Source organism: Micromonospora echinaurantiaca, assembly GCF_900090235.1.
GTDB classification, from domain to species: domain Bacteria; phylum Actinomycetota; class Actinomycetes; order Mycobacteriales; family Micromonosporaceae; genus Micromonospora; species Micromonospora echinaurantiaca.
In genome coordinates, this window is the sequence record NZ_LT607750.1 from 5,708,948 (window position 1) to 5,819,252 (window position 110,305).

Sequence of the window (110,305 nt, forward strand, 5' to 3'; positions counted from 1 at the left end):
CCACCGGCGACTCCAGTCGTCCCCGCCGCCATACCGGCCCAGCGGCTGCTGATCGACATGGCCGGTGCGACCTGGCGCGGCGACAACGGCACCGGGCCGGACGCCGGCCTCCCCGGAGTCGCGGCGGTCGAGGTACTGCCCGACGGGACGGTGCGACGGCACCGGGTACCCGACGGGTGGGAGCAGACCGTCGCGTCGGCCGACGGACGGCTGATCGGCCTGCAGCTCACGGATCTGCGGCCGGGGGTGCACCGGCGGGACGGCCCCGACGTCGAAGGGCTGTCGGTCAAGCTCGTGGTGCTGGGACCCGACGACAGCGTGCAGACGGCGCGCGAGATCCGGGTCAGGGGCGCCGGGGTGGAACTGCTCGGCACCGATGGGACGGTCGCCTACCTGGCCCGGGACGGTGGCCTCGTGGCGCACGACCTGGCCACGGGCCGGGAGGAGATGTTGCTCCGCTCGTCGACCGCCGGCGTCGACCTGTTGGCAGCCAGCCGGACCGATCTGGGGCCCGACCATCTGGTCGAGCAGCGGACCGACGACGGCTGCCACACGGACGTACGCCGACTGACCGACGGGAAGCGGATCGCCCGACTCACGCTCGACGGTCTCTGCGAGAACGGTCTCCGGCTGTCGCCGAACGGCCGTCTGGTCGCCGTCCCGTACCAGCGCCTCCCCGACCGGGTGGGCGATCGCGAGCAGCGGCTCGCCGTCTTCGACGTCGCCACCGGGACGCTCCGTACCGACCGGCCGGTCGGGATGTCGCACCGGGCCTCCGCGGCGGGCAGGATCCAGGGAGTCGCCTGGGCCGACGAGACGACGGTACGGGTCGCCTGGACGGCCCGACCGGAGGGTGCGCGGGTCGATTCGGTGGACGTGGTGACCGTCGCCGTACGGTAACGCGTTGGCCACCGTCACTGGTGTAGCGGAGCCGACGAGAGATCTTGGTGGCGAACGGCGCCTCCTGGGCAATTCGCCACCAAGATCTGCTCGTGTTTCCAGCCTCGGGTCAGTAGCGCTGGCGGAGCAGCTGGGCGGCCTCGACCGCCCAGTAGGTGAGGATGATCTGCGCGCCGGCCCGGCGGATCGAGGTGAGCGTCTCCAGCATCACCCGCTCCCGGTCGACCCAGCCGTTCGCGGCGGCCGCCTCGACCATCGCGTACTCGCCGGAGACCTGGTAGGCGGCGACCGGGACGTCGACCGCCGCGCGGACCGCGGACACCACGTCGAGGTAGGGCAGCGCCGGCTTGACCATCACCAGGTCGGCGCCCTCGGCGACGTCCAGCGCCACCTCGCGCAGCGACTCCCGCAGGTTCGCCGGGTCCTGCTGGTAGGTGCGCCGGTCGCCCTCCAGCGCCGACTCCACCGCGTCCCGGAACGGGCCGTAGAACGCCGAGGCGTACTTCACCGCGTACGCCAGCACGGCGACGTCGGTGTGGCCGGCGGCGTCGAGCGCCTTGCGGACCACCCCGACCTGGCCGTCCATCATCCCGGACGGCCCGACCACGCCGACCCCGGCGGCGGCCTGGGCCACCGCCATCTCGGCGTACGCCGCCAGGGTGGCGTCGTTGTCCACCTCGCCGTCCGGGGTGAGCAGGCCGCAGTGCCCGTGCGAGGTGAACTCGTCCAGGCAGAGGTCGCTCATCACCACGGTGGCGTCGCCCACCTCGGAGACCACGTCCCGGATGGCCACGTTGAGGATGCCGTTCGGGTCGATGCCGCCGGAGCCCTCCGGGTCCCGCTGGGCCGGCACCCCGAACAGCATGATCCCGCCGACCCCGGCCTGGACCGCCTCGACCGCGGCCTTGCGCAGCGAGTCCCGGGAGTGCTGGAGCACCCCCGGGAGCGAGGCGATCGCCCGCGGCTCGGTCAGCCCCTCCTTGACGAACATCGGCACGACCAGCTCGGCCGGGTCGACGCGGGTCTCGGAGACCAGCCGCCGCAGCGCCGCGGTGCGGCGCAGCCGGCGGGGCCGGATCTCGGGGTACGACATGCGGGCCTCCTGCTGCGACTAGCGGAAGCGGAGGGCGGTCGGCCCCTGCACCTTCGAGCCCCGGCGCTGCTTCGCCGGCATGGCGGCGAGCTTCTCGCGCAGCTCGACGGCGTAGGCGGCGAGCGCCTCCACCAGGTCGGGCACCGAGGCGTGCGGCGGCTGGACGTCGACCCGCAGGCCGAACTCCGTCGCGGTCTCCGCCGTCTTGGGCCCGATCACGGCAACAACGGTACGCGCGTGCGGCTTCCCGGCGATGCCGACCAGGTTCCGGACGGTCGAGGACGAGGTGAAGAGCACCGCGTCGAAGCCACCCGACTTGATCGCGTCGCGGATCTCGGCCGGCGGCGGGGCGGCCCGCACGGTCCGGTACGCGGTCACGTCGTCGACCTCCCAGCCGCGCTCGGTGAGCCCGGCGGCGAGCGTCTCGGTGGCGATGTCGGCGCGCGGCAGCAGCACCCGACCGACCGGGTCGAGCACCTCGTCGTGCGGCGAGAACTCGGCCAGCAGCCCCTCGGAGGACTGCTCCCCGGACGGGATCAGCTCCGGCTGGATGCCGAACGCGCGGACCGCGTCGGCGGTCGCGTCGCCGATGCAGGCGATCTTGACGCCGCCGAAGTGCCGGGCGTCCAGGCCGTGCTCGGCGAACTTCTCCCAGACCGCGCGGACCGCGTTCACCGAGGTGAAGATCACCCAGGCGTACCGGCCGTCGACCAGGCCCTTGACCGCCCGCTCCATCTGGGCCGGGGTGCGCGGCGGCTCCACCGCGATGGTCGGCACCTCGCACGGGATGGCCCCGTACGCGCGCAGCCGGGCGCTCATCACGCCGGCCTGCTCCTTGGTCCGCGGGACCAGCACCTTCCAGCCGTACAGCGGCCGGTTCTCCCACCAGCTGAGCTTGTCCCGCTGGGTGACGCCGGCACCGACGGTGAGCACCACCCGGCCGGTGAAGCCGAGCGCCGCCGCGACGAAGCTGTCCACGGTCGACGTGGTGGTGTACTGCGTCTCCCCGGTGCCGTCGCCGGTCACCCCGACGGCGGTGGCGCCGTCCACCCCGGCGGCGAGCAGCCCGTCCCGGATCGCGGCGAGTTCGCCGGCGTCCACGGCCAGCGCCAGCGAGCCCCGGCCGACGGCCGCCGCCAGCGCCTCGAAGTCCAGCTCGCTGACGTCCTCGACGTCAGCCGCGGTCCGTACGCCCGGCAGCGGCACACCCGCGTAGGTGGCCACCCCCTCGGCCTGGCCGACTCCCGGCACCACCTCGAAGTGCGCGGCGGTACGCGCCACCGCCTGCACCTCCTTGACCACCGAGTCGTGCCCGAACGGGTCGCCGGCGACCAGGTGCACGGCGTTCAGCCCGGAGCGGGCCGCCGAGATCAGCACCTTCGCCACGTCACCCGGCGCGCCCTCGGCCGGCGTGAACTGGGCGTCGGTCTTGGCCTGGGCGCGGACGGCGTCGAGCAGCGACTCGGGGACTCCCCGGTCGTACACCACCTGATCGGCGTCGACCAGGGCGTCGTGCGCCCGACGGGTCAGCAGGCCCGGGTCGCCGGGACCGGCCCCGACGAACGCGATGCGGCCTACGGGCTTACGGGTGCGGGTCATTCTGTGCTCCCAAATTGCTGGGTCCCCGGGCCGGTGGGTCCTGCTTGGCCGAGGATCGAGTCGGCGCCGAGGTCGAGGAGTTCGGCGGCGAGTGCCTTGCCGATCTCCGCCGCGTCGGCGGGCGTACCGGTGCGGGACAGCCGGAGGTCACGGGTACCGTCCGGACTGATCACCGCCCCGCGCAGGTAGATCTCTTCGCCGGCGTCGCCCTCGGCGAGCTCGGCGTAGGCGGCGACGGGTGCGCTGCACCCGGCCTCCAGGGTGGCCAGCAACGCCCGCTCCGCGACGACCGCGGCGCGCGACGGTGCGTGGTCGAGCACGGCCAGCAGCTCGACCAGGTCCGGGTCGTCGACCCGGCACTCCACCGCCAGCGCGCCCTGGGCGGGCGCGGGCAGCATCAGCATCGGGTCGAGCGTCTCGGTGACCACGTCGGTGCGGCCCAGCCGGGCCAGGCCGGCCCGGGCCAGCACGACGGCGTCCAGGTCGGCCTCCGGGCCGAGTACCCGCGCCAGGCGGGTGTCCACGTTGCCCCGGATCGGGGTGACCTCCAGCTGCATGCCGAGGGCGTGCAGCTGGGCGATGCGGCGCAGCGCACCGGTGCCGACGACCGCGCCCGGCGGCAGCTCGGTGAGCGTCCGGCCGTCGCGGGCGACCAGCGCGTCGCGCGGGTCCTGCCGCGGCGGCACGGCGGCGATGTGCAGCCCGGGCGCCGCCGCGGTGGGCAGGTCCTTGTAGGAGTGCACGGCGAAGTCGATGGTCCGGGCGGCGAGCGCGTCGCGCAGCGCGGAGACGAAGACGCCAACCCCGAGCCGGTGCACCGGCGCGGCCGAGCGGTCGCCGGCGGTGACCACCTCGACCAGTTCGACCGGGCGCCCGGTGGCGGCGGTCAGGGCCTCGGCGACGTGGCCGGACTGGGCCATCGCCAACTTGCTGCCCCGGGTACCGAGGCGCAGGGGCGTGCTCATCGCTCACCTCCGGCGGGCGGAATGGCGTCGGTGGCGCCGAACGCCGGGGTGACGTCGGTGTCCACGACGTCGGGGACGTTGTCGACCGGCGAGGTCTGCGGCACCTGGAGGTCGAACAGCTCGCGCAGCAGCGCCGCGTACTGGTCGCCGCCCGGCTCGGCGGCCAGCTGACGGACCCGCACGGTGGGCTGGTGCAGCAGCCGCTGGACCACCCGGTGCACCGTCCGGGCCACCTCGGCCCGCTGGTCGTCGGTCAGGTCGGGGCGGCGCTGGGCGAGCCGGCGCAGCTCGGCGGTGACCACGTCGTCGGCGCGCCCGCGCAGGGCGGCCACGGTGGGCGCCACGTCCGCCCCGCGCAGCCAGGTGAGGAAACCCTCCACCTCGGCGGCGACGATCCGTTCCACGGCGGCGGCGTCGGCGGCGGCCGGCCCGTCGGCGAGCAGCGCGGCCATCCGGTCGATGTCGATCACCTCGACGCCGGACAGCTCGGCCACGCCCGGCTCGACGTCGCGCGGCACGGCCAGGTCGAGCAGGATCAGCGGACCCCGGTCGGGGTCGCGGTCGGCCAGCGCCCGGCTGACCACGTCGCGGGTGAGGACCGGTTCGGTGGCCGCGGTGGCGGCCACTACGATGTCCACTGTGGATACGGTTGCGGTCAGCTCGGCCATCGGGGCGGCCGCGGCGCCGTACGACTCGGCCAGCCGGACGGCCCGGTCGGCCCCCCGGTTGGTCACGGTGAGCGGCCCGGCGCCCAGCCGGGAGAGGGTCGCCACGCCCAGCGAGCCCATCGCGCCGGCCCCGACCACCAGCGCCGGACGGCCGGTCAACTCGCCGTCGAGGTGGCCGGCGGCCAGCTCCAGCGCGGCGGTGACCACGCTCTGGCCGGCCCGGTCGATGCCGGTCTCCGCGTGGGCCCGCTTGCCCACCCGCAGCGCCTGCTGCATCAGCTCGTGCAGCAGCCGCCCGGCGGTGTCCGCCCCGCTCGCCCAGTGGTAGGCGTCACGGAGCTGGCCGAGGATCTGCGCCTCGCCGACCACCATCGAGTCCAGCCCGGCGGCGACCCGGAAGACGTGGTCGACGGCGGCGGCGTCGTAGTGCACGTAGAGGTGGTTGGCGAGCGTGGCGGGCAGGCTGCCGGCCTGCTCGGCCAGCACGGCGCAGATGTCACCGAGGCCGCCGTGGAAACCGGACACCGCGGCGTAGACCTCCACCCGGTTGCAGGTGGAGACCAGCACGGCCTCGGTCACGTACGGCTGCGCGACCAGGCGGTCCAGGGTGCGGGTGAGCTCGGCGGGAGCCACCGCGAGCCGCTCCAGGGTGGCGACCGGAGCGGTGCGGTACGACGCGCCGACGACGAGCAGTTTCACGTGCCGATCGCCTCCTGGGTGTCGGTGACCGCGAGCCCGCCCGGCAGGGCGGTGAGGGCGGACCCACCGGTGGCGGGGAGCGCGGTCAGCGACGCCTTGCGGTGCTCGTGGAAGGACAGGATCTGCAGCTCGATGGCGAGGTCGACCTTGCGCACGTCGACCCCCTCCGGGACCGAGAGTACGCACGGCGCGAAGTTCAGGATGCTCGTCACACCGACCGCGACGAGCTGGTCGGCGACCCGCTGGGCGGCCGCGGCGGGGGTGGCGATCACGCCGATCGCGATGGACTCCGCGGCGGCGACCCGGGGCAGTTCGTCGACGTGCTGCACGACCAGGCCGTTGATCTCCTCGCCGACCCGCGCCGGGTCCGCGTCGAAGAGCGCGGCGATCCGGAAGCCGCGGCTGGCGAACCCGTCGTAGCCGGCTAGGGCGTGACCGAGGTTACCCACGCCGACCAGGGCGACCGCCCGGCGCTGGGTGAGCCCGAGCACGAACTCGATCTGGTCGATCAGCAGCGCCACGTCGTAGCCGACCCCGCGGGTGCCGTACGAGCCGAGGTGGGACAGGTCCTTGCGCAGCTTCGCGGAGTTGACCCCGGCGGCGCTGGCCAGCCCCTCGCTGGACACCGTCTCGTGGCCTGTTTCGGCGAGATTGTGCAGGGCACGAAGGTATTCGGGGAGCCGCGCGACCGTCGCCTCGGGCAGGTCCGGTAGCGCCGGTACGGCACCGGCGCGATCGGGCGCGCCAGGGTGACGGTGCTGACTCATGAGACTCCGTGCGGTGCGATCCTCGTCCAGCTCCAGTGGCCGGCCGTTTCGGGACTCCCGCTGGCGACCGAGGTTGCCGGCTGTGCTAGCAGGGCGCGTCGGAATTACAGAGTAGGCGCTTGTGAACGCACGCACAAATCGCGATCTTGAAAGCTCGCGACGCGGCTTCACCAGGCCCTCCATTCCGCAAGATCGATCCGGCAACCGTGCCGGCGCCGCTCGGCGATTATTGCTCAATTACGACTTCTCTGACCAATCGCGCGACCGCGCGTCGCGACCCCGACCGGCTCGGCGGCCACCCGCCCGGCCCCAGGTAGGGCCAGCCCTACGCCGGAAACGGCGGCCGGCGGGATGGGTGAGCACCCACCCCGCTGCCTAGCCTCGTGACATGACCGCCGTTCCCGCCACCGCCGACCAACCGGCACTGGCCCCGACCATCTCCCGCCAGCTCTTCGCCGACTCCGGGTACGTCCTGCTCGGCCTGCCGCTGGCGCTGGCCAGCTTCGTCGTGCTCATCGTGGGCCTCGCCGCCGGTCTCGGGCTGGTGGTGACCGTGATCGGCCTGCCGATCCTGAGCGGCACCCTCTACGCCGCCCGCGGGCTGGCCGACATCGAGCGGCTGCGGCTGCCCGCCGTGCTGCGGCAGGCCCGGATCCGCCCGCAGTACCGGCTCGCCGAGCCCGGCGCGAGCGCCTGGCGGCGGATCTTCGTGCCGATGGGCGACGCCCAGTCCTGGCTCGACCTGGCGCACGGAATCCTCAAGCTGGTGGTGGCCATCGTCAGCTTCGTGGTCACGCTGGTCTGGTGGGCCGGCGCCGTCGCCGGCACGCTCTACTGGGCGTACGACTGGGCGCTGCCGCACGGCGACCCTGAGGACGTCGACCTGCCCCAGCTCCTCGGCCTGGGCGACTCGACCACCGCCCGGATCGGCCTGCACACCGCGATCGGGCTGTTCTTCCTGATCACGCTGCCGATCGTGGTCCGCGGCTGCGCCCTGATGGAGGCCAGCTTCGGCCGGGCGATGCTCACCGGGGTGGCCGAGATGCGCAACCGGATCACCGTGCTGGAGGAGCAGAAGCGGGCCGCCGTGTCGGCCGAGGCGAGCGCGCTGCGCCGGCTGGAACGGGACATCCACGACGGCCCGCAGCAGCGCCTGGTCCGGCTGGCGATGGACCTGAGCCGGGCCCGCCAGCAGCTCGCCTCCGATCCGGAGGCGGCCGGGCGGACGCTGGACGAGGCGGTCACCCAGACCCGGGAGACGCTCGCCGAGCTGCGCGCGCTGTCCCGGGGCATCGCGCCGCCGATCCTGGTCGACCGGGGGCTGCCCAGCGCCCTCGCCGCGCTCGCCGGGCGCGGGTTGATCCCGATCGAGCTGCGGGTGGACCCGGACCTCGGCACCCCGGGCGGTCGGCTCGACCCGGCGGTGGAGAGCACCGCGTACTTCGTGGTGGCCGAGGCGCTGACCAACGTCGCCAAGCACAGCCGGGCCACCGAGTGCCAGGTCGCCGTGAGCCGGCAGGACCAGCGGCTGGTGGTCGCCGTCGGCGACGACGGCCAGGGTGGGGCGCACCTGGCCAAGGGGCACGGGCTGGTCGGCATCGCCGACCGGATCCGCGCCGCCGGCGGCCGGCTGGACGTGCTCAGCCCGGCCGGCGGCCCCACCGAGGTCCGCGCGGAACTCCCGCTGTGACCCCGGTCGCCCCACACCGGGGTACGCGGTCCGGCCCGACGCGGTGGGTGCGGTCCGGCCCGACGCGGTGGCTGGGGTCCGGCCCGGCGCCGTGGGTGCGGTCCGGCGCGACGCGGTGGCTGCGGTCCGGCGCGACGCGGTGGCTGCGGTCCGGCCCGGAGGTGGGGGCCGGGCCGGCCGCGCCGCGCTGCCCCGGTGCGGTGGTGCGCACGTGGTAGACAACGACACCATGCGGATCGTGATCGCGGACGACGCCGTACTCCTGCGGGAGGGGCTGATCCGGCTGCTCAGCGAGCAGGGGCACGAGGTGGTGGCGGCGGTCGGCGACGGCGAGGCGCTGGTCGAGGCGGTGGTGGCCCACCGGCCCGACGTGTCGATCGTCGACGTCCGGATGCCGCCCTCGCACACCGACGAGGGGCTGCGCGCCGCGGTGGAGGCCCGGCGGCTGGTGCCGCGTACGCCGATCCTGGTGCTCTCCCAGTACGTCGAGGTCTCGTACGCCGACGACCTGCTCGCCACCACCGGGGCCGGCGGCGGCGGGATCGGCTACCTGCTCAAGGACCGGGTGGCGGCGATCGACGAGTTCCTCGACGCGCTGGACCGGGTGGCCGCCGGCGGCACGGTGCTCGACCCGGAGGTGGTCGGCCAGCTCTTCGCCCGGCGCCGCCGGGACGACCCGCTGCGCGAGCTGACCCCGCGCGAACGGGAGGTGCTCGCTCTGATGGCCGAGGGCCGCTCCAACACCGCCATCGCCCGGGCCCTGGTGGTCAGCGACGGCGCGGTGGAGAAGCACGTCCGCAACATCTTCACCAAGCTCAACCTCCCCCCCGACACCGAACAACACCGCCGAGTCCTAGCCGTCCTCACCTACCTCCGCAACTAACCCCCACCCCCGGGATTCCCCCGGATCGCCCCGTTGATCATGAAGTTGACGGCGTTTCCGATCTCCATAACTGCCGCTAACTCCATGATCAACGAGCGAGATCCGGGTGGCGCGGGGGTCAGGGGAGGGTTTGGGCCAGGGTTACGGCTTGGGTGAGGGTGTCGGCTACGGGGTGGCCGGAGGCGTGCAGGCGGGCGGGGTCGGTGAAGCCCCCGGTGTAGAGGACGGCGCGGGCACCGACCGAGACGGCTGCGTCGGCGTCGTCGATGGAGTCGCCGATCAGCACCACGGACTCGCCGTCCACGCCCAGCTCGGCCAGGTGCCGCTCCAGCGACTCGGCCTTGCGGTCGCCGCCGACCTCGGCCCGTAGCCCGTCCACCCGGACGAAGTGCCCGCTCAGCCCGTAGGTGTGCACGGTCGGCACCAGCTCGTCGTGGAACCACATGGACAGCAGCGACTGGCTGCCCGACCAGCTCGCCATCGCCGACGCGGCGTCGTGCGCCAGCTCGCAGGTGGTCAGCCCCGCCCGGTAAGCGTCGTGGAAGAGCCGGTCCAACCGGCCGAACGCCTCCTCGTCGACGGCCCGGCCGAGCACGTCGGCGTAGTAGTCGGCGATCGGCCGGCGGAACCGGACCCGGTGCTCCTCGGCGGTCACGCTCGGCCCGCCGACGCTGGCGAACGCGGCGTTGGTGGCGGCGACCACCAGGCTGAGGTCGTTGAGCAGGGTGCCGTTCCAGTCCCACACCAGGTGGGTGCGTGCAGGGGTCATCGCCGCACCCTATCCAGCGCCCAGCAGCGCTACAGCTGCGGCGTGGTCAGGTCCCGCAGCAGCCGCTCCTCCTCCACCCGCCAGTAGCCGTGCTCCTTGCCGTCGAGCAGCACCACGGGCAGCCGGTCGCCGTACTCGCGCTCCAGCTCGATGTCGCCGGTGACGTCCTGCTCGACCCACCGGTCGCCGGTGACGGCCACCACCCGGTCCAGGGCCGCCTTGGCGTCGTCGCAGAGGTGGCAGCCGGGCCGGGTGATCAGGGTGAGTCGGGGTTCACGCATCGGTGTCCTCCGTGCTGCTGGCGCCGGCGTGAGCCGACGGGCGGTCGCCGGCCGGGTCCGCCGGGGACGGGTCCGACCGGAGCAGGGTCTTGCGCACCTTCCCGATCGCCGAGTGGGGCAGCGCGTCGACGAACTCGACGGCGGTCGGGCACTTGAACCGGGCCAGGTTGCGGGCGCAGTGGGCGAGCAGGTCCTCGCTGGTCACCGGACGCCCCGGCGCCGGCACCACGTACGCCCGGACAGTCTCGCCGGTTCGCGGGTGCGGCACACCCAGTACCGCCGACTCGGCCACACCCGGGTGCGCGGACAGCACCAGCTCGACCTCGTGCGGGTAGACGTTGAACCCGTTGACCAGGATCAGCTCGCCGATCCGGTCGACCAGGAAGAGGTCGCCGTCGGCGTCCGCGTAGGCGACGTCGCCGGTGGCCCACCAGCCGTCGGCGTCCGGCCCGCCCCGGCCGTCCGGCCAGTAGCCGGAGAAGAGGTTGGGGCCGCGTACCACGATCTGACCCGGGTCGGTGCCCGGCGCGGGGTCGGCGAGGTCCAGCTCGTCGTCGTCCTCGTCCGGCTCGGCCACGCCGTCGCGCCACAGGTCCGCTCCGTCGGGGCCGACCAGGCGCAGCTGCACGCCGGGCAGCGGCCGGCCGATCGAGCCGGCCTTCGGCACCCCGCCGACCAGGGTGGTGGTGAGCACCGGGGCGGTCTCGGTGAGGCCGTAGCCGACGTGCACCGGTCGGCCGGCCACTTCGGCGAAGCGGGTCGCCACGGCCGGCTCCAGCGGCGCCGCGCCGCAGACCGCGACCCGGACCGAGGCCATCGCGGCGGCGACCGCGCCGGCTCCCGCCGTGGACCAGGCCAGGAACATCGACGGTACGCCGACCAGCACGCTGACCCGGTGCCGGGCGATCTCGGCGAGCCCACCGTCGGCACCGAGATCGTCGACCAGCACCCCGGTCGCGCCATGGTGGACCACCGCGCCCAACCCCGAGTTCAGCCCGTACGCATGGAACAGCGGCAGCGCCAGCAGCACCGTGTCGTCCGGCCCGACCACCGGCGGCTCGATCCGGTCCACCTGCTCGTGGTTGGCCAGCAGCGCCCGGTGCGAGAGCATGGCGCCCTTCGGCCGGCCCTCGGTGCCCGAGGTGTAGAGCAGCACGGCGAGGTCGTCGCCGCCCCGGGGCGGTAACGGGCCGCCGGCCGACGGCGCGCGGGGTGGAGTGGCGTGCACGGCGGCGAGTGCGGGCAGCTCACCGGCGACGTCGGCGACCAGCTCGCGAACCCGCTCGGTCCCGATCAGCACGGACGCGCCGGAGTCGGCGAGCACGTGCCGCAGCTCGGGCCCGGTGAAGCCGGGGTTGACCGGCACCGCGACCAGCCCGGCGCGGAGCGCGCCGAGCAGGCCGAGCACGAAGTCGGGCGAGTTGGGCAGGGCGACCGCGACCCGGGCGGGCCGCCCGGCCGGGTCGGCGGCCGGCACCGCCGCGGCCAGCGCGGTGGCGACCCCGGTCACCGCCGCGTCCAGTTCGGACCAGCTCACGGTCTGTTCGCGCCAGTGCAGCGCGGGTCGGTCGCCATGGGCGACGGCCGCCCGGCGGAGCCGGTCGGCGAGGTTCGGCGCGGAGCTGTCGGCTGCGTCCTGCACGGTGGCTGAGTCTGGCACAGCGCGGGCCGCCCGGCCATGCCGGACGCGAGCCCCGGACCCACTGCCGAGGAGCGACGGAGCGGCCCGCCGCCGCGCGCACCCCCCGAGCGGGTGCCGCCGGTCGGAGTGGGCGTCGGCCCCGGCCCGTTTCGAGGTGGGTGGAGCCGACCTGCCCGTGGACCCGCCGCACGCCACCCCGAACGGGTGCCGCTGCTCAGGTGGACACCGGCGGCCGGTGTCGGCTCGGGTCGGCCGCTCGGCGGGACAGCCCGGCCGGTCGGCGGCGCGGCCCGGTCCGGGCCGGCGGAGCGGGCCTGGCCGAACGGCGGATGGGTCCCGTCGACAGGACACGCCGAGGCCGACGCCCGAGACACGTCCAGTCCCGTGGACGGGACGGACCGGAGCTCGCCGGGCGCACGGCAGAGCGCACCGCGAGACCGTCCGCCCGGGACGGTCGACAAGCCCCGGGACGCCCCGCTGACCAGCGTTTCCACTGGGGACCACGGGCCGGTGCGAAAGTCAACCGCACACGACGGACAACCGGTCCGCCATCGGTGCGACGCGGCGGGAAATACTTCCGCCCTGTGTAACGGACTTGCCACGCGCGGGTGACGTTGGCCCCTATCATCACTCGGGTCGGCTCACCCCATTTGCCGTGAGTCGACACCCCTCAGCCCGAGGAGGCCCCCGTGCCTGTGAGCGCATTGGACCAGCACCTCAAGGGGATCTGCCGCCCGTCGGCACACCCCCGACCCGCCCTGCCCGACCGCGTACCCGACCCGGTGGCCGCGCCGCACCGGCCGGCGCGGTCGACCGCCGGCGGGACGGAGGAGGTGCGGTGACGACCTTCGGCTACGCGGAGCGCCCCCTCGGTCTGACCGGTCCGGCGGCCCGCGCCACGGTGAACGAACGGCTCGCCGCCCGGGGCCCGGTGGAGGACACCGGGAGCCTCTCCGTACGGGGGGAGGGCACGTCGAAGCGGCTGCGCAACCGGCCGCACCACAACGACCCGCCACCCCGGCCGGCCACCCCGGGAGGAAACGCGAAGCCGGTCGGCGGCCGGGTCGCGGTCCCCGCCCGACCGTCCATGCCGGCGCAGAGCCGCCGCACCGGGGAGCCGCCGGCGGTGGCCGACCCGTCCACGACCGAGACGGCGGTGCTGCCCGCGGTGCCCGCGGCCGCCCCGGCCAACACCTCCACGGGCTACCCGAGCCGGCCCGACCCGTCGGACCCGGCCACCGAGGTCTGGGCCCTGGTCGAGCGCGCCCAGGCGGGCGAGTCCGAGGCGTTCGGGCTGATCTACGACCGGTACGTGGACACCGTCTTCCGGTTCGTCTACTTCCGGGTCGGCAACCGCCAGCTCGCTGAGGACCTCACCTCCGACACGTTCCTGCGCGCCTTGAAGCGGATCGGCAGCTTCACCTGGCAGGGCCGGGACCTCGGCGCCTGGCTGGTCACCATCGCCCGCAACCTGGTCGCCGACCACTTCAAGTCCGGCCGGTACCGGCTGGAGGTGACCACCGGCGACGTGCTCGACGCCGACCGCGAGGACCGGGGGCCGGAGGGCAGCCCGGAGGCGGCGGTGGTCGAGCACATCACCAACGTGGCCCTGCTCAGCGCCGTCAAGCAGCTCAACCCGGAACAGCAGGAGTGCATCGTGCTCCGGTTCCTGCAGGGCTTCTCGGTGGCGGAGACGGCCCGGGCGATGGGCAAGAACGAGGGTGCGATCAAGGCGCTCCAGTACCGGGCGGTCCGGGCCCTGGCGCGACTGCTTCCCGACGGCTTCCAACCGTAGTCCCATGAGTGGGACTCGCACCCGTCGATCAGTGTTTCCGCAGCTCAGCGCCCTTCTGGTCGGGTGACTTCGGTCACTTTCTGTGATTTCGCACCCGCCCGGCCCGTAACCCGTGCCCGCTGCGGACCGTTTCTCCGGGTGCGACCGTTTGGTAGCTCCGGCATCCCCCCGGACCCAGCGAGAGGTCCGGCGGCATGGCCGGTCACGAACCGTGGGTTCGTGGCGCCCGCCGCCCCGGTCGTCGGCGACGACAGCGGCCGACCGGCCGTGACCAGCGAGAGGAGGTGCCTGCGGTGGACAGCGACCTCTTCTCCCGTCGGCGCGCCGAGCGCTTCGCGCAACTTCTCGACGAGGCCAACGGCGGCCGGCGCCGGCACGCCCGATCCCGGGCCGACGACCAGCTCGCCGCGCTCGTCGCGGTCGGGCAGCGGCTGCGTACGGAGGTGCCGGCCGTCGAGGTCGACCCGGACTTCCGCACCGGGCTGCGGGCGATGCTGCTGGCCACCGCCGAGCGGGAGGGCATCGGAGCCCCGGCCGCGGCGGAACCGGCCGCCCAGCGCTCCACCACCGCCACCACCGGCCGCGGCTCGCTGCTGCCCGCCGTCACCGCCCGCCGGGCCCGGGCCCGGGGCGCGATCCTGGTCGGCATCGCGGCCGGGGCGATCGCCGTCTCCGGCATCTCGGCGGCCAGCGAGAACGCCGTGCCGGGCGACGCGCTCTACGGGATGAAGCGCTCGACCGAGCGCGCCCAGCTCGCCCTGACCAGCTCGGACATCAGCCGGGGGCAGCTCTTCCTGGACTTCGCCCGGACCCGGCTGGGTGAGGCGGCCGCGCTGCGCGGCGACCAGACCGGCTTCAGCGCGGTGCTCGACGACATGGACGCCGACACCCGGCAGGGCGTACGCCTGCTGAACAGCGCGGCGGTGCAGCGCTCCGACCCGGCGGCGCTGGACGCGGTGAACTCCTTCCTGACCGGGCAGCGGCGGTCGGTGAACGCGCTGCTGGACGACGCGACCCGGGCCGAGCGGGACCGCGCCCGGCGCTCGCTGGCCCTGCTGGACGCGATCCGCGAGCGCTCCGACGCGCTGCGCGCCGCGATCGCCTGCGGCCTGCCGGCCCCGGCCGGCAGCGACGCCCTCGGTCCGGCCCCGGCCGCCTGCCCACCCAGCCGCTGACGCCCGCACCTGCCCCCCGCCGGCACCCGGAGTCGCGGAGAGCCGGACACGCCACAGTTCACCTGCCGGCCGGCCGCCGGACGCTCCCTCCCGGCTACTCTCGCCAGGAGGCACACGTCGCGCACGTCGAGCGGAGGGAGGTCGCGTGGTCCGCAGCCGCAAGGTGACCGTCAGCACCGACGCCCACGGTCACACCGCCGGCTGGGCGGAAACGGACCCGGCGGCGCCGACTCCCCCGGAGCCGGACCCGACCGCGGCGGCCTTCTTCGACGTGGACAACACGATGATGCAGGGCGCCTCGATCTACTGGTTCGCCCGCGGGCTCGCCGCGCGCAAGTACTTCACCACCTCCGACCTGGTCCGGTTCGCCTGGCAGCAGCTCCGGTTCCGGCTGCTCGCCACCGAGCACGCCGGCGACATGTCGCAGGCCAAGGAGGCGGCCCTCGCCTTCATCGAGGGCTGGCGGGTGGAGGACGTGGAGCGGCTCACCGAGGAGATCTTCGACGAGCTGATGGCGCCACGGATCTGGAGCGGCACCCGGCGGCTGGCCCAGCGCCACCTCGACGCCGGCGAGCGGGTCTGGCTGGTCAGCGCCGCGCCGGTGGAGATCGGCCGGGTGATCGCGGCCCGCCTCGGGCTGACCGGCGCGATCGGCACGGTGGCCGAGATCGTCGACGGCGCGTACACCGGACGGTTGGTCGGCGACCTGATGCACGGCCCAGCCAAGGCCGAGGCGATCACCCAGCTGGCCGCGGTCGAAGGGCTGGACCTGAGCCGGTGCGCCGCCTACAGCGACTCGTCGAACGACCTGCCGATGCTGTCGGCGGTGGGCCGGGCGGTGGCGGTCAACCCGGACGGCACCCTGCTGCGGCAGGCCCGGCAGCAGGGCTGGGAGGTGCGGGACTTCCGCACCGGGCGTCGAGCGGTCAAGATCGCCGTACCGTCCACCGCCGCCGCGGGCCTGGTCGCCGGGGCGGTCACCGCCGGCCTGGCGCTGCACCGCCGCCGCCGCGCCAACTGACCGATCAGGTCAGGGGCCGAACGGGTCTGGCCGGCGCTCCAGCAGCTTGTGCAGGGTCTGCTGGATGGTCTCCCGCACCTGGTCGGCGAGATTGAACACCACCAGCGGGTCGTCCGCGGAGTCGGTCAGGTGGGCGGTCGGGATCGGCGGGCAGAACTCGATCAGCCACTTGCTCGGCAGCGGCACCATGCCCAGCGGGCCGAGCCACGGGAAGGTCGGCGTGACCGGGAAGTACGGCAGCTTGAGCAGCCGGGCGAGCGGCTTGATGTCGGCGAGCATCGGATAGATCTCCTCGCCGCCGACGATGGCCACCGGAACGATCGGGGTGCCGGTGCGCAGCGCCGCCGAGACGAACCCGCCGCGGCCGAAGCGCTGCAGCTTGTAGCGCTCGGAGTAGAGCTTGCCGACGCCCTTGAAGCCCTCCGGGAAGACGCCGACCAGCTCGCCGTTGCCGAGCAGCCGCTCAGCATCCGGGTTGCAGGCCACCGTGCCACCGGACTTGCGGGCCAGCTCGGAGACGACCGGCATCCGGAAGACCAGGTCGGCGCCGAGCAGGCGCAGGTAGCGGCGCGCCGGGTGCCGGTCGTGCAGGGCCGCCGAGAGGATCAACGCGTCCAGCGCCACCGTGCCGGAGTGGTTGCCCACCACCAGGCCGGCGCCGTCGGTGGGCACGTGTTCGATGCCGGTGACCTCGGTGCGGAACCAGTCCCGGTAGAGCACCCGCAGCAGCGGGTGGAAGACCGCGCTGGTCAGCTCCGGGTCGAAGCCGAACTCGTCCACCTCGTAGTCGCCGGCCAGCCGGCGGCGCAGGAAGGCCAGGCCGTTGGCCACCTTGCGGTCCCAGTGGTCGCCCGGCCGGTCCGGCACCGCCGGCCCCCGCCCGGCTCCACCGCCGCCCGGGGCGTCGGTGGCCGGCTCGTCGCGGCCCGCCGGAGCATCGGTGGCGGCCTCGGCCGGCGCGGAAGCCACCGGCTCGTCGGTGGCCGCGGTGTCCGACTCGTCGGCGGCGGGCCGGTGCCCGTTGGCCCGCGCCGCGCCCGGGTCCGCCACGGTCAGCGGTACGTCGTACCGGCGGTCCCGCCGCTCCTCCGGCCCGCTCATGCCGGCACTCCGCTCCGTGCCGTGCCGTCATGAGACACCGTCGCGCTGAGCTTGATGATCCCCTCGCTCATGTGCGCTCCCGTACGGCGGCGCGGACCTGCCGGATCCCGTCCAGCACGAGCCGCTCGGCGGCGGCGAGTTGGTCCCGGGACACCACCACGCCGCCGTGGTGCGCCCGGATGAAGTCGTCGAAGGCGGCCGCCGTGGAGCGGGGGGTGAAGTCGTACTCGCGCTCCAGCCGGCTGGTGTCGACCACCCGGCCGTGCACGAAGAGGTCGACCTGGTCGAGGCCATACCGGCCGAAGCCGAGGTTGCGGGCGAGCGCGGCGGCCCCGGACAGGCCCGGCTCCAGCACCGGCACGGCCACCCGGCCGGCCCGGCGGATCGCCTGGGAGAGCGAGAGCACCCCCGGCCCGGCGACGTTGTAGGTGCCCGGATGGTCCTCCACGATCGACCGGTGCAGCACCTCCAGCGCGTCGTCGAAGTGCAGGAACTGCAACCGGGGGTCGCGGCCGAAGACGGTGGGCACCACCGGCTGGGAGAAGTACCGGGTGAGCGTGGTGTCGGCGGTCGAGCCGATGAACGGCGCGAAGCGCAGCACGGTGGCGGTGACGTCGGACCGGCGCCGGCGGAAGCCGCGCACGTACGCCTCGATGTCGAGGATGTCGCGGGCAAATCCGCCGCGCGGCACCTCGCGCGGCTCGGTCTCCTCGGTGAACACCGCCGGGTCGCGGAACGAGGCCCCGTACGCGGCTGTCGAGGAGCGGACCACGAGCTTGCGCAGCCGGGGCGCCCGCTGGCAGGCGGCGAGCAGCTGCATGGTGCCGATGACGTTCTGTTCCTTCATCGCCGACCGGCCGCCGTGCTGCTGGTCCGGGGCGCTGACCAGGGCGAGATGCACCACCGCGTCGACCTCCAGGTCGGCCAGCAGCCCGCCGAGCGAGCCGGCGTCGACGCGGATCCGCTCGACCCGGTCGAGCAGGTCGGTGAACTCGGCGCCCGGCTCCGGCGGGTCGACGCCGATGACCCGTTCGATCCGCGGGTCCGCGGCGAGTCGGGCGGCGACGTGCGCGCCGAGGTAACGGCCGACCCCGGTCACGACGACGACCCCCGGAGCACCTGGGGTGCCACCGGGGGTCATGTCTCGCACCTCCCCCGGCAGGCGGGATCGAGCCGGGACAGCCACGGCCTGATCACCTGAGCCTCCGAGGGTCTGCAGTTGGCGAGTGACGACGGACGCCGGGCCGTGGCCCGGCTCCGGTCACTTGCCGAGACGGCGACGCTGGACGCGGGTCTTGCGCAGCAGCTTGCGGTGCTTCTTCTTAGCCATGCGCTTGCGGCGCTTCTTGACCACCGAGCCCATACGACAGCCTTTCGATGCAACGTGCGGGGCGACCGGATGACACCACCCTCCGGTGGCGTCCGCGACCGCTTGCGGACAACGGACCGGACCAGCGTGGGGGCGGCGGGGCGCACCGGTGTGCGGTCACGGTCGGGTCCAGGGTAGCGGGAGAGCTTCAGCAGGACCAACGCGACCCCGGTCGACGGGCGTCAACGCCCACCGCTCGGGGGGTCCGCGGGCGGCTCAGGCGGTTTCCTGAAAGGCGCCCCGGAGATATTCGTGCACCGCGTGCTCGGGCACCCGGAACGAGCGACCCACCCGTACCGCGGTCAGCTCACCGCTGTGCACCAGGCGGTAGACCGTCATCTTCGACACCCGCATCACCGTCGCCACCTCGGCGACGGTCAGGAACTTGACCTCCGACAGCCGACCGTCGGACTGCGACCCGGCCATGGCTCACCGACCCATCCCATGCCCGGCGCGTGCCACCGGACAGGATCTCCCGCCCGGACCGGCGTACGCGCGTGTTACCAGTACGGTAGCGGGGCGGCTGTGACCGGCGCGATCCCTTCGTACAACTGATCATAATTCGGCACCCGATTCACCCGTTCCGACCTGCCGATATTCGCCTCGGCACGCCGGATGTCCCGGTTCCCGGCGACGATCCGCGCACCGCCCGCCGGCCGACCGGCCGGGTCACTCGGCGCGCAACGCCACCACCGGGTCGAGGCGGCCGGCCCGCTGCGCGGGCACCACGCCGAAGACGATGCCGACCGCCGCCGACACGCCGAACGCGAGCGCCAGCGACCACCAGGTGATCGCCGCCGGGATCGGCGACAGCGCGTCCACCAGCAGGGCGGTGCCCACGCCGAGGGCCATGCCGGTGAGCCCGCCCACCGAGGTGAGCAGCACCGCCTCCAGCAGGAACTGCACGCCGATGTCCCGGGGCCGGGCGCCGACCGCCTTGCGCAGGCCGATCTCCCGGGTCCGTTCCCGCACGCTGACCAGCATGATGTTGGAGACGCCGACCCCGCCCACCAGCAGCGAGATGCCGGCGATCGCGGCCAGTACGCCGGTGAGGACGCCCAGGATGTCGCCGAGCACACCGAGGATCTGCTCCTGGGTCACCGCGCTGAACTCGGTGCCCGGATGCCGGCGGGTCAGCTCGGCCACGATCCGGTCGCCCAGCTCGTCGATCCGCTCCCGGTCCGGCGCCTTCACCGCGATGCCGTCGACCCGCTGGGTGCCGTAGAGCCGCTGCGCGGCGGTCACCGGGACGTGCACCTCGTCGTCGCGGTCCACGCCGAGGCTCTGCCCGAGCGGGCCGAAGACGCCGATCACCCGGAACCGCACCCCGGCCACGGTGATCTGCCGCCCGACCGGGTCCCGGTCGGGGAAGAGGGCGCGCGCCACCGAGGCGCCGAGCACCGCCACCCGCCGGCTGGTGTCCACGTCGGAGCCGCTCAGGTAACGCCCCCGCGCGAGTTCCCGGGTGAACACCGACGGGGTGGTCTCCAGCACCCCCTGCACGGTGCTGAAGTCGGCCCGGCCGCCGGCCCGTACGGTCGCGCCGGAGGCGACGGTCACCGCGACCCGGTCGCGGTCGCCGACCACCCGGGCGACGGCGTCCACGTCGGCCAGGGTGAGCGGGGAGACGGCCGGGGCGGCGCCCACGTCCAGCCGGCCGGGGACCACCAGCAGCAGGTTGGAGCCCAGCCCTTCGACCTGCTGCTCGACCTTCTGCTTGGTGCCGGTGCCGATGGCCACCAGGATCACCACCGAGGCGACCCCGATGATCACGCCGAGCATGGTCAGCGCGCTGCGCAGCCGGTTGGCGCGCAGCGCGGCCAGCGCCACCCGCCAGGCCTCCGCCACCCTCACGAGCCGGCTCCGGCCCGGTCGTCGGGCGGGCGCGGAAGGCGCCCGGTGGCTCCGATGGCGCCACCGGAGCCACCGGGCGGGTGCCCCGGGCCGCTTCCGGACGCGGACCGGGGCTCCGCGCTGGGAGCGGGCACCAGTGTGTCAGGTCCGTCCACGCCGCCCGACGGCGGTCGATCATGAAGCTCCGCCCGCCCGTCGGCGGCGGCCCGGCGGCCCGTCCCGCCCTCTCCCGCCGGCGCGGCGCTGTCCGAGGCGACCACGCCGTCGCGCATCGCGATCCGCCGCCGGGCCCGGGCGGCCACCTCGTGGTCGTGGGTGACCAGCACCAGCGCCACGCCCGAGGAGGCGTTGAGCCGTTCCAGCAGCTCCAGCACGGCCGCGCCGGTCGCGCTGTCGAGGTTGCCGGTCGGTTCGTCGGCGAGCAGCACGGCCGGGTCGGCGACCAGTGCCCGGGCGATGGCGACCCGCTGCTGCTCGCCGCCGGAGAGCTGGTTGGGGCGGTGGTTGAGCCGGTGGCCGAGCCCGACCCGGTCGAGCATGGCGGCCGCCCGCGCCCGCCGCTGCCGGGCCCCGACCCCCCGGTAGACCAGGGGCAACGCCACGTTGTCCACCGCGGACGTGCGGGGCAGCAGGTGGAACGCCTGGAAGACGAAGCCGATGGTCCGGTTGCGCAGATCCGCCAGCTCGGCCGCGGAGAGCGCGGCCACCTCCCGGCCGCCGATCACCAGCCGGCCGCCGGTCGGCCGGTCCAGCCCGCCGAGCAGGTGCATGAGGGTCGACTTGCCGGAGCCGGACGGCCCGACCAGGGCCACGTAGTCGCCGGGTGCGACGGTCAGCGAGACACCGCGCAGCGCCGGCACCGACACCCCGTCGAGCTGGTACGTCCGGGAGACGTCGGTCGCCTCGATGGCGGCGGGCACCGCGCTCACCGGGCCACCCCGGGACGGCGCGGTCGCCACCCCACCACGCCTCCTGACCGCCGGCCTCGCGGCCCCACCGGGCCTCCTGGCCGCCGGCTTCGCGGCCTCACCGCAGCTCCTGGCCGTCGCGGACCTGGTCGGTGCCGCGCACCACCACCCGATCGCCAGGCTGCACGCCGCTGACGATCTGCACCAGGTCCTCGCCCTGCACCCCCAGCGTCACCGTGGCCCGGCCGGCCCGGCCGTCGCGGACCAGCCAGACCGCGTCCCGGCCGTCGGCCGAGAAGACCGCCGAGGCCGGTACGGTCACCGCGTCGGCGGCCTCCCGGACCCGCAGCCGCACCACCGCGTTCATCCCGGGCCGGGGCACCGGCGCCGGCTCCCCCTCGCCGTAACTGCCGGCGTCGAGGCTGAGCCGCACCCGGTAGGAGACACCGCCCCGGGCGGAGGTGGTGGGCAGCACGTCGACCGAGCGCACCCGCGCCGGGTAACTCGCCCCGGTCACCGCGTCCAGTTCGGCGGTGGCGACCAGACCGGGACGCACCAGCAGCACGTCGGTCTCGTCGACCTCGGCGAGCAGGCCGAGCGCACCCACGTCCACGATGGTCAGCACGGGTGTGCCGGCGGTGACGAGCCCGCCGACCGGCACCGCGTCGTCCACCCCGGCCGGCGGTCGGCCACCGGACGGCGCGAACGCGGACGGGTCCAGCCCGGCGGGCGCACCACCGGCCGCCCCGAGCAGGTCGTCCAGCCCGGCCGGCGAGCCACCGGCGGCGGTACCGCCCGGCTGCACCACGCCGGCGATCGGCGCGCGCAGGGTCAGCGCGTCGACCGTCGCCTTCGCCAGGTCGTACGCCTGCTGAGCCTGCAGCCGTTGGGCGGCGGACAGCGCGCCGACGGCCGAGTCGAGACCGGCGACCCCGCGCTGGACGGCCCGGACCGCCTGGTCGGCCGCGCGGGCGGCGATCCGGTACTGCTCCTGCGCGGCGGTGACCTGGGCGAGCAGCGCGTCGCGCACATGCGGGTCGCCGATCTTTCCGGCGGCGGTCCGGGCCGCTTGGAACGCCTCGGCGGCGGCCCGGTCGGTGCCCCGCCGGGAACCGCCCAGCTCGGTGCCGCCGGTGCCCCGCCCGGCCCGCTTGGCGGCGGCGAGCGCCTCCCGGGCCTGGCGGAGCCGGGACCGGGCGGTGGGCGAGTCGATCACGGCCAGCACCTGTCCCTTGCGGACCCGGTGGCCGGGTTGGACGCGCAGGCTGGCGAGGGTGCCGTCGGCGGCGGCGGTGAGGGTCGCCGCGGCGCGGGCGGTGACGGTCGCCGGCGCGTCCACCACCTCGGCCACCGCGGCGCGTTCCGCGGCGGCCAGGGCGACGTCGGGTTGCTCCTCGCCGCAGGACGCCCCGGCGGTCGCGGTGAGGACGGTGACGGCGAGGAGGGCGGTGAGCAGGCGGGGCCGCGTCGCTGCGCGCAGCCGCGGCGAGTGGGTGCGGCGCACCCCGTCGATCCTACGAACGCGTTGCCACCAGTACCATCACGCGAAACCGCCGTCATCGGCCGCCGATCCGCCCGCCACCGGGTCGGCCCGCGGCGGCCCCGGCGGCTCTGGCGCGGCGGCCCTGGCGGATCAGCCGCGGCGGCCCGGCAGGACAACTCCGGCGCCGGCGGATCATTCGCGGCGGCTCGGGGAGGTCAGCTGGACAGGCCGCGGACGTACGCCACGCAGGCGTCGTGCAGGGCCGGCCAGGGCTCGCCGAACACCTCCTCGGCCGCCTCGGCTACCGCCCGGCGCTCGTGCACCACCGCCCGGAAGAAGTCCAGCAGCCGCTCCTGCCCGAACCGGTCGACCAGATGCCGGACCGCCAGGTAGGAGATGCCGTAGCTGCCGGCGACCCGGTCGGCCGGGGCGTCGTCGGCCGGGCTGAGGTCGTCGAGCCGGCCGGTCCAGCCGCCGGCGGCCAGCCGGCGCACCTCGTCCAGCCCCTCGTACCGGTCGACCGGCTGGCCGTCCACGCCGGCGAACTCGGCCAGCCCCTCCACCAGCCACCAGGTCGAGGTGCCCGGGTAGCCGCGTTCGGGCAGCGACGCGGCGTGCGTCAGCTCGTGCCGGAGCAGGTCGTCCAGCCCGGCGGGGCTGAGCCCCTCGGCGTTCAGCACCACCTCGTGGTGACCGCCGCCGACGGTGACCGCGTACCCGCCGGTCCACTTCGGCCGGCCGCCGCCGTACCAGCGCTGCCACTCGGCACGGCCGGCATGGAAGACCCGGTACCGGTCGGGCGGCGCGCCGTCCACCGCGTACGAGTCGGCGACCCGCGCCGCCGCCTCGGCCTGGCTGAGCAGCCGGGGCAGCTGGCCGCGCAGCGCGGGGGTGGTCGCCACCAGGGTCCGCGCGCCGACGGCCACCACCAGCTCGCTGGTCTCCCAGGGCCGGGTACCGGTCGCCGCCGACCGGGACTCCTCCATCGCCACCAGGCGCGGCTGCGCTCCGCTGTCCTTCCAGCGGGTGCCGATGAGCACCGGGCTGGGCCGGCAGTCCGGCGTCACGAAGCAGTACCGGAACTCCACCAGCAGGCGCCACTCCCCCGGCCGGCCGGGCACCGTCTCGGGCGCGCCGTTCGGGCTGGCCTGCCAGACCGTCACCCGGAGGGCACGGAGCGCGGCGAAGCGGCGGCGCAGGTCGGGATGCGCGGCCGGCTCGGCCACCGCCAGGAAGCCGGCCCGGTCCCCGGCCAGCAGCGCGGTGGCCTGCCGGTCGAGCTGCGCGGTCATCCGCTCGGCGAGCTGGCGGGCGGCGAGCGTGGCCGGGTCGGCGGCGGGGGTGCCGAGGCGGTCCAGCACGGCCCGGGAACGGGCGTCCCGGACCGCTCCGACCAGCAGCGCCGCGGGCAGACCGCAGGTCAGCAGCAGCAGGAACACGGTGAGCGCGGCCCACAACTGCCGGCGCCGGCGGGTGGGCGGCTCGTCCAGCCGGTCGATGTCCGGCGCCCCGTCAGTCACCCGCCGAAGGGTACGACCCTCCGGTCGCTCCGGCGAGGGCGGCCCGGCAGGTCACCGACCGGCGGTCGAACGCCGCCAACCGGTTCCGGCCGCTCCGACGGCGGCCCCGGTCAGGCCGGGCGGCCGGCCCGTCGCAGCAGGGTGACGGTGACCGCCCAGGCCACGACCAGCGCGACACCGGCCACCGGCCGGCCGAGCACGGCGAGCAGCACGCCACCGACGACGAACCAGGCCGCCTGGAACGCGTGCTTGGCGGCCGGCCGCAGCGGCACCGTGGCCTTGGGCGAGCCGAGGACGCCCCACAGCGCGGCGAGCAGCAGCGGCACGCCGACGGCGGCGGCCAGCCGGACCGGGAGGGCGGCGTCCAGCGTCCAGCCCCACCAGCCGCCCACCACCAGCACGGCCAGCTCCAACACGAAGAGCAGCAGCAGACCCAGCGCGTACATCAGGACTCCGCGCGGGGCCAGGACTGGAACGCGGCGTCCAGGGCGGTGATCAGGTGGTCGAACGAGCGGTCGACCGCGCGGGGCAGGCCGAACCCGCCGGCGGCCTCCAACGAGACGAACCCGTGCAGGGTGCTACGCAGCATCCGGGTGGCGTCGGTGGCCGCGTCGCCGTCGAGCCCGTAGCCCCGCAGGATCGCGAAGATGGCGCCGACGGCACGCTCGCCGGCGGCGACGTGCTCCGGATCGGTGGGATCGGGCACCCGCTGGGTGGCCGGGTAGCGGCCGGGGTGCCGGCGGGCGTACGCCCGGTAGGCGTGCGCCGCGGCCCGCAGCGCGTCCCCGCCGGCCCGGCCGACGGCGGCCGTGGTCAGCTCGTCCGCCAGCTCGGCGGTGGCCAGCGCGGAGAGCTTCTGGGCCAGCGCGTCCGCACCCCGGACGTGCTTGTAGAGGCTGGGCAGCGCGACGCCGAGCCGGCCGGCCAGCGCGGCGAGGGTGAGCTGGTCGGCACCGACCTCGTCGGCGAGCCGGGCCGCCTCGCGCACCACGGCCTGCTGGTTGAGCCCGACCCTAGGCACCGGTTACCGCCAGGAACTCGGTGAGCTGGGCGGCCGTCCGCGCCGGCTGGTCGGCGTGCGGGTAGTGGCCGGAGTCGTCGATCATCCGCGCCTCGGCGGTGGCGAAGAGCCGGCGGGCCGCCCGGGCCGCCGCGCCGGGGTCGGGGAAGTCCGGGTCCTTCGTGCCCATCAGCACCAGCACCGGCTGCCGGACCTCCCGGGCGCGGGCCGTCCAGTGCGGCTCGACCGGCGCGGCCACCCCCCGGGTCGCGGCCATCCGGCCGGGCTCGCGCAGCTTGGCGACCATCGCCCTGCGGTACGCCGCGTCGTCGGCCGGCCGGTCGCACGGGAAGAGCGTGCGGTGGAACAGCCCGAACAGCCGGGGGCTGCGCAGCACGGCGGCCAGCGCGACCCGCAGGAACGGGTTGAGCTTCGGCTGCTCGACGAAGGGACTGACCTGGACGATGCCGTTGACCAGCTCGGGGGCGTCGGCGGCGGCGAAGACCACCGCCGCCGCGCTGGACGAGCTGCCGACCAGGGTGGCCGGCCCGCCGTCGAGGTCGCGGACCACGGCCAGCAGGTCGGCGGCGACCTCCGCCGGGGCGTACGACGGCCAGCCGGCGCTGGAGTCGCCGTGCCCCCGGACGTCCACCGACGCCACCCGGTGCCCCGCCGCCACGAGGAGCGGGACCAGGTGCCGGAAGGAGCCCCGGTTCTCGCCCATGCCGTGCGAGAGCACCACCAGCGGCCCCTGGCCGCGCACGTCGTAGGCGATCCGTCCGCCGTCCCGCGCCACGTAGCTAACGTTCATACCCTAAAAGCTAACCTCATTAGCCATCACCGTCAAGGCTTGACCTCGACCCGACTTCAGGTCGCAGGATTCCTGCCATGTCGATCACCAACACGGTTCCCCACCTGCGCATCGCCCGCCCGAGCCGCGACCTGGCCGCCGCCGAGCGCTTCTGGGTCGGTGGGCTCGGCCTCGACGTGCTCTGGCGCTCCACCGCCACCGGGCCGGGCACGCACGACCTGCTGATGGTCGGCTGGCCAGCCGCGCACTGGCACCTGGAACTCGTCGGCGGCGCCACGCTCGCCGCCGAACCGACCCCGACCGACGAGGGCCTGCTCGTGCTCTACCTGGACGGGCCAGTTGACGACGACCTGGTCCGGAAACTGGAACGGGCCGGCGGGACGAGGGTCTCCGCCGGCCCGTACTGGGACCGCTGGGGGGTGACGGTGGCCGATCCGGACGGCTACCGCCTGGTGCTCAGCACCCGGGGCTGGTCGAACGGGTGACTCACTTCTTGGAGATCAGGGCCCGGCCGAAGAACATCAGGTTGGCCGGGCGCTCGGCGAGCCGGCGCATCAGGTAGCCGTACCAGTCCTCGCCGTAGGGCAGGTACGTCCGCACCGTGTAGCCCTCGCCGACCAGCCGGGCCTGCTCCTCCGGCCGGATGCCGTACAGCATCTGGAACTCGAACTGCTCCGGCCCGCGGTCGAACCAGCGGGCCCGGTCCTCGCCGATCGCGATCAGCCGGGGGTCGTGGGTGGCCAGCATCGGGTAGCCCTCGCCGGACATCAGGATGTTCAGGCACCGGACGTAGGACTTGTCCACCTCGCGGGCGGACTGGTAGGCCACCGACTCCGGCTCCTTGTAGGCGCCCTTGCACAGCCGCACCCGGGAACCGGCCGTGGCCAGCTCGCGGCAGTCCGACTCGGTCCGCCGCAGGTACGCCTGCAGCACCGCGCCGGTCGACGGGAAGTCCTTGCGCAGCTTGGCCAGGATGTCCAGGGTCGAGTCGGTGGTGGTGTGGTCCTCCATGTCCAGGGTGACCGTGGTGCCCACCTCGTCGGCCGCCAGGCAGATCGACCGCGCGTTGTCGTACGCCAACTGCTCGTCGAACGCCTGCCCGAGCGCGGAGAGCTTGACGCTCACCTCGGCGGCCGGGGTGAGCCCCGCCTCGGCGAGCATCCGCAGCAGCCGCAGGTACTCGTCCCGGGTGGCGTTGGCCTGCTCGGGGGTGACGGTGTCCTCACCGAGGTTGTCGAGGGTGACCGCGAGACCGTTGTCGACGAGCCCGCGGGTCGCGCGCAACGCGTCGTCGGTCTTGGCGCCGGCGACGAACCGGCGGACGACGTCCCGGGTGAACGGGGCCGTCGCGACGAGCCGCTCGACCTGGGATGACCGGGAGGCGGCGAGGATGACGGAACGGAGCATGCGCTGAGCGTAACGCCCCTGCGCGGCCGTCCGCCGGGCGGCGGCGGGGTGCGCGACCAGCCGGCCGGCACCGCCGCCGCCGTGCCGCCCCGGGCCGCTCCGACCGGGCCGGCCGGGTCGCTTCGACCACCCACCCGGGGCGGCGCGACTGGCGGAGATCGGCTACAACGATGCCGTGGAACAACGCCCCCACCGCCGGCTCCGGTCGGCCTCCGTGCAGCTCGGCGCGCTGACCGCGCTCGCCCTCGCCCTCTCCGGCTGCAACCTGACCTCCGACGACGATGACGACGACTGCGCCCTCGGGCCGGCCGGCGGTGGCGACACCGTCGCGCTGGCGCTGCAGGCACCGGCGGCCACCACCGGGCGTACCGCCCCCGAGCCGGCCGCCGCGGCCGTGCCGGAACGCGGCGGGTTCGGCACCCACCTCGCCGCCTGCGGCGGCTGAGGTGCGCCGCGAGTCGGTCACTCCACGGCCCGGCTGGGACACCACCATCCGGGAGCAGGGCCTGGTGTACGTCGACACCGAACTGCCCGACGGCGGGGTGATGTCGTACTGGGACGAGACCGCGGCGTACGCCTTCGAGCTGGACGAGGTGCTCCGGCTGGAGGAGGCGACCGAGGAGCTGCACCGGATGTCGGTGGCCGCCGCCGAGCACGTGGTCGCCCGACAGCGCTACGCCGAGTACGGCATCCCGGCCTGGGCGGCCGAGGCGGTGGCCCGGTCGCTGCGGGAGCGGCCGCCGACCCTCTACGGGCGCTTCGACCTCTGGTACGACGGCAGCTGGCCGCCGAAGCTGCTGGAGTACAACGCGGACACCCCCACCGCGCTGGTCGAGGCAGCGATCATCCAGTGGTACTGGCTGGAGCACACCCGGCCCGAGCTGGACCAGTGGAACAGCCTGCACGAGCGACTGGTCGGCGCCTGGGCGAAGATCGGGGCCGGCCTGCACGACCGGCGGGTGCACGTGGTCTGGTCGAACGAGGAGGAGACCGGCGAGGACCACATGACCGCCGGCTACCTGGCCGAGACCGCCCGCCAGGCCGGGCTGGACGTCGAGCTGCTGCCGATCCAGGAGATCGGCTGGGACGGCCGGCGCTTCGTCGACGCCGCCGACCGGCCGGTGACCACCTGCTTCAAGCTCTACCCGTGGGAGTGGATGCTGGCCGAGCCGTACGGGCCGCTCGCGCTCGACCCGGGCAGCCCGACCACCTGGATCGAGCCGGCCTGGAAGCTGCTGCTGTCGAACAAGGCGCTGCTGGCCGTGCTCTGGGAGCTCTATCCGGGGCACGAGCTGCTGCTGCCGGCGTATCTCGACGGGCCGCGCGGGATGTCCGATTACGTGGCGAAGCCGCTGCTCGGCCGGGAGGGCGGCTCGGTGCGGATCGTCACCGCCGGCACCGAGTTCACCAATCCCGGGATCTACGGCGACGAGGGCTGGTGCTACCAGGAGTTCCGGGCGCTGCCCGAGTTCGCCGGCAACCGGATGGTGCTGGGCAGCTGGATCGTCGACGGCGAGTCGGCCGGGGTCGGGGTCCGGGAGAGCGTGAGTCTGATCACCGACGGTTACGCCCGGTTCCTGCCGCACTACATCGACGCACCGCGTGGCAGCTGAGTCGTCTACCGTTGGGGGCGTGAACTTCGACGCGTACGCCCGGACCGGCGTTGATCTCGTCAACGCCCGCCTGGACGACCTCGACAACCTGCGGGCCCTCTTCCCCGACGACAACGCGTGGATGCGCGACGAGGTGGCGGAGCGGGACCTGGCGATCTTCCGGCGGGCGCAGAAGCGGCTGCGCGACGTCTTCGAGTACGGCACCTCCGGGCGGGACGGCGAGGCGGTGGCCGAGCTCAACTCGCTGCTGGAGGCGTTCCCGGTGCAGCCGCGCATCTCGGGGCACGACTCCAGCGACTGGCACATGCACGTGACCAGCCGCGGCTCCTCGGTGAGCGCCGAATACCTCGCCGGCGCGGTGTGGGGGCTGTCGGTCTGGCTCTGCGAGTACGGCAGCGCCCGGTTCGGCGTCTGCGCGGACGAGCGCTGCGGCAACGTCTACCTGGACACCTCGTCCAACTGCTGCCGGCGGTTCTGCTCGGAGCGCTGCGCCACCCGCTCGCACGTCGCCGCGCACCGCGCCCGCAAGCGCGCCGCGGTCGGCGAGCAGGCGACGGTGGCCGCCCAGCCGGCCCCGGCCGAGTCGCTGACCCCGGTCAGCTGAGCCGCCCCGCCCGGCGGGCGCCGGTCAGGCGTCCACCGGCGACGGGGTGCTCAGGTGCTCGCGGGCGAACTCCAACGCGGCGCGCAGGTCCGCTTCGCGCACCGCGCGACTCTTCGCGCCCCGGGTGCTGACCTCCACCGCGACCGAGCCGGTGAAACCCCGCCCGGCCAGCGAGGAGAGCAGCTCCGCGCAGGGCTGGCTGCCGCGCCCCGGCACCAGGTGCTCGTCCCGCCCCTCGCCGGTGCCGTCGCCGAGGTGCACGTGGACCAGGCCGGCGCCCATCCGGTCGGCCATCTTTATGGCGTCGCTGTGCGAGGCGGCGCAGTGCGACAGGTCGAGCGTGTAGGAGGCGTAGCCGGTGTCGGTCGGGTCCCAGCCCGGGACGTACGGCACGAACTGCCGGCCGGCCATCCGGACCGGGTACATGTTCTCCACCGGGAACCGCAGGTCGGGGTACTCCCGGGCGATCTTGTCGAGCCCGTCGGCGAAGTTGCGCGCGTAGTCCCGCTGCCAGGTGAAGGGCGGGTGCACCACCACGGTCGGCGCCCCGAGCGTCGCGGCCAGCTCGGCGGAGCGGCGCAGCCGCTCCCACGGGTCGGGGCTCCACACCCGCTGGGTGACCAGCAGGCAGGGGGCGTGGACGGAGAGCACCGGCACGCCGTAGTGCTCGGACAGGCCGCGCAGCGCGCCGGCGTCCTGGCTGACGGCGTCCGTCCAGACCATCACCTCGAGGCCGTCGTAGCCCAGCGCCGCGGCCAGCTGGAACGCCGCCGCGGTCCGCTCAGGGAAGACCGAGGAACTGGACAGGAGCACCGGGACTGGGGAAGTCACACCTGTCAGGGTAGCCCGCTCCGGTGACGGCATCGTGACGAGCAGCCGCAAACCGGTGCCAACCGCTCGGCCGGATCACACCGGATCGAGCTGGTCCAGCCGGCGCAGGATCACGCCCTCGCGCAGCGCCCAGGGGCAGATGTCGAGCGCGTCCACGTCCAGCCGGCGCATCGCCGCCTCGGCGACCACCGCGCCGGCCAGCAACTGGTGCGCCCGGCCGGCGCTGACCCCGTCGAGTTCGACCAGCTGGGCCGGCGGGATGTGCCGGATGAAGCCGAGCACCTGCCGCAGCCCAGCCCGGGTCAGCCGGCGGCGGGCCCAGAGCCCGGCCCCGGACGGGGCCGCGCCGGCCAGCCGGGCCAGGGTGCGGAACGTCTTCGAGGTGGCCACCGGCCGCTCCCAGCCCACCTCGGTCATCCGCTTCACCACCGGGTCGAGCAGCCCGTCGACGTACGACCGCAGCTCGTTCACCCGCTCGGCCGGCGGCGGGGCGGCACCGTCCGGGCTGGTACCGAGCCGGTCGCGGGTCAGCCGGCCGGCGCCGAGCGGCAGCGACTCCGCGACGTCCGGCTCCTCGTCGATGCCGGCGGCGAGTTCCAGCGAGCCGCCGCCGATGTCCAGCACCAGCAGCCGGCCGGCGGACCAGCCGAACCAGCGCCGGACCGCGAGGAAGGTCAGTCGGGCCTCGTCCGCACCGGAGAGCACCGTCAGGCGTACGCCCGTCTCGTCGTGGACCCGGGCCAGCACCTCGGGCGCGTTGGTGGCGTCCCGGACGGCGGAGGTGGCGAACGCGAGCAGGTCGTCGGTCGCCAGCCCTGCGGCCGCCGCCTTGGCCATGCTGACGGCCTTGACCAGGCCGTCCGCGCCCGCCTCGGTGAGCGCGCCGTCCGGGCCGATCTGCTCGGCGAGGCGCAGCACCACCTTCTCCGAGTGCGCCGGCCACGGGTGCGCGCCGTGGTGGGCGTCGACCACCAGCAGGTGCACCGTGTTGGAGCCGACGTCGAGGACACCCAGTCGCATGCTGTCGACCCTAGGGCCAACTCGTTTGCGCGGCTCGGCGGCCCGCGGGCGGCACCGCGCGTACGCTGGGCCGGGTGACAGGGCAGATCGAACTCCGCGTGCTGGTGGACGACCCGGCCGACCCGCGCAGTCGCGAGGTGCCGCTGGACTTTCCCCGGGAGTGGGTCGAGTTCGCCGACCCGGCCGACGAGCAGCACCTGATCCGGGCCGACCTCACCTGGTTGCTCTCCCGCTGGACGTGCGTCTTCGGCCGGGGCTGCCACGGCATCATCGCCGGCCGCTCCGCCGAGGGCTGCTGCTCGCACGGCGCGTTCTTCACCGACTCCGACGACGAGAAGCGGGTCCGCTCCGCGGTCAAGCGGCTCACCCCGGAAACCTGGCAGCACTTCCGGCGCGGCTTCAAGCAGTGGACCGAGGAGGACACCGTCGACGGCAAGAACCCGGCCCGGCGGACCGCGACCCAGGACGCGGACGGCCCCTGCGTCTTCCTCAACGACGCGGACTTCCCGGCCGGGGGCGGCTGCGCGCTGCACGCCCAGGCGCTGCGCGACGGGGTGCACCCGCTGGAGTACAAGCCGGACGTCTGCTGGCAGTTGCCGATCCGCCGGGACCAGGACTGGGTGAAGCGGCCGGACAACACCAAGGTGCTGGTCTCCACGCTGTCGGAGTTCGACCGGCGGGGCTGGGGCGCCGGCGGGCACGACCTGGACTGGTGGTGCACCTCGTCGACCGACGCGCACGTCGGCGCGGAGCCGATGTACGTCTCCTACGGCCCGGAGCTGACCGCGCTGATCGGCGCCCCGGCGTACGCGAGGCTGGCGGAAATGTGCGCGGCGCGGCTGCGCCAGGGCCAGATCGCCCCCCACCCGGCCGGCGAGGATCAGCAGATTTGATCGACCGGCGCGGCGGAGAGCCGGCCGACCGCGGTCGACGAGATCAGCTCGGCCCTCCGTAACGCCCGCTGAGCAGCCCCCTACATCTGCCCGCCGGGGAGCAGGACGACGATGCCGTCGTCGTCGCTGTGCACCTGGGCGCCCGGCTCGAAGACGCAGTTGCCGAAGGAGACCGGCACGTCCCGCTCACCCGCGCCCGTCTTGGCGCTCTTGCGCGGGTTCGCGCCGAGCGCCTTGATGCCGAGCGGGAGGGTATGCAGGGCGGCGACGTCGCGGACGGCCCCGTTGATCACCACACCGGCCCAGCCGTTCTCCGCCGCCGTGGCGGCGATGAGGTCGCCCATCAGGGCGGTGTGCAGGGATCCGCCCCCGTCCACCACCAGCACCCGGCCCTCCCCGGGCTCGGAGACGACCGCCTTCACCAGGGCGTTGTCCTCGAAGCAGCGAACCGTGACGGCGGGTCCGCCGAAGGCACGGACGCCGCCGAACTGGCGCAGCTGCGTGTCGCACGAGCCGAGCCGGTCGCCGTACCGGTCGTACAGGTCGGCGGTCGCTGGCGTCTGCGGTGTCTGCATGGTTCGTCCTTCTCTCACTCGGGGTTCGGATCGGGGGGCGGTGACGGGTGCAGGCGGGACTTTCCTCAGTCCGGGAGCCCCCGTCGACGTCGACGGCCCATTCAGTCGGTCTTGACCGCGAGCACCGGGCAGGGTGCGTCGAGCAGGATCTCCTGAGCGGTGGAGCCCAGGATCAACTTGCCCACCGGACTCCGGTGCCGGATTCCGATCACCACCAGTGAGACGTCCTCCGTCCGGACGATCTCGACGATCTCCTCCGCCGCGTCCCGGCCCCGCACCAGCTGCCGGACCGTGTGCGGCACGCCCGCGGCGGTCAGCTCGCGGACCACCCGGTCCAGATCGGCCTCCTGGGCGAAGCGCGGGTCGACATACGCGTCGCCGCGCGAGGTGTTCACCACCAGCAGCGACTCGTCGCGGAACCGGGCCTGCTCCACGGCGGCCCGCAGGGCCGCCTCGCCCATCGGCGAGGGCACGTACCCCACCAGCACCGTCATCCGGTCACCAACCTTCCTCGCAGCGGACGGACCACGAACCGGCCGAGCAACGGCCAGAGCAGCACCACCAGGATCAGGGCGTAGATCAGCCACGACACCCACCCGCCGATCAGCCCGTGCAGCTCGCCGCCGGAGAGCTGCAACGCCCGCCGGCCCTGCAACTCGGCACGGGGACCGAGGATCACCCCGACGATCAGCGGCAGGATCGGCAGCCCGAAGCGCCGCATGCCGAATCCGATCAGGCCGAGGGTGAGCAGCAGGAAGAGGTCCAACGGCGAGGCGTTGACCGCGTACGCACCCATCGAGGCGAAGAAGAGGATCCCGGCGTAGAGGTACGGGCGCGGGACCCGCAGCAGCCGAGCCCAGGCGGGGGCGAGTGGCAGGTTGAGCACCAGCAGCAGCAGGTTGCCCACGAAGAGGCTGGCGATCAGCGTCCAGACCAGGGCGGACTCCCGCTCGAAGAGCAGCGGCCCGGGCTGGATGCCGTACTGCTGGAAGGCGGCCAGCATCACCGCGGCGGTGGCGTTGGTGGGCAGGCCGATCGCCAGCATCGGCACCAGCGTGCCGGCGGCGGACGCGTTGTTGGCCGCCTCCGGGCCGGCGACCCCCTCGATCGCCCCGCGGCCGAACTCTTCCGGGTGCTTCGTCAGCTTCTTCTCGGTGGCGTACGACAGGAAGGTCGGGATCTCCGCCCCGCCCGCCGGCAGCGCGCCGAACGGGAACCCGTACGCGGTGCCACGGAGCCACGGCTTCCAGGAGCGCCGCCAGTCCTGCCGCCCCATCCACGGGCGCCCGACCGGGATCACCTCGGCGGCCCGCCGGCGCAGGTGCGCGGCGATCCAGAGCGCCTCGCCGACAGCGAAGATCCCGACCGCCACCACGACCACGTCGATGCCGTCGGCGAGCTGCGGGATCCCCAGGGTGAGCCGCTGCTGACCGGTCTGGTCGATCCCGATCACGCCGATCACCAGGCCGATCAGCAGGGAGGCGAAGCCACGTACCCGGGAAGCGCCGAGCACCGCGGTGACCGCCACGAAGGAGAGCAGCATCAGCGCGAAGTAGTCGGGCGCGCCGAGGCTGATCGCGAACTGCACCACCGGCGGGGTGACCACCACCAGCAACAGGGTGGCGATGGTGCCGGCGACGAACGAGCCGATCGCGGCGGTGGCCAGCGCCTGCGCGGCCCGGCCCGCCTTCGCCATCTTGTTGCCCTCGATCGCGGTCACCACCGAGGACGACTCGCCGGGGGTGTTCAGCAGGATCGAGGTGGTCGAGCCGCCGTACATGCCGCCGTAGAAGATGCCGGCGAACATGATGAACGCCTGGGTCGGCTCCATCCCGTAGGTGACCGGCAGCAGCAGCGCCACCGTCATCGCCGGCCCGATGCCGGGCAGCACGCCGACGGCGGTGCCGATGGTCACGCCGAGCAACGCGATCAGCAGGTTCATCGGGGTCACCACGTTGGCGAACCCGTCGAGGAGGGACGCGAGGTTGTCCATCAGAGGATCCCTTGCAGCACGCCGGCGGGCAGGTTGACGCCGAGCCCGATGGCGAAGGTGTAGAACGTGACCAGCGACAGCGCGACGGCGATCGACAGGTTGCGGACGTAGTGCCGGTTGCCGAGCGCGAACGCCGAGCCCCAGAAGAGCAGCGTGCCGCTGATCACCCAGCCGAGCCGGTCGATCAGCACGGCGTTGACCAGGAACGCGCCGATCAGCAGCAGCACCGTCCGCCAGTCGATCGGAGTGGTCAGGTCCACGTCCTCCCCGGCCTCCGGCTCACCCGCGCCGCCCCGGGCCACGTCCACTGCGTAGATCCCCGCGACGATCAGCAGCAGCACCCCGAGCAGGATCGGCACCGGCTTGGGCCCGATCGGGTCGGCGCTGTTGACCGCGTGCCCGATGCGCGTCGCGTCGGCGATCACCAGGCCGCCGACCAGGGCGAGGAACGCGCAGACCCCGTACTGCGCCCGGTCCGGCTTCGGCGCCGGGCCGTCCTGCACCGTCGGGTCCGCGACCGTCGGCGGGACGTCGGCCGGGTCGGACCGCGCCGCCTCCGGCTGGTCCGGCGTACGCTCCGTGCCCCCCTGCGCCGGGATCGGCGGTACGGATCTCGCCACGGCCGAGGGCCGGGACGGCTGGTCGCCGCCCCGGTCCGGTCGAGTCGTCATGGCGCTCACGCCAGCCCGAGCTGCTTGAGCACGTCGGCGACCGCCTTGTCCTGCTCGGTCAGGAAGGTGGCGAACTCGTCGCCGGTGACGAAGGCGTCGGTCCAGCCGCGCTTCTTCAGCTCGGCCTTCCACTCCTCGGACTCGTGCATCTTCGTCAGCGCGTCGATCCAGACCTTCTTGTCGGCGTCGCTGATGCCGGGCGGCGCGACGATGCCCCGCCAGTTGGTGAAGACCAGGTCGACTCCGGACGCCTTGAGCGTCGGCACATCCTTGAGGGCCTCGATCGGGCCCTCGCTGGTCACCGCGAGGACCCGGATCTGGCCGGCCTCGACCTGGTCGAGGAACTCGCCGAAGCCGCTGGCGCCGAAGGCCACCTTGCCGCCGAGCACGGCCGGCAGCAGCTCACCGCCGCCGTCGTACGACACGAAGTTGACCTGGCGGGGGTCGATGCCGACGGTCTTCGCCAGTTGCATCGGCAGCAGGTGATCGGGGCCGCCGGGCGACGAGCCGCCCCCGACGGCGAGTCCCTTGGGGTTGGCCTTCCAGGCGGCGACCAGGTCGCCGATGGTCTGGTACGGGGAGTCCTTCGGCACCACGATGGCGCCGGCCTCCTCGATCAGCTTGGCCAGCGGGGTGGTCTGGGTGAGCGTCGCCGAGGACTTGGAGGTGTACGAGGCACCGACCACGCCCAGCCCCATCTGCATGGCGAGCTTGCCGTTGCCCTTCTCGTTCACGGTCCGCTGGAGGCCGACCGTTCCGCCCGCGCCGGGCAGGTTGAAGACCTGCACGCCGGTGGCGATCTTGGCGTCCTCCATCACCTTGGCGGCGGTGCGGGCGGTGGTGTCGTACCCGCCGCCGGGGGTGTTCGGCACCATGATCCGCAGACCGGTGGCCGGCTTGCCGTTGCCGCCGGCGCCACCCTCGTTCTTCTCGGCGGTGGCGCCACAGGCAGCCAGGGCCAGCGCCGTGGCGGCGGCGACGCCCATGACCAGCACGTTTCTCCTAGTTGCCATCTTGTTTCTCTTCCGTTTCGAATAAGTCCGGCGGCAAGATGATGGCCTGCGGGCGGGCCGGGCGTCTGCGTTGTGTCACCAGCGGAAGTTGAGGTCTTTGTGGTCGCGCTCACATCCCGCCGCCGTAGCCTGGCGGGACAGCTGCTGGTCCTCCAGCTCGCGATCATCGTCGTGGTGCTGGTGGCGGTGGCCGCCGTGTCGCTGGCCCAGTCGGCGGCCACCTTCAACCGCGTCGAGGGGCGTCGGGTCGCCGCTCTCGGCGAGGAACTCGGCGGCAGCCCGCTGCTGCGGGACCAGCTCGGCCAGCCGGCACCCGCCGAGGCGATCGCACCGCTGCTGCAGAACACGCTGAACCGGTCCGGGATGACCACCGTGACCGTGGCGGACGATCGGGGCCGGGTGGTCAGCTCGACGGACCCGACCCTGGTCGGCAGCCCGGTGGTGCTGGGCGACCCCCGGGTGGCGCAGGGCCGGAGCTGGTTCGGCGAGCTGGAGGTCGGCGGCACCCGGCAACTGGTGGCCCAGGTGCCGGTGCTCGGCGCGGACCCGGAGACGAACCTCGGCCGGTACCTGGGCGTGGTGGTCATCGGCGAGGCGGCGCCGACCTGGTCGGAACGGCTGGTGGGGGCCTCGTCGTACCTCTTCACCTACCTGGGCATCGCCAGCGGGCTGGGGGTGGTCGGGTCGTGGCTGCTGGCCCGGCGGATCAAGCGGCAGACCCTGGGGTTGGAGCCCCGGGAGATCGCCGGGCTGGCCGAGCACCGGGAGGCGCTGCTGCACGGCATCGCCGAGGGGGTGATCGCGCTGGACCCGCAGCTCCGCGTCACCCTGGTCAACGCGGTCGGCCGGCGGCTGCTCGACCTGCCCGAGGAGTGCCTCGGCCGCAGCCTCGCCGAGCTGCGGATCTCCGGGCGGTTGCGGGACGTGCTGGCCGGCGCCGGCGGCGGCCCCGAGGCCCGGGACCAGGTCGTGGTCCGCCGCGGCCGGGTGCTGGTGATGAACCGGATGACGGTCAGGAAGGACGGCCGCCGGCTCGGCTCGGTCACCACCCTGCGGGACCGCACCGAACTGGCCCGGCTGGAGCAGGAGATCGGCTCGTTCCGGAGCACGACCGAACTGCTCCGCGCGCAGACCCACGAGTTCGCCAACCAGCTGCACACCATCTCCGGGTTGATCCAGATCGGCGAGCACGACGAGGTGGTCCGCTACGTCGACGCGCTGAGCCGGCGCCGGGCCTCGCTGGACCTGACGGTCACCAGCCGGATCCACGACACGGCGGTGGCCGCGCTGCTGATGGCGAAGTCGGCGGTGGCCGCGGAGCGCCGGGTGGAGCTGCGGATCTCCGAGCGGACCGGGCTCGACCGGCTGGGGCCCGAGGTCTCGGCCGACGTCGCGACGGTACTGGGCAACCTGGTCGACAACGCCGTCGAGGCGGTCGCCGGGGGCCGGGACCCGGCGGCCGGCACCGGGGCCCGGGACGGCCGCGGGACCGACCCGGGCGGCGTCGGCCCGGCGAACCGGCCGGCCTGGGTGGAGGTGGAACTGCGCCAGGACGCCTCGTCCGTGGAGATCGTGGTCCGCGACTCCGGCCCCGGGGTCGCGCCGGAGCTGGCCAAGGAGGTCTTCACCCACGGCTTCACCACGAAGGCGGCCGAGGGCGGTGAGCGCGGCATCGGACTGGCACTCACCCGGCTGGTCTGCCACCGTCGGGGCGGCGAGGTCGCGGTCACGAACACCGAGGAGGGCGCGATGTTCACCGCGCGGATGTCGGTGTCCAGGGCGTTGGAGGAGGCTCGATGATCAAGGTACTGGTCGTCGACGACGACTTCATGGTGGCCCGGATCCACTGCGGCTTCGTCGACCGGATCGACGGGTTCCGGGTGGTCGGCAGCGCGAGCACCGGCGAGCAGGCCATCGCGGCGGTCGACGAGCTCCGGCCCGACCTGGTGCTGCTCGACCTCTACCTGCCGGACATGTTCGGCCTGGATGTGGTGACCCGGCTGCGCGCCGCCCAGCACGACTGCGACATCCTGGTCATCAGCGCCGCCCGGGAGGCCGAGGCGGTCCGCCGGGCGGTCCGCTACGGCGCGGTCAACTACCTGCTCAAGCCGTTCGGCTTCGACGAGATGCGGACCCGCCTCGAGCAGTACGCCGCCCGGCGGAACTCGCTCCGGGCCGCGGTGGTCAGCGACCAGGCCGACGTCGACCGGGTGCTCTCCCGCACCGGCTCGCACATCGCCACCTCCGCGCTGCCCCGGGGCCTCAGCCCGCAGACCGCGGAACTGGTCGAGCACGCCCTGCGGGAACACAACGGCAGCACGCTGTCGGCCGCGGAATGCGCGAACCGGGTGGGCATCTCCCGGGTCAGCGCCCGTCGCTACCTGGAGCACTTCGCGGGCACGGGTCGGGCCGAGGTCAGCCTGCGCTACGGCGCGGCCGGTCGCCCGGAACGCCGCTACTGCTGGGTGGGCTGACCGGTCACGGCTCGAACTTGTAGCCCAGGCCGCGGACGGTGACGATGAAGCGCGGTGCGGACGGCTCCGGCTCGATCTTCGACCGCAGCCGCTTGACGTGCACGTCCAGGGTCTTGGTGTCACCGACGTAGTCGGCGCCCCAGACCCGGTCGATGAGCTGCCCCCTCGTGAGCACCCGGCCGGCGTTGCGCAGCAGCAGCTCCAGCAGCTCGAACTCCTTCAGCGGCAGCTGCACCGGGGCGCCGTCGACGGTCACCACGTGCCGCTCGATGTCCATCCGGACCGGGCCCGCGGCCAGCGTCGGGACGCCGGACTCGGCCACCTCGGTGCTCTGCCGGCGCAGCACCGCCCGGATCCGGGCGACCAGCTCGCGCGGCGAGTACGGCTTGGTCACGTAGTCGTCGGCGCCGATCTCCAGACCGACCACCTTGTCGATCTCGCTGTCCCGCGCGGTGACCATGATGATCGGCACGTGCGAGCGCTGCCGCAACTGCCGGCACACCTCGGTGCCCGACATCTCGGGCAGCATCAGGTCGAGCAGCACGATGTCGGCGCCGGTCCGGTCGAACTCGGTGAGGGCGGTCGGGCCCGTCGCGGCGACAGAGACCTCGAAGCCCTCCTTGCGGAGCATGTACGACAGGGCGTCGGAGAACGACTCCTCGTCCTCGACCACCAGAACGCGGCTCAACGGGCTTTTCCTTTCCATTGCTGTCAGACCTGCCGGAGCTCGGCCGGACCGGACTCGATCCCAGCGGGTGGCAGTGTCGCCAGGAGGTCGTCCGGTGGACGGGCGGGCAGCCGCAGGGTGAACGTCGACCCACCACCAAGAGTGCTCGCCACCTCGACCCGTCCGCCATGGTTGCTCGCGATGTGTTTGACGATGGCCAGCCCGAGGCCGGTCCCGCCGGTGTCCCGGGAGCGCGCCTGGTCGGCCCGGTAGAACCGCTCGAAGATCCGGTCGACGTCGGTCGGCGCGATCCCGATCCCCTGGTCGGTGACGGCGATCTCGACGTGCTCGTCGTCGGCCCGGGTGGCGATCCGCACCGTGGTGTCCTCGCCCGAGTAGTTGATGGCGTTCTCCACCAGGTTCGACACGGCGGTGGCGAGTTGGGTGTCGCTGCCGTACACGGTCAGGCCGCGCTCGCCGGTGACCTCCACCTCGATCCGCCGGGCGGCGGCGCTGGTCCGGGTGCGGTCGACCACCTCGGCGACCACCCAGTCCACCGCGACCGGCTCCGGCGGCGGCTGCGGCTCGGCGCCCTGCAACCGGGTCAGCTCCAGCAGTTCCTGCACCAGCCGGCCGAGCCGGGTCGACTCGTGCTGGATGCGCTCGGCGAAGCGCCGGGCGGCGACCAGGTCCTCGGACAGGTCCGGCGCCGCCGCGCCGGCCGGCTCGGTGGCGTCCAGCAGCGCCTCGGCGAGCAGTTGCAGGGCGCCGATCGGCGTCTTCAGCTCGTGGCTGACGTTCGCCACGAAGTCCCGCCGCACCCGGGCCAGCCGGTGCGACTCGGTCACGTCCACCGCTTCCACGGCGACGTGCCCGCCACCGATCGCCATCGCCCGCAGGTGCACCCCGAGCGGGTTCTCCCCGGCGGAGTCGCGGCCCCGCGGCAGGTCCAGTTCGATCTCGCGCCGCACGCCGGTGCGGCGCACCTGGCCGGCGAGCGTACGGATCAACGGGTGGGCGGCGATCGAACCGGGCGTCGGGCCGGTGCGGAGCAGCCCCATCGCCCGGGCGGCCGGGTTGACCCGGACCGGCTGGTCGTCGGCGTCCAGCACCACCACGCCGGCGCGGAGCGAGTCGATCGTCCGGCGGCCGAGCCCCGCCTGCTGGTCGTCTGGTATCGCGAGCCTCCCCATGCCGAGACGGCGGCCGGACCGGCCCGCCGCCGAGGTGACCCGGGCGCGGACCGCCGGGACCAACGCGACCAGCAGCAACCCGGCGGCCAGCCCGGCCACCAGGCCCACGACCACACCGACGGTCACCGCCCACTCCACCCGGCGATCGTAGGGTCATTGTTAACCTGGGCATCGCCCATAACAGGACGAACCACCTTCACGTCCGGGAAAGTTCACCCCCGCGTCCGGCGCCGTTCACCCGGGTTCATCTGCGGTCCGCCCGTGCGGCCTAGCGTGGGCGGCACACCTGCCCACCCCGCGCCGGCCTGGCCGGCGGACACCGATTCCAGGACGTGAGAATGCGCGACGAGTTCCGGGCTGACCTGCAGATCGTCAGCCAACTGCTGGTGGACATGGCGGAGGGGATCCGGGCCGCGATGCGGCAGGCCACCCGCGCCCTGCTCACCGCGGACCGCCGGGCCGCGGAGACGGTGATCGAGCGGGACGCCGAGATCGACGACCTCTACCGGCACGTCGAGGAGCGGGTCTGCGACCTGCTCGCCCGGCAGGCGCCGGTCGCCTCCGACCTGCGCGCCATGATCACGGCGCTGCACGTCGCGGCCGACCTGGAGCGGATGGGTGACCTGGCCGACCACGTGGCGAAGACCGCGCTGCGGCGGCACCCGTCGCCGGCCGTGCCGGCCGAGCTGCGGCCGATCTTCACCGACATGGCCGCGATCGCCGACCGGATGGCCGAGAAGATCGCGTCGGTGCTGGCCAAGCCCGACGTGGCGGTCGCCGCCGAACTGGACCGCGTCGACGACGCCATGGACGACCTGCACCGCAGCCTGTTCGCGGTGCTGCTCGGCGAGGACTGGCCGTACGGGGTGGAGACCGCGATCGACGCCACCCTGCTCGGCCGCTTCTACGAGCGGTTCGCCGACCACGCGGTGAACACCGCCGAGCACGTGATCTACCTGATCACCGGGGAGACCACACCCCCGGCCAACTGAGCCGCCGCCCGGGGCCCCGGCCAGCCGGCCGGGGCCCGGTCGCGTTCAGCGGCCCTGGTTCGCCACCGCGGCGGCGGCCTCCTTGGCGGCGGCCGGGTCGAGGTAGGTGCCGCCCAGGGTGTGCGGGCGCAGGTGCGCGTCGAGGTCGTAGCGCAGCGGGATGCCGGTCGGGATGTTCAGCTTGGCGATCGCCTCGTCGGAGATCTGGTCCAGGTGCTTGACCAGGGCGCGCAGCGAGTTGCCGTGCGCGGCCACCAGCACCGTACGGCCGGCCAGGATGTCCGGCACGATCGAGTCGTACCAGTAGGGCAGCATTCGCTCGACGACGTCCTTCAGGCACTCGGTACGCGGCATCAGCTCGCTCGGCAGCAGCGCGTACCGCGGGTCGCCGACCTGGGACCACTCGTCGCCGTCCGCGATCGGCGGCGGCGGGGTGTCGTACGAGCGACGCCAGAGCATGAACTGCTCCTCGCCGTACTCGTCCAGCGTCTGCTTCTTGTTCTTGCCCTGCAGCGCGCCGTAGTGGCGCTCGTTGAGCCGCCAGGACCGGCGGACCGCGATCCAGTGCCGGTCCGCGGCGTTCAGCGCCAGCTCGGCGGTACGGGTCGCGCGGCGCAGCACGCTGGTGTGCACCACGTCCGGCAGCAGGTCGTGCTCGCGCAGCAGCTCGCCGCCGCGGCGCGCCTCGTTCTCGCCCTTCTCGGTGAGGTCGACGTCGACCCAGCCGGTGAAGAGGTTCTTGGCGTTCCAGTCGCTCTCGCCGTGCCGCAGCAGGACCAGCGTCCCGACGGTGGGCCCCTCGCTCGCAGTCATGCGGATCATCCTGCCGTACCCGGCGGTCGGACACGCGGCGAGCGGTCGTGACGACCACCACGTGGAAAAGCCGATGACCGGCAAACCGGCCCGGCACTAGGTTGTAAGGCGCTTGTGATTGATCGGTCATTACCGGGGGCGGGGGCGGCAGATGCGGACGGTGCGGGGCTGGTTCAGGGACACGGCGGGCGGACTGCCGGCGCGGTTCTGGTACCTCTGGACCGGCACCCTGATCAACCGGCTCGGCTCGTTCGTGCTGGTGTTCCTGGCCATCTACCTCACCCAGGAGCGCGGCTTCTCCGCCTCGCAGGCCGGCCTGGTGATCGGCCTCTGGGGCGTCGGCGGCGCGGTCGGCACCACCGTCGGTGGCACGCTGACCGACCGCTGGGGTCGCCGGCCCACCCTGTTCACCGCGCACCTGGGCGCGGCCGCCATGATGCTCACCCTCGGCCTCGCCCGGGACCTGTGGGCGGTGGCGCTCGGCGCCCTGCTGCTCGGCATGTTCGCCGAGGCGGCCCGGCCGGCGTTCGGCGCCATGATGATCGACGTGGTGCCAGCCAAGGACCGGCTGCGGGCCTTCTCGCTGAACTACTGGGCGATCAACCTCGGCTTCGCCTGCGCGGCGGTGCTCGCCGGCCTCGCCGCCCAGGCCGACTACCTGCTGCTCTTCGTGGTCGACGCGGCCACCATGCTGGTCACCGCGCTGATCATCTTCATCAAGGTCGGCGAGACCCGGACCGCGGTCACCGTGGCGCCGGGACAGGCCAAGGGCGAGCCGCCGGCCGGGGCGCTACGCACCATCCTGACCGACCGGGTCTTCCTGGGCTTCGTGGCGTTGAACCTGCTCTCCGCGCTGGTCTTCCTCCAGCACATCTCGATGCTGCCGATCGCGATGGGTGACTCGGGCCTGACCCCCGCCACCTACGGCTCGGTGATCGCGCTCAACGGCGTGCTGATCGTGGTGGGGCAGCTCTTCGTACCCCGGCTGATCCGGGGCCGGAGCAGGTCGCACGTGCTCGCCCTGGCCTCGGTGGTGATGGGCGTCGGCTTCGGGCTGACCGCGTTCGCGGACGCCGCCTGGTTCTACGGGATCACCGTGCTGATCTGGACGCTCGGCGAGATGCTCAACTCGCCGTCCAACGCCACCCTCATCGCCGAACTCTCCCCCGCCGAGCTGCGCGGTCGCTACCAGGGCGTCTTCTCGCTCTCCTGGCAGGTGGCCGGCGCTGTGGCACCGATCCTCGGCGGCCTGGTCCGCGAGCAGGCCGGCAACGGCGCGCTCTGGCTCGGCTGCGCGGCGATCGGCGCCGTGACGGCGGTCGCCCACCTGGTCTCCGGGCCGGCTCGGGAGCGGCGCGCCGTGGCGCTGCGGGCGGCCACCGAGCCGGTCGTGCCGGTCACCGCCACCCGGACGCCGGCGCCCGAGGCGGCCGAGGCGGCGGCCACCGCCCCCGCCCTGCCGGTCCGGTCGGGTGCGGATGCCGCGCCGCCGGCCGCCGACAGCGACGGGGTGGACGGGTCGGCGGCGGGCGGCCCCGGCCGGCCCCGGTCGACCGAGTCCGCCGGGGCACGGTGACCAGCGACACGTGGCGCCCGGCGGCCGGGCTCCCTACGGTCTGGATGAAACTGTTAGTTAACTGAACTGTTCGGAGGACGCGTGCGGCCCCTACGGCGCTGGCTGGACTACACCGCCGGCGGTCTGCCCGCCACCTTCTGGTACCTCTGGGCCGGGTTGCTGATCAATCGGGCCGGCGCGTTCGCGATGCTCTTCCTGTCGCTCTACCTGACCTCGGCGCGGAGCGCGAGCGAGGCGGTGGCCGGCGCGGTGGTCGGAGCGTACGGGGCCGGCGGGGCGGCCGGGGTGCTGCTCGGCGGGGTGCTCGCCGACCGGTGGGGCCGCCGGTCCACGCTGCTCGCGGCCCACCTGGTCACCGCCGCCCTGATGGTCGCGCTGGCGTTCAGCCGGCACCTGGTGGTGATCGCGGTGCTCGCCGCGCTGGTCGGCGTCGTCCACTCGATGCCCAGCCCGGCGTTCGTCGCGGCGATCGTCGACGTGGTGCCCGAGCAGCGCCGCTCGCGCGCCTTCAACCTCCAGTTCTGGGCGTTCAACCTGGGCATGGCGGTGGCCTCGCTGCTGGCCGGCGTGCTCGCCGAGGCGAGCTTCGTCGCGCTGTTCCTGGTCGACGCGGCGGCCACCCTGCTGGCCGCGGCGGTGATCGCCTGGAAGGTGCCGGAGACCCTGCCGAGTCGCAGCCCCCGCCACGCTCCGATCTTGGACAGTTTCCGTTCCACCCGAACGGAAACTGTCCAAGATCCAGGCGATGGAGCCCCGGCAACGACGGCCGGCCGGGGCCGGGTCGGCCCGGACGGCGGGCCGGTGCGGCCGGGCGGGCGCTCCCGTCGGCCCGGGCTGCACACCGCGCTGACCGACCGGGTCTTCCTGGTCTTCGTGGGCCTGACCTTCGTGCTGGCCGTACTGACCCTGCAGACCTCGACCATCATGCCGCTGGCCATGCGGACGGACGGGCTCAGCCCGTCCGCGTACGGCGTGGTGGTGGCGCTCGGCGGAGTGCTGATCGTGCTCGGCCAGCTCTTCGTGCCCCGGTTGATCGAGCGGCACCGCAAGGACCACGTGCTGGCCGTCTCCACCGGGCTGCTCGCGCTCGGCTTCGGCGCCCTCGCGTACGCCGACGACCTGCCGGTCTACCTGGGCGCCGCGGTGGTCTGGACGGTGGGCTCGATGCTCGCCGCGCCGCCGAACGCGCAGATCAACGCCGACCTCGCCCCACCTGAGCTGCGGGCCCGCTACCAGTCGGTCTTCTACCTGGCCTTCCCGGCCGCGTCCTTCGTGGCGCCCACCCTCGGCGGGGTGAGCCTGCAGTACCTCGGCGAGCGGCACTGGCTGATCGTGGGCGGGCTGGGACTGCTGGCCGCCGCCGGACACCTCTGGGCCGGGCCGCCTCGGGAGCGGCGGGTGGCCGCGCTTCGCCGGGCCGCCGCCGAGCGCCCCGAGCCGGCACTCACCGGCCGCTGACCGCCGCGCCGGTCGGTGGCTGGCCGATCCGACTTTCGCACCGCCGACCCGGGTCCCCTTCCGGACACACGACCCGTACAGACGCGAAGCGCCCGTCACGACCCAGTCGTGACGGGCACCCGCACCGTATGACCGGCGGCGGCGGGCGGCACTCACCCCCGTAAGCGTCGCCCGCTCGCGCCGCCGGTCCAAACGAGTGGACACCGTCCCCCAACGATGTTGCTCCACTCGTCCCCTGCGCCTCGCCCGGTGCACGGATCTGATCGATCCGCCGCTCCCCCGAACGTTTCCAAGCGTGGCGCGGTGCAATAAAGTTAGTTCGCCCGGTTTACGGATTCAACCCGCTCCGGCTGTCTCGCCGGTCACACAGGTCCCGTGGACCGTCTCACCGGGCCTCGTCTGTGGCCAACAGCGCATACCCGTCGGCAATTCCCGCAAACACCCCGGGCCAGCAAATCCGGCCGTCGTACAGGGCCCCCCGGGCCATGCGTTCCTCACGCGTCCTCCCGGTCCGGCGACTCGGTCCGGAAGAAGTTGCTCTGCCGGCCGTCGCGCAGCTGCTCCTGGTAGATCAGGTTCAGCTTGCGCAGGTCGAAGGTGTGGAACCACTCGTCCCAGGTGATCTCGCGGATCCGGCTGCTCTCCCGGTAACCCGGGATGTTGAACGTCAGCACGCCGGCCCGACCCTCCCGCTCGGTGCCGGCGATGGTGGCCGGCTTCGCGCCCCGTTCCTGGGCCCAGCGCTGGATCACCTCGTGGTTGCTGGTGACCAGGCTCCGCCCCGGGTGTTCCGGCCGGTCGGCGAGGGACGAGATCACCTGCGACGAGGTGACCGACCGGGAACTGCTCCGCCCGGTACGAACCCCGCCACCCGCGGTCGGCGCCGGCATCTGCTTCGCCGCCGCCGTGGTCTTCCTGGCCGCGGGCGCCTTCTTCGCGGCCGTGGTGGTCGGCCGCGCCGCCGTCGTCTTCTTCGCCGCGGTGGTCTTCTTCGCGGCCGGCGCCTTCTTCGCCGCGGTGGTCTTCTTCGCCGCCGGCGCCTTCTTGGCGGGCGCCTTCTTCGCGGGCGCCTTCTTGGCCGCCGCCGTGGTTCGCCGCGCAGCCGTGGTCTTCTTCGCCGCCGGCGCCTTCTTGGCCGGTGCCTTCTTGGCAGGCGCCTTCTTGGCAGCCGCCGTGGTCCGCCGCGCCGCCGTGGTCTTCTTCGCCGCGGTGGTCTTCTTCGCCGCCGGCGCCTTCTTGGCGGGTGCCTTCTTCGCGGGCGCCTTCTTGGCCGCCGCCGTGGTCCGCCGCGCGGTCGTGGTCTTCTTCGCCGCGGTCGCGCCGACCGCCCGCTTCGCGGGCGCCTTCTTCGCCGCCGTGGTCTTCTTCGCCGCCGGCGCCTTCTTCGCGGCGGTCTTCTTCGCCGCCGCCTTCTTCAGCGCGGCCTTCTTCGCCGGGGCGGTCTTGTTCGCCGGGGCGGCCTTGGCGCGGGCCGGCGCCGCCTTGCCGGCCGCCTTCTTCGTGGCCGCGGCGCGGCCCGCCGCCGCCCTGGTGCCCGTGGCACGGCCCGCGGGCCCGGTGCTCCGCCGTCCCGCTCCCCCGGCCGCTCGCAGCGTCCGGACCAGCGTCTTCACCAGTTCCGGCTTGCGCAGTGCGGAAATTCCGGAGACCCCGTGCCGGCGCAGCTGGCCGCGGAGGTCGTCGACCCGCATCCGGGAGATCTCCGACTCGGAGATCCCCGGGGTGTTCGGGGTCCGGTTGCCCGCCTGCCGTTTCGTCCTGGTCGCAGTCCCGCCGCGACCTGAGCTGTTCCGCTGAGCCATGGGACGCTCACGCTCCCTCGACAGTCCGTCTTCGGCACGCGGCGGGTCCCAAGTGCCGCACCGCGCGGTGCGGCATACCCGTCAGGACGGGTCCGAACCTCCGGCGGTCGCATTGGTGCGCCCGGCACCGGAATCGGCGTTCCCGGAACCGCCCGTCCCCCCGGCGGCGGGCCCGTCACCCGCGGCACCGTGGCCGGACGGTTCGAAGAGGTGTGCGAACGCCGCCAGGTTCGCGGTGGATTCGCCGCGCTTGATCCGCCACTCCCACTCCCGGCGGATCGAACTGCCGAAGCCGATCTCCAGCATGGTGTCGAAGGACTCGTCGGCGTACGTCAGCACCGCGCCGAGCAGCCGGTCGAGTTCGTCCGCGTCGACGCCCGCCGGATTGACCCGGCCGGTCAGGTAGACGTCGCCGACCGCGTCGATGGAGAAGGACACCCCGTACATCCGGGCGTTGCGCTGCAACAGCCAGGCCCACAGCTCCTCGCGGCGCTCGTCCGGCTGGCGCATCACGAACGCCTCGATCCGCAGCGCGTGCTCGCCGACGATCAGGTTGCAGACGGTCTTGAGCTTGTGGGTGCCGGGCAGGGTGACCGCGTACGACCCCGGGCCGGTGGGCTCCCAGGCCAGCTCCCGCTCGTCGCAGACCGACTCGATCAGGGCTTCAAGATCGCTCTTCCCGCTCACCGGACCCACTCTACGGCCGGCCCGGCCAGCTCACCCGACGGCCGAGCCACCGCGCCCGCCACGGGCCGCCCCCGCCGCCCGCGAGCAACGACCAGGGCACGGATGCGACGCACGGCCACGACGTGGCGGACGAGGGGTCACCAGGAACAGGAGAGCGCCGGGTCGCCGGCCAGCTCGGCGGCGAGCCGGGCCCGGTGCGCGGAGGTCGCCTCGCCGTAGACGTCGAGCAGCCCGGCGACCGTACGGTCCCAGGAGAAGTTGCGCGCGTGCCGCTCGGCGTTGCGGGACAGCTCCTCCCGGCGCCGCCGGTCGGGCAGCAGGCGGCCGAGCGAGGCGGCCCAGTCGGCCGGGTCGTGGCCGTCGACCAGTTCCCCGCTCACCTGGTCCCGCACCGCGGTCACCAGGCCGCCGACGGCGGCCGCCAGCACCGGCGTACCGCAGGCCTGCGCCTCCAGGGCGACCAGGCCGAAGGACTCGTTGTACGACGGCACCGCGACCAGGTCCGCGGCCCGGTACAGGGCGGGCAGATCGTCGCCGGTCTGCGGGGGCAGGAAACGCACCCGGTCGGCGATGCCGAGCGAGCCGGCCAGCTCGATCAGCGCGGTCGGCCGGTCGAGGCCGCTGCCGCTCGGGCCGCCACAGACCACCACGGTCAGCTCGTCGGCCAGCTCCGGATCGCACTCGCGCAGCGCGGCGGCCGCCCGGACCAGCACGTCGGGCGCCTTCAGCGGTTGGATGCGGCCGACGAACGCCACCACGTACCCGGTGGTGGGCAGCCCGAGCCGGCGGCGGGCCGCGATCCGGACCACGTCCCGGTCACCCCGGGCCGGCCGGAACCGGGCCAGGTCGACGCCGGGTTCGACGACCGCGACCCGGGCCGGTTCGGCGTCGTACCGGCTGATCAGGTCCCGGGCCTCGACCCCGGTGTTGGCGACCAGCCGGTCGGCCTCGGCGACCACCTGTTCCTCGCCGATCACCCGGGCCTTCGGCTCGGGCCGGTCACCGGTCGCCAGCTGGGCGTTCTTGACCTTCGCCAGGGTGTGCGCGGTGTGCACCAGCGGCACCCCCCACCGTTCCTTGGCCAGCCAGCCGACCTGACCGGAGAGCCAGTAGTGGGAGTGGATGAGGTCGTACCAGCCCGGCGGGCGGGCCGCCTCGGCCCGGAGCACGCCGGCGCTGAAGGCGCAGAGCTGGCCGGGCAGCTCCTCCTTGGTGAGCCCTTCGAGCGGGCCGGAGACGACGTGCCGGACGTGCACTCCGGGTGCCATTTCGACGACCGGGGGCAGGTCTCCGGAGGTGGCCCGGGTGAAGATGTCCACCTCGACGTCCGCCTCGGCCAGCCGCCGCGCCACCTCGAGGATGTAGACGTTCATCCCGCCGGCGTCGCCGGTGCCCGGCTGGTGCAGGGGTGAGGTGTGCACCGAGAGAGTCGCGATCCGCCGGGGCCGCGGCCACGGCCGGGCACCACGCTGCCGACCGACGCCGGTGTGCAATTCCGCCACGTCCGCTCCCTCTGCCACGGTTGATGCCGTCCCGCACGCCCGGCGCTTTTCGGACAACGTCCTCGCCGGATGTCATCTTCCCCATCGGGCATCGGTAATGCCCCGGGAGGCGGCCGGGCGTGACGGACCTCATCGCGGCGCCGCCCGCCCGGGGCGAGCCGTCGCACCGGCCGGGGAGACAATGGCCGGATGAGCAGCCCAGTCGCCATCGTCACCGGAGCGTCCAGCGGGATCGGCGCGGCCACCGCCCGCCGCCTCGCCGCCGAGGGTTTCCACGTGCTCGCCGCCGCCCGGCGTACCGACCGGCTGGCCGGTCTGGTCGACGAGATCACCGCTGCCGGCGGCACCGCCACCGCGGTGATGTGCGACGTCACCTCCGACGAGTCGGTCGCCGGGCTCGCCGAGGCGGCGGCCGCGGCGTCCGGGCCGGTCACCCTGCTGGTGAACAACGCCGGCGGCGCGCGCGGGCTGGACCCGGTGGAGTCCGGCTCGGTCGCCGACTGGCAGTGGATGTACGACACGAACGTGCTCGGCACGCTGCGGGTCACCCAGGCGCTGCTGCCCGCGCTGGAGGCCTCGGGCGCCGGCACCATCGTGATCGTCTCGTCCACCGCCGGCTTCATCGTGTACGAGGGCGGGGGCGGGTACACCGCCGCCAAGCACGCGCAGACCGCGGTCGCCGGCACGCTGCGGCTGGAACTCTGCGGCCGGCCGATCCGGGTGATCGAGATCGACCCCGGGATGGTGAAGACCGACGAGTTCGGGCTGGTCCGCTTCGACGGCGACGCCGACAAGGCAGCAGCGGTCTACGCCGGGGTGCCCGACCCGCTGGTCGCCGACGACGTGGCCGACTGCATCGCCTGGTGCGCCACCCGACCGCACCACGTCAACGTGGACCGGCTGGTCGTCCGCCCGCTGGCGCAGGCCGCCCAGCACAAGGTGCACCGGGTCGGCTGAGGTCGGGTCCGGGCGTGGCGGGGACGGCGCGGCGCCGGCCGCTCGGCGTGGTGACCCGGGGGACCACCAACCCCAACCGGCTGCGCCGGGTGGACAACTGGATCGCCGCGACCTGCGGGGACCGGTTGCGAGCCGCGGCCGACCCGCTGGTGGTCGACCTCGGCTACGGGGCGACCCCGGTCACCGCGGTGGAACTGCGCGCCCGGCTGGCCGCCGCGGTCCGCGCCGACGTGCGGGTGGTCGGGCTGGAGATCGATCCGGTACGCGTGGCCGCCGCCGAGCCGGCCGCCGACCCCCCGTGGCTCACCTTCACCCGGGGCGGCTTCGAACTGGCCGGACTGCGGCCCGCCCTGGTCCGCGCGTTCAACGTGCTGCGCCAGTACGACGAGAGCGAGGTCGCCGACGCCTGGCGGACGATGACCGGCGGGCTCGCCCCCGGCGGGCTGCTGGTCGAGGGGACCTGCGACGAGTTGGGCCGGCTCGGCGGCTGGGTGCTGCTCGACGCCGACGGGCCGCGCACGCTGACCCTGGCCGCGAAGCTCGGCACCCTGGGCAGCCCGGCCGAGCTGGCCGAGCGGCTGCCCAAGGCGCTGATCCACCGCAACGTGCCGGGCGAGCCGGTGCACGAGTTCCTCCGCGCGCTCGACGACGCCTGGCACGCGGCCGCCGGCTACGCCCCGTTCGGCCCCCGGCAACGCTGGCTGCGCGCCGTCGAGTCGGTCAAGGCCGCCGGCTGGCCGATCGTCGACCGCCCCCGCCGCTGGCGGCTCGGCGAACTGACCCTCCCCTGGCCCACCATCGCCCCCACCTGACCACCGCACACCCGGCCACCCTAGTTGATCATGAGGTTGGCGGTGGTTCTCGCGATCGACATCGCCGCCAAGCTCATGATCAACCCGGTGGGTGAGCGGGTCAGATGGTGCAGTTGATGAGGACGGGTTCGGGGTGGAGGGTGACGCCGAAGCGGTGGTGGACGCCGTCGCGGATCTCCCGGGCCAGCTCGACCAGGGCGGCGGTGCTGGCGTTGCCGCCGCGGTTGGTCAGCGCCAGAGTGTGCTTGCTGGAAATCGCCACGCCCTCCGGGCCTGGGTGGCCCTTGCCGAAGCCGGCCTTGTCGATCAGCCAGGCGGCGCTGACCTTGACCACGTCCCCGGCACCCGGCCAGGCCGGCGGGTCGCCGAGGTCGGCCGCGCGCTCGCGCAGCAGCTCGTACGCCGACCGGTCCAGCACCGGGTTGGTGAAGAACGAGCCGACCGAGCGGGTGTCCGGGTCGTCGGGGTCGAGCACCATGCCCTTGCCCGCGCGCAGTCGCAGCACGGTGGCCCGGGCGTCGGCCAGCGGCACCCGGTCACCCACCTCGACGCCGAGCGCCCGGGCCAGTTCCGCGTAGCGCACCGGGCCGGAGAGCGGCGAGCGGGCCAGCCGGAAGTCCACGGCGAGCACCACCCAGCGGTCGCTGTACTTGAAGACACTGGACCGGTAGGCGAAGCCGCAGTCGGCGGCGGCGATCCGCCCGGTGACGCCCTCGACCCGGTCGTAGACCTGGACGGCGGTGATGGTCTCGGCGACCTCCTGCCCGTACGCGCCGACGTTCTGGATCGGCGTGGCGCCGGTGGAGCCGGGGATCCCGGAGAGGCACTCCAGGCCGGACCAGCCGTTGGCCACCGTGGCGGCGACCAGCTCGTCCCACGGCTCGCCCGCCTCGACCCGTACGGTGACCGAGTCCTCGTCGTCGGCGAGCACCCGCAGCCCACGCGAACGGACCAGCACCACCGTGCCGGGGAAACCGGCGTCACCGATGACCACGTTGCTGCCGCCGGCGAGGATCAGGACCTGTTCGTCCCTTCCCTGCGCCTCGCGTACGCTTCGGACGATTTCCTCCGCGTTGGTGGCGGTCGTTATCCGCCCTGCCGGGCCGCCCAGGCGCAACGTGGTGAAACGCGCCAGATCGCACATGGCGTCGGGTCCGGCTCCGGTTGTCGGCTGGGCGTAGACGTCTGACACGCCTTTCACCCTAGGCTGTGGGTAGCCGCGGCACCCACTGGTGGCCGGGTCACCCCCGGGAGGATGGCGATGAGCAGACTGCACGGCACCAAGGACTTCTGGATAGGCGCTCTCCGTACGGAGGGGCCGGCGTTCGCCGCCGCCGTGGCCGAGGCACCCCCCGAGACCCCGGTGCTCTCCTGCCCCGGCTGGACCGTCGCCGACCTCACCCTGCACCTGGCCGCCTTCTACCGGTGGGTGCACTCGTTCGCCGGCTCCGGTGCGACCACCGCCCCGCCCAAGCGTCCCGACCTCGCCGAACTCGACCCGGGCAGCACCCCCTCGCAGGTGTGGCAGCACGAGTTCGACCAGCTGATGACCCTCTTCGACGGGCTCGACCCGGAGGCGCCGGCGTGGAACTGGGCGCCGCAGCCGAAGAAGGCCGGGTTCTGGCCACGCCGGGCCGCGCACGAGACGGCGGTGCACCGCTGGGACGCCCAGCTCGCGATCGCCGCCGGTGAGCCGGTGGAGGCGAAGCTCGCGGCCGACGGGGTGAGCGAGGTGCTGGACACCTGGCTACCCTCCGGCCGGCGGCGGACCCGGGGCCAGTGGCACGGGGTGGTGCACCTCTCCGCGGTGGACGCCGCACAGGAGTGGTACCTGCGGCTGCGCGGCGAGGGGGTCGCCCTGCTGGACACCGCCACCATCTTCGACCACGACGACCACCACGCCCGGGTGCAGGTCAGCGGCACGGCGAGCGACCTGCTGCTGGCACTGTGGGGCCGGGTCAGCTTCGACACCCTGGACGTGCTGGGCGACCGCACGCTGCTCGACGGTCTCCGCACCGGCTGACCGCCGCACCCGTCCCGAGTCAGTGGCCTCCCGGCGCCGGGGGGCCACTTTCTTGTCGCCGATTCAGCGCGGCCGACGTGCTGCACCGAGTGCCGCACCCCGCCACCTGGGCCGGTAGCGCCGAGGTAACGATCCGGACGCCCCGGAGAGCGCTCTCTTGACACCGGTCGGGCCGGCCAGCAATCTACGTGAGAGCGCTCTCTCAGATTCATCCACCACCACCCGCCCGACCTGAGAGGGGTCCGAGACAGATGGGTGCCTTTTCGCGCCGCCGCCTCGCGGCGGTCGCCCTGGTCGCCGCCAGCGCACTGCTCGTCAGCACCGGCTGCGGTGGCGACGACGCCGCCGACGACGGCACGATCACGCTGACCGTCGACGTCTTCGGCCAGTTCGGCTACGAGCAGCTCTACCAGGAGTACATGGCCAGCCACCCCGGCGTGAAGATCGTCGAACGGGGCACCGGCGGCAACCTCGACGAGTACTCGCCCAAGCTCACCCAGTGGCTCGCCGCCGGCAAGGGCGCCGGCGACGTCGTGGCCATCGAGGAGGGCCTGCTGGTCGAGTACAAGGCCAATCCCGGCAACTTCGTGAACCTGCTCGACCACGGTGCCGCCGAGCTCAAGGGCAACTTCCTGGACTGGAAGTGGAACGGCGGGCTGACCGCCGACGGCAAGCAGCTCATCGGCCTCGGCACCGATGTGGGCGGCATGGCGATGTGCTACCGCAAGGACCTGTTCGCCAAGGCGGGGCTGCCCACCGACCGCGAGGCCGTCTCCAAGCTCTGGCCCACCTGGCAGGACTACATCCGGGTCGGCGAACAGTTCACCGCGAAGAAGACCGGCGCGGCGTTCCTGGACGCCGCCACCAACACCTTCAACACCATCCTGCTGCAGACCGCCGGCAACGCCCAGGGCTACAGCTACTACGACACCTCCGACAACCTCGTGGTGGACAGCAACCCGGCGGTCCGGCAGGCCTGGGACACCACCATGGACATCATCGACTCGGGCCTGTCCGGCAAGTACGGCGCCTGGTCCGAGGAGTGGGTCTCCGCCTTCAAGCAGGCCAAGTTCGCCACCATCGCCTGCCCGGCCTGGATGACCGGCGTCATCGAGGGCAACGCCGGTGCGGCCGCGTCCGGCAAGTGGGACATCGCCCAGGTGCCCGGCAACGGCGGCAACTGGGGCGGCTCCTACCTCGCGGTGCCCAAGCAGAGCAAGCACCAGGCCGAGGCGATCGAGCTGGCCAAGTTCCTCACCAGCGCCAAGGGGCAGATCGGCGCGTTCAAGGCCAAGGGGCCGCTGCCGTCGTCGCCGCAGGCCCTGGAGGACCCGGCGATCACCGGGGCGACCAACGCGTACTTCTCCGGCGCTCCGGTCGGCCAGATCTTCGCCGCCGGGGCGAAGAACCTGAAGCCGGTCTACATGGGTCCGAAGAACCAGGCCGTCCGGACCGAGGTAGAGAACGCGGTCCGGACCGTTGAGCTGGGCCAGCGTAACCCCGACCAGGGCTGGACCGACGCGGTCGCCAACGCCAAGAAGGCCGCCGCCAAGTAGCCCTCCACCGCCCCTGCCCGCCCCCGGCTCGGCCGACCCCGGGGCCGGACGTCGCGCCCCCGCGACGCCCAGCCCCGGGCGGCCGGCGGGGCGCCGGACCCGGGGCGGTCGGCGTGGAAAGGAGTTTCCGGCCATGAGCGTCCAGCTCGACGCGCGGCCTCCGGTGGTACCGGCGGCCGCCGCCCGGCCGACCCGGGCGCACCGGCTCAGCCGGTTCGACACCAGGTACTCGCCCTACCTCTACATCGCCCCGTTCTTCCTGCTCTTCGCGGTGTTCGGGGTGTACCCGCTGGGCTACACGTTCTGGGTCTCGCTGCACGACTGGGACCTGCTCGGCAGCGACCACCCGTTCGTCGGCGCGGAGAACTACACCCGGCTGATGGCCGACGCCGACTTCTGGCACGCGGTGGTGAACACCCTCGGCATCTTCGTCATCTCCACCGTCCCGCAGCTGCTCGCCGCGCTCTGGCTGGCCAACCTGCTCAACCGGTCGCTGCGGGCCCGCACCGGGTGGCGGATGGCGGTGCTGATCCCGAACGTCACCTCCACCGCCGCCGTCGCGATCGTCTTCGGGGTGCTCTTCGGCCGCGAGTTCGGCATGGTGAACTGGCTGCTCGACCTCGTCGGGATCGACGCGATCAACTGGAAGTCGGACCGGTTCGCTTCCTGGGTGGCCATCTCGACGATGGTCGACTGGCGGTGGACCGGCTACAACGCGCTGATCTTCCTGGCCGCCATGCAGGCCATCCCGCGGGACCTGTACGAGTCGGCGGCGATCGACGGGGCGAACCGCGCCCGGCAGTTCTGGTCGATCACCGTGCCGCTGCTCAAGCCGACGATCATCTTCGCGGTCATCATCTCCACCATCGGCGGGCTCCAGCTCTTCACCGAGCCGCGGTTGTTCCACTCCGGGACCAACCCGATCCGCGGCGGGCCGCTGCGCGAGTCACAGACGGTCACCATGTACATGTTCGAGAACGCCTTCGCGCCGCACTACAACTTCGGCTACGGCTCGGCGGTGGCGTGGCTGCTCTTCGCCCTGATCGCCGTCGTGGCGGCGGTCAACGTACTGATCATCCGGCGGCTCGGCGGGCAGACGCCGGGTGGCCGGGCCGCGAAGGGAGACCTCCGATGAGCCGGCTGTGGCGGGCCAGCCCGCTGGCGTACGGCGCGCTGCTCGCCGCCGCGTTCCTGTCGATCTTCCCGATCTACTGGATGTTCGTGGTGGCCAGCCGGTCCAGCGACGCGATGGGCCAGGTGCCGCCGCCGGTCACCCCCGGCGGCAACCTCGGCGCGAACATCGCCCGGCTGTTCGACAACACCGACGCGTACTTCCTGACCGGTCTGATCAACTCGGCGATCGTGTCGACCACCGTCACCGTCTCGGTGGTGTTCTTCTCCACCCTGGCCGGGTTCGCCTTCGCCAAGCTGCGCTTCCGCGGCCGCAACGCGCTGCTGCTGGTGATCATCGCGACCATGATGGTGCCGACCCAGCTCGGCGTCATCCCGCTGTACCTGCTGATGACGAAGCTGAACTGGAACGACCGGCTGCCGGCGGTGATCGTGCCGGCGCTGGTCACCGGCTTCGGGGTGTTCATGATGCGCCAGTACGCCGGCCAGGCGGTCAGCACCGAGCTGATCGAGGCGGCCCGGGTCGACGGCTGCGGCACGGCCCGGATCTACTGGAACGTGGTGCTGCCCGCGCTGCGCCCCGCCGCGGCGGTGCTCGGCCTGCTCACTTTCATGACGACCTGGAACGACTTCCTCTGGCCGTACGCTGTGCTCAACGACCCGGAGAACCCGACCGTGCAGCTCTCCCTGCGGGCCCTGTCCGACGGGTACTACCAGGACATGTCGCAGGTGTTCACCGGTACGGCCATCGCGACGCTCCCGCTGCTGCTGGTCTTCGTCCTGTTCGGCCGCCAGATCATCGGCGGCATCATGGAAGGTGCGGTCAAGGCTTGAGCAATCTCCGATTTCCCGAGAACTTCCTCTGGGGCGCTGCCACCGCCGCCTACCAGATCGAGGGCGCGGCCCGCGACGACGGTCGCGGCCCGTCCATCTGGGACACCTTCAGCCGTACGCCGGGGAAGGTGCACCAGGGGCACACCGGCGACGTGGCCTGCGACCACTACCACCGGTACGCCGACGACGTGGCGCTGATGGCGGAGCTGGGGCTGCGGGCGTACCGCTTCTCGGTGGCCTGGCCCCGGATCCAGCCGGACGGCGCCGGCCCGGTCAACCCGCGCGGCCTGGACTTCTACGACCGGCTGGTCGACACGTTGCTCGACCGGGGCATCGATCCGATCGTCACGCTCTACCACTGGGACCTGCCGCAGGCCCTGGGCGACCGGGGCGGCTGGACCAACCGGGAGACCGCCGAGCACTTCGCCACGTACGCCACCGCGGTGCACGCCCGCCTCGGTGACCGGGTGGGCACCTGGACCACGCTCAACGAGCCGTGGTGCTCGGCCTACCTCGGGTACGGCAACGGGGTGCACGCGCCCGGCGAGCAGGACCCGGCCGCGGCCTTCACCGCCGTACACCATCTGCTGCTCGGGCACGGCCTGGCGGCCCGGGCGCTGCGCGCGGCCGGCGCGGAGACGATCGGGATCACCCTCAACCCGGCCGACGTGCGCCCCGCCGACCCGGCCAGCGCCGCCGACGCCGCCGCGGTGCGCCTGGTCGACGGCCTGCACAACCGGATCTTCCTGGACCCGCTGCTGGCCGGCGGCTACCCGGAGGACGTGCTGGAGCACGTCGGCGGGATCGTCGAGCCGTCGTTCGTCCGGGACGGCGACGAGAAGCTGATTGCCGCCCCGATCGACCTGCTCGGGATCAACTACTACCAGCCGACCTACGTCGCCGGCCGGCCCGGCGGGGCCGGGGGCGGCGGCGCCTATCCCGGCACGGAGGGCGCGGTCGAGTTCCTGCCGCCGGTCGGGCCGCTGACCGACATGGGGTGGATGATCGAACCGGCCGGGCTGACCCGGCTGCTGGAGCGGATCGCCACCGACTATCCGGGCGTGCCGCTGCTGATCACCGAGAACGGCGCGGCGTTCCCGGACAAGGCCGGGATGGACGGCCCGGGCGGCGCGGGCGGCGTGGTCGACACCGACCGGATCGCCTACCTCGACGGACACCTGCGCGCTGCGCACGAGGCCATCGCCCGGGGGGTGGACCTGCGCGGCTATCTCGTATGGTCATTGCTGGACAACTTCGAGTGGGCGGAGGGTTACCGCAAGCGGTTCGGGATCGTCCACGTCGACTACCTGACCCAGCGGCGCACACCGAAGGCCAGCGCCCGGTGGTACCAGGAGGTGATCTCCCGGAACGGGCTGTGACGAGCGGGGGGATGGCGGCCATGACGACGGCGCAACGGCCGACGCTGGAAGCGGTGGCCCGCCGGGCCGGGGTCTCCCGGGCCACCGTCTCCCGGGTGGTGAACGGCTCCACCACGGTGGCCGAACCGATCCGGGAGGCGGTGAACCGGGCGGTGGCCGAGCTGGGGTACGTGCCGAACCTGGCCGCCCGCAGCCTGGTCACCCAGCGGACCGACTCGATCGCCCTGGTCATGCCGGAGGCGGCCACCCGGGTCTTCTCCGACGACCAGGTCTTCCCGGGCATCATCCTCGGGGTCAGCCAGGAGCTGGAGGCGGCCGACAAGCAGCTGGTGCTGATGCTGGCCGGCTCGCCGGCCGGGCACGCCCGGGTGGAGCGGTACACCACCGGGCGGCACGTCGACGGGGTGCTCTTCGCGTCGCTGCACGGCGCCGACCCGCTGCCCGGCCGGCTCGCCCGGCTCGGTATCCCGGTGGTGTGCAGCGGCCGGCCGCTCGGCGCGGCCGACGTGCCGTACGTGGACGTCGACCAGGTGGGCGGGGTGACCGCCGCGATCCGGCACCTGATCGACATCGGCCGGCGACGGATCGCCACCATCGCCGGCCCGCAGGACATGGTCGCCGGGATCGAGCGGCTCGCCGGCTACCGGGACACGGTGTCCGCGGCCGGGCTGCCCGAGCTGGTGGCGTACGGCGACTTCACCCGGGAGTCCGGGGCGGCGGCGATGCGGCAACTGCTCGCCGAACATCCCGAACTGGACGCGGTCTTCGCCGCCTCCGACCTGATGGCGCACGCCGCCCTGCGTACGCTGCGCGAGGCCGGACGGCGGGTGCCGGAGGACGTGGCGGTGATCGGTTTCGACGACATCGAGACGGCCGCCTACACCGAGCCGCCGCTGACCACCGTCCGGCAGCCAATCCAGGAGATCGGCCGACAGATGACCCGTCAGCTGCTCCGGCTGGCCGCTGGCGAGACCATCGAGACCGCCCTGGTCCTGCCGACCGAGCTGATCCGGCGCGAGTCCGCCTGACCGGGCCGCGCAACCGCCGCGCGGGCGGATATTTCGGTCGAGCGGGTGCGGCGGCCGGCGGTAGCGTCGGGCGGTGCCCGATCCGACCCGCCTGATCCGCGTGCCCACCCTCTCCGACGTCGCCGAATACGCGTACGCCGCCACCGTGGAACCGCCCGCCCGGCTGGTCTTCACCGCCGGCGCCTGCCCGCTCGACGCGGACGGCCGCACGGTGGCGCCCGGTGACCACGCCGCCCAGGCGCGGCAGGTGATGACCAACCTGGAGACCGCCCTCGCGGCGGCCGGTGCCCGGCTCGCAGACGTGGTCAAGACGACCGTCTACGTGGCCTCGAACCGGCAGGACGACCTGGTCACCGTCTGGGAGGTGGTCCGCGACCACTTCGGCGACCACGACCCGCCGAGCACCCTGCTCGGGGTGGCCGTGCTCGGCTACAACGACCAACTGGTGGAGGTGGAGGCGGTCGCCGCCGTCCGGCCGGCGGCCTGACCGCCCCGGACCGGCGCCCGGCCACCGCCCGCCACGCGAGCGGCCCGGCCCCGCCGCCGGGGAACCGCCCCGGTACGGCAGCGGGGGCCTCTCCCGGCGACGGAGAGGCCCCCGGCCCCGTAGCCCGGCTCCCACGACCGCACTGCGCGGAGGCCGGAGCTACGTTCGGGTAAAGCTGTTCAGTCGTCCGCCTGCTGGCGGTGGGCGCCGTTGAGCACGCTGCCGAGCACGACCAGGCCGAGCCCGAGCGCCGCGAGCGGGACGACGTCCCCGCCCCACGATCCGGCCGGCTGCGCATCCCGGCCGACCGGCGCGTCGGCGGCCGGTGGTTCGGCGGTCGGCGTGCCGCTCTGGTCGAGGTCGGTGAAGGCCAGGGCCGACGACGCCTCTCCCCACACCAGCACGCCGACCGCCACCGCGGCGGCGGCTCGGCCCGCGAAGCCTGCCCTCATCGCTCACCCCCATTCGTCACCGGCGTCGATTACCGGCACGGGAGGAAATGTATAGCGAATAGCCCGATGAAGGCGTTTATCGGGCGGATTGTCCCGCCACAATTTCCCGACAAAAAGGCACAGAAAACGTAATTCCTCCCGCGGCGGCGTAAATAGGTATTAACTGCTGATACCGCCTTAGGCGAGCAGAAACGGCGATCTCCGGGCGAAACCCGGCGCGAAACGCCGACAGATCCCGGAATCATCTTCGCAAGAACGGTTCGGGTATGCGACCGCCGGGGGCGCGCCGCGGCGGGGCTCAGCCGGCGTGGACGCGCTGGGCGACCCGGTAGGTGTCGGGCCCGAAGAGCACCAGCCGCGCCTCGGTGACGTTCGCCGGGGTGGCGGCGCGCAGCACGGTCAGGGCGTGGCCGACCGCGTCCTCGACCGGCCAGCCGTAGACGCCGGCCGAGACGAGCGGGAACGCCATCGTCCGCGCACCCAGCTCGTCGGCGATCCGCAGGCTCTTGGCGTAGCAGTCGCGCAGCAGCGCCGACCGGTCCTCGGTGGCCGACCAGACCGGCCCGACGGTGTGCACCACCCAGCGGGCCGGCAGGTCGCCGGCGGTGGTCGCCACCGCCTGGCCGGTCGGCAACCCGCGCCCGTAGCGGGAGGCGCGCAGCGCCCGGCACTCGGCCAGGATGGCCGGGCCGCCGCGCCGGTGGATCGCGCCGTCCACGCCCCCGCCGCCGAGCAGCGACGAGTTCGCCGCGTTGACGATCACGTCCACCTGCTGCGCGGTGATGTCCCCCTCGACCAGGACGACCCGCACGTCAGCCCTCCTCGATGGACTGGCCGAGCGACCGGCGGGCCAGCAGCGTGGCGCCGGCGACCGCGGCCGGCATGACGAGCACCGCGCCGAGCGGGATCAGGAAGCAGACGAACACCGCCACCCCGAAGCCCAGCGCGGTCGGCCGGTCCGCCTTGAGGATCGACCGGCGGTCCGGCAGTCGCATCCCGCGCCGGTAGAAGGGCGCGCCGACCAGTTCCAGCGCGAGCAGCCAGCCGCCCACCGCCGCGCCGATCACCGGGATCACCGTCTGCCCGACCACCGGGATGAAACCGGCCGCGAAGAGCGGTATGCCGAACAGCACCGACAGGGCCACCAGCCGGACGGAGTCGGCCAGGCTGCGGCGCAGCGACGACCAGAACGGCACCTCGACCGCGCCCGGCGTGCCGCCGAGCCGATCCTCCACCCGTTCGGAGATCTTCTCGTAGAACGGGTCGCCGATCACCAGCGTGACCGCGGTGAAGGTGAGCACCCCGAGCAGGCCACCCAGCCCGAGGAAGGCCAGCGCCGCGACCACCCGGACCAGGCTGCGCGGGGTCGCCGACCAGTCGTCGGCGAACGGGGTGACCAGCTCGGCCAGGTCGTCCACGAAGAACGCCAGGGCGACGAACGCGGCGACGAACAGCGCACCGGAGATCAGTGCCGGCACGATGCCGAGCAGCATCAGGCCGGGGCTGCGGACGTAGAGGGCGAGACCGCGCAGCAGCAGCCCGACGCCGGTGAAGAACCGGCGGGCGGCGCCGGTGACGGGCGCGGCGAGACGGGGTGCGTTCACGACGGGAAGCCTAGTGGCCGCCCGCGCATCAACCGGTTGGTGGATCGCCGGGGTCGACCGAGGCCGTCCCCCAAGATCGCCGCATGGTCGATCCGCCGCCGCGTCCGCCCGGCCATCCTCGACGTACGGACAGCAGACGGCGGAAGGCGGCGCGATGCCGGTCATCGAGGTGACCAACCTGCACAAGCGGTACGGCGAGCTGGTGGCCGTGGACGACGTGTCGTTCACGGTCGAGGCCGGGGAGATCTTCGGGATTCTCGGCCCGAACGGCGCCGGCAAGACCACCACGGTGGAGTGTGTCGCCGGACTGCGCGTCCCCGACTCCGGCGGGGTGTCGGTCCTCGGGCTCGGTCCCCGCCGGGACGCGACCCAGCTCCGGGAACGGGTCGGGGTGCAGCTCCAGGAGAGCCAGTTGCCCGACCAGATGCGGGTCGGCGAGGCGCTGGAGCTGTACGCCTCGTTCTACCGCGACCCGGCCGACCCGGCCGAGCTGATCGACAAGCTGGGTCTGGGCGACAAGCGGAAGACCGCGTACAAGAAGCTCTCCGGCGGTCAGAAGCAGCGGCTGTCCATCGCGCTCGCGCTGGTCGGCAAGCCCGAGATCGCCATCCTGGACGAGCTGACCACCGGGCTGGACCCGCAGGCCCGGCGGGACACCTGGGCCCTCATCGAGCAGGTGCGCGACAGCGGGGTGACGATCCTGCTGGTCACCCACTTCATGGAGGAGGCCGAGCGGCTCTGCGACCGGGTCGCCGTGATCGACCGGGGACAGGTCGCCGCCCTGGACAGCCCGGCCGGCCTGGTGTCACGGGTGGCGCCCGAGCAGCGGGTCCGGTTCCGGCCGTCCGCCCCGGTAGACGACCAGCTCTTCACCGACCTGCCAGAGGTGACCGGCGTGCACCGCACCGGGCGCCAGGTGGTGGTGACCGGTACCGGTGACGTGCTGCACGCGGTCACCTCGGTGCTGGCCCGCAACCAGATCGTCGCCGCCGACCTGCGGCTGGAGCAGTCCACGCTGGACGACGCGTTCGTCGAGCTGACCGGGCACCGGCCCGCCGAGTGAGAGAGAACGACATGCACGCCTTCGGGCAGATCCTCAAGATCGAGACGAGACTCTACCTGCGGGACTTCGCCGCGCCGCTGATCACCATCGCGTTGCCGCTGCTGCTGCTGGCGGTGTTCGGGTTGATCCCGGCGATGCGGGAGCCGAATCCGGACTTCGGCGACCTGTCCTTCATCCAGTACTTCGCACCGTCGCTGCTGGTGATTACGCTCGCCATGGCGGCGGTGAACATCCTGCCCACGGTGCTCGCCACCTACCGCGAGCGCGGGGTGCTGCGCCGGCTGGCCACCACCCCGGCCAGCCCGGCCGCACTGCTCGCCGCCCAACTGGTCATCTCGCTCGCCACCATCGTGATCAGTGCCGTACTGCTGATCGTGGTCGGCCGGCTGGCCTTCGACGTGCCGCTGCCCCGGCACCCGCTCGGCTTCGCGCTGGCGCTCGTCCTCGGCACCGCGGCGCTGCTCGCGCTGGGGCTGCTGGTGGCGGCGGTGGCCCGCACGAACAAGGCGGCGCAGGCCGTGGCGGTCCCGGTGTTCATGCTGGTCATGTTCTTCGGCGGGGTCTACGTTCCCCGGTTCATGCTGCCGGACTTCCTGGTCCGGATCGGCGACTACACGCCCCCCGGCGTGCAGGCGCTGCTCGATGCCTGGACCGCCGACGCACCGCGTCCGCTGCACCTGGCGATAATGGCAGTCATCGCCGTGCTCGCTGGGTCCGTCGCGGCGAAGCTGTTCCGCTGGGAGTGAGCGGGGTTCCGATGACCAGCACCGCCGAGCAGGTCGACCGGCTGGCCGCCTGGGAGGCCCGGGAGCCCGGCCTGCACCGGATGTTGCCGTACGTCGGGCTGGCCGTCGGCATCCTGCTCGCCACCGTCGCGCCGGTCCCCGTGGGTCTCTCAGTCGTCCCCGACCCGGTGGTGGCGGGGCTGGCGGCGGCCTGGATCGCCTGGTTCGTGAACCTGCACCCCGGCTGGACGAGCCGTCGTCGGCTGATGGGCATCTACTACACCGGCCTGATCGGGTTCGCCGCTCTGCTCGTGCTCGACAGCCCCTGGTACGGCTTCTTCGCCTGGGTCGGGTTCCTGCACGCGTTCCTCGTCCTGCACGGCCGGTGGCGGTTCGTCGGGGTGGCCGCCACCGGCGTCCTGATCGGCACCGCGCAGGGCGGGGGCCTGCCGTCGTCGGCGGGCCACTGGATGCTCTGGGCGGTGCTCGTGCTGTTCAACGTGGGCGTGGCCAGCGGAGTGAGCTGGTTCGGCATGATCACCGACCGGCAGAACGCAAACCGCAAGCGGCTGGTCGAGGAACTCGCCGAGGCCAACCGCCGGCTGGCCGAGACGATGCGGGAGAACGAGGGGCTGCACGCCCAGCTACTCACCCAGGCCCGGGAGGCCGGGGTGACCGACGAGCGGCAGCGGATGGCCCGGGAGATCCACGACACGCTGGCCCAGGGCCTCACCGGCATCATCACCCAACTGGAGGCGGCCGGGCAGGCGCGGGACCGGCGGGCCGACTGGCAACGACACGTCGACACCGCGGTCGCCCTGGCCCGGGAGAGCCTCACCGAGGCGCGCCGCTCGGTGCGGGCGGTACGCCCCGAGGCGCTGGAGGCCGCCCGGCTGCCCGAGGCGCTCGCCGAGCTGACCCGGCGCTGGTCGACCATCAACGAGGTGAACACAGAGGTGAACGTCACCGGCGAGGCCCGCCCGCTGCACCCCGAGGTCGAGGTGACCCTGCTGCGGACCGCCCAGGAGGCGCTGGCCAACGTGGCCCGGCACGCCAAGGCGTCCCGGGTCGGGCTGACCCTGTCGTACATGGGCGACGTGGTCACCCTGGACGTCCGGGACGACGGCGTCGGCTTCCCGGTCACCGATCCGCCCTCCCCGCGCCGATCGGATGGCGGGTACGGGCTGACCGCCATGCGGCAGCGGGTGGCCGGGGTCGGCGGCGAGTTGGCCATCGAGAGCGAGCCGGGCGGCGGCACCGCCGTCTCGGCCTCCGTGCCCGCACATGCCGGAGGTGTCGGTTGACCGCCCCGGTCCGGCTACTCATCGTCGACGACCACCCGGTGGTGCGGGACGGGCTGCGCGGCATGTTCACCGGCGACCCCGGTTTCGACGTGGTCGGCGAGGCCGGCGACGGCGCCGAGGCGCTCGCACTCGCCGCCCACCTGCACCCCGACGTGGTGCTGATGGACCTGCGGATGCCCGGGATGGACGGGGTGACCGCGATCGGCCGGCTGGCCCGCGCCGGCAACCCGGCCAAGGTGCTGGTGCTCACCACGTACGACACGGACGCCGACGTGCTGCCGGCGATCGAGGCCGGCGCCACCGGCTACCTGCTCAAGGACGCGCCCCGGGACGAGCTGGTCCGGGCGGTGCGGGCCGCCGCGCGGGGCGAGGCGGTGCTCTCCCCCAGCGTGGCCGGCCGGCTGATGGGACGGTTGCGCGCGCCCGCCGAGGAGCCGCTGAGCCAGCGGGAGCTGGAGGTGCTCACCCTGGTGGCCAGGGGCGCGTCCAACCGGGAGGCGGCCGCCCGGCTGTTCATCAGCGAGGCCACGGTCAAGACCCACCTGCTGCACGTCTACGCCAAGCTCGGGGTCAACGACCGGGCGGCCGCCGTGGCCGCCGCGTACGACCGGGGCCTGCTCACCCCCGGCGGGCGCTGAACCCGCCGGGGGCAGGATGGACGGGTGCGCGCATCCCGGTTGATCTCCCTGGTCCTGCTGCTCCAGGCGCGGGAGACGATGACCGCCGCGGAGCTGGCCCGGGAGCTGGAGGTCTCCGAGCGGACGGTCTACCGGGACGTGCTCGCGCTCTCCGCCGCCGGCGTGCCGGTCTACGCCGACCGGGGCCGGGCCGGCGGCTACCGGTTGCTCGGCGGCTACCGGACCCGGCTGACCGGGCTGACCCGGGGCGAGGCGGAGGCGCTCTTCCTGGCCGGGCTGCCCGGCCCGGCCGGTGACATGGGGCTCGCCGACGCGGTCGCGGCGGCCGAGCTGAAGGTGCTGGCCGCGCTCCCGCCCGCGCTGCGGGACGCGCCGGCCCGCACCGGGCAGCGGTTCCACCTGGACGTGCCGGGCTGGTTCCGGGAGACCGGGCCGCCGCCGTGGCTGGGTGAGCTGGCCGGGGCGGTCTGGCGGGACCGGGTGGTCGAGCTGCGCTATCGGCGCGGTGACCGGGAGGTCACCCGGGAGCTGTCCCCGTACGGGCTGGTGCTCAAGAGCGGGATCTGGTACCTGATCGGCCGGGTCGGCGACGGGTACCGGACGTACCGGGTGGACCGGGTCACCGGCGTCGAGGTGCGGGCGGAGACCTTCGCCCGGGACGAGGGGTTCGACCTGGCCGGGTACTGGCGGGAGCAGGCCGAGGCGTTCCTGCGGAGCATGCTGCGGGCCCAGGTGACCGTCCGGCTCAGCCCCGCCGGCCTGCGCCAGCTCCGGCACACCGCCGACGCCCCCTTCGCGTACGAGGAGGCGCTGGCCGCCGCCGGGGAACCCGACGGGCAGGGTTGGGTGGTGACCCGGCTGCCCGTCGAGTCCCTCGTGGTGGCGTACACCCAGCTGCTCGGGCTGGGGCCGGAGGTCGAGGTGCTCGAACCGCCGGAACTGCGGGCCCGGCTGGCCGAGGCGACGGCCCGCGCCGCCGCCCGCTACGCCACGTCGCCGCCGCCCGGGCCAGACGGCGCGGACGGGACCCGGAGACCGCCGGTCAGCGGTAGCCGGTGACGTCCGCCGGCTTGCCCGGGTCCTGCACCTCGACGATGTACCGCCAGGCGTCCGGCCGGCTGCCGTCGAGGTCGGTGAAGCCGTACACCTGGGCCAGCTCGCCGCTGGAGACGGACCTGCCGTTCCAGCGGGCCCGGTCCTCGTCGGCGGCCAGGGCGGCGACCGCCCGCCCGACGAACGCCGGCGACTCCGAGATGGCGAAGTGCGGCTCCCGGGCCAGCGCGTCCCGCCAGTTCTCCTCGGTCACCCCGAAGTGCTCCAGCATGAGCTCGGAGCGCAGCCAGCCGGGGGTGAGCGCGACCGAGGTGCAGCCGTACGGCGCCAGCTCGTGCGCCCAGCTCTCGGCGAGCCGGTTCACCGACACCTTCGCCAGGTCGTAGAAGACCGACAGCCGGTAGTTCGCGTCGTTGTACTCCTTGGTGCCGTCGCCGATCTCGACGACCAGGCCGCCGGGGCGGCGGATCAGCAGCGGCAGGGCGTGGTGGCTGGTGACGATGTGCGTGTCGATCGCCAGCCGGAGCGTCCGGAAGCCGGCGTCCAGCGGCTGCTCCCAGACCGGCTTGTGCCAGGTGACCAGCGACTCGGCCCCCCAGATGTCGTTCACCAGCACGTCGAGGCGGCCCTGCTCGGCGTCGATCCGGGCGACCAGGTCGCGGACCTGGTCGGGAACCAGGTGGTCGACCACGACCGGGATGCCTTCGCCGCCGGCGGCGGTGACCAGCTCGGCGGTCTCCTCGATGGTCTCCGGCCGGCCCAGCTCCGACCGGCCGGCTCGGCTGCTGCGCCCGGTGGCGTAGACGGTGGCTCCGGCGGCGCCGAGCTGCACGGCGATCTGCCGTCCGGCGCCCCGACTCGCTCCCGCGACCAACGCGATCTTCCCTGTCAGCGGTTTCGTCATGGGTCGAGCGTGTCAGCAATACCTGACAGCCGAAGTCGGGTTTCGCGCGACGGGTGTCGTCCGTCATGCTCGCCGGCATGCACCTGCTGCTCTCCGGCATCGTCGGCTCGGTCGCGTACGGGCTGGCCCGGCCCGGTTCGGATGTGGACCGGATCGGCGTGTTCGCGGCGCCCACTGTCGCGTTCCACGGCCTGCACCCGCCCCGCGAGTCGGTGGTCACCACCGACCCGGACGTCACCCTGCACGAGGCCGCCAAGTACGCGCGGCTGGGCCTGAGCGGCAACCCGACCGCCACCGAGCTGATGTGGCTGCCGGACGACTGCTACGAGACCCGGACGGAGTTCGGCGAGCGGCTGATCGCCATCCGCTCGGCCTTCCTCAGCGCGCCCCGGGTCCGCGACGCGTACCTGGGCTACGCCAGCCGCCAGTTCCGCAAGCTGGAGTCGCGCGGCGACGGGAGCTTCTCGGCCGACACCCGCCGCCGGACCGCGAAGCACGCCCGGCACCTGGCCCGGCTGGTGCACCAGGGGCGGCTGCTCTACGCCACCGGGGTGCTGGAGATCCGGCTCGCCGACCCGGAATGGTTCCGGGCGTTCGGCGAGCGGGTGGCCGGCGGCGAGCTGGACGAGGCGCGGGCGCTGCTGGCCGAGGCCGAACTGGACTTCGACCGGATCCGCACCCCGTTGCCGGACCGCCCCGACGAGGCCGCTGTCGAGCGCTGGCTGCTCGACGTCCGCGCCGCACACCTGCCGCCGGAGCTACGCCCGCGCTAGCCGCGCCCTGTCGAGCTGCCCCGTGGGGACGGCTCGATCCAGCCGGCGGCACCCGAAACGCCGCGGGCGGCGACCGGCACCCCGGCACGCCCGGTAAATCCGTTGGCTGTCGGCCACAGCGGGCTGCTAGCGTCCCGGGGCGCCCTCGTCGACGGGAAGGGAGGTGAGCACCGTGTCCACGACATCGCTGTGCTCCCGCCCGGTCACGAGGGCGCCGCGGTTCTGAGCCGGGAGCACGTCAACCCGGAAGGACCCCATGACCGACCTGGTCATCCGCCCGCTCACCGCGGGCGAGGAAGCACTGTTCGACTCCCTGCCGCACACCACACTGGTCGGGCGTGCCGCGTTCGGCGAGAACTACACCGACATGGCCGCCGACGGCCAGTACCGTCCCGAGTGGAGCTGGGTCGCCCTGCGCGACGGGGCCGTGGTGGCCCGGGCCGCCTGGTGGGGCGGACCGGACGACGAGTCGCCACTGGCGCTGGACTGGTTCGACTTCACCGACCGCGCGGCGGCGGTCGAGCTGCTGCGGACCGCGCCGCTGCGGGCCGAGTACTCGCTCTCGCTGCCGCCCGGCTGGCGGGACGACCCGGCCGTCCGGGCGCAGGCGCAGGCCCGGCTCGACGCGGCGGTCGCCGCCGGCATGTCCCCGCTGGTCGAGCGGTACCGGTACCGCTGGACACCGGAGTGCGGGCTGCCCGCCCGGCCCGGCCGACTGGAGTTCCGCCCGGAACCCGACGACGACATGATCCTCGACGTGCTGCGCCGGGTGGGCGAGGGAAGCCTGGACGCGCACACCCGGCACACCGCCGCCGAGCAGGGGCCGGACGCGGCGGCGCGGGAGGAACTCGACCTGCTGCGCTGGCTGCCGAGCCCGCGCGACTGGTGGCGGCTGGCCTGGACGCCCGAGGGCGAACTCGTCGGCATCACCGTGCCGGCACGCAACCACAGCGACCCGATCGTCGGCTTCGTCGGCGTGCTGCCCGCACAGCGCGGCCAGGGGTACGCCTACGACCTGCTGGTCGAGACCACCCACCTGCTGGTCGGGACGGGGGCGGACCGGATCGTGGCGGGCACCGACCAGACCAACCATCCGATGGCGGCCGCCTTCGCCCGGGCCGGCTACCCCATCGAGCGGGAACGCATCGACCTGGTGTGAGATCGCGGCTCCCGGCGCCGGTGTCCGGCGCCGGGAGTCACCGGCTCAGTCCGCCAGGCGGATCCGCACCCGGCGGTTGGCCCGGCCCTTGCTCTCCACCTTGACCACCTGCACCTTGCCGATCTGCGCGGTCGAGGCGACGTGCGTGCCGCCGTCGGCCTGCACGTCCAGGCCGACGATGTCGACGATCCGGACCTCCTGCTCGTCCGGCGGGATCAGGTTCGACTGGGTGCGGATGATGTCCGGCAGGGCGAGCGCCTCGGCCCGGGGCAGCACCCGGACGGCCACCGACCGGTCGGCCGCCACCTCGGCGTTGACCAGGTCCTCGATCCGGCTCTTGAAGTCCGGTGGCACCTCGGGCAGGTTGAAGTCCATCCGGGCCTCGCCCGGTTCCATGTTGCCGCCGGTGACCAGCGCGCCGAAGTCGCGGAAGACCACCCCGCAGAGCACGTGCAGCCCCGAGTGGGTACGCATCAGCGAGGTACGACGCTGGTCCTCGACCGCGCCGGTGACCGTGGTCCCGGCCGGCGGCAGCGGGTCACCCTCGGCCGGGATCAGCCAGAGGTCGTCGCCCTTGCGGGTGCCGACGATCCGGGTCTGCACCCCCTGCCAGAGCAGTACGCCGTGGTCCGGCGGCTGGCCGCCGCCGCCCGGGTAGAACGCCGAGCGGTCCAGCACGATGCCCTGCTCCGGGTCGGCGTGCAGCACCGTGCACTGCCACTCGCGCAGGGTCGGGTCGGCGAGGTCCAGCCGGTGCGTACGTCCGTGGTGTGTGACGCCCATGACAGGGCAGGTTACTCGTTGAGGAAGGTGGAGATCCGCGTTCGCAGGTCGGCGCGTTCGGTCCAGAGCACGCCGGGCCGGTCGTACACGTGCAGGGTGGCCGCCGGCAGCGCGGCCGCGAGCTGCTCGGCGACCTCCACCGGGTGCAGGTCGTCGCCGGCGCACCCGATCACCAGGGCCGGCGCGGTCACCGCGGCCAGCGCCCCGGCGTCGCGCAGCGGCACCTGCTCGGGCAGGCTGGCCAGCCCCGGTGCGAGCCCGTCGCGCAGCAGCTGGTCCAGTCGCTGGCGCAGGTACGCCCATCCGGCCGGGGTGTTGCGCACGGCCGGGGGCAGCTCCACCGAGACCACCTCGGCGACCGTCGAGGCGTCGCCGCTCTCCACCGCGTCGAGCAGCGCGGTCAGCCGGGCCTGCGCGACCTCGCCGCGCGGCCGGTCGAGCACCGCCGGCAGGAAGAACACCAGCCGCTCGAAGCGCTCCGGGCTCTCGGCGAGCAGCCGGCAGAGCGCGCCCGCGCCGAGGCTCGCGCCGAACGCCCGGGTGGCCCCGCCGAGGTCGGCGACGGCCCGCAGGTCACGGGCGAGGTCCAGATAGCTCCACGGACCGGGCGGCGCGTCGGAGCGACCGTGCCCGCGGAACTGGAAGAAGAGCTTGCGGCCGGTGACCCCGCTGCCGAACGGCCGGGTGGTGGCGATGCCGTTGCCCAATCCGTGGGCGAACACGGTGACCGGGTCGCCGGCCCCGGTGACCAGCCGTTCCAGCCGTACGCCGTGCGGCGTGGCGACCAGCTCGGTCTCCGGTTCGGGCAGGGCCGGCCGCCCGGTACGCGGGCCACCCGGCCCCGGACCCCAGGTGCGCGGCCCGCCGTCCGGCGGTGGTGGCCAGCGGAAACCTCTCACCAGAACCCTTTGCCGTCGCTCAGGTCGCGCAGCCCGACCCGGACGTCGAGCAGGTAGATCAGCGCGGCCGCGATGCCGATCAGTCCGAAGAGGCTGATCGGGCCGAACCCGAGCAGGGTCAGCACCAGGCAGACCGCCAGGATGGCGATCCAGCCGCCCTTGGGCAGCGTGCCGATGGCGGGGAAGGCGTCGGACCGCTGGGTGATGGCGTGCACCAGCGCGACGCCCTGGATGATCAGCGCGAAGACGAGCAGGATCAGCTCGATCACGTAGCGGACTTCGAAGGCGAAGAGCGGCGCGGCGTTGGCCATGACGGCAAGCTTATGCCGGCGACCCCGGAAACGTCCGACAAGGACGCCTCCGGGGTCGCCGGCTCAGCGGATCACTCGGCGGCCGGGCGGGTCCGCTTGGTGGTCCGGGGCAGCTTCGCCGACGGGGTGGCGGCCGGCTTCACCGCCTTGGCGGTGGTCTTGCGGGCCCGGGTGGTGGCCTTCTTCGCGGCGGCCGGCTTGGCCTCGACGACCTCGGCGACCTCGGCCGGGGTGGGCACCTCGGCGACCGGCTCGACCGGCTCGGCCGGCTTCACGGCGGCGGCCGGCGCGGTGGCCTCGGTCGCCTCGATGTCGGCGTTCACCGTGTCGGCGGCCCCCAGCACGCCGGCGCCGACCACCCGCTCACCGCGGGCGACCAGCGCGCCGTACGCGGCGAGCGCCCGCTCCTGGGCGGTCTGGGCGCCGGCCACCACGACGGCGGCGTTGCGGGTGGCCACCTCGCGCAGCCGGTCGAGGTCGGCGACCTCGCGCAGCTTGTTCAGGTCGGCGACCTCGCGCAGCTTGTTCAGGTCGGCCGCCTCGCGCAGCTTGTTCAGGTCGGCCGGGGCCTTCTCGCGCAGGTTGCCGGCGGTCTGGTTCGCGGTGCGCAGCGTCTCGTTGGCCTTCTGGCGCAGCTCGACGCCGGTGACGACGGCCTTGCCGCCGAGGTCGGCGACGACCTTGGTGCCGAGGTCGCTGACCACGGCGGGGAGCTTGCGCAGCTGCTGGAGGGCCAGCTCGCCGGCGCCGGCGGCGGCGTAGATCGGGGCCGGGATGCGGTTGGTCTTCGGCTGGGTCATGACTTCTCCTCCTCGGCCGCCTCGGCGGCCTTCTTCGCGGGGGTCGGTGCGGGGGTGGCGCCGGCCTCGGTGACGGCGACCGACTCGAGCACGGCCTCGGTCGGCGTGCCCGCTTCGGTGGTGGGACCGGTGACGGTCGGGTTGACCAGGGCGGGCGCCTCCTCGGCGGACCCGGGTGCGGACGGTCGCGGCGCCTCGGTGGGCTCCGCCGCCGGGGGCTGCTGCGCGGTCTCCGCCGCGGCCGTCGCCTCGGCGAGCCGCGCGTTCTCCCGGCGGAACGTCTCGTAGATCTGGCTGAGCGACTGCTTCTGCGCCATGGTCAGGTCGGGGTCGACGGCGATGGCCGCGAGCACCCCCTGACCCTCCTTGTCGTCGAGCAGCCCGGCCCGCAGGTACATCGCCGGGGTGGAGACCCGCAGCGCGCTGGCCAACTGCTGGAGCACCTCGGCGCTGGGCTTGCGCAGGCCGCGCTCGATCTGGCTCAGATACGGGTTGCTGACCCCCGCCTGCTCGGCGAGCTGCCGCAGCGAGATCTTCGCGTTGCGGCGCAGGTCGCGAATGAACCCGCCGACGTCGGGAAGGTCCTTGGGTGTGGCCATACCCCGACGCTAGTCCGCCCTGCTAACTCCTGCAAGCAAAGTGCTAACCAGAGTTAGCAAGGTCTCAGTAGGCGGTTGCGTCCGGGACGCCCCGTGCGTACGGTCCTCCGGTGACCAAGATCGAGGTGAACGGCGCCCAGCTCGCGTACGACGAGGTGGGCAGTGGTACGCCGGTGGTGCTGCTGCACGCCGGGATCGCCGACCGGCGGATGTGGCGCGAGCAGGTCGGCGTGCTGGCCGTACGGCACCGGGTGATCGCGCTCGACCTGCGCGGCTACGGCGAATCCGAGCTGCCGCCCGCCTCGTTCGCCCACCACGACGACGTGGTCGGGCTGCTGGACGCGCTCGGCGTGCCGCAGGCCGCCCTGGTCGGCTGCTCGTTCGGCGGGGCGGTGGCGGTCGACACCGCGCTGGCCCACCCGGAGCGGGTCACGGCGCTCGCCCTGTTCGGCAGCGCGATCTCCGGCCACGAATGGTCCGAGCAGGCCAACGACCTCTGGGACCAGCTGGTGGGCGAGGTCGACCAGGAGGACTTCGCGGCCAGCGCCGCCGCCGAGGTGCGGTTCTGGGTGGTCGGCCCCGGCCGTCGCCCGGAGGAGGTCGACCCGGAGCTGCTCGCCTTCGCCGGGGAGATGGACCAGCGGGCCCTCGCCGCCGAGCAGGCGCTCAGCGCGGTGGACGTGGCCGAGCTGGACCCGCCGGCCATCGGCCGCCTCGGTGAGCTGCGGATGCCCGTCCTGGTCACCGCCGGCGCGGCCGACGTGCCGGACATCAGCCGGCTCGCCGACCGGATCGCCGCCGAGGCGCCCGACGCGGTGCGCCTGCCCGACGTGCCGGACGCCGCCCACCTGCTCCCGCTGGAACGCCCGGAGCCGGTCAACGCCGCCCTGCTCGACTTCCTCCCCTGACCCGCCCGCCCGGTCACCGGACAGGCGGACACGCGCGCCGACCGCTCCGGTGACCAGCGGGCTGGGCGGACAGCACCGATGGCCCCGGCGGGTCACCCCGCCCGCCGACCGCCGGTCACCAGACCGGGCGGACCGCCCCGACCGGGACGCCGCCGCCGAAGAGCGGCAGCTCGGCGTACTCGGTCAGCACCGGCGCGGCCACGCCGAGCCGGCGCAGCGCGGAGACCAGCACCGGCATCCGGGCCCGGCCCGCGCCGTCGTCGATCTTCACGGCGACCGCCCCGACGCCGGGCAGCGCCGCCGCGATCACCCCCTCGGCGCCCACCTTCGCCAGCAGGCCGGGGATCCCGCGCATCAGCCGGGTGTCGTCAGCCTCGGTGCCGCCGACCAGTTCCGGGTGGGCGCGCATCGCGTCGGCCACCGCCCGGGGCACCGAGCCGGGCTCCGCCGAGACCAGCCGCAGGTACGCCCCGGCCAGCCCGGTCAGCGACACGGCGAGCACCGGGGCACCGCAGCCGTCCACCCCGACCGCCGCCGCCCGCTCGCCGGTGAACTCCTCGATGGCGTCCCGCAGCCGCTGCTGCAACGGGTGTTCCGGGCGCCAGTACCCGTCCCGCGCCCAGCCGGCGGCGCCACAGGTCAGCAGCATCCCGCTGTGCTTGCCGGAGCAGTTCATCTGGATCCGGCGGGGCCCACCGCCGGCGCGCAGCACGGCGGCCCGGGCCGCCTCGCCGACCGGCAGGTCCGGCGGGCAGTGCAGCGCCGACTCGTCCAGGCCCGCCCGGGCCAGCAGCGCGCCGACCCGGGCCAGGTGGAACTCCTCACCGGCGTGGCTCGCCGAGACCAGCGCCAGGTCGGCCGGGTCGGTCAGCGGCAGGCCGGCGCGGAGCATCCCCACCGCCTGCATCGGCTTGTTCGCCGAGCGGGGGAAGACCGGCGAGGTCACATCCCCGGCACCGGCCACCGTTGCCCCGGTCGCGTCGAGCACCACCACCGAACCGCGGTGCACGCCCTCCACAAAATCGGACCGGACCACCTCGGCGAGCGGCGCCCCGCCCTCGTACGTCTTTCCCACAGGATGGACGGTACCGACGTTCCGGCGACCGCGGACGGCGGGGTGACCAGGTCGTCCGCCGTTCTGTGTACAGGAGCGCCGGCGAGCCCGCCGCTTACCGCCCGGCGGCCGGCACGCCGAGCAGTTCGCGGGCCTGCGCGGTGGTCAGCGGCGGGCGCTGGGCGAGCTGGGCGAAGCCGACGGCCCGGGCGACGAGCTGCATGTTGGACTCCACCGGGCTGCCCTTGGCGTACGTGACGGTGTCCTCCATGCCGACCCGCAGATGCCCACCGGTGGACAGCGAGGCCAGCATCACCGGGATGGTGCTGCGGCCGATGCCGGTGGCCGAGAAGGTGGTGCCCTCGGGCAGGTCGCGCAGCGCCTGGCGGCAGGCGACCAGCGCCTCGGTGGTGCCCGGCATGCCGCCCGGCACCCCCATCACGAAGTCGACGTGCACGTGCCCGCCGGCCGGCAGGCCGTACTTGCCGAGCAGGCGTTGCAGGGCGGTCAGGTGGCCGAGGTCGAAGATCTCGTACTCGGGCACGACGCCCCGCTCCTGCATCCGGGTGTGCAGGTCGACGATGAACTCCCAGCGGTTGAGGAAGACGTCGTCGCCGAAGTTGACGGTGCCCATGGTGCAGGAGGCCATGTCGGGGCCGGCGTCGAGGACGGCGAGCCGGTCGGCCTCCGGGTCGGTCACCGCGCCGCCCGAGGAGAGCTGCACCACCAGGTCGGTGCTCTCCCGCAGCGCCGCCACCGTCTCCCGCAGCCGGCCCTGGTCCAGGGTGGGCTTCGCCTCGTCGTCGCGGATGTGGACGTGGATCACGGCGGCGCCGAGCGCCTCGCACTCCTTGGCGGTCAGCAGCAACTCGTCGAGGGTCACCGGCAGCGCCGGCACCTCCGCCTTCGCCGACTCCGCACCGGTGGGGGCAACCGTGATCAACGTCCCTGTCGTCATGCCGGGATCCTAGACCCCGGCTCCGAGCCCGGTCGACCGGAACCTTTCCGGCACTGACGTCGCCAACGAGAGATCTTTTCGCCGTCAGCCGCTCTGGGCCGGATCGATCGCGGCGGCCGTCTCCCCGATCAGCAGCCGGGCGTCGTCCGGGACGTTCCGCTTGAGCACCGCCAGGGCGACCTGGCCCAGCTCGTGATGGTGCACGGCGGTGCCGACGAAGCCCACCGTCCGGCCGTCCAGGCTCACCGGCGTACCGGCGGCCGGTGGCTGGTCGGTGGTCACCCCGTCCAGGTGCAGCAGGACGAGCCGGCGCGGCGGTCGGCCCAGGTTGTGCACCCGGGCCACCGTCTCCTGGCCCCGGTAGCAGCCCTTCTCCAGGTGTACGGCCGGGCCGATCAGGTCCACCTCGGCCGGGATGGTCCGGTGGTCGGTGTCCACCCCGACCCGGGCCCGCCGGGCGGCCACCCGGATCGCCTCGTACGCCCAGAGGCCGACCGGCGGCACCCCGGCGCCGCGCAGTTCCGCGACCACCTGTTCCATGCCGGCCCGGGGGACCAGCAGGTCCACCCCGAGCGGGCCGCGCCGGGCCCACCCGCCGGCCGGCAGCGGCCGGACGTCGTACAGCGCGGTGGGGCGGGGCGGCAGGGTGCCGGAGCGGAACTTCGGACCCGGCACCGCTACCACGTCGGGCTCGGTCAGCCCGGTCACGCCGAGCGTGGCCAGGGCGGCGGGCGCCTCCGGCCCGACCAGCGAGAGCAGCGCGTGGTCGACGGTCGCGTCGCGCGGCTCGACCCGGCTGAAGAACCGCATCTTCTCCAGGTACGACAGCAGCCCCTCGGTGGCCCCTGGCTCGGTGTCCAGCCAGGTGGTCTCGCCGTCCTCGGTGACCATGGCGTGCTGCTCGACGTGCCCGTGCGGGGAGAGGACCAGCAACTCGGTGCCCTGGTAGGGGGTCAACTGCGCCAGGTGCTGGCTGGTGAGCGTGTGCAGCCAGCCGATCCGTTCCTCGCCCGGCACCGCGACGATCCCCCGGTGCGAGCGGTCGACCAGGCCGACCGCGGTGTCCAGCGTCCGCTGCTCCCGCATCGGGTCGCCGTAGTGCGCGGCCACCCCCCGGACGCCCGCCGCGGCGTGCGCCGGCTCGGGCTGGTCCCGGCTGGCCTCGTCGATGCTCTCGACGGCTACCGCTCCCGCGATGTCGATCATTCCTGGTCCCCGTTCTGACAGCGGCCGCAGACGCCGAAGAGTGACACGTGCCCGATGTCCACGCCGAACCCACGCTGGCTCGCCAACTGGTCGGCCAGCGGGCGGAGCAGCTCGGGGTCGATCTCGTCGATCGCGCCACACTCCCGGCAGACCAGGTGGACGTGCTGGTCCTCGCCGGCCGCGTGGTAGGTCGGCGAGCCGTGCGAGAGGTGGGTGTGGGTCACCAGGCCGAGCCGTTCCAACAGCTCCAGCGTGCGGTAGATGGTGGTGATGTTGACCCCGGCCGCCACCTCCCGGACCGCGTTGTGCACCTGCTCCGGGGTGGCGTGCCCCAGGTCGAGCACCGCCTGGAGGACCAGCTGCCGCTGCGCCGTCAGCCGCAGGCCACGGGCCCGGAGCAGTTCCGCGAGGGAGGATTCGGACACCGTTCGATCATAGTTCGGTAATCGCGCCGACCCCCGGCCCGGCGGGCAGGCGGTTACGCTCGGCGGTCATGGCGTCGAGGATCGCGGTGCTCGGGCGGGGACTCGTGCCGGCCGGGGAGCCGGTGCTGCGCGGTGACGACCTGGGTGTGCTGCGCGGCGACGGGCTCTTCGAGACGATGCACCTGCGGGGCGGCCGGCCCTGGCTGCGCGACGAGCACCTGGCCCGGATGGCCCGCGCCGCGGCGGCCGTGGAGCTGACGCTGCCGCCCGCCGAGGCGCTGGTCGAGCTGCTGGACACCATCTGCGCCGACTGGCCCGCCGAGGTGGAGGGCGCGCTGCGGCTGGTCTGCACCCGGGGCCCGGAGGACGGCGGGCCGCCGACCGTCTACGCCACGCTGGCCGAGGTGCCGGCCGCGGCCAAGGCCGCCCGCCGGGACGGGATCAGCGTGGCGACGCTGCCGCTCGGCGTGCCGGCGGTGGCCCGGACCGGCCTGGACTGGCTGCCCGCCGGGATCAAGTCGACGTCGTACGCGGTGAGCACCGCGGCCCGCCGCTGGGCGCGGCGGGCCGGCGTGGACGACGTGCTCTGGGTCTCCAGCGACGGGTACGCCTTGGAGGGGCCCACCGCCAACGTGGTCTGGCTGGCCGGCGACACGCTCTGCACGGTGCCCGCCGCCGACACCGGCATCCTGCCCGGCACCACCGCCGCCTGGCTGCTCGCGCACGCCCACCAGCTGGGTCTGGCGGCTGCCGAGCGCCTGGCCACCCCGGCCGAGCTGGCCGCCGCCGACGGCGTCTGGTTCACCTCGTCGGTGCGCGGCCTCACCCGCCTGCGCACCCTCGACGACACCGACCTCCCCGACTCCCCCCTGACCCCCCACCTCCACACCCTCCTCTCCTTCCCCCTCCCCTGACGGAACGGGGGAAGGAAGGCCCGTCGATCATGAAGTTGTTACCGCGACACGCCGAGGCGGGCGACAACAACTTCATGATCACCGGGGGGTGCCCCGGGGGTCAGCCGGCTACGCGGGTGAGGCGGGCGGAGAGGTGGGGCGAGAGGCCGTGGCCGACGGCGGCCATCTCCTGGGCGTAGAGCAGGGCGCCCTCGACGATGCCGAAGAGCCGGTGGCCGGCGGTGACCTCCTTGGCGGTGGCCGTACGCACCACCGCGTCGGTGACGAACTCGACCTGGGTGCCGGTGCGCCGGCCCAGGTGGAGCTCCATCACGCCGGTCGGCGTGGTCATCAACGCCTCCAGCTCGTCGGTGGCCCGGTCGTCCTTGAGGACCGGGCGCCACCAGCCGACTTCACGACCGGCCGGGCGGACCGGCCTGCTCTGCTCGTCGAGGATCCACGCCCGGGACTCGTAGAACAGGAACGGCCGGCCGTCGTGGCTGATCCGGATCTCCTGCGCGAAGTCGAAGTCCTCGATGGTGGGGAAGCCGCCCCGACCCCGGCCGCGCCACACGCCGATGTACGGCAGCAGACCGTCCAGCGTGGGATGCAGCTTCGGACCGACCCGCAGGTCGTGGCTCTCCTCGTACGGGTACGGGTCGACCGGCGGCGCGTTCAGCCACGGCGGCGGCTGCAGCGGGTTCTCGTCGCTCACCGGTTCACTCGCCCCTCTCCGTCGGTGACCGCGCCGGCTGGCACGCGCTCCCCTGTCGCCTTCGTTCGCGACTGCGGGGCTCGCAAACCCGGCTCGCTCCTCGCGCTCACCGTGCCACCCTCGTTCGCGACTGCGGGGCTCGCAAACCCGGCTCGCTCCTCGCGCTCACCGTGCCACCCTCGTTCGCGACTGCGGGGCTCGCAAACCCGGCTCGCTCCTCGCGCTCACCAACGTCCTCTCGATATGCGTACCGCAACGTAGACCAGGCCACCGGCGAGCGCGCCCAGGCCGGCGACCAGCAGGCTCACGAACCCGATCTCGGTGACCATCCCGGCCATCCTATGCTGGCGCCATGGCCCGCACTCTCGTCGTCAAGGCCACCGCCGGCGCGGACGCGCCGGAACGGTGCGCCCAGGCCTTCACGGTCGCCGCCACCGCGGCCGCCGCCGGGGTGGACGTGTCGCTCTGGCTCACCGGCGAGTCGACCTGGTTCGCGCTGCCCGGGCGGGCGCAGGAGTTCGAGCTGCCGCACTCGGCGCCGCTGGCCGAGCTGCTGCACGTGATCCTCACCACCGGCACGGTCACCGCGTGCACCCAGTGCGCCGCCCGCCGGGACATCGGCCCCGGCGACGTGCTGCCGGGCGTCCGGATCGCGGGCGCGGCGGTCTTCGTCGAGGAGGCGATGGCCGAGAGGGCGCAGGCGCTGGTCTACTGACCCGCAGGCCCGACGCGATACCGGCCCGACAAGTCGGACCAATGCCTACGATTCGGTTGTGGGCGAGGCGATCGAGCGATTCTTCGAGGCACTGCCGGCACGCGCCCCGGAGATCCTCCGTGGCCTGGTCAGCGGCACTCTCCAGATCGAACTCGTCGACGGCGACCGGACCAAGCACTGGCTGGTGCGGATGCGGCCGGGCGCGATCGAGGTGAGCCGGCAGCGGGGCCCGGCCGACGCCATCTGGTACAGCAGCGAGGACCTCTTCGAGCGGCTGGTCACCGGCCGCGCCCAGGGGGTCGCCGCGGTGCTGCGCAACGAGAGCACGTTCAGCGGCAACGTGGTGCTCTTCCTGGTCTTCCGGCGGTTCTTCCCCACCCCGCCCGGCACCCGCGATCCTCGGGACGTCGCCCGTGAGCAGGCCGGACGGCGCAAGTGAGGTCGCTGGTCAGCATCCTGGACGGCAACACGTTCCTGGTCAGCGACCACCGGGGCGACATCGAGCCCTCCCTCGACTACCCCACCGGCCTCTTCTCCTTCGACACCCGGTTCCTCTCCACCTGGCGGCTCACCCTGAACGGCGAACGGCTGCACGCGCTCTCCGTCGACGACGCCGAGTCCTACCGCACCCGCTTCTTCCTGGTGCCCGGCGAACCGACGCACTACCTCGACGCCAAGGTCTCGCTGATCCGCAGCCGGGCGATCGGCACCAGCCTCGAGGAGGAGCTGACCGTGATCAACCACGCCGGACGGGAGATGGAGTTCGCCGTCCGGTTGGACATGGGGGCGGACTTCGCGGACCTGTTCGAGATCAAGAACGTGCGGCAGAAGCACGGGCGCATCACCGCCTCGGTCAGCGAGAACGAGCTGCGGTTGAGCTACCGCCGGGAAGCCTTCCACCGGGAGACGGTGATCACCACCAGCGCGCCCGGACAGCTCGACGTGTCGGGCATGACCTTCCGGATCCGGGTCGGGCCGCACGCCGAATGGACCACCCGGCTGTACGTGAACACGATCGTGTACGGGGCACGCGGCGAGGACATCCGGTCCAACCTGCCGCTGTACCGTGGCAGCCGCGGCGTGGCCGCGATCGAGACCGAGCAGAACGAACTGATCAACCAGGCCCCCAAGCTCGGCTGCGACTGCGAGCCGCTGGCCGGCGCGTACCGCCGCAGCCTGAACGACGTCGCGGCGCTGCGCTACGAGTCGATCGCACTCGGCGTCCGGCTGCTGGCGGCCGGGCTGCCCTGGTTCATGACGCTGTTCGGTCGGGACAGCATCATCACCTCGCTCCAGTTGCTGCCGTACCTGCCGGAGCTGATCCCGCCGACCGCCCTGATCCTGGCCGGCCTGCAGGGCTACCGGTTGGACGACTTCCGCGACGAGGAACCGGGCAAGATCCTGCACGAGCTGCGCTACGGCGAGATGGCCGGCTTCGAGGAGCAGCCGCACTCGCCGTACTACGGCAGCGCCGACTCGACGCCGCTCTTCGTGATCCTGCTCGACGAGTACGAGCGGTGGACCGGCGACGTGCGGCTGGTGAAGCAACTGGAGCCGGCGGCCCGCGCCGCGCTGGAGTGGATCGACACGTACGGGGACCTGCTCGGTACCGGCTACATCTGGTACCAGACCCGCAACCCGGAGACCGGGCTGCAGAACCAGTGCTGGAAGGACTCCTGGGACGCCATCTCCTACGCCGACGGCCGGCTGCCGGGCTTCCCCCGGGCCACCTGCGAACTACAGGGGTACGCGTACGACGCGAAGATGCGCGGCGCCCGGCTGGCCCGCGCCGTCTGGGGCGACCCGGTGTACGCCGACCGGCTGGAACGCGAGGCGGCCGCGCTGAAGCAGCGGTTCAACCGGGACTTCTGGATCCCGGAGAAGGAGTACTACGCGCTCGCCCTGGACGCCGACGGCCGGCACGTCGACGCGCTCAGCTCCAACATCGGGCACCTGCTGTGGAGCGGCATCGTCGACGAGTCGCGGGCCGGCCGGATCGCCCAACACCTGCTCGGGCCGCGGCTCTTCTCCGGCTGGGGCGTCCGTACCCTCGCCGACGACCAGGGCCTCTACAACCCGATCGGCTACCACGTCGGCACCGTGTGGCCGTTCGACAACTCGCTCATCGCCTGGGGGCTGTGGCGGTACGGGTTCCGGGACGAGGCCGGGCGGATCTGCGAGTCCATGCTGGCCGCCTCCCGGTACTTCGGCGGGCGGCTGCCGGAAGCCTTCGCCGGCTACGAGCGCGAACTCACCCAGTACCCGGTGGAGTACCCGACCGCGTGCAGCCCGCAGGCCTGGTCGACCGGCACCCCGCTGCTGCTGCTCCGGGTCATGCTGGGCCTGGAGCCGCAGGGTGAGCACCTGATCATCGACCCGGCCCTGCCGGAGGGGATGGGTCGGGTCGAGCTGCTCGACATCCCCGGCCGCTGGGGGCGGGTGGACGCGCTCGGCCGCAGCCGCATCCCACACGACGGCGCGCACGACCGCTGACCGGGCCGACCCCGCGGACGTCGGGTCGCGGCCAGGCGACCGCCAGGCCGGTCAGCCGCCGGTCAGCCGCCGCACCGGCCGGGCAGCCGCTCAGGCCAGGCCGCCGCCGCACCGGCCGGGCAGCCGTCGTCAGGCCGGGCAGCCGGTGCTGGCGGTGAGCACGGGCGGGTCACCGGTCAGGTCGGCGACCACGGTGGCGGCGCCCGCGCGGTAGGCGTACGCCTGCGGGGTGTCCAGCAGCGGGGCCCCACCGGCGAGCGGGCGCAGCGCGGCCGCCGGGGACTGCGCGGCCGGTCCGGCGACGGCACGGACGCTGTGGGCGGTGGCGGCGCCGCCGGGGCACGGCGCGGTGACCCGCTCGACCGCCGGAGCAGCCGGGCCACCGAGGGCCTGCATTGCACCGGCCAGGTCCTCGCCCTCGGTCCCGGGGGCACCGGGCTGCAGCTCGCGGTAGCCGGCGCCGTACGGTCGGCAGCCGGTGTCGGCCGTCAGCCGTACCCGGCCGTTCTCCTCGGCGGTGCCCTCGACGGCCACGAACTCGCCCGCGTCGGCGCGCAGCAGCGGGCCGTCCGCACTGGCCCGGACACCGGCCCGCCAGCCGCCGGGGAGCCGGTCGGCGACGCGCTCCAACAGCTCCCGTTCCGCGCCCTCGGCCACGAAGACGTCCACGTGCCGGAGCAGCCGGGCGCCGTCGGTGAAGGGGGTGACCCGGCAGCCCCGATCGACCTGCGGAGGGAACATCACAGCGGTCGGGCCGGCGGCCGCGACCAGTTCGCCCACGGCGCGGTCGACCACCGGGCCGGCCTGGTCCAGGGAGCGCTGCTCGCGGACGGTCGGCGGGTCGTCGCGTACCGACACCCAGGTGAGCGCCGCCAGCAGCACCGCCCAGGCCACCACCACGACGAGCAACCAGCGTCGCCGCCGGGGGGCGGCCGGCTGGTCCGGACCGGTCGGTGGGGCGTACCCCGGCTGGACGACACCGCTCACTCGTTCATGGTGTCACGCGCGGGGGGCGGGCCGGCCGCCGCGTCGCCGCTTCCCGACGTGCCCGCCCGGAGACGGCTCGTGGCCCGCCTCCTCGGGTGAGGACGACGGGCCACAGGGCCGATCAGAGCGTGGGTCAGGCCAGGGCCACCGTCACGGCGACCTCGTTGATCCCCCGGTCGGCGGTCACCGTGGTGTCGCCGTTACCGAACCGGGACAGCGCCCGCAGGGTCCAGTCGCCCGGGGCGGCGAAGAACCGGAACTGTCCGGCGGCGGAGGTCACCACCTCGGCGGTGAACTCGCCGGTCGAGTCGAGCAGCCGGACGTACGCGCCCGGCACGACCTCACCGGACTCGGCCGTGACCAGGCCGGTGATGACGGTCTCCTTCTCCAGGTCGAGGCTGGCGGGCAGCGGGGCGGCCTGGTCCGGGGCGGCGCAGCCGGCAGCGGTCGGTGCGGTCATCTCAGGCCTCCCCCGGCTCGTCGCCCAGCGCCACCGGCACGCCGACCAGCGAGCCGTATTCGGTCCAGGACCCGTCGTAGTTCTTCACGTTCCGGTGGCCGAGCAGCTCCTGGAGAACGAACCAGGTGTGCGAGGAGCGCTCGCCGATCCGGCAGTAGGCGATGGTCTCCTTGCCGTCGTCCAGCCCGGCGTCGGCGTAGATCCTGCGCAGCTCGTCGTCGGACTTGAAGGTGCCGTCCTCGTTGGCCGCCTTGGACCACGGCACGCTGATCGCGGTCGGCACGTGCCCGGCCCGCTGCGCCTGCTCCTGCGGCAGGTGGGCGGGGGCGAGCAGCCGGCCGGCGTACTCGTCGGGGCTGCGCACGTCGACCAGGTTCCTGGTGCCGATCGCGGCCACCACCTCGTCGCGGAAGGCCCGGATCGAGGTGTCCGGCTCCTGCGCGACGTACTGCGTCGCCGGGCGGGTGACCGGGTCCTTGACCAGCGGACGGGCGTCCAGCTCCCACTTCTTGCGGCCGCCGTCGAGCAGCTTGACGTCGCGGTGACCGTAGAGCTTGAAGTACCAGTACGCGTACGCGGCGAACCAGTTGTTGTTGCCGCCGTAGAGGATGACGGTGTCGTCGTTGCTGATGCCGCGCTCGGAGAGCAGCGCCTCGAACTGGCTCTTGTTGACGAAGTCCCGGCGCACCGGGTCCTGCAGGTCGGTCTTCCAGTCGAGCTTGACGGCGCCGGCGAGGTGGCCGGTGTCGTAGGCCGAGGTGTCCTCGTCGACCTCGACGAAGACGACGCCCGGGGCGTCGAGGTTCTTCTCGGCCCACTCGGCCGAGACGAGTGCGGTGTCGCGACTCATCAGATCACTCCCTGGTGAGGATGGATGGTGAGCCAGCGCGCGGAGATCGATAATTGTCAGTGTCGCACCACGCGCGGGACCCATGGACAGAACGGATCACGGGTTCGTGCGACGGCGCCGCTGCCGGGCGATGGTGGGATCACCGGAGGGTACGCGGACCCTGCGTGCCGATGGCCGCTAGGCGGCCGAGGACAGCCCCGCCGTCAGATGACGGGGCGACACAGGCAGGTGGCCACGCGGCACAGGTCGACCGCGCGCCGTTTGGTGAGGAGCGTCCCCATGGCCAGGGAGCCTACCAGCCGGACCGGTCGGCGCCACCGGGCCGACCAGCATCCGGGACGCGCCGCGACCACCGGCGCCGCCGGACCGGCCGACCGTCCCGATAACTGATCGGCTGCTCAGCCGGCCGAGTTGATCGGCACGTCGCGCGCGTCCGCGGTCACCGCCAGCCCCTCGGGCAGCGGCCGGACCTCGCGCACCGTGAGCTGGAACGGCAGGTCGGGCAGGGGCACGTCGACCGAGATGCCCTTGGCGTAGTTGCTCAGCAGGGTGCGGGCCAGCGGCACGTTCGGCAGCCCTTCGGCGTCCAGGTCGTTGAAGCGCAGCGACACCTGGCCCTCCTTGCCGACGGTGATGTCGGCGGTGCCGGTGACGGTCAGCCGCTGGCCGAGGATGTCCACCGGTGCGGTGACGGCGAGCCGGCCGTTCTGCTCGGCCAGCCGCAGCCCCGGCCGGTCGAGCAGCTTGGCCAGGCTGTCGTAGCTGATGGTGCCGGTGCCGTTGACCGTCTCGGCCACCACCTCGCCCTGCCCGGAACGGATGGTGTCCAGCGAGGCGCGCACGTCACGGGCGTCCACGTCGAGCCGCGGCACGCTGACCGCGTCCCCCTGCACCGAGCCCTGCACGTTGCGCAGCACGATGGAGATGCGCTCGTAGCGGCCGTCGAGCACCTGGGTGAGGAAGGGGAAGCCGCCCACCTCGACCTCGGGCGGGGCGGACTGCGCGTCCTGCTTGGCGACCTCCTGCCGCACCTGGTCGGCGATGGCGCGCTCGGCCACCCCGGCCGCCACCCGGTCGGCGACGACCAGCAGCCCGGCCAGGACCAGCAGCAGGACCACGAGGGTGATCAGCACCTTGCGGCCCCGACGCCGGGGCCGCTCCTCGTACGGGTAGTCCTGCGCCACGCCGCCTCCTGTCTCCGTGCCCCGGCCCGCGCCGTGGCGGTCCGTTCGTACCCGAAAGGGGAAAAACTCAATCTCCGGTCACAACACCAGCTTGCACATCGCGTACGCGGCGGGCGCGGCGAGCGCGAAGCCGCCGAGCGGGCCCTGCATGTGCCGGGCGATCCACATCGTCGGCGGCTCGCCGGCCATCAACCGCCCCGCCTCCGCGTAACCCACCGCGAGGTCGGCCAGCACCGCGGCGACCGCCGCGACCAGCCCGATGATCGCGGCCCGGGTCGGCGTGAACGGGGTGACCAGGTAACTGCCGAGGAGAGCGCTGACCAGCGTGCCGACCATCGCGCCGGCGACCACGCCGGCGGCGCCGCGGGGCACCTGGGGCGCCAGCCGCGGCCACGGCGCCACGGCGTCGGTCAGCCGGGCGACGGTGAGCGCCACCCCGCTGGCGGTCAGGCAGACGGTGATCGCCTGGGTGCCGGCGGGGATCCGGCTGAGCACTATCAGGGTGCCGAAGGCGACCACGCCGACCACGATCAGCAGCGTGCCGCCGAGCGAGTCGGTCACCCGTACCCGGTCGACCCGCCGGACCAGTTGACCGAGCACGCCGAGCACGAAGCCGCCCACCGCGACGAAGCCCAGCGGCGCCAGCCCGGCGACGTCCGTCTGCACGGCCGCCGCGTCCGCGGCGATCGCGGTCGCCACGCTGACCCCGGCGACCAGCAGCACCGCGGGCGGCCGCATGGCCATCGTCCAGGACAGCACGAAGAGCATCTGGACGCCCAGGATGATGAACGCGAACGGCAGCCGGTGCCCCGGGCCGGAGGTCTGCGCGCCGAGCACCAGACCGACGCCGAGCAGCGCGGCGAACCCGGCGACGGCGACCGCGAGCGACCGGCGTACCTCGACCGGCGGCACGGCCTCCTCGTCCGGGTCGGCGGCCTCGTCGTCGGGGCGGCGGGCCGGCTCACCGCCGCGGCGGGCCCGACGCGGCCCGCTGCGCTCGCGGCGGTCGTCCTGGTCGACTGCCGGCCCACCGCGGGGAGCCGGCGGCTGGCCCCGGGACGGGCCGGCCGGCTGCGGGCGGGTGCCGTCGGGCCACGGGTCGCGGCCGGTCTCGGGCGAGCTGGAGGGAAACACGCCCCGATCGTGCCAGACCCGCCGGCACCCGCGGGGATCACGGTTTCCGCGACGTTAAAACCTGAGGCGCGATCAGGGGCAAGCCGGGCAAACGGGAAAGCGCGCGGAGGCGCAGCCGAGGCGATCGGTTACGCTCAAGCCGATACCCGCCCGTCAGCGACGCCGGGACCCACGCCTAGTTCTCAGCGCCACGTCCACGCGGAGTGCCGCTGGTCACGCGCGGCGAAAGCCGCCGGGACGGAGGTGATCGTGGAGATCCTGCTGCTGGTGACCGCGCGAGCGAGCGAACCGTCCGCCGTCCTGCCGGCGCTCGACCTGCTGCCCCACTCGGTCCGCACCGCGCCGCGCGACGTCCGCACCCTGGTCGCCGGCCCCAGCCCCGACGCGGTGCTGGTGGACGCCCGGTCCGAGCTGAGCGAGGCCCGGGCCACCTGCCGGATGCTGCACGCCACCGGGCTCGGGGTGCCGCTGGTCGCCGTGGTCACCGAGGCCGGGCTGATCGCGCTCAACGCCGACTGGGGAGTGGACGACGTCATCCTCGCCTCGGCCGGGCCCGCCGAGGTGGAGGCCCGGCTGCGGCTGGCGGTCGGCCGGCTGAGCAACGCGATCTCCGGGGCCGGCGGCTCGATCCGGGCCGGCGAGCTGACCATCGACCCGGACACCTACGCCGCGAAGCTCAAGGGGCGCCCGCTCGACCTCACCTACAAGGAGTTCGAGCTGCTGAAGTTCCTGGCCCAGCACCCGGGCCGGGTGTTCACCCGGGACCAGTTGCTGCGCGAGGTCTGGGGCTACGACTACTTCGGCGGCACCCGCACCGTCGACGTGCACGTCCGGCGGCTGCGAGCCAAGCTCGGCTCCGAGTACGAGTCGATGATCGGCACGGTCCGCCAGGTCGGCTACAAGTTCGTCGTACCGCCCACGCGGTCGCTGCCGGACGCGGAGCCCGCGCCGCTGCCGGTCTGAGCCTCTCCCGGGGACAGTGTTTCCGTTACGCCCTTTTTGAGCATCCCGTCGCACTTATCCTGACTGCCGGGTTTACCGGTGATGAGGGGGCGACGGTGCGCGCAGGGACCACGGGGACAGGTCGACCGGGGCGGGGGCACTGATGCCGGAGCCGTCCGCCCTGCGCGCCGCCGGCATCGTCACGCTGGTGGTGACCGCCCTGCTCGGCACCGCGTACGCCCTGGGCCGCAGCCTGGTGCCGGACCGGCCCGACCCGCGCGCCTCCGGCGTGGTCACCAGCGGCACCGGCCCGGACTACGGCGAGCAGCCGTCGCCCGGCACCGATCAGCCCGACGGACCGGACATTACCGACCAGGACCGGACCAGCCGCTCCCCGGAGCCGACCGAGAGCGACGGCCCGTTCGGCACCCGCACCACCACCGGAACCTCCCGGGTCACCCTGACCTTCGACGACGGCCCGGATCCGCGATACACCCCGCAGGTGCTCGACGCGCTGCGCGAGTACGGCGTGCGGGCCACGTTCTGCGTCGTCGGCGAGAACGCGCAGGCCCATCCGGAGCTGATCCGGGCGATCCTGGCCGAGGGCCACACGCTCTGCAACCACAGCTGGGACCACGACGTCGCCCTCGGCTCCCGGTCCCCCGAGCGCATCCGGGCCGACCTGCTGCGCACCAGCGACGCCATCCGGGCGGCGGCGCCGGACGCGCCGATCGCCTACTACCGGCAACCGGGCGGCGCCTGGACCTGGCCGGTGGTGTCGACCGCCCGCAAGCTCGGCATGACGCCGCTGCACTGGACCGTGGATCCGTCGGACTGGCAGGCGCCGGGCGCCGGGCCGATCGCCGCGACCGTGGTCGGCCAGGTCGGGCCGGGCTCGGTGGTGCTGCTGCACGACGCCGGCGGCGACCGGCAGGGGACGGTGGACGCGCTGTACCGGATCCTGCCGGAGCTGACCGGCCGGTTCCAGCTGGAGGCGCTGCCCGCCGAACCGACGTGACCGGGCCCTCCGCTGTGGACGGCGCGACCGGACCGCCGGCGACGGGGGCTACGGTGACGTGATGAGCAGCGCCGAACCGACGACCGACCAGGTGACCCGGACCGACCGACTCTCCCCCGAGGAGATCGCCGACGTGCTCGCGCTGGCCCGCCTGGCCGGGGACACCGACGGCGCGAACCCGCTCGACGAGCACGTGCTGCTCCGGCTCCGCGACCCGCAGGCCCCGGCCGTGCACCTGACCGCGCGCGGCGGCGACGGGCGGCTCATCGGCTACGCCCACCTGGACACCACCGACGCCGCGACCGGCATCGGGGTGGAACTGGTGGTGCACCCGGCGCACCGGCGGCGGGGCTCCGGGCGGGCGCTGGCCCGGGGCGTGCTGGCGGCGGCCACCGGCCCGCTGCGCGCCTGGGCCCACGGCGACCACCCGTCGGCCGCCGCGCTCGCCGTCGACCTCGGCTTCCACCGGGCCCGGGTGCTCTGGCAGTTGCGCCGGCCACTGACCACCACGCTCGACGAGCCACGGCTGCCGGACGGGGTGACGCTGCGCGCGTTCCGGCCGGGCGTGGACGACGCGGCCTGGCTCGACCTGAACGCCCGGGCCTTCGCCGAGCACCCCGAGCAGGGCCGCTGGACCCCTGACGACCTGCGGGTACGGCTCGCCGAGCCGTGGTTCGACCCGGCCGGCTTCCTGCTCGCCGAGGAGTCGGCGACCGGCCGGCTGGTCGGCTTCCACTGGACCAAGGTGCACGAGCGCCCCGGCTCGGCCCGGATCGGCGAGGTCTACGTGCTCGGGGTGGACCCCGCCGCGCACCGCGGCGGGCTCGGCCGGGCGCTGACCTGGGCCGGGCTGGCGTACCTGCGCGACCGGCGCGGGCTGGACCGGGTGATGCTCTACGTGGACGATTCCAACACCGCCGCTGTCGCGCTCTACCGGCGGCTCGGCTTCGCGCACTGGTCGGCGCACGTCAACTACCACCTGGGCTGAGCATCGGGCCGGACCCGGCCCCGCCGTTCGGCACCCGCACCCGCCGACCACCGCCCGCGGGCGCGGCCCCCCGCGCCCGCACTCGACGCCCGGCGCCCGGCGCCCGGCGCCCCGGGGTCGCCTGCCTCCGGCGGCGTCCGTCGTCCGGCGTTCGGCGACGTCCGGCGTCCGGCGGCGTCCGGCGCCCGACACCGGCCGGCGTCCGGAAAATACTCATTCTTCCGACAGAGGCACCTGGGTTCACGTAACGGACAACTCGCCCTCAGCGCGCGGTCACCTGGCGGGCCGGACGAGTTCACCTGGCGTTCATTTCCGACCGGCAAACCGGCTACCTGGCGCTCCTAGCTTGAGTGACAGCCGGCCAGCGCCGGTTCCCGGGCCCCCAATCCGGGCGCCAAGTCAGACGTGAAGGGAAACCCCTCAGGTGAAGCTCCAGCGGCACGGCACTCTCGCCTGCCTCGCTCTTACCGCGACGCTCGCCCTCAGTGCATGCGGCTCGGACAACAACGAGCCCGCGAGCGGCGCCACCGCCTCCGGGTCGGCCGCCGCGGCCGACTGCGCCACCGGCACGCTGAACGCCCAGGGCTCGTCGGCGCAGAAGAACGCCATGGCCGAGTGGATCAAGGCGTACCAGCAGAAGTGCCACGGCACCACGATCAACTACGAGCCCTCCGGCTCGGGCGCCGGCATCCAGGCGTTCATCGCCGGCACCGCCGACTTCGCCGGCTCGGACTCCGCTCTGAAGGAGGAGGAGCAGCCGCAGGCGAACGCCAAGTGCGTCGGTGGCCAGGCGATCAACCTCCCGATGGTGATCGGCCCGGTCGCGGTCGCCTACAACCTCAACGGGGTGCAGAACCTGCAGCTCAAGCCCGCCACGCTGGCCAAGATCTTCGCCGGCAAGATCACCAAGTGGGACGACGCCGCGATCAAGGCCGACAACCCGGGGGCGAGTCTGCCGGCCACCACCATCCAGACCGTGCACCGGTCGGACTCGTCGGGCACCACCGACAACTTCACCGACTTCCTCGCCAAGACCGCCGAGGCCGACTGGACGTTCGGCAAGGCCAAGGAGTGGAAGGCGCCGGGCGGCACCGGCGCCAAGGGCTCGGACGGTGTGGCCAGCCGGGTCAAGGGTGCCGACGGCACCATCGGCTACATGGAGTGGTCGTTCGCCGAGAACGCCGGGCTGGGCATCGCCAAGATCGGCAACGGCGCGGGTGAGTTCGCCGAACTGACCGCCGAGTCGGCCGGCAAGACCATCGCCGGCGCCGAGGTGGTCGGCCAGGGCGACGACCTGAAGATGAAGATCGACTACAACACCAAGGAGGCCGGGGCCTACCCGATCGTCCTGGTGACCTACGAGATCGTCTGCTCCAAGGGCCTGGCCGCCGACAAGCTTCCGCTGGTCAAGGGCTTCCTGGGCTACGCGGCCAGCACCGAGGGCCAGGCCGAGCTGACCGAGCTGGGCTACGCCCCGCTGCCGGAGACCGTCCGCACCAAGGTCGAGACCGCGGTCAAGAACATCTCCTGAGCTGACCGACCGACACCACCGCAACCGAAGCGAGCGAGCAGATGGGTGAATCCCCTCACCGCTCGGCCAACGCCGGCACCGGCGGGACCAACGTGACCGAGAGTCGCGAGTGGCCCGCCGGTGCCTCGGCGCGTGTGGCCGAGGCACCAGTCAGCACCCGTATCCCGGACGGATCCGGGCTGGGCGGCGGCGGCGCGTTGCCCCGGGCCCGGGCCTTCGGCGCCGAGCGGGCCTTCCGCGGCCTCACCCTGGCCGCCGGCACGGCCGTCCTGGTCGTCATCGCGGCGATCGCCGTCTTCCTGGTCGCCAAGGCGCTGCCGGCGCTGCGTGCCAACACCGAGAACTTCTGGACCTTCGAGGGCTGGTTCCCGAACGACCCCGAGCCGAAGTTCGGCATCGGCGCGCTCGCCTTCGGCACCGTGCTCAGCTCGGTGATCGCGCTGCTGCTCGCCGTCCCGGTGGCGCTGGGCATCGCGCTCTACCTCTCCCACTACGCGCCCCGCCGGCTGGGTACCACGCTCGGCTTCCTGATCGACCTGCTCGCCGCGGTGCCCAGCGTGGTCTTCGGGCTCTGGGGCCGCGACTACTTCTCCGGCCCGGTCGCCGACCTCTCCGGCTGGCTCAACCGGTACTTCGGCTGGATCCCGCTCTTCGGCGGCGACGGCCCGTTCGGCGCCTCGATCCTGCTCGGCGCCCTGGTCCTGGCGATCATGGTGCTGCCGATCATCACCTCGCTCTCCCGCGAGGTGTTCCTGCAGACCCCGACCGCCAACGAGGAGGCCGCGCTCGCCCTGGGCGCGACCCGCTGGGAGATGATCCGCACGGCAGTGCTGCCGTACGGGCGGCCGGGCATCATCGCCGCGGTGATGCTCGGGCTGGGCCGGGCGCTCGGCGAGACCATCGCCCTGGCGCTGACCCTCGGCATCACCTTCGGCATCTCGATCAACCTGATCGAGAACGGCGGCAACACCATCGCCGCCAACATCGCCAACGCGTTCGGCGAGGCCAACGACACCGGTCGGGGCGCCCTGATCGCCTCCGGGCTGGTCCTCTTCGCCATCACGCTGATCGTCAACATCACCGCGCGGGCGATCATCCACCGCCGCCGCGAGTTCACGGAGTCGGCCGCATGAGAAGCGAGCGAATCATCGGGCTCGGCCCGAAGGTGCCTCAGACCGGCACGGAGCGAAGCGGAGTGCCGGCATGAGCGCCACCGTCACCACCCACCGTCAGCAGCCCCCGGCCCAGCCGGTCACCCTGCGGGCGAAGCGCCTGCCGCGGTACGTACCGCCGGCCCTGGCCCTGGCCGCGTTGCTGGTCGCCGCCGCGATCGTGTACGGCGCCGGCATCGGCGGCCCGGTCCTGGTCGTGGTGATCGGGGCGCTGCTCTACCTCGGCGGGCTCTTCGCCGCCGCGAACGCGGTGGAGGGCCGCCGGTCGGCCCGCGACCGCACCTGGAGCGCACTGATCCACTCCGCGTTCGTGCTGGCCGTCCTGCCGCTGGCCTCGGTGGTCTGGACGCTGCTCAGCAAGGGCGCCGAGCGGCTGGACGGCAACTTCTTCCTCACCTCGATGAACAACATCGGGGCGCGGGACCCGGAAGGCGGCGCGTACCACGCGATCGTCGGCACGTTGCAGCAGGTCGGCATCGCCACCCTGATCACCGTCCCGCTCGGCATCCTCTGCGCCATCTACGTGGTCGAGTACGGCCGGGGCAAGCTCGCCTTCGCGATCCGCTTCTTCGTCGACGTGATGACCGGTATCCCGTCCATCGTCGCCGGCCTGTTCGTGCTGGCGTTCTGGGTGCTGATCGTCTCGCCGGTGTTCAACGACGGGCGGCCCGGCTTCTCCGGCTTCGCCGCCGCGCTCGCGCTGAGCGTGCTGATGCTGCCCACCGTGGTCCGCTCCACCGAGGAGATGCTGCGCCTCGTCCCGGCGCCGCTGCGCGAGGGGGCGTACGCCCTCGGCGTGCCGAAGTGGAAGACCATCCTGCGGGTCGTGCTGCCGACCGCGCTGCCCGGCATCGTCACCGGCGTGATGCTCGCCATCGCCCGCGCGGCCGGCGAGACCGCGCCGGTGCTGCTGGTCGCCGGCGGCGGCGCGGCGATCAACTTCAACCCGTTCGAGAACAACCAGTCGTCGCTGGCCCTCTTCGTCTACCAGCAGGCGGGTGACGCGTCCCGGTACGCGCCGGCCCGGGCGTGGACCGCGGCACTCACCCTGGTCGCCCTCGTGCTGATCCTGACGATCGCGGCGAAGCTGCTGGCCCGTCGCAACCGGCTCGGCCGATGAACCCCGGAGGTACCACCACCATGGCCAAGCGCATCGAAGCCTCGAACGTCACCGCCTACTACGGCGGCTTCAAGGCGATCGAGAACATCTCGCTGACCGTCGAGCCGAAGACGGTCACCGCCCTGATTGGCCCGTCCGGCTGCGGCAAGTCCACCTTCCTGCGGTCGATCAACCGGATGCACGAGGTGCTCCCCGGCGCCCGGGTCGAGGGCAGCCTGACCATCGACGACCAGGACATCTACCAGCGGGACGTGGACGTCACCGCGGTCCGCCGCATGATCGGCATGGTCTTCCAGCGCCCGAACCCGTTCCCCACCATGAGCATCTTCGACAACGTGGTGGCCGGGCTGCGGCTCAACGGAGTCCGGAAGAAGTCGATCCTGGAGGAGGCGGCCGAGCGGGCGCTCCGCTCGGCGAACCTCTGGGACGAGGTGAAGGACCGGCTCGGCAAGCCCGGCGCCGGCCTCTCCGGCGGTCAGCAGCAGCGGCTCTGCATCGCCCGGACCATCGCGGTCGAGCCGCAGGTGGTGCTGATGGACGAGCCCTGCTCGGCGCTCGACCCGATCTCCACGCTGGCGATCGAGGACCTGATGTTCCAGCTCAAGGACAAGTTCACCATCATCATCGTCACGCACAACATGCAGCAGGCCGCCCGGGTCTCGGACCGGACCGCCTTCTTCTCGATCGAGAAGACCGGCGACCCCGGCCGCCTCATCGAGTACGACAACACCCAGAAGATCTTCAGCAACCCGAGCGTCAAGAAGACCGAGGACTACATCACCGGCCGCTTCGGCTGAGCCCTCGGCCGCCGCCGGCACCACCGCGGCCGGGCTGTCGCACCTACACGGAAAGAGTGGCCATTCCTCGCGGAATGGCCACTCTTTCCCTGTTTGAGCGCGGGGATCAGCCGAGGAGGAAGCGGGGGTGGCCGGTTTCGGGGAGGTCGAGGCGAGGGGTGATCGGGGTGGCGGCGTCCCGGGTGGCGGCCGCGCGAACCACCCCGTCGAGGTCGCCCGCCGCGGCCACCTGGGCGAGGGTGACCAGGGTGGGCGGGAGCATGGTCAGCTCGCCCGCCTCGGCCCGGGCGTGGGCGTCCGCCGGGCGGGCCCAGAGCGTCCGGTCGGCCTCGCCGGAGACGTCCCGGGTCCGCTGCCCCTCGGGCAGCAGCGCCACGAAGAAGTACGTGTCGAAGCGGCGCGGCTCGAACTCCGGAGTGATCCACCGGCTCCACGGCAGCAGCAGGTCCGAGCGGAGCGTCAGCCGACGCTCGGCGAGCAGGTCGGCGAACCCGACCCGGCGCTGCTCCAGGGCGACCCGGGCGGCCTCCCAGTCGTCGCCGCTGACGTCCCCCACCACGGTCGCCGGGTCGGGGCCGGCGAGCAGCACCCCGGCCTCCTCGAAGACCTCCCGGGCTGCGGCGCAGACCACCGCCTGGGCGGCGGCCGGGGCCAGCCCGAGCCGCTCCCCCCACCGGGCCGGAGCAGGACCGGCCCAACCCGGGTGCGCCTGCGAGTCGGACGGGTCGACGCCGCCGCCCGGGAAGGCGTACATCCCGCCGAAGGCCATCGCGGCGACCCGGCGGATCAGGTAGACCTCGAACCCGGCGTCGGCCGGGCGGAGCAGCAGCACGGTGGCCGCCACCCGGGGCACCGCGGGGGTGCCGCCCTCGGCGAGGAACCGGCGGGCGTGCTCCACCAGCGCCGGCGGGGCGGCGAAGCCGTCGCTGTCGATCGTCATGCGGCGAGCCTAGTTCCCACCTGCCGGATCGCCCGCGCCCCGTCCGGTTGATCGTCGCTACGGTTGCCGGCATGACTCGTTGGGGCATCCTGGCCACCGGCCACATCGCCGGCCGCTTCGCCGAAGACCTCCGGCTGGTGCCGGGCGCGGAACTGGTCGCGGTCGGCTCGCGTACCGCCGAGAGCGCGCAGCGGTTCGCCCGCCGGCACGGCGTGCCGCGGGCGTACGGCTCCTGGCAGGACCTGGCCGCGGACGCCGACCTGGACGTGGTCTACGTGGCCACCCCGCACGCCGCGCACCACCAGGCGGCGCTGACCTGCCTCGCCGCCGGCCGGGCGGTGCTGCTGGAGAAGCCGTTCACCCTCGACCTGGCCACCAGCACCGAGCTGGTCGACACCGCGCGGGCCGCCGAGGTCTTCCTGATGGAGGCCATGTGGATGCGGACCAACCCGATCCTCCGCCGGGTGTGCGAGCTGGTCGCCGACGGCGCGATCGGCACGGTGACCAGCGTGCAGGCCGACTTCGGGGCGGCCGGGCCGTTCCCGCCCGAACACCGGATGCGGGCCCGCACCCTGGGCGGCGGCGCGCTGCTGGATCTCGGTGTCTATCCGGTGAGCCTGGCCCACCTGCTGCTCGGCGTGCCGCAGCACGTACGGGCCTGGGCCAAGATCAGCCCGGAGGGGGTGGACGAGAACACCGGCATCGTGCTCGGCTACGACTCGGGCGCGGTCGCCACGCTGAGCTGCGGCATCCTCGGGGTCACCCCGCTGACCGCGGCGATCACCGGCACCACCGGGCGGATCGACCTGCCCGAGCCGTTCTACCGGCCCGGGTGGGTGACCCTGCACCGGGCCGGCGCCGAACCGGAGACGATCGACGCGGAACTGGTCGGCGGCGGCTACCAGCACGAAACGATCGAGGTGCAGCGCTGCCTGGCCGAGGGCCTGCTGGAGAGCCCGCTGGTGCCACACTCGGCCACGCTGGAGGTGATGGCCCTGCTCGACGCCATCCGCGCCCAGATCGGCGTCGACTACGCCTGAGCCGCCACGCCGGCGGAACCGCGACCGGAGGCCGGGCCGGCGGGCGCGCGACCGGAGGCCGGGCCGGCGGGCCCGCGACCGGAGGCCGGGCAGCCGCGGGCTGGAGGCCGGGAAACGCGGAGGGGCCCCGCCGTGCGGCGGGGCCCCTCGACGTCGGCCGGTCAGCTGAACAGCGGACGGGCCAGCAGGTACATGAGCGCGCCGATGGTGCCGGCGGCCGGGAAGGTCAGGATCCACGCGCCGATGATGTTGCCGGCCACGCCCCAGCGCACGGCGGAGAGCCGCTTGGTCGCGCCGACGCCCATGATCGCCGAGGTGATCGTGTGCGTGGTCGAGATCGGGGCGCCCAGCACCAGCGCGTTGAAGTACAGCACGGAGCTGGCCACGGTCTCGGCCGCGAAGCCCTCCGGCGGCCGCAGGTCGATGATCTTCCGGCCCAGGGTCCGGATGATCCGCCAGCCACCGGCGTACGTGCCGGCGGCGAGCACCGCCGCCGAGGTCCAGAACGCCCACTCCGGGATGTGGCTCGGGCTGTCCTGGTAGCCGCCGACGTAGAGGGCGAGGACCACGATACCGATGGTCTTGGCGGCGTCCTGCATGCCGTGGCCGACCGACATGGCCGCCGCGGAGGCGGTCTGCGCCCAGCGGAAGCCCCGGTTGAGCTTGCCCGGATGCCCCTTCCGGAAGATCCACTGCACAGCGATCATGACGATGTAGCCGAGCAGGAAGCCGACCATCGGCGAGAGCACCATCGGGATGATGACGCTCTCCCCGATGCCGGTCCAGAGCACCGTGCCGGAGGCGGCGATGGTCGAGCCGACCAGGCCGCCGATCAGCGCGTGCGACGAGGACGACGGCAGACCGAAGTACCAGGTGATCAGGTTCCAGACGATGGCGCCGATCACGCCGGCGAAGACGATGCCGAGGCTCGCCGTGCCGGTGGGCAGCTTCACCAACCCGCTGCCGACGGTCTTGGCCACCTCGGCGCCGAAGTGCGCGCCGATGAAGTTGCCGATGGCCGCCATGGCCAGGGCCACCCGGGGTGTCAGCGCCCGGGTGGAGATGCTGGTCGCGATCGCGTTGGCGGCGTCGTGGAAGCCGTTGGTGTAGTCGAACGCCAAGGCAACCGCGATCACCGCCAGCACGGCGATGAGTTCGGGACTCACAGGATCAGGACTCCTTGACCGCGATGGTCTCGACGGTGTTGGCCACGTGCTCGAAGGCGTCGCAGGCGGCCTCCAGCTCGTCGGCGACCTCCTTCATCTTCAGCACGGTCAGCGCGTCGTACTCGCCGGAGAAGAGCCGGACCAGCAGCATCCGGTACGCCTGGTCGCCGTCGTTCTCCAGCCGGTTGCACTCGATCCAGTAGTCCTCGAGGTCCTTCATCGACTTCAGCCGGGGCATCGCCTCGGCGGTCAGCTTCGCCTGCTGGTCGAGGACGTTGACCAGCTCGTGCATCTCACGCGGGAGCGACGGCAGCTTGGTCAGCCCGTAGAGGTAGAGCAGGTTGCCGACCGCCTCCAGGTGGTCCATCACGTCGTCCAGCAGCGAGCCGAGCCGGTAGATGTCCTCCCGGTCGAACGGCGTGATGAAGGTGGAGTTGATCTTCTTGTACAGCTCGTGGGTGATCTGGTCGCTGTCGTGCTCCACCTCGGTGAGCCGCTCGCTGACCGACTGCACCTCGACCCCGGGCAGAGCCAGCTCGTTCAGCAGCTCGGTACCCCGCACCAGGTTCTGCGCGGCCCTGGTGAAGAGCTCGTAGAAGGCGCCCTCGTTCGGGCGGAAGGAAAACTTCACAGCACGGACCTCGTCGTGTCGGTGGAAGGGTGGCGGCCGCCCCAAGGGGTGCCCGCCTGGGAATGCTAGGAAACGGCAGAACCGCGAATGCGCCGGCCCACCCCTGGCCAGGCCGCATTCATCGCCCGTTCACCTACTGTTCACCTGCGACGATCTCTCAGGTCTCAGCAGCCGCTCCCGTTCGTGCCGCACGTCGAAACCGGCTGGCGGATACCCGAGTTGGAGTGTGTCGAACGTCTCCCGGAGCAGGTGCGCCAACGCCCAGTCCCGGTACCACTTGCGGTCGGCCGGCAGCACGTACCAAGGCGCGGCCGGTGTGCCGCAACGGCTCAGCGCCTCGGCGTACGCGGCCTGGTAGTCGTCCCAGCGGGCCCGGGCGTCGACGTCGGCGGGATCGTACTTCCAGTGCTTACGTGGATCGGCCAGCCGGTCCAGCAGCCGCTCGCCCTGCTCGGCGTACGAGATGTGCAGCAGCACCTTGACCAGGGTCACCCCGGCACCGGCCAGTTCCCGCTCGAAGGCGTTGATCTCGTCGTACCGGGCCTGCCAGACCGGCTCGGGCACCAGCGACTCGACCCGGGCGACCAGCACGTCCTCGTAGTGCGAGCGGTTGAAGATCCCGACGTACCCGGGCGGCGGCAGCGCCCGGCGGATCCGCCACAGGAAGTGGTGCCCGAGTTCCTCGGCAGTGGGCGCGCCGAAGGAGCGGATGTGCAGGCCCAGCGGGTTCATGGCGCCGGCGACCCGCTTGATCGCGCCGTCCTTGCCACCGCAGTCCATCGCCTGGAGCACCAGCAGCACCCGCCGCCCGTCGCCCCCAGCCGGCCGCCCTCCCACCACGCCCGCACCCCCGAGGCCCGCCGGGTCCCGCCGCGCGGGGTCACCACCGAGGCCCGGCGGGTCAACACGGAGGCCCACCGGGTCGCCGCCGAGTTCGGTCGGGTCGGCGCGCGCCGCGCGGGCCTTGGCGGTGGCGAAGAGCATCTCCTGCTGCCGGCCCAGCTCCGCGCCGACCAGTTCGACCTGGTCGCGGGCCCAGCCCTTGCGGTGCTCGCCGGTCACCTCCGGCCCGGGCAGCCCGGGGGTGGACCGCGGATCGATCGACCCCAGCTCGACCGGCCCGCCCGGCGGCACCCGCAGCAACTCGCGCAGCCGCCCGCCCACCGGCGCCACGACCGCGGCCTCCACACCCGCCCTCATTCCCGGATCATCACCCACCCCCGCCGATCCCGCCCGCCGAGCCGTTGGCCCGTCGGCGCGAGAACGGCGGCCGTGGCGGGGATAAGTGGGCCTTCCTACCCTTTTGCCAGGGCCGCCGAAGGCCGATCGTCCGGCACGTTTGACGGGCGCGTCACATTCCGGGTGGGCGACGCGTCCCTGCGGGCGGGAGAATGTGCGTCGGCCGGTCGTTGGTCGGCCTGGGGAGGGGGCGGTGGTGCGGGACCTGGCGACGGAGTTCGAGGCCGAGCGGGGGCGGCTGCTGGCGGTCGCGTACCGGATGCTGGGCAGCCGCAGCGAGGCTGAGGACGCCGTGCAGGAGACCTGGCTGCGGTACGCGGGAGCGCTCGCCGATCCGGCGGCCCGCGCCGAGGTCGACCACCTCGGCGCCTGGCTGACCACCACCTGCGCCCGGATCTGCCTCGACGTGCTCCGCTCCGCCCGGGTCCGCCGCGAGGCGTACCACGGCCAGTGGCTGCCGGAGCCGGTGGTGGCCCCGCTCGACCAGGGGCCGAGCGCCGACGGTTACGCGCCGGACCCGGCCGAGCGGGCCGTCCGCACCGACCTGGTCGGCATGGCCCTCCAGGTGGTGCTGGAGCGGCTCGGGCCGGAGCAGCGGGTGGCCTTCGTGCTGCACGACGTCTTCGCCGTCCCGTTCTCCCGGATCGCCGACGTGCTCGGCACCAGCGAGGCGGCCGCCCGCCAGCTGGCCTCGCGGGCCCGGCGCGCGGTGAACGCGCCGGACGTGCCCCGGCACACGGCGGACTCCGCCGAGCAGCGGCGGGTGCTCGCCGCGTTCGTGGCCGCCGCCGAGTCGGGTGAGCTGGCCGAGCTGGTCAAGCTGCTCGCCCCCGACGTGGTGCTGCTCGGCGACAGCGGCGGGCACTTCCCGGCGGCCCGCCACCCGGTGGTCGGCGTGGACAAGGTCGCCCGGTTCACCCTCGGCCTCTTCGGCCGTGCCGGCCGCTACGCCGGCACGGTGCGGTCCCGCCCGGTGCTGGTCGACGGGGTGCTCGGGCTGCACCTGGAGACGGTGCACTCCGACGGCCGGCCGATCCGGCTGGTCAGCGCGGTCACGGTGCACGACGGCCTGGTGACCGGGATCTTCAACCAGCTCAACCCGGAGAAGGTGACGCACCTGCCGCCGCTCGGCCCCGAGGACACCTGGCCGCCCCGCTGGTGACCCCGACCGCCTCCTCGCCGGCCCCGCGGGCCACCGGGTTCGCTGGCGGCACACGGCCGCCGGGCTCGCCGACGACGCAGGGCCGCCGGGCCCCGCTGGTCACACCGGCGGCGGCTCAGACCACCAGGGCGAGCCACTTGCGGTACGAGGTGGCGAACGGCTCGGTGCCGTCGCCGAGCGCGCCGAACAGCCAGCGGGCCGCGGCCTCCGCCTCGGCGACCACCTCGTCCGGGTAGCCGAACCGGACCCGGTGCTCGGCGAACTCGTCCTCGTCGCGCAGCTCGACCGCACCGGTGGCGCGCCGGCGCACCACGTCGAGGTCGAGGTCGACCAGGTGGACGGTGTCGTCGTTCTCCCATCGGGCCGGGCTGGCGATGTCGCAGTAGACCTCGCTGGTGCGCGGGGGCGGGTTGAACATGCCGGTCCACCAGGCGTGGTGCGGCACCAGCAGGACGAACGGGATCTGTTCCACCGACGGCCGGCCGTGGTAGACGGACTTCGTGCCGGCGGTCACCCCGAGCCAGACGCCGAGGTCGTCCTCGGTCAGCCGGCGGGCCGGGTAGTCGCGGTGGGCGCTGCCGTCGTACTTGCGGTAGATCACGCGGACCACGTCGCTCGGCATGAGTCGCACCCTAACCGATACCGCGCAGGGACCGCCGCACGGGAAGTAACCGGGCGCCCCCGGAGAGTCCGTACCGTTACCTCGCCACGACCGGAGCCCTCCGGCCGCTGTCGGCGCGGACCGGTACCGTCGCACGGTGACCCCGCCCCGTACCGCCGCCGGTTCCGCCGTCCCGTCGACCCGCGCCGGCGGTCGGCGCCGGGGCGAGCGGCCGAGCGCCGCGGAGCTGCTCGCGGCTGCGGTGGGCGCGGTGCCCGGCGGCGCCGCCCGCCCGGGCCAGCAGCAGATGGTGGCGGCGATCGAGGAGGGCGTCGCGGCCCGCGAGCACCTGCTGGTGCAGGCCGGCACCGGCACCGGCAAGTCGCTGGCGTACCTGGCGCCGGCGCTCACGGTGGACGGGCCGGTGGTGGTTTCCACCGCCACCCTGGCGTTGCAGTCCCAACTGGTCGACCACGACCTGCCTCGGCTGGCCGACGCGGTCACCCCGCTGCTCGGCCGGCGGCCCACCTTCGCGGTGCTCAAGGGGCGGCACCACTACCTCTGCCTGGCCCGGCTCGACAACTCCACAGAGGAGGAGCCGGAGGACACCCTCTTCGACGCCCCGGCGTCCCGGCCCGGTGGCGGCACCAGGTGGCTGGGCGAGGCCGGCCGGCTGGGCAAGCAGGTCCAGCGGCTGCGCGACTGGGCGGCGGAGACCGACACCGGCGACCGGGACGAGCTGGACCCGGGCGTCGACGACCAGGCCTGGCGGCTGGTCTCGATGCCGGCGCGGGAGTGCGTCGGGGCGTCCCGCTGCCCGTTCGGCGCCGAGTGCTTCGCCGAGGCGTCCCGGGCCCGGGCCCGGGAGGCGGACATCGTGGTCACCAACCACAGCCTGCTCGCGGTGGACATGCTCGCCGGGCGGCAGATCGTGCCGCCGCACAAGCTGCTCGTCGTCGACGAGGCGCACGAGCTGGCCGACCGGGTCTCCTCGGCGGCCCAGGCCGAGCTGGTGCCGGAGCTGATCGACCGGTCCGCGCGACGGGCCCGTCCGCTGCTGCGGCCGGAGACCGCCGAGGCGCTCACCGCGGCCGGTGACGCGCTCGCGGTCGGGCTCGCCGAGGCGCCCGCCGGACGGATCACCACCGGCCTGTCCGGCCCGCTGCGCGAGGCGTGCACCCTGCTCGACGCGGCCACCCGGGCGGCGCTCGACGCGATCGGCGACATCAAGGCCGACGACCCGGACCCGGTCCGCAAGCAGCAGGCCAAGGCCGTGCTCGACGAGCTCGCCGACACCGCGCAGCGGCTGCTGGAGGAGGCCGACCACGACGTCGCCTGGGTGGAGAAGAACGACAACAGCGGGCGCCGGGCGCTGGTGGTCGCGCCGCTCTCGGTCGCCGGCACCCTCGCCACCCACCTCTACTCCGACCGCACGGTGGTCGCCACCTCGGCCACCCTGGCGCTGGGCGGCCGGTTCGACACGGTGGCCCGGGCGCTCGGCCTGGACGCCCCACCGGCGTCACCCCCGTCACCGGCCGCCGCGGCCCTCGCCGCCTCGACCGGACGCCCGGACCGGGCCACCGCCCGATCGGGCGCGGCCGGCAGGACGGGTGCGGCCGGCGGGACGGGTGCGGCCGGCGGGACGGGTGCGGCCGGCGGGCCGGTCCGATCGGGGGCGGCCGACGGTCGCGGGGACGCCCTCGGTTCCACCGGCGACGTCGACTCGGCCGCCGGCGGACCGGGGGCGGCGGGCGGCGCGGTGGCCGGCGGGCCGGGCTGGCGGGCGTTGGACGTCGGCTCACCGTTCGACTACGCCCGGCAGGGCATCCTCTACGTCGCCGCGCACCTGCCCCGGCCCAGCGTCTCCGGCCTGCCCGAGGCGGCCGGCGAGGAACTGCTCGCGCTGGTCGGCGCGCTCGGTGGGCGTACGCTCGGGCTCTTCTCCTCCCGGCGGGCCGCGCAGCAGGCGGCGGAGCTGGTCCGGGCGCGGACCGACCTGCCGGTGCTGTTGCAGGGCGAGGAGTCGCTGCCGCTGCTGGTCCGCCGGTTCCGCGAGGAGCGGTCCAGCTGCCTGTTCGGGGTGATGTCGCTCTGGCAGGGGGTGGACGTGCCGGGCGACTCGTGCCAGCTGGTGGTCATCGACCGGCTGCCCTTCCCCCGCCCCGACGAACCGTTGGCCGCCGCCCGCGCCGCCGCCGTGGACGCCAACGGCGGATCCGGCTTCGCCGCGGTCAGCGTGCCGATCGCCGCGGTCCGGCTGGCGCAGGGCGTGGGCCGGCTGATCCGGGCGACCGGCGACCGGGGCGTGGTGGCGGTGCTCGACTCGCGGCTGGAGACGGCCCGCGGCTACGGCCCGTTCCTGCGCCGATCGCTGCCGCCGTTCTGGTACACCACCCGCTCCGACGTCGCCCGCGGCGCCCTCGAACGCCTCGCCAAGTCCTGACCCCCTCGCCCACCTCAGGACCCGCACGTACAGAGAAAGAGTGGCCTTCCGGGCGACGGAGGCCACTCTTTCGCTGTACGTGCGCGGATCTTGCAGGTGTGGGGTGGGAGGCGAGAGGCGGTCAGGGGGCCTGGGAGGCGACCACGACGGCGTCGGGTGGGGTGTCCGGGACGGTGCGGGCGGCGAGGCGGCGGACCGCGGTGTTCAGCACGGCGATCAACGGCACCGAGACGAGCGCGCCGGTGATCCCGGCGAGGACCACCCCGGCGGCGATGCCGATGATCACCGCGAGCGGGTGGATGGCCACCGCCCGGCCCATGATCAGCGGCTGGAGCACGTGCCCCTCCAGCTGCTGCACGCCGATCACCGCGCCCAGGATGATCAGTGCGGTCACCGGGCCGCTGTCGACCAGCGCGACCAGCACCGCGACGCCGCCGGAGAGGGTGGCACCGACGATCGGGATGAACGCGCCGAGGAAGACCAGCGCGGCGAGCGGGAAGGCGAACGGGATGTCGAAGATGACGAGGAAGATGCCGATGCCGACCGCGTCGATGAAGGCGACCAGCACCGTCGCCCGTACGTAGGCGACCAGCGTCGACCAGGCCGCGCGACCGGCGTCGTCGACCTTCCAGCGCGCCGCCACCGGCAGCAGCCGGACCAGGAAACGCCAGATCCGGTTGCCGTCGCGGAGGAAGAAGAAGGTGGCGAAGAGCACCAGCAGGGTGCCGGTGAGCACCTCAGCCAGGGTGGCCGCGGTGGCGAGCGCGCCGCTGGTGAACTTCTCGGTGTTGTTGTTGATCCACTGCTGCCCCTCCTCGATGTAGCGGTCGAGTTGACCGTCGGAGAGGTGCAGCGGGCCGGTCTTCAACCAGTTCTGGATCTGCCGGACGCCCTCCGAGGACTTCTCGCTGAGCTCCGGCACGCCCTGGATGAACTCGTTCACCACCAGGGTCAGCGTGCCGATCACCGCGGCCAGGCCGCCGACCAGCACCACCGCGGTCGCCAGCGACCGGGGCAGGCGGGCCCGCAGCAGCCAGCCGACCGCGGGCGCGAGGAGCGCGGAGAGAAGCAGGGCGACCGCAAGCGGGATGATCACGATCCGGATGGTTCCGACGATCTTCAGCAGCGCCCAGGCCACGACGCCGATCACGATCAGCCGCCAGGACCAGGCGGCGGCGATCCGCAGCGCGTGCGGCACGTCCGCGTCGTCGCGGCTGGAGGTGGAGTTGTGCATGGCGGACGGCCGCTCCGCCCCGACCACCGTCGCCGTCGCCGGGGCCGCCGGCCCGGGAGCGGCCGGGGTGGCCACCTCGGCCGGCTCGGGAACCGCCGCGGACCTGGTCCGGCCGGAGCGCACCGATTCGCGTCCCGACTCGTACGCGCGACGCAGCCGTCCGCGTACCCGCTCGAAGCGGCTCAAGCGCACCTCCTGGCATGAGAACCGGCCCGTCCACGGTGTCAGGTCGCACAGGATACGCCTGACCACGTCACCGTAGGGCAGTTCCGCCACCCAGTGCCCCGGCGCCCGGCGGCGTAACCACCGGCCGCCGGTCAACCCGGACACGGTACCGTCTGCGGCGTGACCGCCGACAAGAATCTCGACTCCGGCCTGCCGATCCGGCTGCTGCACGACCGGGTCCTGGTGCGGATGGAGGGGAGCGAGGGCGAGCGCCGCTCCACCGCCGGCATCGTGATCCCGGCGACGGCCGCCGTGGGCAAGCGCCTGGCCTGGGCGACCGCGGTCGGGGTGGGGCCGAGCGTCCGCTCCATCGTCTCCGGCGACCGGGTGCTCTTCGACCCCGACGACCGCTCCGAGGTCGAACTGCACGGCCGCGGGTACGTGCTGCTGCGCGAGCGCGACGTGCACGCCGTCGCCGCCGAGCGGGTGGAGAACGACTCCACCGGTCTCTACCTCTGATCCGGCCCGCGTCCGCCCGTCACCCGGTCCCCCACCCCGGCTGTCGCCGCTGATCCGCGCACGGCCCGCGCCGCCTGACGCCGGCCGGGGCCGGCTGCGGGCGCGGCCGGCCTCGTTTGCACCGCTCCCCGTCGGGAAGCCAGCCGCACCACCGGCCCTGGGGAGGGACGATGCCGGAACTGGTGAAGAAGGTGTTGCTCTGGGGCTTCGTCGCGTTCCTGATCTACTTCATGGCGTTCCGGCCGGAGGGTGCGGCGGAGATGTTCAAGGCGATCGGGGCGGGGCTGATGGCGATGTTCCAGGGCTTCGGTGACTTCCTCACCAGCCTGATGACCTGACCGGGCAGGGCACCCGGGCCGGCCCGAGGCGCGGGCGCCCGACGGGGCGCCCCGGCGTCAGGGGTGCCCGGGCGGCCAGGGCGCGGCCGGGCGCGGGCCGGGCCAGCCGTAGCCGGCCGGGAAGACCGGCGGCGGTGGCGGGGCCAGCACCACCGGGATCGGCACCACCGGCTCGTCGGGCGCCTCCACCGGTCGCTGCGAGCCGTCCGGGAAGCGCAGGTGGTAGCGGTGCCCGTCCCAGATCCCGGCCGGCGCCTGCGGATCCCTCCCCACGAAGTACGCCCGGTACGCGGTGATCGCGTCCAGCAGCTCCCGTTCCTCCCGTGCCGTCCGCTCCCTGTCCACCGGCCGGCGGTCCAGCCCACGCAGCGCCCCGTCGCGCAGCAGCGCCAACCGGGTCGCCGCGAACTGGTAGCCGCGCATCGCCTTGACCCCGGCGTCACCGCCCACCCGGCGGGCCCACACCCGGGCCGCGTGCCGGCGCCCGAGGCTGCTCAGCGCGGCCACCTCGGGCGGGGTGAGCCAGCCGGCCTTGACGTAGTCGGGCAGGGTCCGCTCGGTGAGCCGCCCCTCCCAGGCGCGCAGCCACACCGCCAGCCCGACCATGCCGAAGAAGATCGGCACCATCACGCCGATGAAGCCGTACAGCATGATCAGCGCCTGGCCGGTGGCCTGCGTGAGGGTCGGCAGCAGGTTCCAGGTGCCGTGCAGCATCATCGCCAGCAGCAGGCCGGCGACCGGAGCGAGGAACCGGACCCGCCGGTCCGCCGTCCGCGCGGCGATGCCCAGGCCGACCCCGGTCATCGAGGTGAACAGCGGGTGGGCGAAGCCGAAGAGCAGGATTCGGACGATGAAGATCGCGATCACCTGCTGCGCGCCGGTCGCCGGGCCGTACCGGTCCACGCCCGACGCGTAGCCGTAGCCGCCCAGGTAGAGGATGTTCTCCACCATGGCGAAGCCGACCGCGGAGAGCCCGCAGTAGACCAGGCCGTCGGTGATCCCGGACCACTCCCGGCGCCGGAACACCAGCAGCAGGATCGGCCCGAGCGCCTTGGTCAACTCCTCGATGAACGGCGCCACCAGCACCGCGGTGAGCGCGGTCGGCAGACCCATCTCGGCGAACAGGCCGGCCGCGAACCCGTTGACCTCCAGCGAGGCGGCGGTGGAGACGAACGCGCCCCAGGCGAAGCAGAAGACCAGGTACTTGAGCGGTTCCGGTTCGTACCGGTCGAGCCAGAGGAAGCAGGCCACCAGCACCGGAACCGGCAGGATCGCCGCGGCCACGCCGATCAGCAGCGCCTCGATGCCGAGTTCGTCGTTCAACACGGACACCATGTAGATCGCGCAGGCGGTGATCAGCAGGAACACCCCGACCAGCACGAGGATCCGCCGCCAGCCCAGTCGGCGGCCCGGCATCGCGGGGGTGCCGGCGGGCACGACGGCGACGGCGGGCGCGGTGGGCGACGGCGGTCGGGAACCGCCGGGCGGGGTGTCGGCCATGCGGTCAGCGTAGTCACCCCCGGCCCGCTGTTCCGGGCGCATCGGTGGCCGCTATGCTGCGGTCAGGTCACGAGCGCCAGCGTCAAGCCCCGGCTTGCTGGCCGGCAACCCTCGTCGAGGTTCGCGGTGGGGTGCCCCGGGTGATGACCGGGCCCGGCCCGATCCGCGCGCCGGGCAAGCGCGGACCCCGCCCTGCGCCCCGGGGTCCCTGGACCCGGAGGTCGTGCCATGACCGTCACCCTCGTACCCCCGTCGCACCGCACCCGCACCGCGCCCCCGGCCGGGCTCGACGTGCTCGGCGTGCCCGGCGAGATCAACCTGGACTACGCGGCCACCGCGCCGTGCGCGCGGGCCGCGGCCGACGCGGTGGCCGAGCTGCTTCCCTGGTACGCCAGCGTGCACCGCGGCGCCGGGGCGCTGTCGCGGCGCTGCACGCTCGCCTACGAGCGGGCCCGGCAGACCGTCGGCGACTTCTTCGGCGCCCGCGCCGACGACCACGTGGTCTTCACCCGCAACACCACGGACGCGCTGAACCTGCTGGCCCGGGCGCTGCCGGCGGGCACCACGGTGGTCACCTTCGCCGGCGAGCACCACGCCAACCTGCTGCCCTGGCCGCGCGGCTCGGTCCGGCTGCCGGTGCCCGGCTCGCCCGGCGAGGCGGTACGCGCGCTGGACGCCGCCCTCGGCGAGCTGCGCCGCGACGCCAGCCCCGGCGTACCGGTGCTGGTCGCGGTGACCGGGGCGAGCAACGTGACCGGGGAGCGCTGGCCGGTGGCCGAGCTGACCCGGGTGGCCCGGCGGCACCACGCCCGGATCGCAGTGGACGCCGCGCAGCTCGCCCCGCACGCCCCGGTCGACCTGCTCGCCCTCGACGTGGACTACCTGGCCGTCTCCGGGCACAAGCTGTACGCGCCGTTCGGCGCCGGGGTGCTGATCGGCCGGGGCGACTGGCTGGACGCCGCACCGCCGTACCTGGCGGGCGGGGGCGCGACCAGCCACGTCGGGGCGGCCACCCACGACGTACGGTGGGCGACCGGCCCGGCGCGGCACGAGGCGGGCACCCCGAACCTGCTCGGCGCGGTGGCGCTGGCGGCGGTCTGCGCGGCGCTCGACGGCGCCGACCGGGCCGCGCTGCACGACCGCGAGCAGGAACTGCTGGCCCGGCTCCGGGACGGGATCGCGGCCCTGCCGCACGTGGTGGAGCTGCACACCTTCGGCCCGGACGCGCCACGGGTGGGCATCGTGTCGTTCGTGGTGGCCGGCCGGGACTCGTCGACGGTGGCGGCGGAACTGGCCCGCGAACACGGCATCGGCGTCCGGGACGGCCTGTTCTGCGCCCACCCGCTGGCCCGCCGGCTGCTCACCGAGGCGGCGAACCGCAGCGGCCGACGCGACCTGCCACCGACCGCGCTGCGCGCCAGCATCGGCCTGGGCAGCACCGCCGAGCACGTGGACACGCTGCTCGCCGCGCTGGCCACCCTCGGCTGACCGGCCGCGCCCGGGGCTGGCACCCGGCGGTCAGCCCACCGGCGGGGCGGTCGGCGGCTTCGGGGCGGTCTCCGGCGCACTTTCGCCGGTGGGCCGCTCCAGGTCGCCGAAGGACTGCCGGATCAGCCGGTTCGCGTCCTCCTGACCGACTCCGGAAGCCACCATCAGGTCGCTGGCGGCGGTGCGCACCTGGGCGATCACCACGCTGCCCGAGAAGCCGACCCCCTGGGCGTACGCCCGGCCGGCCTCGGTGACTGCGCGCAGCGCGCACTCCCGAGCCTTCTCCGGCTCCTCGCCGCTGGCGAACTCGTGCTTGAGCAGGCGGACCGACTCGGCGAGGTGCGCGACCGCGTCCGGCATCGGCTCGGGCACCGACTCCTCGTCCTCGATCAGGGTGACCGCGCGGCGGATCAGCGTGCCGCTGTTGCGCATCGCCCGGTCGATCGGGTCGGCCGCCTCGGCGTAGTGGGTGAGTTCGTCGCGCCGGTGCCAGCGGGCCGGCGACAGGGTGACGGTCTCCTTGGCCCCCTCGATCGCTTCGCTGAAGGTGGCCAGCTCCTCCTTGTTGTCGCGGAGCCGTTCCAACGCCCGCTGGACCGCGTCCCGGTCCCGGCTGCGCAGCCCCTCGGCCGTGGCGTCCAACTGGGCGGCGAGCAGGTCCAGCGCGGGCCGGGCGGCCCGGTTGATCACCTGTAGCGGGTTGAGCGGGAGCAGGATCGCGGTCACCAGCAGGGCGATGCCGCCGCCGACGAAGGCGTCGACGAACCGGGGGATCTCCAGGTTCGCGGTGGACGGGGTGAGCGTGACGATCAGCACCGCGGTGGCGGCGGCCTGGATGACGATGCCCACGCTCGCGCCGGCGAAGACGGTCAGGATGACGGCCAGCGTGACCACCAGTCCGAGCTGCCACGGTCCGGTGCCGAGCAGGTAGATCAGGAAGTCGCCGAGAGCGACGCCGATCGCCACCCCGATGATCAGCTCCACGGTCCGGCGGAACCGCTGCCCTACCGAGACGGCGAGCGTGCCCACCGCGGAGATCGGCGCGAAGACCGGCTGCGGGTTGCCGAGCAGCTCGTGCGCCGCCAGCCAGGACAACCCGGCGGCCACCCCGGCCTGCAGCGCCAGCCCCATCGCCAGCCGCACCCGGTGCAGCCGGTCGTGCAGGGTGGCCTTGCCGCGCTGCCGCAGCTCCCGGGTGGCCTCCTCGACCTGCGGGAAGTCGGGTTCCTCCCGCTTCC

At 73.8% G+C, this 110,305-nt stretch carries 112 protein-coding genes, 4 pseudogenes and 1 riboswitch (2 of these 117 cut by a window edge); of the genes and pseudogenes, 52 read left to right on the forward strand and 64 right to left on the reverse strand.

What is annotated here, in order from left to right; translation table 11 throughout:
- A protein-coding gene (locus GA0070609_RS25720; protein ID WP_088996173.1) for a hypothetical protein crosses the window boundary here: on the forward strand, positions 1-900 show its 3' portion. The gene continues 252 nt to the left of window position 1, outside the view; 900 of the gene's 1,152 nt are visible here — the last part of the coding sequence; its start codon lies off the left edge, out of view; its stop codon occupies positions 898-900.
- Positions 901-1,009: 109 nt separating this feature from the next.
- Here the strand turns inward: GA0070609_RS25720 and hemB are convergent, their stop codons facing one another.
- The 5 genes from hemB to GA0070609_RS25745 are packed head-to-tail and all read right to left on the reverse strand — an operon-like array spanning position 1,010 to position 6,691.
- A complete protein-coding gene (hemB, locus tag GA0070609_RS25725; RefSeq protein ID WP_088996174.1) occupies positions 1,010-1,993 on the reverse strand; it encodes a porphobilinogen synthase in 984 nt (327 codons plus the stop codon).
- An 18-nt stretch (positions 1,994-2,011) separates the two neighbouring features.
- Entirely contained in the window at positions 2,012-3,592 is a 1,581-nt protein-coding gene (locus GA0070609_RS25730) for a bifunctional uroporphyrinogen-III C-methyltransferase/uroporphyrinogen-III synthase (protein ID WP_088996175.1), read from the reverse strand.
- Positions 3,589-4,557, reverse strand: a complete 969-nt coding sequence (gene hemC, locus GA0070609_RS25735) for a hydroxymethylbilane synthase (RefSeq protein ID WP_088996176.1) — start codon at positions 4,555-4,557, stop codon at positions 3,589-3,591. The genes GA0070609_RS25730 and hemC overlap by 4 nt, the downstream gene beginning before the upstream one ends.
- A complete protein-coding gene (locus tag GA0070609_RS25740; RefSeq protein ID WP_088996177.1) occupies positions 4,554-5,924 on the reverse strand; it encodes a glutamyl-tRNA reductase in 1,371 nt (456 codons plus the stop codon). Before GA0070609_RS25740 ends, hemC begins: the two co-directional genes overlap by 4 nt.
- Complete coding sequence (locus GA0070609_RS25745; RefSeq protein WP_088996178.1) at positions 5,921-6,691, reverse strand: redox-sensing transcriptional repressor Rex; 771 nt, start codon at positions 6,689-6,691, stop codon at positions 5,921-5,923. The genes GA0070609_RS25740 and GA0070609_RS25745 overlap by 4 nt, the downstream gene beginning before the upstream one ends.
- Positions 6,692-7,079: 388 nt before the next feature.
- On the opposite strand from GA0070609_RS25745, the gene GA0070609_RS25750 reads away from it, so the two are divergent.
- Both GA0070609_RS25750 and GA0070609_RS25755 read left to right on the forward strand, forming a co-directional pair.
- On the forward strand, positions 7,080-8,381 hold the full coding sequence (locus tag GA0070609_RS25750; protein WP_088996179.1) for a sensor histidine kinase: 1,302 nt from the start codon (positions 7,080-7,082) through the stop codon (positions 8,379-8,381).
- Positions 8,382-8,610: 229 nt separating this feature from the next.
- Positions 8,611-9,264, forward strand: coding sequence for a response regulator transcription factor (locus GA0070609_RS25755; protein WP_088997965.1), 654 nt, complete (start codon positions 8,611-8,613; stop codon positions 9,262-9,264).
- Positions 9,265-9,382: 118 nt separating this feature from the next.
- Here the strand turns inward: GA0070609_RS25755 and GA0070609_RS25760 are convergent, their stop codons facing one another.
- From GA0070609_RS25760 to GA0070609_RS25770, 3 genes are read right to left on the reverse strand one after another with little or no spacing between them, the layout of a single operon-like run.
- Positions 9,383-10,033 carry an HAD family hydrolase gene (locus GA0070609_RS25760; protein ID WP_088996180.1) on the reverse strand — a complete coding sequence of 217 codons (651 nt, stop codon included), beginning with the start codon at positions 10,031-10,033 and terminating at the stop codon, positions 9,383-9,385.
- A 29-nt stretch (positions 10,034-10,062) separates the two neighbouring features.
- The gene (locus tag GA0070609_RS25765; RefSeq protein ID WP_088996181.1) at positions 10,063-10,314 is read right to left on the reverse strand and encodes a glutaredoxin family protein; all 252 of its coding nucleotides are present in this window, start codon (positions 10,312-10,314) and stop codon (positions 10,063-10,065) included.
- Positions 10,307-11,956 (reverse strand): AMP-binding protein, encoded by a 1,650-nt coding sequence (locus tag GA0070609_RS25770; protein WP_088996182.1) that lies wholly within the window; start codon positions 11,954-11,956, stop codon positions 10,307-10,309. The genes GA0070609_RS25765 and GA0070609_RS25770 overlap by 8 nt, the downstream gene beginning before the upstream one ends.
- A gap of 689 nt (positions 11,957-12,645) precedes the next feature.
- On the opposite strand from GA0070609_RS25770, the gene GA0070609_RS33415 reads away from it, so the two are divergent.
- From GA0070609_RS33415 to GA0070609_RS25785, 4 genes are all read left to right on the forward strand, one after another.
- The gene (locus tag GA0070609_RS33415; RefSeq protein ID WP_157748299.1) at positions 12,646-12,798 is read left to right on the forward strand and encodes a hypothetical protein; all 153 of its coding nucleotides are present in this window, start codon (positions 12,646-12,648) and stop codon (positions 12,796-12,798) included.
- A complete protein-coding gene (locus tag GA0070609_RS25775; RefSeq protein ID WP_088996183.1) occupies positions 12,795-13,751 on the forward strand; it encodes an ECF subfamily RNA polymerase sigma factor, BldN family in 957 nt (318 codons plus the stop codon). Before GA0070609_RS33415 ends, GA0070609_RS25775 begins: the two co-directional genes overlap by 4 nt.
- A 293-nt stretch (positions 13,752-14,044) precedes the next feature.
- Positions 14,045-14,926: a DUF5667 domain-containing protein gene (locus GA0070609_RS25780; protein WP_088996184.1), complete on the forward strand. Its 882-nt coding sequence runs from the start codon at positions 14,045-14,047 to the stop codon at positions 14,924-14,926.
- Between the two features lie 145 nt (positions 14,927-15,071).
- The gene (locus GA0070609_RS25785; RefSeq protein ID WP_088996185.1) at positions 15,072-15,947 is read left to right on the forward strand and encodes an HAD family hydrolase; all 876 of its coding nucleotides are present in this window, start codon (positions 15,072-15,074) and stop codon (positions 15,945-15,947) included.
- Between the two features lie 9 nt (positions 15,948-15,956).
- On the opposite strand, the gene GA0070609_RS25790 is transcribed toward GA0070609_RS25785, so the two are convergent.
- The 11 genes from GA0070609_RS25790 to GA0070609_RS25840 form a co-directional block, all read right to left on the reverse strand.
- Complete coding sequence (locus tag GA0070609_RS25790; protein ID WP_088997966.1) at positions 15,957-16,814, reverse strand: lysophospholipid acyltransferase family protein; 858 nt, start codon at positions 16,812-16,814, stop codon at positions 15,957-15,959.
- A 301-nt stretch (positions 16,815-17,115) separates the two neighbouring features.
- Positions 17,116-18,189 carry an NAD-dependent epimerase/dehydratase family protein gene (locus tag GA0070609_RS25795; RefSeq protein WP_088996186.1) on the reverse strand — a complete coding sequence of 358 codons (1,074 nt, stop codon included), beginning with the start codon at positions 18,187-18,189 and terminating at the stop codon, positions 17,116-17,118.
- A 120-nt stretch (positions 18,190-18,309) separates the two neighbouring features.
- A complete protein-coding gene (locus tag GA0070609_RS25800) occupies positions 18,310-18,411 on the reverse strand; it encodes a 30S ribosomal protein bS22 (RefSeq protein WP_007465623.1) in 102 nt (33 codons plus the stop codon).
- 222 nt (positions 18,412-18,633) lie between these two features.
- Positions 18,634-18,843 (reverse strand): helix-turn-helix domain-containing protein, encoded by a 210-nt coding sequence (locus GA0070609_RS25805; protein ID WP_007465625.1) that lies wholly within the window; start codon positions 18,841-18,843, stop codon positions 18,634-18,636.
- A 243-nt stretch (positions 18,844-19,086) separates the two neighbouring features.
- Complete coding sequence (locus tag GA0070609_RS25810) at positions 19,087-20,271, reverse strand: ABC transporter permease (protein WP_088996187.1); 1,185 nt, start codon at positions 20,269-20,271, stop codon at positions 19,087-19,089.
- Entirely contained in the window at positions 20,268-21,200 is a 933-nt protein-coding gene (locus tag GA0070609_RS25815) for an ABC transporter ATP-binding protein (RefSeq protein WP_172899404.1), read from the reverse strand. Before GA0070609_RS25815 ends, GA0070609_RS25810 begins: the two co-directional genes overlap by 4 nt.
- Before the next feature lie 97 nt (positions 21,201-21,297).
- Positions 21,298-22,692: an efflux RND transporter periplasmic adaptor subunit gene (locus tag GA0070609_RS25820; RefSeq protein WP_088996188.1), complete on the reverse strand. Its 1,395-nt coding sequence runs from the start codon at positions 22,690-22,692 to the stop codon at positions 21,298-21,300.
- Positions 22,693-22,877: 185 nt separating this feature from the next.
- Entirely contained in the window at positions 22,878-24,182 is a 1,305-nt protein-coding gene (locus GA0070609_RS25825) for a hypothetical protein (protein ID WP_231928419.1), read from the reverse strand.
- A gap of 110 nt (positions 24,183-24,292) precedes the next feature.
- The gene (locus GA0070609_RS25830) at positions 24,293-24,628 is read right to left on the reverse strand and encodes a YrdB family protein (RefSeq protein ID WP_088996189.1); all 336 of its coding nucleotides are present in this window, start codon (positions 24,626-24,628) and stop codon (positions 24,293-24,295) included.
- Positions 24,628-25,203 carry a TetR/AcrR family transcriptional regulator gene (locus GA0070609_RS25835; RefSeq protein ID WP_088996190.1) on the reverse strand — a complete coding sequence of 192 codons (576 nt, stop codon included), beginning with the start codon at positions 25,201-25,203 and terminating at the stop codon, positions 24,628-24,630. Before GA0070609_RS25835 ends, GA0070609_RS25830 begins: the two co-directional genes overlap by 1 nt.
- Complete coding sequence (locus tag GA0070609_RS25840; RefSeq protein ID WP_088996191.1) at positions 25,196-25,993, reverse strand: alpha/beta fold hydrolase; 798 nt, start codon at positions 25,991-25,993, stop codon at positions 25,196-25,198. Before GA0070609_RS25840 ends, GA0070609_RS25835 begins: the two co-directional genes overlap by 8 nt.
- A gap of 83 nt (positions 25,994-26,076) precedes the next feature.
- On the opposite strand from GA0070609_RS25840, the gene GA0070609_RS25845 reads away from it, so the two are divergent.
- Positions 26,077-26,478 carry a VOC family protein gene (locus GA0070609_RS25845; RefSeq protein WP_408630680.1) on the forward strand — a complete coding sequence of 134 codons (402 nt, stop codon included), beginning with the start codon at positions 26,077-26,079 and terminating at the stop codon, positions 26,476-26,478.
- Position 26,479: 1 nt separating this feature from the next.
- On the opposite strand, the gene GA0070609_RS25850 is transcribed toward GA0070609_RS25845, so the two are convergent.
- The gene (locus tag GA0070609_RS25850) at positions 26,480-27,400 is read right to left on the reverse strand and encodes a proline dehydrogenase family protein (RefSeq protein ID WP_088996193.1); all 921 of its coding nucleotides are present in this window, start codon (positions 27,398-27,400) and stop codon (positions 26,480-26,482) included.
- Positions 27,401-27,575: 175 nt separating this feature from the next.
- Here GA0070609_RS25850 and GA0070609_RS25855 point away from each other — a divergent pair, with 175 nt between their 5' ends.
- Genes GA0070609_RS25855 through GA0070609_RS25865 form a run of 3 tightly spaced genes read left to right on the forward strand, consistent with a single transcriptional unit; the run spans position 27,576 to position 29,617 of the window.
- Positions 27,576-27,845, forward strand: coding sequence for a hypothetical protein (locus GA0070609_RS25855; RefSeq protein WP_231928420.1), 270 nt, complete (start codon positions 27,576-27,578; stop codon positions 27,843-27,845).
- 1 nt (position 27,846) lies between these two features.
- A complete protein-coding gene (locus tag GA0070609_RS25860; RefSeq protein ID WP_088996194.1) occupies positions 27,847-29,013 on the forward strand; it encodes a glutathionylspermidine synthase family protein in 1,167 nt (388 codons plus the stop codon).
- A 19-nt stretch (positions 29,014-29,032) separates the two neighbouring features.
- On the forward strand, positions 29,033-29,617 hold the full coding sequence (locus GA0070609_RS25865; RefSeq protein WP_088996195.1) for a CGNR zinc finger domain-containing protein: 585 nt from the start codon (positions 29,033-29,035) through the stop codon (positions 29,615-29,617).
- Positions 29,618-29,641: 24 nt separating this feature from the next.
- On the opposite strand, the gene GA0070609_RS25870 is transcribed toward GA0070609_RS25865, so the two are convergent.
- Together GA0070609_RS25870 and GA0070609_RS25875 are read right to left on the reverse strand one after the other, a co-directional pair.
- Entirely contained in the window at positions 29,642-30,448 is an 807-nt protein-coding gene (locus tag GA0070609_RS25870) for a sugar phosphate isomerase/epimerase family protein (protein ID WP_172899405.1), read from the reverse strand.
- A 75-nt stretch (positions 30,449-30,523) separates the two neighbouring features.
- Positions 30,524-31,468 (reverse strand): Ppx/GppA phosphatase family protein, encoded by a 945-nt coding sequence (locus GA0070609_RS25875; protein ID WP_088996196.1) that lies wholly within the window; start codon positions 31,466-31,468, stop codon positions 30,524-30,526.
- A 74-nt stretch (positions 31,469-31,542) separates the two neighbouring features.
- Here GA0070609_RS25875 and GA0070609_RS25880 point away from each other — a divergent pair, with 74 nt between their 5' ends.
- Positions 31,543-32,361, forward strand: a complete 819-nt coding sequence (locus tag GA0070609_RS25880) for a hypothetical protein (protein WP_088996197.1) — start codon at positions 31,543-31,545, stop codon at positions 32,359-32,361.
- A gap of 80 nt (positions 32,362-32,441) precedes the next feature.
- On the opposite strand, the gene rraA is transcribed toward GA0070609_RS25880, so the two are convergent.
- The 5 genes from rraA to GA0070609_RS25905 form a co-directional block, all read right to left on the reverse strand.
- Positions 32,442-32,936 carry a ribonuclease E activity regulator RraA gene (rraA, locus tag GA0070609_RS25885; RefSeq protein WP_088996198.1) on the reverse strand — a complete coding sequence of 165 codons (495 nt, stop codon included), beginning with the start codon at positions 32,934-32,936 and terminating at the stop codon, positions 32,442-32,444.
- A 101-nt stretch (positions 32,937-33,037) separates the two neighbouring features.
- Positions 33,038-33,430, reverse strand: a complete 393-nt coding sequence (locus tag GA0070609_RS25890) for a universal stress protein (RefSeq protein WP_088996199.1) — start codon at positions 33,428-33,430, stop codon at positions 33,038-33,040.
- A complete protein-coding gene (locus GA0070609_RS25895) occupies positions 33,427-34,929 on the reverse strand; it encodes a tripartite tricarboxylate transporter permease (RefSeq protein WP_088996200.1) in 1,503 nt (500 codons plus the stop codon). The genes GA0070609_RS25890 and GA0070609_RS25895 overlap by 4 nt, the downstream gene beginning before the upstream one ends.
- Entirely contained in the window at positions 34,929-35,600 is a 672-nt protein-coding gene (locus tag GA0070609_RS25900; protein WP_197700188.1) for a tripartite tricarboxylate transporter TctB family protein, read from the reverse strand. The genes GA0070609_RS25895 and GA0070609_RS25900 overlap by 1 nt, the downstream gene beginning before the upstream one ends.
- A gap of 5 nt (positions 35,601-35,605) precedes the next feature.
- Positions 35,606-36,613 (reverse strand): Bug family tripartite tricarboxylate transporter substrate binding protein, encoded by a 1,008-nt coding sequence (locus GA0070609_RS25905; protein WP_088996201.1) that lies wholly within the window; start codon positions 36,611-36,613, stop codon positions 35,606-35,608.
- Positions 36,614-36,712: 99 nt separating this feature from the next.
- On the opposite strand from GA0070609_RS25905, the gene GA0070609_RS25910 reads away from it, so the two are divergent.
- Complete coding sequence (locus GA0070609_RS25910; RefSeq protein WP_088996202.1) at positions 36,713-38,413, forward strand: sensor histidine kinase; 1,701 nt, start codon at positions 36,713-36,715, stop codon at positions 38,411-38,413.
- Complete coding sequence (locus tag GA0070609_RS25915) at positions 38,410-39,087, forward strand: response regulator (RefSeq protein ID WP_088996203.1); 678 nt, start codon at positions 38,410-38,412, stop codon at positions 39,085-39,087. The genes GA0070609_RS25910 and GA0070609_RS25915 overlap by 4 nt, the downstream gene beginning before the upstream one ends.
- 4 nt (positions 39,088-39,091) lie before the next feature.
- Here GA0070609_RS25915 and GA0070609_RS25920 read toward each other — a convergent pair whose 3' ends face one another.
- Together GA0070609_RS25920 and GA0070609_RS25925 are read right to left on the reverse strand one after the other, a co-directional pair.
- Complete coding sequence (locus GA0070609_RS25920) at positions 39,092-39,775, reverse strand: response regulator transcription factor (RefSeq protein ID WP_088996204.1); 684 nt, start codon at positions 39,773-39,775, stop codon at positions 39,092-39,094.
- 23 nt (positions 39,776-39,798) lie between these two features.
- Positions 39,799-41,085 carry an ATP-binding protein gene (locus GA0070609_RS25925; RefSeq protein ID WP_088996205.1) on the reverse strand — a complete coding sequence of 429 codons (1,287 nt, stop codon included), beginning with the start codon at positions 41,083-41,085 and terminating at the stop codon, positions 39,799-39,801.
- A gap of 200 nt (positions 41,086-41,285) precedes the next feature.
- Between GA0070609_RS25925 and phoU the strand changes: the two genes are divergently transcribed.
- Positions 41,286-41,939 carry a phosphate signaling complex protein PhoU gene (phoU, locus tag GA0070609_RS25930; RefSeq protein WP_088996206.1) on the forward strand — a complete coding sequence of 218 codons (654 nt, stop codon included), beginning with the start codon at positions 41,286-41,288 and terminating at the stop codon, positions 41,937-41,939.
- 45 nt (positions 41,940-41,984) lie between these two features.
- Here the strand turns inward: phoU and GA0070609_RS25935 are convergent, their stop codons facing one another.
- Positions 41,985-42,752: a phosphoglyceromutase gene (locus tag GA0070609_RS25935; RefSeq protein ID WP_088996207.1), complete on the reverse strand. Its 768-nt coding sequence runs from the start codon at positions 42,750-42,752 to the stop codon at positions 41,985-41,987.
- A gap of 151 nt (positions 42,753-42,903) precedes the next feature.
- Between GA0070609_RS25935 and GA0070609_RS25940 the strand changes: the two genes are divergently transcribed.
- Together GA0070609_RS25940 and GA0070609_RS25945 are read left to right on the forward strand one after the other, a co-directional pair.
- Positions 42,904-44,328, forward strand: a complete 1,425-nt coding sequence (locus GA0070609_RS25940) for an MDR family MFS transporter (protein ID WP_088996208.1) — start codon at positions 42,904-42,906, stop codon at positions 44,326-44,328.
- 81 nt (positions 44,329-44,409) lie between these two features.
- The gene (locus tag GA0070609_RS25945) at positions 44,410-45,786 is read left to right on the forward strand and encodes an MFS transporter (RefSeq protein WP_088996209.1); all 1,377 of its coding nucleotides are present in this window, start codon (positions 44,410-44,412) and stop codon (positions 45,784-45,786) included.
- A 494-nt stretch (positions 45,787-46,280) separates the two neighbouring features.
- Here the strand turns inward: GA0070609_RS25945 and GA0070609_RS35285 are convergent.
- From GA0070609_RS35285 to mshA, 4 genes and pseudogenes are all read right to left on the reverse strand, one after another.
- A pseudogene (locus GA0070609_RS35285) lies at positions 46,281-46,937 on the reverse strand (hypothetical protein); the annotation flags it as partial.
- A gap of 348 nt (positions 46,938-47,285) precedes the next feature.
- Positions 47,286-47,588, reverse strand: a pseudogene (locus tag GA0070609_RS34625) (hypothetical protein); the annotation flags it as partial.
- An 81-nt stretch (positions 47,589-47,669) separates the two neighbouring features.
- Positions 47,670-48,275 (reverse strand): type III secretion system chaperone family protein, encoded by a 606-nt coding sequence (locus GA0070609_RS25955; protein WP_088997972.1) that lies wholly within the window; start codon positions 48,273-48,275, stop codon positions 47,670-47,672.
- Between the two features lie 137 nt (positions 48,276-48,412).
- Positions 48,413-49,777, reverse strand: a complete 1,365-nt coding sequence (gene mshA, locus GA0070609_RS25960) for a D-inositol-3-phosphate glycosyltransferase (protein WP_088996211.1) — start codon at positions 49,775-49,777, stop codon at positions 48,413-48,415.
- Between the two features lie 189 nt (positions 49,778-49,966).
- Here mshA and GA0070609_RS25965 point away from each other — a divergent pair, with 189 nt between their 5' ends.
- Complete coding sequence (locus tag GA0070609_RS25965; RefSeq protein ID WP_088996212.1) at positions 49,967-50,734, forward strand: SDR family NAD(P)-dependent oxidoreductase; 768 nt, start codon at positions 49,967-49,969, stop codon at positions 50,732-50,734.
- A gap of 14 nt (positions 50,735-50,748) precedes the next feature.
- Positions 50,749-51,546: an SAM-dependent methyltransferase gene (locus GA0070609_RS25970; RefSeq protein WP_088996213.1), complete on the forward strand. Its 798-nt coding sequence runs from the start codon at positions 50,749-50,751 to the stop codon at positions 51,544-51,546.
- A gap of 100 nt (positions 51,547-51,646) precedes the next feature.
- Here the strand turns inward: GA0070609_RS25970 and GA0070609_RS25975 are convergent, their stop codons facing one another.
- Positions 51,647-52,738 carry a UDP-N-acetylmuramate dehydrogenase gene (locus tag GA0070609_RS25975; RefSeq protein WP_088996214.1) on the reverse strand — a complete coding sequence of 364 codons (1,092 nt, stop codon included), beginning with the start codon at positions 52,736-52,738 and terminating at the stop codon, positions 51,647-51,649.
- Between the two features lie 69 nt (positions 52,739-52,807).
- Here GA0070609_RS25975 and GA0070609_RS25980 point away from each other — a divergent pair, with 69 nt between their 5' ends.
- From GA0070609_RS25980 to GA0070609_RS26010, 7 genes are all read left to right on the forward strand, one after another.
- Positions 52,808-53,569: a maleylpyruvate isomerase family mycothiol-dependent enzyme gene (locus GA0070609_RS25980; protein WP_088996215.1), complete on the forward strand. Its 762-nt coding sequence runs from the start codon at positions 52,808-52,810 to the stop codon at positions 53,567-53,569.
- Positions 53,570-53,820: 251 nt separating this feature from the next.
- Positions 53,821-55,125 (forward strand): ABC transporter substrate-binding protein, encoded by a 1,305-nt coding sequence (locus GA0070609_RS25985; protein ID WP_088996216.1) that lies wholly within the window; start codon positions 53,821-53,823, stop codon positions 55,123-55,125.
- Positions 55,126-55,258: 133 nt separating this feature from the next.
- The gene (locus GA0070609_RS25990; protein ID WP_088996217.1) at positions 55,259-56,260 is read left to right on the forward strand and encodes a carbohydrate ABC transporter permease; all 1,002 of its coding nucleotides are present in this window, start codon (positions 55,259-55,261) and stop codon (positions 56,258-56,260) included.
- On the forward strand, positions 56,257-57,090 hold the full coding sequence (locus GA0070609_RS25995) for a carbohydrate ABC transporter permease (RefSeq protein ID WP_088996218.1): 834 nt from the start codon (positions 56,257-56,259) through the stop codon (positions 57,088-57,090). Before GA0070609_RS25990 ends, GA0070609_RS25995 begins: the two co-directional genes overlap by 4 nt.
- On the forward strand, positions 57,087-58,469 hold the full coding sequence (locus GA0070609_RS26000; RefSeq protein WP_088996219.1) for a GH1 family beta-glucosidase: 1,383 nt from the start codon (positions 57,087-57,089) through the stop codon (positions 58,467-58,469). Before GA0070609_RS25995 ends, GA0070609_RS26000 begins: the two co-directional genes overlap by 4 nt.
- Before the next feature lie 20 nt (positions 58,470-58,489).
- Positions 58,490-59,497 carry a LacI family DNA-binding transcriptional regulator gene (locus GA0070609_RS26005; RefSeq protein WP_088997973.1) on the forward strand — a complete coding sequence of 336 codons (1,008 nt, stop codon included), beginning with the start codon at positions 58,490-58,492 and terminating at the stop codon, positions 59,495-59,497.
- 73 nt (positions 59,498-59,570) lie between these two features.
- Positions 59,571-59,984, forward strand: coding sequence for a RidA family protein (locus tag GA0070609_RS26010; protein WP_088996220.1), 414 nt, complete (start codon positions 59,571-59,573; stop codon positions 59,982-59,984).
- A gap of 179 nt (positions 59,985-60,163) precedes the next feature.
- On the opposite strand, the gene GA0070609_RS26015 is transcribed toward GA0070609_RS26010, so the two are convergent.
- The 3 genes from GA0070609_RS26015 to GA0070609_RS26025 form a co-directional block, all read right to left on the reverse strand.
- Positions 60,164-60,436, reverse strand: a complete 273-nt coding sequence (locus GA0070609_RS26015) for a hypothetical protein (RefSeq protein ID WP_157748300.1) — start codon at positions 60,434-60,436, stop codon at positions 60,164-60,166.
- Between the two features lie 298 nt (positions 60,437-60,734).
- Positions 60,735-61,247, reverse strand: coding sequence for an O-acetyl-ADP-ribose deacetylase (locus GA0070609_RS26020; protein WP_088996222.1), 513 nt, complete (start codon positions 61,245-61,247; stop codon positions 60,735-60,737).
- A 1-nt stretch (position 61,248) separates the two neighbouring features.
- On the reverse strand, positions 61,249-62,040 hold the full coding sequence (locus GA0070609_RS26025) for an EI24 domain-containing protein (protein ID WP_088996223.1): 792 nt from the start codon (positions 62,038-62,040) through the stop codon (positions 61,249-61,251).
- Between the two features lie 154 nt (positions 62,041-62,194).
- Here GA0070609_RS26025 and GA0070609_RS26030 point away from each other — a divergent pair, with 154 nt between their 5' ends.
- From GA0070609_RS26030 to GA0070609_RS26050, 5 genes are read left to right on the forward strand one after another with little or no spacing between them, the layout of a single operon-like run.
- Positions 62,195-63,103: an ABC transporter ATP-binding protein gene (locus GA0070609_RS26030; RefSeq protein WP_088996224.1), complete on the forward strand. Its 909-nt coding sequence runs from the start codon at positions 62,195-62,197 to the stop codon at positions 63,101-63,103.
- An 11-nt stretch (positions 63,104-63,114) separates the two neighbouring features.
- The gene (locus tag GA0070609_RS26035; RefSeq protein ID WP_088996225.1) at positions 63,115-63,849 is read left to right on the forward strand and encodes an ABC transporter permease; all 735 of its coding nucleotides are present in this window, start codon (positions 63,115-63,117) and stop codon (positions 63,847-63,849) included.
- An 11-nt stretch (positions 63,850-63,860) separates the two neighbouring features.
- Positions 63,861-65,132, forward strand: coding sequence for a sensor histidine kinase (locus GA0070609_RS26040; RefSeq protein WP_172899406.1), 1,272 nt, complete (start codon positions 63,861-63,863; stop codon positions 65,130-65,132).
- Positions 65,129-65,770, forward strand: coding sequence for a response regulator (locus GA0070609_RS26045; protein ID WP_088996227.1), 642 nt, complete (start codon positions 65,129-65,131; stop codon positions 65,768-65,770). Before GA0070609_RS26040 ends, GA0070609_RS26045 begins: the two co-directional genes overlap by 4 nt.
- Positions 65,771-65,794: 24 nt before the next feature.
- On the forward strand, positions 65,795-66,829 hold the full coding sequence (locus tag GA0070609_RS26050) for a helix-turn-helix transcriptional regulator (protein WP_088996228.1): 1,035 nt from the start codon (positions 65,795-65,797) through the stop codon (positions 66,827-66,829).
- Here the strand turns inward: GA0070609_RS26050 and GA0070609_RS26055 are convergent.
- Entirely contained in the window at positions 66,813-67,727 is a 915-nt protein-coding gene (locus GA0070609_RS26055) for an SDR family oxidoreductase (RefSeq protein WP_088996229.1), read from the reverse strand. The two genes, GA0070609_RS26050 and GA0070609_RS26055, sit on opposite strands and share 17 nt — an antisense overlap.
- Positions 67,728-67,804: 77 nt before the next feature.
- Here GA0070609_RS26055 and GA0070609_RS26060 point away from each other — a divergent pair, with 77 nt between their 5' ends.
- Positions 67,805-68,500: a nucleotidyltransferase domain-containing protein gene (locus tag GA0070609_RS26060; protein WP_088997974.1), complete on the forward strand. Its 696-nt coding sequence runs from the start codon at positions 67,805-67,807 to the stop codon at positions 68,498-68,500.
- A 256-nt stretch (positions 68,501-68,756) separates the two neighbouring features.
- Complete coding sequence (locus tag GA0070609_RS26065) at positions 68,757-69,659, forward strand: GNAT family N-acetyltransferase (RefSeq protein ID WP_088996230.1); 903 nt, start codon at positions 68,757-68,759, stop codon at positions 69,657-69,659.
- 45 nt (positions 69,660-69,704) lie between these two features.
- On the opposite strand, the gene GA0070609_RS26070 is transcribed toward GA0070609_RS26065, so the two are convergent.
- The 5 genes from GA0070609_RS26070 to GA0070609_RS26090 form a co-directional block, all read right to left on the reverse strand.
- The gene (locus tag GA0070609_RS26070) at positions 69,705-70,442 is read right to left on the reverse strand and encodes an alanyl-tRNA editing protein (RefSeq protein WP_088996231.1); all 738 of its coding nucleotides are present in this window, start codon (positions 70,440-70,442) and stop codon (positions 69,705-69,707) included.
- A gap of 11 nt (positions 70,443-70,453) precedes the next feature.
- Positions 70,454-71,341, reverse strand: a complete 888-nt coding sequence (locus tag GA0070609_RS26075) for an alpha/beta fold hydrolase (RefSeq protein WP_088996232.1) — start codon at positions 71,339-71,341, stop codon at positions 70,454-70,456.
- Complete coding sequence (locus tag GA0070609_RS26080; protein WP_088996233.1) at positions 71,338-71,652, reverse strand: DUF2516 family protein; 315 nt, start codon at positions 71,650-71,652, stop codon at positions 71,338-71,340. Before GA0070609_RS26080 ends, GA0070609_RS26075 begins: the two co-directional genes overlap by 4 nt.
- Positions 71,653-71,723: 71 nt before the next feature.
- Positions 71,724-72,452 (reverse strand): hypothetical protein, encoded by a 729-nt coding sequence (locus tag GA0070609_RS26085; protein ID WP_088996234.1) that lies wholly within the window; start codon positions 72,450-72,452, stop codon positions 71,724-71,726.
- A complete protein-coding gene (locus GA0070609_RS26090; RefSeq protein ID WP_088996235.1) occupies positions 72,449-73,051 on the reverse strand; it encodes a helix-turn-helix domain-containing protein in 603 nt (200 codons plus the stop codon). Before GA0070609_RS26090 ends, GA0070609_RS26085 begins: the two co-directional genes overlap by 4 nt.
- A 110-nt stretch (positions 73,052-73,161) precedes the next feature.
- Between GA0070609_RS26090 and GA0070609_RS26095 the strand changes: the two genes are divergently transcribed.
- Positions 73,162-73,959 carry an alpha/beta fold hydrolase gene (locus GA0070609_RS26095; protein ID WP_088996236.1) on the forward strand — a complete coding sequence of 266 codons (798 nt, stop codon included), beginning with the start codon at positions 73,162-73,164 and terminating at the stop codon, positions 73,957-73,959.
- Between the two features lie 115 nt (positions 73,960-74,074).
- Here the strand turns inward: GA0070609_RS26095 and GA0070609_RS26100 are convergent, their stop codons facing one another.
- The 4 genes from GA0070609_RS26100 to GA0070609_RS26115 form a co-directional block, all read right to left on the reverse strand.
- Positions 74,075-75,034, reverse strand: a complete 960-nt coding sequence (locus GA0070609_RS26100) for an asparaginase (RefSeq protein WP_088996237.1) — start codon at positions 75,032-75,034, stop codon at positions 74,075-74,077.
- Positions 75,035-75,128: 94 nt separating this feature from the next.
- Entirely contained in the window at positions 75,129-75,971 is an 843-nt protein-coding gene (locus GA0070609_RS26105) for a BKACE family enzyme (protein WP_088996238.1), read from the reverse strand.
- A gap of 84 nt (positions 75,972-76,055) precedes the next feature.
- Positions 76,056-77,177, reverse strand: a complete 1,122-nt coding sequence (ygfZ, locus tag GA0070609_RS26110; RefSeq protein WP_088996239.1) for a CAF17-like 4Fe-4S cluster assembly/insertion protein YgfZ — start codon at positions 77,175-77,177, stop codon at positions 76,056-76,058.
- Positions 77,174-77,602 carry a Fur family transcriptional regulator gene (locus tag GA0070609_RS26115; RefSeq protein ID WP_088996240.1) on the reverse strand — a complete coding sequence of 143 codons (429 nt, stop codon included), beginning with the start codon at positions 77,600-77,602 and terminating at the stop codon, positions 77,174-77,176. Before GA0070609_RS26115 ends, ygfZ begins: the two co-directional genes overlap by 4 nt.
- 68 nt (positions 77,603-77,670) lie before the next feature.
- On the opposite strand from GA0070609_RS26115, the gene GA0070609_RS26120 reads away from it, so the two are divergent.
- Positions 77,671-78,516, forward strand: coding sequence for an aminotransferase class IV (locus GA0070609_RS26120; protein WP_088996241.1), 846 nt, complete (start codon positions 77,671-77,673; stop codon positions 78,514-78,516).
- A 100-nt stretch (positions 78,517-78,616) separates the two neighbouring features.
- Here the strand turns inward: GA0070609_RS26120 and GA0070609_RS26125 are convergent, their stop codons facing one another.
- Positions 78,617-79,210, reverse strand: a complete 594-nt coding sequence (locus GA0070609_RS26125; RefSeq protein WP_088996242.1) for an FABP family protein — start codon at positions 79,208-79,210, stop codon at positions 78,617-78,619.
- 224 nt (positions 79,211-79,434) lie between these two features.
- The gene (mtfM, locus tag GA0070609_RS34955) at positions 79,435-79,539 is read right to left on the reverse strand and encodes a small membrane protein MtfM (RefSeq protein ID WP_043966460.1); all 105 of its coding nucleotides are present in this window, start codon (positions 79,537-79,539) and stop codon (positions 79,435-79,437) included.
- Positions 79,540-79,562: 23 nt separating this feature from the next.
- Between mtfM and GA0070609_RS26130 the strand changes: the two genes are divergently transcribed.
- The 3 genes from GA0070609_RS26130 to GA0070609_RS26140 are packed head-to-tail and all read left to right on the forward strand — an operon-like array spanning position 79,563 to position 82,418.
- Positions 79,563-79,925, forward strand: coding sequence for a DsrE family protein (locus GA0070609_RS26130; protein ID WP_088996243.1), 363 nt, complete (start codon positions 79,563-79,565; stop codon positions 79,923-79,925).
- A 58-nt stretch (positions 79,926-79,983) separates the two neighbouring features.
- On the forward strand, positions 79,984-80,364 hold the full coding sequence (locus GA0070609_RS26135) for an SCP2 sterol-binding domain-containing protein (protein WP_088996244.1): 381 nt from the start codon (positions 79,984-79,986) through the stop codon (positions 80,362-80,364).
- A complete protein-coding gene (locus GA0070609_RS26140; protein ID WP_088996245.1) occupies positions 80,361-82,418 on the forward strand; it encodes an amylo-alpha-1,6-glucosidase in 2,058 nt (685 codons plus the stop codon). The genes GA0070609_RS26135 and GA0070609_RS26140 overlap by 4 nt, the downstream gene beginning before the upstream one ends.
- 129 nt (positions 82,419-82,547) lie before the next feature.
- On the opposite strand, the gene GA0070609_RS26145 is transcribed toward GA0070609_RS26140, so the two are convergent.
- The 6 genes from GA0070609_RS26145 to GA0070609_RS26165 form a co-directional block, all read right to left on the reverse strand.
- Positions 82,548-83,405 (reverse strand): hypothetical protein, encoded by an 858-nt coding sequence (locus tag GA0070609_RS26145; RefSeq protein ID WP_088996246.1) that lies wholly within the window; start codon positions 83,403-83,405, stop codon positions 82,548-82,550.
- 133 nt (positions 83,406-83,538) lie between these two features.
- Positions 83,539-83,865: a DUF1416 domain-containing protein gene (locus GA0070609_RS26150; protein WP_088996247.1), complete on the reverse strand. Its 327-nt coding sequence runs from the start codon at positions 83,863-83,865 to the stop codon at positions 83,539-83,541.
- A gap of 1 nt (position 83,866) precedes the next feature.
- Positions 83,867-84,715 carry a sulfurtransferase gene (locus tag GA0070609_RS26155; RefSeq protein WP_088996248.1) on the reverse strand — a complete coding sequence of 283 codons (849 nt, stop codon included), beginning with the start codon at positions 84,713-84,715 and terminating at the stop codon, positions 83,867-83,869.
- Positions 84,716-84,918: 203 nt separating this feature from the next.
- The gene (locus GA0070609_RS35070; RefSeq protein ID WP_311202345.1) at positions 84,919-84,996 is read right to left on the reverse strand and encodes an Ms5788A family Cys-rich leader peptide; all 78 of its coding nucleotides are present in this window, start codon (positions 84,994-84,996) and stop codon (positions 84,919-84,921) included.
- Positions 84,997-85,113: 117 nt separating this feature from the next.
- Complete coding sequence (locus tag GA0070609_RS26160; protein WP_088996249.1) at positions 85,114-85,899, reverse strand: LmeA family phospholipid-binding protein; 786 nt, start codon at positions 85,897-85,899, stop codon at positions 85,114-85,116.
- A gap of 78 nt (positions 85,900-85,977) precedes the next feature.
- Complete coding sequence (locus GA0070609_RS26165; protein WP_088996250.1) at positions 85,978-87,033, reverse strand: hypothetical protein; 1,056 nt, start codon at positions 87,031-87,033, stop codon at positions 85,978-85,980.
- Positions 87,034-87,276: 243 nt separating this feature from the next.
- Here GA0070609_RS26165 and GA0070609_RS26170 point away from each other — a divergent pair, with 243 nt between their 5' ends.
- From GA0070609_RS26170 to pstB, 7 genes are all read left to right on the forward strand, one after another.
- Positions 87,277-87,996 carry a winged helix-turn-helix transcriptional regulator gene (locus GA0070609_RS26170; protein ID WP_197700189.1) on the forward strand — a complete coding sequence of 240 codons (720 nt, stop codon included), beginning with the start codon at positions 87,277-87,279 and terminating at the stop codon, positions 87,994-87,996.
- A 142-nt stretch (positions 87,997-88,138) separates the two neighbouring features.
- The gene (locus GA0070609_RS26175) at positions 88,139-88,993 is read left to right on the forward strand and encodes a polysaccharide deacetylase family protein (RefSeq protein ID WP_088996251.1); all 855 of its coding nucleotides are present in this window, start codon (positions 88,139-88,141) and stop codon (positions 88,991-88,993) included.
- Between the two features lie 61 nt (positions 88,994-89,054).
- The gene (gene mshD / locus GA0070609_RS26180; RefSeq protein ID WP_088996252.1) at positions 89,055-89,981 is read left to right on the forward strand and encodes a mycothiol synthase; all 927 of its coding nucleotides are present in this window, start codon (positions 89,055-89,057) and stop codon (positions 89,979-89,981) included.
- Positions 89,982-90,405: 424 nt separating this feature from the next.
- The gene (gene pstS / locus GA0070609_RS26185) at positions 90,406-91,512 is read left to right on the forward strand and encodes a phosphate ABC transporter substrate-binding protein PstS (protein ID WP_088996253.1); all 1,107 of its coding nucleotides are present in this window, start codon (positions 90,406-90,408) and stop codon (positions 91,510-91,512) included.
- Between the two features lie 41 nt (positions 91,513-91,553).
- Positions 91,554-92,645 carry a phosphate ABC transporter permease subunit PstC gene (gene pstC, locus GA0070609_RS26190; protein WP_088996254.1) on the forward strand — a complete coding sequence of 364 codons (1,092 nt, stop codon included), beginning with the start codon at positions 91,554-91,556 and terminating at the stop codon, positions 92,643-92,645.
- 70 nt (positions 92,646-92,715) lie between these two features.
- On the forward strand, positions 92,716-93,804 hold the full coding sequence (gene pstA / locus GA0070609_RS26195; RefSeq protein ID WP_088996255.1) for a phosphate ABC transporter permease PstA: 1,089 nt from the start codon (positions 92,716-92,718) through the stop codon (positions 93,802-93,804).
- Positions 93,805-93,824: 20 nt separating this feature from the next.
- Complete coding sequence (pstB, locus tag GA0070609_RS26200) at positions 93,825-94,601, forward strand: phosphate ABC transporter ATP-binding protein PstB (protein ID WP_088996256.1); 777 nt, start codon at positions 93,825-93,827, stop codon at positions 94,599-94,601.
- Between the two features lie 106 nt (positions 94,602-94,707).
- On the opposite strand, the gene GA0070609_RS26205 is transcribed toward pstB, so the two are convergent.
- Complete coding sequence (locus GA0070609_RS26205) at positions 94,708-95,541, reverse strand: NUDIX hydrolase (RefSeq protein WP_088996257.1); 834 nt, start codon at positions 95,539-95,541, stop codon at positions 94,708-94,710.
- 71 nt (positions 95,542-95,612) lie between these two features.
- Here GA0070609_RS26205 and GA0070609_RS26210 point away from each other — a divergent pair, with 71 nt between their 5' ends.
- Complete coding sequence (locus tag GA0070609_RS26210) at positions 95,613-96,581, forward strand: Gfo/Idh/MocA family protein (protein WP_088996258.1); 969 nt, start codon at positions 95,613-95,615, stop codon at positions 96,579-96,581.
- 161 nt (positions 96,582-96,742) lie between these two features.
- On the opposite strand, the gene GA0070609_RS26215 is transcribed toward GA0070609_RS26210, so the two are convergent.
- The 3 genes from GA0070609_RS26215 to GA0070609_RS26225 form a co-directional block, all read right to left on the reverse strand.
- Entirely contained in the window at positions 96,743-97,747 is a 1,005-nt protein-coding gene (locus GA0070609_RS26215) for an inorganic phosphate transporter (protein WP_088996259.1), read from the reverse strand.
- Between the two features lie 4 nt (positions 97,748-97,751).
- Positions 97,752-98,378, reverse strand: a complete 627-nt coding sequence (locus GA0070609_RS26220; RefSeq protein WP_088996260.1) for a DUF47 domain-containing protein — start codon at positions 98,376-98,378, stop codon at positions 97,752-97,754.
- A 129-nt stretch (positions 98,379-98,507) separates the two neighbouring features.
- A complete protein-coding gene (locus GA0070609_RS26225; protein WP_088996261.1) occupies positions 98,508-99,578 on the reverse strand; it encodes a PPK2 family polyphosphate kinase in 1,071 nt (356 codons plus the stop codon).
- 235 nt (positions 99,579-99,813) lie between these two features.
- Between GA0070609_RS26225 and sigJ the strand changes: the two genes are divergently transcribed.
- On the forward strand, positions 99,814-100,779 hold the full coding sequence (sigJ, locus tag GA0070609_RS26230) for an RNA polymerase sigma factor SigJ (RefSeq protein ID WP_088997976.1): 966 nt from the start codon (positions 99,814-99,816) through the stop codon (positions 100,777-100,779).
- Positions 100,780-100,894: 115 nt separating this feature from the next.
- Here the strand turns inward: sigJ and GA0070609_RS26235 are convergent, their stop codons facing one another.
- Positions 100,895-101,401: a DUF402 domain-containing protein gene (locus GA0070609_RS26235; protein WP_088996262.1), complete on the reverse strand. Its 507-nt coding sequence runs from the start codon at positions 101,399-101,401 to the stop codon at positions 100,895-100,897.
- A 136-nt stretch (positions 101,402-101,537) separates the two neighbouring features.
- Here GA0070609_RS26235 and GA0070609_RS35075 point away from each other — a divergent pair.
- Together GA0070609_RS35075 and GA0070609_RS35080 are read left to right on the forward strand one after the other, a co-directional pair.
- Positions 101,538-102,905: pseudogene (locus GA0070609_RS35075) on the forward strand (ATP-dependent DNA helicase); the annotation flags it as partial.
- A gap of 234 nt (positions 102,906-103,139) precedes the next feature.
- Positions 103,140-103,823: pseudogene (locus GA0070609_RS35080) on the forward strand (ATP-dependent DNA helicase); the annotation flags it as partial.
- A 121-nt stretch (positions 103,824-103,944) separates the two neighbouring features.
- Here the strand turns inward: GA0070609_RS35080 and GA0070609_RS26245 are convergent.
- Positions 103,945-105,297 (reverse strand): AI-2E family transporter, encoded by a 1,353-nt coding sequence (locus GA0070609_RS26245; RefSeq protein ID WP_408630681.1) that lies wholly within the window; start codon positions 105,295-105,297, stop codon positions 103,945-103,947.
- 105 nt (positions 105,298-105,402) lie between these two features.
- Between GA0070609_RS26245 and GA0070609_RS26250 the strand changes: the two genes are divergently transcribed.
- Together GA0070609_RS26250 and GA0070609_RS33705 are read left to right on the forward strand one after the other, a co-directional pair.
- A complete protein-coding gene (locus GA0070609_RS26250) occupies positions 105,403-105,741 on the forward strand; it encodes a GroES family chaperonin (protein ID WP_088996265.1) in 339 nt (112 codons plus the stop codon).
- A 170-nt stretch (positions 105,742-105,911) separates the two neighbouring features.
- Positions 105,912-106,079 (forward strand): hypothetical protein, encoded by a 168-nt coding sequence (locus GA0070609_RS33705; protein WP_172899407.1) that lies wholly within the window; start codon positions 105,912-105,914, stop codon positions 106,077-106,079.
- 57 nt (positions 106,080-106,136) lie between these two features.
- Here the strand turns inward: GA0070609_RS33705 and GA0070609_RS26255 are convergent, their stop codons facing one another.
- Positions 106,137-107,621: a PrsW family intramembrane metalloprotease gene (locus GA0070609_RS26255; RefSeq protein WP_088996266.1), complete on the reverse strand. Its 1,485-nt coding sequence runs from the start codon at positions 107,619-107,621 to the stop codon at positions 106,137-106,139.
- 23 nt (positions 107,622-107,644) lie between these two features.
- Positions 107,645-107,766: riboswitch (SAM riboswitch) on the forward strand.
- A gap of 41 nt (positions 107,767-107,807) precedes the next feature.
- Here GA0070609_RS26255 and GA0070609_RS26260 point away from each other — a divergent pair.
- Positions 107,808-109,067, forward strand: coding sequence for an aminotransferase class V-fold PLP-dependent enzyme (locus GA0070609_RS26260; protein WP_088996267.1), 1,260 nt, complete (start codon positions 107,808-107,810; stop codon positions 109,065-109,067).
- A 30-nt stretch (positions 109,068-109,097) separates the two neighbouring features.
- Here the strand turns inward: GA0070609_RS26260 and GA0070609_RS26265 are convergent, their stop codons facing one another.
- Positions 109,098-110,305: the 3' portion of an FUSC family protein gene (locus GA0070609_RS26265; protein ID WP_088996268.1), read on the reverse strand. Its footprint extends 73 nt past the window's final position; only the last 1,208 of its 1,281 coding nucleotides appear in the window; its start codon lies off the right edge, out of view — the gene reads right to left on this strand; the stop codon is at positions 109,098-109,100.

What these genes read in the sequence shown, in the direction of transcription:
- GA0070609_RS26090 (WP_088996235.1), bottom strand. Translation starts at nt 73,051, where the DNA reads ATGGCCACACCCAAGGACCTTCCCGACGTCGGCGGGTTCATTCGCGAC.
- GA0070609_RS25940 (WP_088996208.1), top strand. Translation starts at nt 42,904, where the DNA reads ATGCGGACGGTGCGGGGCTGGTTCAGGGACACGGCGGGCGGACTGCCG.
- GA0070609_RS26150 (WP_088996247.1), bottom strand. Translation starts at nt 83,865, where the DNA reads ATGACCGCACCGACCGCTGCCGGCTGCGCCGCCCCGGACCAGGCCGCC.
- GA0070609_RS25895 (WP_088996200.1), bottom strand. Translation starts at nt 34,929, where the DNA reads ATGGACAACCTCGCGTCCCTCCTCGACGGGTTCGCCAACGTGGTGACC.
- GA0070609_RS25795 (WP_088996186.1), bottom strand. Translation starts at nt 18,189, where the DNA reads ATGACCCCCGGTGGCACCCCAGGTGCTCCGGGGGTCGTCGTCGTGACC.
- GA0070609_RS26080 (WP_088996233.1), bottom strand. Translation starts at nt 71,652, where the DNA reads ATGGCCAACGCCGCGCCGCTCTTCGCCTTCGAAGTCCGCTACGTGATC.
- GA0070609_RS25875 (WP_088996196.1), bottom strand. Translation starts at nt 31,468, where the DNA reads ATGCGACTGGGTGTCCTCGACGTCGGCTCCAACACGGTGCACCTGCTG.
- GA0070609_RS26070 (WP_088996231.1), bottom strand. Translation starts at nt 70,442, where the DNA reads ATGGGCGTCACACACCACGGACGTACGCACCGGCTGGACCTCGCCGAC.
- GA0070609_RS26085 (WP_088996234.1), bottom strand. Translation starts at nt 72,452, where the DNA reads ATGACCCAGCCGAAGACCAACCGCATCCCGGCCCCGATCTACGCCGCC.
- rraA (WP_088996198.1), bottom strand. Translation starts at nt 32,936, where the DNA reads ATGCAGACACCGCAGACGCCAGCGACCGCCGACCTGTACGACCGGTAC.
- GA0070609_RS25760 (WP_088996180.1), bottom strand. Translation starts at nt 10,033, where the DNA reads ATGACCCCTGCACGCACCCACCTGGTGTGGGACTGGAACGGCACCCTG.
- phoU (WP_088996206.1), top strand. Translation starts at nt 41,286, where the DNA reads ATGCGCGACGAGTTCCGGGCTGACCTGCAGATCGTCAGCCAACTGCTG.
- ygfZ (WP_088996239.1), bottom strand. Translation starts at nt 77,177, where the DNA reads ATGATCGACATCGCGGGAGCGGTAGCCGTCGAGAGCATCGACGAGGCC.
- GA0070609_RS25750 (WP_088996179.1), top strand. Translation starts at nt 7,080, where the DNA reads ATGACCGCCGTTCCCGCCACCGCCGACCAACCGGCACTGGCCCCGACC.
- GA0070609_RS25905 (WP_088996201.1), bottom strand. Translation starts at nt 36,613, where the DNA reads ATGGCAACTAGGAGAAACGTGCTGGTCATGGGCGTCGCCGCCGCCACG.
- mtfM (WP_043966460.1), bottom strand. Translation starts at nt 79,539, where the DNA reads ATGGTCACCGAGATCGGGTTCGTGAGCCTGCTGGTCGCCGGCCTGGGC.
- GA0070609_RS25985 (WP_088996216.1), top strand. Translation starts at nt 53,821, where the DNA reads ATGGGTGCCTTTTCGCGCCGCCGCCTCGCGGCGGTCGCCCTGGTCGCC.
- GA0070609_RS25900 (WP_197700188.1), bottom strand. Translation starts at nt 35,600, where the DNA reads ATGACGACTCGACCGGACCGGGGCGGCGACCAGCCGTCCCGGCCCTCG.
- GA0070609_RS26260 (WP_088996267.1), top strand. Translation starts at nt 107,808, where the DNA reads ATGACCGTCACCCTCGTACCCCCGTCGCACCGCACCCGCACCGCGCCC.
- mshD (WP_088996252.1), top strand. Translation starts at nt 89,055, where the DNA reads ATGAGCAGCGCCGAACCGACGACCGACCAGGTGACCCGGACCGACCGA.
- GA0070609_RS26065 (WP_088996230.1), top strand. Translation starts at nt 68,757, where the DNA reads ATGACCGACCTGGTCATCCGCCCGCTCACCGCGGGCGAGGAAGCACTG.
- GA0070609_RS25990 (WP_088996217.1), top strand. Translation starts at nt 55,259, where the DNA reads ATGAGCGTCCAGCTCGACGCGCGGCCTCCGGTGGTACCGGCGGCCGCC.
- GA0070609_RS26030 (WP_088996224.1), top strand. Translation starts at nt 62,195, where the DNA reads ATGCCGGTCATCGAGGTGACCAACCTGCACAAGCGGTACGGCGAGCTG.
- GA0070609_RS25915 (WP_088996203.1), top strand. Translation starts at nt 38,410, where the DNA reads ATGATCAAGGTACTGGTCGTCGACGACGACTTCATGGTGGCCCGGATC.
- GA0070609_RS35070 (WP_311202345.1), bottom strand. Translation starts at nt 84,996, where the DNA reads ATGGGGACGCTCCTCACCAAACGGCGCGCGGTCGACCTGTGCCGCGTG.
- GA0070609_RS25830 (WP_088996189.1), bottom strand. Translation starts at nt 24,628, where the DNA reads ATGTACGCGCTGGGTCTGCTGCTGCTCTTCGTGTTGGAGCTGGCCGTG.
- GA0070609_RS25800 (WP_007465623.1), bottom strand. Translation starts at nt 18,411, where the DNA reads ATGGGCTCGGTGGTCAAGAAGCGCCGCAAGCGCATGGCTAAGAAGAAG.
- GA0070609_RS25840 (WP_088996191.1), bottom strand. Translation starts at nt 25,993, where the DNA reads ATGAACGTTAGCTACGTGGCGCGGGACGGCGGACGGATCGCCTACGAC.
- GA0070609_RS26130 (WP_088996243.1), top strand. Translation starts at nt 79,563, where the DNA reads ATGGCCCGCACTCTCGTCGTCAAGGCCACCGCCGGCGCGGACGCGCCG.
- hemB (WP_088996174.1), bottom strand. Translation starts at nt 1,993, where the DNA reads ATGTCGTACCCCGAGATCCGGCCCCGCCGGCTGCGCCGCACCGCGGCG.
- GA0070609_RS26210 (WP_088996258.1), top strand. Translation starts at nt 95,613, where the DNA reads ATGACTCGTTGGGGCATCCTGGCCACCGGCCACATCGCCGGCCGCTTC.
- GA0070609_RS33705 (WP_172899407.1), top strand. Translation starts at nt 105,912, where the DNA reads ATGCCGGAACTGGTGAAGAAGGTGTTGCTCTGGGGCTTCGTCGCGTTC.
- pstC (WP_088996254.1), top strand. Translation starts at nt 91,554, where the DNA reads ATGGGTGAATCCCCTCACCGCTCGGCCAACGCCGGCACCGGCGGGACC.
- GA0070609_RS25805 (WP_007465625.1), bottom strand. Translation starts at nt 18,843, where the DNA reads ATGGCCGGGTCGCAGTCCGACGGTCGGCTGTCGGAGGTCAAGTTCCTG.
- GA0070609_RS25995 (WP_088996218.1), top strand. Translation starts at nt 56,257, where the DNA reads ATGAGCCGGCTGTGGCGGGCCAGCCCGCTGGCGTACGGCGCGCTGCTC.
- GA0070609_RS26155 (WP_088996248.1), bottom strand. Translation starts at nt 84,715, where the DNA reads ATGAGTCGCGACACCGCACTCGTCTCGGCCGAGTGGGCCGAGAAGAAC.
- GA0070609_RS26205 (WP_088996257.1), bottom strand. Translation starts at nt 95,541, where the DNA reads ATGACGATCGACAGCGACGGCTTCGCCGCCCCGCCGGCGCTGGTGGAG.
- GA0070609_RS25935 (WP_088996207.1), bottom strand. Translation starts at nt 42,752, where the DNA reads ATGACTGCGAGCGAGGGGCCCACCGTCGGGACGCTGGTCCTGCTGCGG.
- GA0070609_RS26225 (WP_088996261.1), bottom strand. Translation starts at nt 99,578, where the DNA reads ATGAGGGCGGGTGTGGAGGCCGCGGTCGTGGCGCCGGTGGGCGGGCGG.
- GA0070609_RS26105 (WP_088996238.1), bottom strand. Translation starts at nt 75,971, where the DNA reads ATGACGACAGGGACGTTGATCACGGTTGCCCCCACCGGTGCGGAGTCG.
- GA0070609_RS26035 (WP_088996225.1), top strand. Translation starts at nt 63,115, where the DNA reads ATGCACGCCTTCGGGCAGATCCTCAAGATCGAGACGAGACTCTACCTG.
- GA0070609_RS26060 (WP_088997974.1), top strand. Translation starts at nt 67,805, where the DNA reads ATGCACCTGCTGCTCTCCGGCATCGTCGGCTCGGTCGCGTACGGGCTG.
- GA0070609_RS25965 (WP_088996212.1), top strand. Translation starts at nt 49,967, where the DNA reads ATGAGCAGCCCAGTCGCCATCGTCACCGGAGCGTCCAGCGGGATCGGC.
- GA0070609_RS26040 (WP_172899406.1), top strand. Translation starts at nt 63,861, where the DNA reads ATGACCAGCACCGCCGAGCAGGTCGACCGGCTGGCCGCCTGGGAGGCC.
- GA0070609_RS26255 (WP_088996266.1), bottom strand. Translation starts at nt 107,621, where the DNA reads ATGCGCCCGGAACAGCGGGCCGGGGGTGACTACGCTGACCGCATGGCC.
- GA0070609_RS26120 (WP_088996241.1), top strand. Translation starts at nt 77,671, where the DNA reads ATGGCGTCGAGGATCGCGGTGCTCGGGCGGGGACTCGTGCCGGCCGGG.
- pstA (WP_088996255.1), top strand. Translation starts at nt 92,716, where the DNA reads ATGAGCGCCACCGTCACCACCCACCGTCAGCAGCCCCCGGCCCAGCCG.
- GA0070609_RS25730 (WP_088996175.1), bottom strand. Translation starts at nt 3,592, where the DNA reads ATGACCCGCACCCGTAAGCCCGTAGGCCGCATCGCGTTCGTCGGGGCC.
- GA0070609_RS25745 (WP_088996178.1), bottom strand. Translation starts at nt 6,691, where the DNA reads ATGAGTCAGCACCGTCACCCTGGCGCGCCCGATCGCGCCGGTGCCGTA.
- hemC (WP_088996176.1), bottom strand. Translation starts at nt 4,557, where the DNA reads ATGAGCACGCCCCTGCGCCTCGGTACCCGGGGCAGCAAGTTGGCGATG.
- GA0070609_RS25765 (WP_088996181.1), bottom strand. Translation starts at nt 10,314, where the DNA reads ATGCGTGAACCCCGACTCACCCTGATCACCCGGCCCGGCTGCCACCTC.
- GA0070609_RS26235 (WP_088996262.1), bottom strand. Translation starts at nt 101,401, where the DNA reads ATGCCGAGCGACGTGGTCCGCGTGATCTACCGCAAGTACGACGGCAGC.
- pstB (WP_088996256.1), top strand. Translation starts at nt 93,825, where the DNA reads ATGGCCAAGCGCATCGAAGCCTCGAACGTCACCGCCTACTACGGCGGC.
- GA0070609_RS26055 (WP_088996229.1), bottom strand. Translation starts at nt 67,727, where the DNA reads ATGACGAAACCGCTGACAGGGAAGATCGCGTTGGTCGCGGGAGCGAGT.
- GA0070609_RS25850 (WP_088996193.1), bottom strand. Translation starts at nt 27,400, where the DNA reads ATGCTCCGTTCCGTCATCCTCGCCGCCTCCCGGTCATCCCAGGTCGAG.
- GA0070609_RS26005 (WP_088997973.1), top strand. Translation starts at nt 58,490, where the DNA reads ATGACGACGGCGCAACGGCCGACGCTGGAAGCGGTGGCCCGCCGGGCC.
- GA0070609_RS25890 (WP_088996199.1), bottom strand. Translation starts at nt 33,430, where the DNA reads ATGACGGTGCTGGTGGGGTACGTGCCCTCGCCGATGGGCGAGGCGGCC.
- GA0070609_RS25980 (WP_088996215.1), top strand. Translation starts at nt 52,808, where the DNA reads ATGAGCAGACTGCACGGCACCAAGGACTTCTGGATAGGCGCTCTCCGT.
- GA0070609_RS26015 (WP_157748300.1), bottom strand. Translation starts at nt 60,436, where the DNA reads ATGAGGGCAGGCTTCGCGGGCCGAGCCGCCGCCGCGGTGGCGGTCGGC.
- GA0070609_RS25755 (WP_088997965.1), top strand. Translation starts at nt 8,611, where the DNA reads ATGCGGATCGTGATCGCGGACGACGCCGTACTCCTGCGGGAGGGGCTG.
- GA0070609_RS26175 (WP_088996251.1), top strand. Translation starts at nt 88,139, where the DNA reads ATGCCGGAGCCGTCCGCCCTGCGCGCCGCCGGCATCGTCACGCTGGTG.